The organism is Providencia alcalifaciens (assembly GCF_915403165.1).
Lineage (GTDB): Bacteria > Pseudomonadota > Gammaproteobacteria > Enterobacterales > Enterobacteriaceae > Providencia > Providencia alcalifaciens_C.
Map to the genome: position 1 here is coordinate 3,687,341 of NZ_OU659204.1, position 115,343 is coordinate 3,802,683.

Below are 115,343 nucleotides of genomic sequence, written 5' to 3' on the forward strand. Positions count from 1 at the left end.
AAGATGTCCAAAATGGGTACGATTGATTTACGCGTTGACTATTTGCGCCCTGGACGTGGAGAGGTTTTTATCGCGAGCGCCAGCTTACTACGCGATGGTAATAAAATCGCCGTTACCCGCAGTGAATTACATAATGAGAAAAATCAGCATATTGCCACAGCCACTGCGACTTATTTGATTGGATAAAAAACTGATTGAATGAAACCATATCAGCGAATGAAACAGACTGGTAAATAATTAATAACCTCATTAACTAATAGCTTGTAAAAAAACCTGAGCAATGTCACATTAATGGCATCACAAATCGAGCCACTTACATTCCTGGTTTCGATCTCTCAGTTTTACTTTATATCAATTTCAGAGCTATTCATGAGCCAACAAAATACTACCAAAGGCGTACTATGTGCCTTAGGCGCTTATTTTATTTGGGGTGTCGCTCCCATTTATTTTAAATCCATTAAAGAAGTGCCAGCCGAAGAAATTTTGACTCACCGTATTATTTGGTCATTCTTCTTTATGCTGTTATTACTGACCATCACACGCCATTGGAAGTATTTCCGCCAAACCTTAAAACAGCCTAAAAAGATCTTAATTTTAGGTGTAACGGCCATAACAATTGCGTCTAACTGGCTGATTTATATCTGGGCGGTGAATAATGGGCATATGCTGCAAGCCAGCTTAGGGTATTTTATCAACCCTCTGGTTAACGTATTGTTTGGCATGATATTTTTACATGAACGCTTCCGTCGAATGCAATGGGTTGCAGTCGGGTTAGCACTCACCGGCGTATTAATTCAACTCTGGCAATTTGGCTCCGTGCCAGTCATTGGATTAAGCCTTGCCGTGACGTTTGCCACCTACGGTTTATTACGTAAAAAATTGGGTGTCGATGCGCAAACAGGTATGACATTTGAAACCTTATGGTTGCTACCTGTCGGCGTTATCTTCCTACTATTCTTTGCAGATAGCCCGACAAGTGACATGACAATGAACAGCTGGAATTTAAACATTCTCCTGATTGCTGCAGGGATTATTACTACAGTGCCGTTGTTACTGTTTACTGAAGCCGCCAACCATTTAAGACTGTCAACATTAGGGTTCTTCCAGTATTTAGGCCCAAGCATTATGTTCTTACTTGCCGTATTTGTGTATGGTGAAGTGATGACTCAAGAATTGTTAATTACATTTGGTTTTATCTGGGTTGCATTAATTTTATTTACTTTAGATGCTTTATATACACAGCAGAAACTCAGAAGAAAATAGAATTTAGTTTTCCATATTATGGGCATTCGTGCCCATAATATCTGACTTAAATTAGTATTAACCCACTTATTATATTATCCATTTAATACATGTTTCATTTAATGGAACTAGAAAGGTTAAATTATTTAATATAACCAGCTTATTTTTATTAAAAATAATTTACCTTTTGGGTATTTTTATTTTGTTTTAGTTGATTTCAAAATTAAACACTTTCTTGTTTTATTTCAATGGATTATAAAAATTTTTATTCCTTGATTTTATCGGAAATTTGATTCATATTTAACTTACGTTAAATTTCATCTTATTAATACACCTTTCAAACATCAACCCATTGAAATAAAACAGTATATTTATTTGTTGAAATAAATGATTGCTTAATAGGAACTTGATAATTATATTGTACGCCGCTTGTATTCACCCCAGCGGATGGTAATGGTCCGATTCATTACTGACGTTTCATTAAAGTGCGCACGATGACAGTGATTTATATTCTGTCCTGGTGCGAGGTTTTCTGAAATTGAATACAAGGCGTCTATCCACATACCTAATTAAATGATTTATGTATGTAAAAAAATAAAACATGTAGTGCTATAGCTCAAGTTATATGGCTGCATTTTAGGTTCACTCGGCCTGTGTATTCAGAAAGAGTTAACGTTGTTAAGGGCTTTTGGGAAGGGCTTCAAAATGCAACAGAATACCGTTCAAATGAAACGTGTACTGACCACCCCTGCGTTAGTATTTTTCGGGCTGGCCTATATGGTGCCACTCGGAATTTTTACCACCTATGGACAAGTGACTGTATTAAGTGAAGGGCATCTGCCTATCGCTTATTTAATTACGCTCGCTGCTGTCTTCTTTACTGCCATGAGCTATTGCCGTATGACCAGTGCACTCCCGCTTTCTGGGTCTGCTTATTCGTATGTGCAAAAAACCTTTGGTGGCACTCTTGGATTTCTTGTTGGTTGGGCACAACTGCTGGATTATCTATTTCTTCCGATTATTAACTACATTGCGATTGGGATCTTTGTCCACGAAGCCTTCCCGAACATCCCAATGCCAGTGATAATCTGCTCAACCATCGCTGTTGTCAGCATCATGAACATTTTGGGTATCAAATTGGTATCTTGGATGAATATGCTGATTATTCTGATGCAATTTGTCTTCATCGCCATCTTCTTGTACATCTGCTTGCAAAACGCGATGGTACTTGATGTTGAAGCACTGATGGCACCACTCACCGTGATGTCATCTCAAGTGTCGGGGCTGTTTGCTGGTGCTGCAGTACTATGCTTAGCATTCTTGGGCTTTGATGCCATTTCAACTATGGCCGAAGAGACAAAAGACGCTCGCCGTGCTTTACCGAAAGCGATTTTATATACCGTATTTATTGCGGGAGCCTTATTTATTGCCATCTCTTACAGCGCACATTTAATGTACCCAGTATGGCAAGATTTTCTCCCTAACACAGATGTCGCAAGTATCGCAGTAATGCAGCAAGTGGGCGATAAAATGAAGTGGATCGGAGCCTCTTTAATGGCATCGAGCTTTATTACCGCTTATGTTATCGGTGTCTTTGCCTCTGCAATGACCTCGCAAGCCAGTATCGTGCGTATTTTCTATGCAATGGGTCGTGAAGGTGTGTTACCTCGCTCTATCTTCGCGTATTTGCACCCGCGCCTGAATACACCGGTATATTCCATTATCTTTGTGGCAATAGCTTCATTGATGTCGCTGGTGTTATCACTCAGCATGGTTGCGTCGATGATTAGCTTTGGTGCACTGATAGCCTTTACCTTTGTGAACTTATCAGTCATCAAACATTTCTATATTGACCGTAAAGCCTCTTTGGATACGACCAAATTGCTGACTTGCCTGATCATGCCATCGATTGGGGTTGTTTTAACCTTATGGTTATGGACAAGCTTAGATGCAGAAGCTTTCACAGTCGGTTTATGCTGGCTAGCGGCAGGGGCAGGCTACCTCACGCTTCTGACTCATGGTTTTACTCGTCGTCCACCTGCTATCTCTGATGCCGAGACTGAGATGATTATCAATTAATCCTCCGGTACCTTTCGTTGATTATGGGGAAGCTTATCTTCCCCATTGTTTTTTGGTTTTGGCTCCGTAGGAGCCCCTGATACAGACGGTTTACGATGAATAATAAAATTGCTGATGTTATTTATTTCAACGGTTATATCTATACCGCAGACAGTCAAAATAGTGTTGTCGACGCTATTGCCTTGAAAGAAGGTTATATTCTTGCAACAGGGACTTCAGATGAATTACATCAATATGTTGGCCCAGAAACCGAGAGCATCGACCTTGAAGGCAGAATGATGATGCCAGGGATCATCGATGGACATATGCACCCGTTTTGGGGCGGCATTCAGCTGTTTGGCTGCCATCTTAATTACGAATCCCTCACTATCGACCAAATTTTACAGCGCGTGCAAGATCACCTCGATAAAGATCCTCGCACGGGCGAAAACGATTGGCTAAAAGTCACTGCCTGGTTACGCCAAGGCATGTTGCCAGCCGGTATTGACATGTACCGTGAAGATATGGACAAGCTCAATACTAAGCGCCCAGTCGTCCTGTTTTCTAATGACTGCCATACCTTATTAGCCAATAGCCGCGCCCTCGAATTATTCAGGATCACCAAAGAAACCCCTGAGCCATCCGATGGCAAAATTGGTAAATATAAAAATGGCGAACTCAACGGAATTTTAGAGGATGCGCCTGCCATGCGTGCCGCAGATAGCATTCCGTCTATCCGTGATGAGCAAGCAGTTGAAGTGGCTGAGTTAGTGCAAAAAGTGCTGAATCAGCAAGGCGTCACGATGGTGATGGATGCCCGCGTTTCTGAACAGCAATTAGAGGCGTTCCACCAACTTCAACAACGTGGCGAACTCACTTTACGCTTCCAAGCTGCACGAGAAATCACACCGGATAACACGCCAAATGTTGCCGCGGTCGCCGCTGCCGTCGATAACGCCGTAGCATTTGCTAAAAAATGGCATCAAGCTGATTGGACTCCAACACCGGGTATCGGTCTGCGTAATATCAAAATGTTCGTGGATGGCGTGTTGCAATATCCAACTATGACCGCCTCATTATTACAGCCATATCGTGTGAATAAAGGTACTGATTCAGCGCCAAATTGGGTCGAAACCAATAACTACGGCGACCTCTATTTCACGGCTGAAATTCTGGATGAGCTGCTCGAAAAAATCGCAGCAGCCGGTTACGATCCTCACTTGCATACCGTCGGTGAAGGTGCCGTCTCTATCGTGCTGGATGCCATTGAGAAAATGCGTGCGGCTCACCCAGAGAAAGATATCCGCCCAGGCCTTGCCCATAATGAACTGGTTGATGCCAAAGATTATGCCCGCTTTGCGCGCCTGAAAACCATTGCATGCTTATCATTCCAGTGGGCAGCACCAACGCCTGAACTGGCTGCTTTCGAGAAAAATATGCTGGGTGAAACCCGTTTCCAACAGCTCGAACCTATCGCTAAGTTTATTGATGCGGGTGCAGTCGTTGCCTTTGGTAGCGACTGGCCAATCGATGATTTTGACGAATGGTATGATTTGAAAGTCGCCGCAACTCGCCGTGGTCGTGATATTGATGGCCAGCCAGCCCCAAGACTGGATAACGACCGTGATATGACCGTGATCGAGGTTTTACGTTCAGCAACTATTGATTCTGCTTATGCTCAGCATCGTGAAGACGTTTTAGGATCGCTTGAGGCGGGTAAATTCGCAGATATGATCGTACTGGACCGCAATGTATTTACCATCCCTGCGGATGATATTGAAAATGTGAAAGTGCTGCGCACCATTGTGGGCGGAAAAACAGTTCATATCGCTTCGTAGTTTTTTTAATGCGTTAAAATAGTAAAAAGAGCCCCAATTATATTGGGGCTCTTTAGTTTGGGTGCTTAATATCCCAACCGGTAATAAGAAAGAAGAAAGAGTGGGGAATTAATTGTTATTAAACTGAATTAATTCAAATTAACTTCCCCACTCGATGATTAATTGATTTCGTAATCCAATTTCACCTGAACGACTGTATTATCATTATCAATATTCAAATAGCTTAATCTATCCTTTATTAAAAATGAGCAACCCAGTATTGTTACGCAAATAGAAACTACAGCTATCATTGCGTACTTTGTCATTTCTCCTTGACCTCTCTTTTATTAAGAGGCACACTCCCGATTGTGTGGTTGGGAGTGTAGCCTCGTTGGTGAATATCACTAACGGGGCTTTTTCTTTCCCAGACCAAAAATAAATGCTTGAACTGAGTAAGATCAAGCACCCAGCAAGAGAGTAGCAAAGTTAAAATAGCGAAAATATACCTGTTTACGCTTATCTTAATGAAATATTTTTATAATATTCAAATCTAGAATTAAATATAAATTTGAGTTTTTCATTATTATTTATCATGAAAACTATTAGTTTATAAAATAATTAATTACTCATTTATTAATCACTTTAGGATAAAGATTAATTTTACACTTTTTTTCTTTTCTCTCTTGCAAATGAAAAAAGTTCCCGTTAATATCCGCCGCGTTTTCATTCATTCAATTCACTGCGAGGAGGTTCATCATGACAACAATTAATCAAACTCTTTGCGGGCAGCCTCAGAAATAGTCTTAGACGTTATAAATCGTTTTAAACGTTAGTTCAGCTATCTTCTCAAAACTTGCCTGCTAATCACCTTATTTTTCACATTAAAAATGAGTTAATAGCTTATGGGCAATACCCTTCATTCTGTCGGTGAACACGTTAGTTATATCGCGACAGAATCTACATGGATTGAAAGTAAAGCAATCCAACAATTACAAACAACCGCTAATTTACCCAACATGGTTTCTGTGGTCGGCATGCCTGACTTACACCCAGGACGTGGCTATCCAATTGGCGCAGCATTTTTCTCGGTTAAACGCTTCTATCCGGCGTTAGTCGGTAATGATATTGGCTGTGGCATGAGCCTGTTCCAAACCGATATCAAGCGTGCCAAAGTTAACTTGGATAAGCTGGAAAAACAGCTATCTGAAATGACGGATCATGCGCCATTAGAGTGGTTAGATGAGCACGTTCCTGAATCCATGAAATCCCATGATTTTATGGCATCACTCAGCTCCATCGGTGGTGGTAACCATTTCGCGGAGTTTCAATCCGTCGATAAAATCATAAACCAAGAACTGTTTGAGCAAAGCGGCCTTGATAAACAAAAATTACTGTTGCTCGTGCACAGTGGCTCGCGTGGTTTGGGGCAATCTATTCTACGCCAGCATATTGAGCAACATAGCCATAATGGGCTGGATGAACAATCTGAAGAGGCGGAAACTTACCTCAACGCACACCAAGACGCCCTACAGTTCGCACAAATCAACCGCCAATTGATTGGGCTGCGCATGATGCAGCAAGTTAAAGCCTCTGGAGAGCAACGTTTCAGCCTCAACCATAATCTTGTTGAGCCATGCCGTATCAGCGGCATTGACGGCTGGTTACACCGTAAAGGAGCCACCCCCTCTGATAGAGGTTTTGTGGTTATCCCCGGCTCTCGCGGCGATTACAGCTATTTAGTCGCGCCGACTGCCAATGATTTGAGCTTAAATTCCCTTGCCCATGGCGCAGGGCGAAAATGGATGCGAACGGAATGCAAAGGTCGTTTATCACATAAATATACGCCATTGCAGCTATCCCGAACCACTTTAGGCAGCCGCGTTATTTGTGCAAACAAACAATTGATTTATGAAGAAGCGCCGCAATCCTATAAATCCATTGAGACCGTTATCGAAAGCATGGTAAACGTCGGCATCATTCAGGTTATTGCCCGTTTAGCGCCGGTGATCACTTATAAAACGAGCGGAGATTGTTAATGACATTATTACAATTTTCTTCAGCTCAAGGCCCTGATGAGTGCTGTATCGCCGTGGAAAAAGCGTTTTCCTGCTTTTTAAAAGAGGCGACTTTGTTAGATGTTCAGGTTGATGTGTTGGAATCTTTTCCCTCAAAACAGGGGCTAAAGTCAGTGCTAGTCTCCTTAGAGGGGAAACAGAGCGACCAATTGGTCAACGCATGGAGTGGAACCGTTCAATGGCAATGTCAAAGCCCACTGAGACCACGTCATAAACGTAAAAATTGGTTTATTAGCGTGATAGCATTTTCGCCTATCCACCCCTTAGAAGAGAGTGAAATCGAATATGAATTTACAAAATCTCAAGGGGCTGGTGGTCAGCATGTGAATAAAACCTGTTCCGCAGTACGTGCTAAACATATTGCAACGGGGATTAGTGTGAAAGTCCAATCAGAACGTAGCCAGCATGCGAATAAGAAGCTGGCAAAAGAGCTAATTCATTGGAAACTCAGTGAATTTCAATCTCAGCAACTGAGCACTCTAGATAAGCAGCGCCACCTTTCTCATTACCAAATTGAGCGAGGAAATGCCGCATTAGTTTTTGCTGGAAAAGAGTTTAAGCGGGTTAACTAAGTTATGGGAAGCCACAGTAAATCTGTGGCTTCCCAATTTACGCCCTAGTAGCAATACTGAGTACCAAGATAAATTTCACAATAAGTAGCATTCGTTTCAAATGCCTTTAGCATTTGGTTATCCATCGAGCTACTCTCTACCGACTCAAGTTGTGCCATTTGTTCAATCATCATCGATGCATTTTCATAGCCATTAAAACAGTCCGAAATTCGCGGCCCATTCATTTTCATTAATGTATCATTTGCAACCTCACTGAATTGAAGATATTGACCATTTAAATCATAAAACTTCTCATCCATTTCCAATTTATTATTATAAAGTGACCATACTGCTTGCTGAATTAACGGCGTTGACGATAGATTTTTTTTAGGGAAAATAGCCGATTTTTGAGGTAGTGAATCTATAATGGATTGTAATTCATTAATAAAATCCACTGCATTTTCTAAATTATCGCTATATTCTAAATCATTCATGTAGTTATCAATTTTTGTTATTGCAGCTTCATAGCTGGAATATCTTTTTTGGTTAATTCTAATATCTCTTTCCGCTTGTGAAATATATCTGTCTGTAGGCTTTTTATCTTTCGTTAAAATTGAACCATCTCTACCAGTGAGCTCTTTTAAATCACTCAAATATTTTTTATGGTTCCCTTCATGTTTTTTAAAAGATTCTTTGTACTCTTCAAAGTTTGATTTAAATTGGTTAAATGCATTTTTTAAATTAATCATATAATTCATCCTTTATTTATATTTAAATTAATAAAAATTCATTATCTTTATGCCAACCAAGATAATAGATTTAAAATAAAGGCAGGTAGTTTAAAAAACAAAATTATTATTTATATATAAGTTGTAGTTTTATTACTATGGTAATTAGTTTACAGCCCACCCCTTTGCAGAGGCGGCATAGACGAGAAAGGGCTACAGTATTTTTTCAGTCAGGAACCAACCGGCAATACTTTCACGCTTTTTTTGGGTAGGTAAAACTTCATGGGGAAAATCTTCAGACATAAAAAATACCATGCGCCCTGCTAGCGGATCTAAGGTGAATAGCTCACTATCCTGCAAGTCATACATCACAATTTCGCCACCATCCCCCTGTTTCCATGATTCATTCATATATAGCACTGTGGTGATTTTACGGCGTCCTTGTCCACGGAAATTATCGACATGCTTTTTGTAGAATCCACCATTAGGATAACGGCAAAAATGGGTTTCAAAATCCCGTAATCCAAGAAATAACTGGCCGTTAAGCGCCTGACGTAAGTTCTCCATTTTATCTAAGTAATGTACGACTGGCTCTCCCATTTCAGGTTCAAGCCACACCGTTTGGTCACCGCGGATAGTTTTATTGCCTTGCAACGTGTCTTGATGACCAATACGTGCATCTTGCAGCGTATCGGGGATACAACGTTTAATAGCCTGAATATCTGACAGGTTCAGAAAATCGTCCCACACATACCAACCCTGAGTGGAAAGTGAATCAATAAGTTTATTGATAGACATGATGAATCTATAGATGGTGATTAGGTAAGATTTTATACTTGATTAGCGGAAAAAATTAAAATAAAAAACGTAAATCTTAATGATTCAATTGGCAAATCAAAGGTAAATATCTCCCTATCAAAGAATCGTCATTCTCGATTGAAAATGGCGCTTAAAAATATTTAAGCGCCAAACAAGACTAAAATTAAGGTGTTATACTTAACTTAGACACGTATATGCATCAGGACAAACACTTAATGTTGGTGCAAGCATACCAAGTGAGCCGCCATTCATGTCTCTCGTAATCGCACTCTCTTTATTCACTGGCATGAAACTCGCTAATTGCTCGCTAATTATATTAACCCCAGATGATTCATTGTACTGATGAACACTCTTCGCATAATCTTGTTGTATGTATTGCTCATCTCTCTGTAGCACTAAAATTTCTCTTTGTGCATCAATCGATGTTCTATCAATATCTTGCATAACGGTTAAGAATGCTGAATTTTCTTGATTAAAATCGCTGACAGATTTTGCAATTATATCTTTCACTTCAGGACTTAATGAATTAATTATTTTATAACTGACATTTTTTTCAGAATATGTTTCAAAATCAAAGAACGCTAAATTTTCTATTTCTTGATAAATACTTTTTATTTCAGAATCTATTGCAGACAAATTCAGCTCATCCGTCACGCGATATTGGTTATCATTAATTTCATTAAATGCTTGATTTATTTTTAATAGACCATTATTGGATGATTCGATAGCTAACTTTTGTTTTGCTATTTTATTATCCATTGATAATTCAATCTTATTTAAAACACCTTTAACATATTTTTTTAATCTATCAGGAACATTATTCATAATTTCCTGATACTTCCCTCTGAATGTATCACGGGCTTTCTCACTACGTATTAGAATATCATTACTTTGCTTTATATTTTCATTCAAGCTATCAATATTAATAAAAGCCTTACTTAATAAATTTAATTCCATATCACTATCCATATCTTAATCCTTTAATTTTCATCAAAACGAAAAATGAATAAAAATATTAAATTAGGTGAAAATAAAAAACAAATATTTAAATTATATATTTATTATATAAAGATAAAGGATAATTATTTTATATAATATAATATTTTTTGGATTTATTTTGGGTTAGCACCGCGATTCTTTGCGGTGCTATATTTAAATTAGGTCTATAGCATTTCTAACCGAGCATAAGACGCCACCAGCCACTTAATCCCTTGCCCTTGGAACGCAATTTGTAGTCGGCAATGCTCACCGCTACCTTCAAGATTAATAATGGTACCTTCACCAAATTTAGGGTGCATCACTCGCTGCCCTAATGCGTAGCCAGAATCATTTTGGCTAATCGGTGTGCCAAGACGCTGATGGCTGACAGGGCGTGAAACAGTGGCTCTTAATCGAACTTCCTCCACACACTCCGTCGGTAGCTCGCCAATAAAGCGTGAAGGACGATGGTAAACTTCCTTACCATATAAGCGACGGCTTTCTGCATAAGTGATTGTCAATTTCACCATCGCGCGGGTAATACCCACATAGGCAAGGCGGCGCTCTTCTTCTAAGCGCCCACTTTCATCCATCGACATTTGGCTTGGGAACATACCTTCTTCCACGCCCACCATAAATACGACAGGGAATTCCAGTCCTTTTGCTGAGTGCAGCGTCATCAATTGCACTGCATCTTGGCTGGCATCCGCTTGGCTTTCACCCGACTCCAACGCCGCATGCGATAAAAATGCCTGCAACGGCATTAAATCTTGGTCTTCATCTTGATAGCTAAAATCGCGGGTTGCGTTGACTAACTCTTCCAAGTTTTCAATTCGCGCTTGAGCTTTTTCGCCTTTTTCCTGCTCATACATCGCTCGCAAACCGGAGTCCTTGATCACCCGATCAGCCTGTACATGCAGTGGCATCTCTTGAGTCTCTTTCGCTAATGCTTCGATTAACTCTAGGAAACGCTCGATAGAGCTTGCCGCCCGACCGCCCAAGACTTGTTCGCGAAGTAAGTACTCACAACTTTCCCATAATGTCAGTTGCTGATCTCGAGCGGTTTGGCGAACGGTATCCAGCGTACGCTCACCAATGCCGCGTGTTGGTGTGTTTACCACACGCTCAAAAGAAGCGTCGTCGTTACGGTTAGCAATTAATCGGAGGTAGGATAATGCATCTTTGATCTCTTGGCGTTCAAAGAAGCGCTGACCACCATAAATACGGTATGCCATCGCGCCTTGAATTAACGCTTCTTCCATCACACGAGATTGAGCGTTACTGCGGTAAAGGATGGCGCAATCTTGCAGCGCACCGCCATTTTCATGCCACTGTTTAATTCGTCCAACCACATAGCGAGCTTCATCAAGCTCATTGAAGGCGCAGTAAAGGGAAATAGGCTCACCATCACCGCCTTCTGTCCATAAATTCTTACCGAGACGGTCGCTGTTATTGGCGATCAGGGTATTTGCTGCTTTCAAAATATTATTGGTAGAGCGGTAGTTTTGCTCAAGACGGATAGTTTCTGCGCCAGGAAAGTCATTCAAGAAACGCTGAATATTTTCAACTTGAGCGCCACGCCAACCATAGATTGACTGGTCATCATCACCCACGATCATCACTTTGCCAGTGTCACCCGCTAACACGCGGATCCACGCATATTGAATGCTGTTGGTATCTTGGAACTCATCCACCAAAATATTGGTAAAACGCTCGCGATAATGTTGAAGAACATGAGGCTTATTCAGCCATAATTCATGAGCGCGTAGCAGTAATTCGGCAAAATCCACCAGCCCTGCACGATCACAGGCTTCTTGATAGGCTTGATACACCTTCAGCCATGTCGCTTCGACTGGATTACCATAACTTTCAACATGCTGGGGACGTAGCCCTTCATCTTTTTTGCCGTTGATGTACCACATTCCCTGACGAGGCGGCCACTGCTTCTCATCAAGATTCATGGCTTTAAGCAGACGACGAATCAAACGGTATTGATCATCACTGTCTAGAATTTGGAAATCTTGCGGCAGATTCGCATCCAAGTAATGCTGGCGAAGTAAACGGTGCGCGAGACCGTGGAAAGTACCGATCCACATACCGCCTTCGCTAGTACCCACCAGCTGATTGATACGATGACGCATTTCTGCGGCAGCTTTGTTGGTAAACGTCACGGCCATAATCGAAAATGGGGAGGCATTCTCCACCGACATAAGCCACGCAATGCGATGAACCAACACGCGTGTTTTACCGCTACCCGCCCCTGCGAGCACCAGTAAATTAGTACGCGGGGCGGCAACCGCTTCGCGCTGTTTGTCATTAAGACCTTCGAGCAGATATGAGACGTCCATAGTTACCATCAAAGCAAGACAGTGGCTATCACCACTGTGAGGTTACTGACAAAGAGGGAGAAAAGCGTGGTTTTTCCCTCTTTGTATTATCAGACGAAAATCAATAACTTGATTTTCCTCGTTTATTTTCATAAACCCAAACAACCATTTCAAACCTGATTGGTTTCGAAATGGTTTAACAGTGGCTATCACCACTGTGTTTTTATACAGAGAAAGGATTATACCAATGACAAGAGAGAATCCAACCGACAAATTTCCACATGAGGCAATATACGCCCCTCTTTCTCATCCATTAACGTCATATGATCTACGTTGAACCAGCAGGCTTGCATACCGCTATTAATCGCCCCTTCGACGTCTGTCAGCAGATTATCCCCAACATGTAAAATAGCGCCCGGCTCGATATTCAAACGCGTAGAGGCAAGGTGATACATATCACAGCATGGTTTAGAACGCCCATCCGGCCCAGCTTTTAATACGAATTGAAAATATTGCCCCAGCCCACATGCTTGCGGTTCTGCGTTACCATTCGTAATCGCCACCAGCGGTAATTTTTCGGCTAACTTTGCTAGCGTTTCATGCGTAGATTGCGGAATGTGAATTTGATTACGCCAGTAGGTAAAGTGCGCCATAATATCGTCCGCACCTTTGAGAGCATCCTCTTTACTGTAACCATAGTGGCACAGCATCATTTTCGACGATAACCAGCGCCAGCGGGTAATATCATGGCGAATATTCGGTTCTTGTTCTTCCACAAGATAGCGAAACGCATAAATGTCATCATTCGTAAAATGATGAAAACGCGGGTCATATTCACGAATAAATCGTAAAACTTCTTCTTCCGTTTTATCAATCACGGGATGGTTGTCGTACAACGTATCATCCAAATCAAACGTCATCGCTTTAATGGGTGATAACGGACGGTAAAAGTGCATTAAGATTTCTCCCTCTTCGCTCGCGGATGTGCCACATCATAAACATTAGCGAGATGTTGGAAATCAAGATGGGTATAGATTTGGGTGGTAGAGAGATTAGCATGACCTAATAACTCTTGTACCCCACGTAAATTACCACTTGATTCGAGAATATGAGTTGCAAAAGAGTGACGTAATTTATGGGGATTGATATGGCTATTCACCGATTGTTTGATACCCCACTGCTCAAACCGCTTTTGCACGTTGCGATTCGAAATACGCTTACCACTTTTTGTGGAAATAAATACCGCGCCATCGACAGGCTCGTACAATTCGCGCATTTCAAGCCAGCGTTTTAGCCAGCTCACGGCCGTTTTTCCTAGGGGGATTTTGCGTTCTTTGCTGCCCTTCCCCATCACCCAAACCTCCCCTAAATTGAGGTCAAGGTGCTTCACATCCAAACCGACCAGTTCAGAGAGACGTAATCCCGCGCCATACATCACTTCCAGCATGGTTCTGTCTCGCACCACGAGCGGGTCGCCACTGTCCATATTCAACAGTTGGGAAACTTCGTCCACATCCATATTTTTAGGCAGGCGTTTTTTGGCTTTAGGGGCATGAATGGTTTTAACTGGGTTTGCTGGTAGTTCACCTTGCTGCACCATCCAATCACAGAAACTACGCAGCGCGGAAAGCCTTAATGCCATGCTCGCTGCTTGCAAGCCTGTTCGGCGGCTCTTCGCAGCAATGTTGCGCCCCACCGTCATATCCAATTGCTGCCATTGGCTCACTTTCAGTTCACCTAAAATTTGGCAAATAGCACCTAATTGGCGGCGATAATTCGTTATCGTGACTGGACTTAACCGGCGTTCAACACGGAGGTAACGCAAGAAGGCTTCCACTTGAATCATCAGCCCTTCTGGCTGAATGTCTACAGGCGTTCTATCCATTGACATAATAACCTCGGTAGAATTTGAGCCACTTTTTCCAGCATCACCGTGCCCATACCCTGTTGATAATGTTCACGATCACGGCTGGTAAATATCACCATGCCAGATTCCCCATGATGCCCAAACAGCGAAATCGCTACTGAGCCCACATTTTGGGCATCAGGAAGTAAAAGCTGGAGCTCTGGCCCATTTAACCGCCCAAGATAATTGAGGTTATCCCCAAAACGCTGAATACGTACTGGGTCAAAAACGCGGCGTGGGAGCACCAATTCGTAGGCATCCAATGGCGCAGATAATCGCCAGCTGTCACTAAACAGGCGTACAGAAGCCCCCGATAGCCCGAGCTTTTTAGCCCAGCGATTCAACACAAACAGCATCTCCCGCAAACTATTTGCGGAAGACATTTCAATGACGAGATAAAGAAGCTCATCGAACAGCTGCCCATTTTCGTGAGCTTGTTCCACCATAAAGCGGATGTCCTGTTCGAGATTTTTGATTTTTTGGCGTTGACGGCTCATTACCAATTCAGGAAGCGAGATAGCCTCCTGAACGGCATGAGGAACCTTGATATGTTCAGCAAGAGACACATTGCGAATAAAGAAATAAGGGTTCTGTTTTAAATATTGCACCACATCTTGCTCATCAATTAACTGAGCAATCTCTGGCACTTGTTCACGCTTATCCATTATTCCCCTCTTTCCACTCAATCAAGATTAAATTTGGATCACTCCATCATAAACATGGGTCGCAGGACCTGTCATATACAGCGGTGATCCTGGGCCTTCCCAACTAATATCGAGGGAACCGCCCGGTAAATCAACACGAACACGGCTAGCTAATAAGCCCTGACCTACGCCCACGGCAACTGCGGCGCATGCACCACTTCCGCACGCTTGGGTTTCCCCCGCACCACGTTCATAAACACGTAAGCGAATATAGTCTGCGCTGACAATTTCCATAAAACCGATGTTGGCACGTTCAGGGAAGCGTTCGTGGCTTTCTAATGCAGGGCCCAACACTTCTACCTCTGCGGTTTGGACACTGTCCACTTGTACCACACAGTGCGGGTTACCCATGGAGACAACCCCCGCAAACACTGTACGTTCTTGAGCCCGAATAATATAGGTCTTTTCCGCTTTGACGGCACGAAACGGGACGTTTTGCGGTTCAAAATCAGGCTCGCCCATATTCACACAAACATCATCATTTTCATTAATTGTGAGAGTCATACGCCCAGACTGGGTGCTCACTTTAATTTTTTGTTTGTTTGTCAGACCTTTTAAACGGACAAAACGTGCAAAACAGCGCGCTCCGTTGCCACATTGTGCAACTTCACTGCCATCTGCGTTAAAAATACGGTAATGGAAATCGAGATCAGGATCATAAGGGGCTTCAACCAGTAAAAGTTGGTCAAAACCGACGCCAGTATGCCTATCCGCTAGGCGACAAATCAGTTCAGGTGAAAAATAAACGTTCTGAGTGACGCCATCCACCACCATAAAATCATTGCCTAAACCATGCATTTTTGAGAACTGCAATTCACGTTCCATAACAGAGGCTTACTGTTTGGTCGCAGCAGGCTCTTGGTTCGAGCTGCTTGGAGCTTTAGATTGCACGTCAGATTTAGCAGGCACCGCTGCATTGTCTTCAGGCGGAAAATACAACGGCCCTTTTAAGCCACAGCCAGAAAGGGTGAATAAAACGAGAAGTGCGCTAAGTCCAAATAAACTTTTTTTCATTATGATGTTTCGCCTGTAAGACTAAATTTTGCAATCTGATATTTCACACAGTAACAGGAGTCGCTTTTCAAATCACGCCTGTTTATCAAACATATTAATATTATATACGTTAAATAATTCAAATGGCATCTCACAAGTAAGATGTACGCCGTTTGACCCCTGAACACATTCAACCCTATAATTTCGCCTAAATAAAAGTATAAACAGGAAATACATCATGAACGATAGCGAATTTCATCAGTTAGCTGAGCAATTGCTCAGCTCGATTGAAGAGCATTTAGATAATTACGATGGCGATGCGGATATTGATAGTGAAATTAATGGCGGCGTCATGACCTTAAGCTTTGAAGATGGCAGCAAAATCATCATCAACAAGCAAGAAGCCTTCCACCAGATCTGGTTAGCAACCAAACAAGGTGGCTATCATTATGATTATAAAGATGGAAAATGGATTTGCGACCGCTCAGGTCAAGAGTTTTTGTCCATGCTGGGCAATGCGATTACCTTCCAAAGCCACTTCCCATTCTCGTTCTAAACACGCACATCAAAAATCACAGGCAGAGTCTATAACTTACTCTGTCTGTTTTTTATCATAATAAAATCAACATAATAAAATTAATAATATTGAGCGTGCTGTTTGGAGTGGTCTAGTTGTTCAGACTGGTTTAATTGTGGTGACGAGGGATATTCATCGTCCTCTTCATCTTCAGTAAATGACCAAGAAGCGTCAGAGAAGACAATAACTTGCTTTTTGCCTTCTTCTTCCACAATTTGATAAAACTGCGGCAAATTGAAATTGATAAAGTTAGCACCGTAGGTAAAACGGTCATGGGAGGAAGAGTAGAATTTGCTGACATCGCGCACTAGCTCTTCTTTGGAACCTTCACAATGAGAGTAAATTTCTACGCGATTAGCTTCATCCAATACGTAAATATTAAACCCTGTATTATCGGGTGTATTTTCAAAGAAAAACTGCACAATCCCTTCGCTGGCATAGCCATCCACAACCGCAGGAAGATGATTATCCCCTTTCGCTTGTAATTTTACCGGCCAACCATGCAATTTGTTATGGGAGATTGCACCGTAGAACTCAACGGCATTTTCGAGTTTTTGTACAGAGACGTTTAAACGCTCGAAGAACAAGCCCCATGTTTGCCCTGCAATGCGTAATGCCTTAAAGCGACCAGGTTCATGGCGATTGCTGGATAAGCGCAATTCAATGCATTCGGACACTAACTGCTGCACGCGAGTACGAATAAGCCCACGTAGATGTTCACTATAACAGAAGACTTCAACCGCTTCAGGCGGTGCAGCATCTTGGTGCATTTTACCAAGGATGGTTTTCAGCGCTTCTAACATGCATTGCTCACCGCTGAAATGTAGGGTCCGAACTTCATTCCATGAATTGCGATACAGAAGATCGATGCTGCTTATCAAACACTGCTGAGATTCACCAAAACTGAAAATATCCAGTTTTCTGAAATCCACATGCACCACCTGCTCAGAATAAACCTGAGTTGGGTCTTTTTCTAAGTTAACGATGATCGCTAAGTGGCGAATTTCACACGGGCTATACAGTGCTTTAGGGGTTGGGGCAGACAATCTTATTGGGAAATGGCTCGATACATCATGCATTAATTCCAATAACTTACGTTCATCACATTGGGATTTACCATGATGCATATGGACTTGCGTATTTTCAGTCAGTAACCCATTAAAATAGGCCCACGCCACCAGCTTATTCAGATAGCGGTTATATTCTAACGGTTGATGACCGATAATCGTGTCGATTTGCGGCGCTTGGTTATACAGATACCAGCCGCTACGATTGGCACGCCCTTCCGGCACATAAATAAATGTCAGGTGCTCTTCGCTAAGATCCGGTGAGATTTGTGGATTTACTAATGTCACTTTACCGGGTAGCGCTTCAAACGCGGCATATAACTTACGGGTTAATACCCCAATATCTTGTGGGCTAGCACTAACACTTAAATTATTACGACGGGCAAATCGAATTAAGTTACGGTAACTTTGCATCATCGTATCGAGCAGCTCATTATGCGCTTCACGCACACGCTCAATTTTCCACTGGCTACGCGTATCTAACAATGCTAGACGCTCGGCGCTCCATCCCCACGACTCCACTAACTGGGACAGTACATCACGTCGCCAACCGGAACATTGGTCACCTTCATCTTCAGAAAGCTTTTCACAGACTTTTAAATAGAAGCAGCGACGAATTAAATCCAAACGCGTGGAATCATTAATTTCGGTCAGATAACGGGTTACGCGCTCCAACATCAAACAGTATGAATCCAATCCATAACAGACGATTTCACCGGCATGTAAATGGCGTTTAAACTCCAACGCTAACAACTTACCGTGCGGATAATCCCAAGAGTAGGACTCCAGTAAAATACTTTTCAGCACCGCTTTATACGGGGAATCAACACTTTTATATAGCTGCCACAAGCTGGCACCAAAGTATTCCGCAGCTGACAATTCACCGAGGCCGCCTAAATCCAGCCATTCGTTCGGTGTCAGTACCCCTTGAGCGTACAATCCCATGACATATTCGTCATAGTGTTGCTCTTCTTCAACAGGTACCATTGTCCATAGCAGACGTTTCCCAGCCATACGCACCGCGGTACGATAAAATTCATCCAACAATAAAATATGTTGTGTGGAACCACAATCTTCACCACCAAGATGCCCGCTCGCATTATGGCGAAAACGGTTTTCATCGATTAAAAATACGGTGACATCAATGCCCAGCGAGGCTGCCCACTGTTCAATTAGCGTACACTTTTTCTGTAAAGATCGTTTTTCTTCGTTATCTAACCAAGAAGGATGACAAACCCACACATCAATATCAGAGCAGTGGCTTTGCCCCACAGAGGAGGTACTACCCATTGAGTAAATGCCTGTAATTGGCAATTCACCATTAGCTTGGTTGTTAATGGATAAGAAGCGTTCGAAAGGTTGTAACCATTTGAGTTGTTCTGTATCTGGCGAGAAAAAACAGACGCCATGAGGGACGTTGCCTTCAATATAACCCGGCATCATTGGATGATGATAATGAAACAAGACCGGCAGCAAGCTGTAAACCTTCGAAAAGGTTTCACTCATAGAAGCCGTCGCGCGTTCCAACCGTAATTGGTTTATCGCATCAAGTCTTTGCTTTAAAGTTTCAATATAGAGGTACAAAGGTTACGCCTGACTGAAAGAATGTAATGACAAACCTGGGGGAATTTTCCCAGCACCCAACAGATAGAGAAAAACTTAAATTACTTTTCAAAGGGATTGTCGGAAACGTGATCAATTTAACACCTTGGAGCAAAAGGGTAAAGTAGATCACATAATTTTTCCCGTCTATTTTTAGTACAGATTGTTTTTCAACATATTGTATAAAAAGACTTTTTATTTTTGTATCGCGGAAATATCCCTTGTTTTTCAATGGAATAATATCACCATCACGAATTGTATAACAAAAAAGCAGCCTTAATCTAAATTCAGCCCAGTGCTGGCAGGGTCTACGCTTACACGCTTCAACAAAATTGCTGCAAAATAATCCCCACTGCAATTCTAAAAAAGCACGAATAGCTAAAGAAATTTGTTATGTAGATCCTTTTTTAAGTCATATTTTTCTAAGAGGCTCACAAAAAAGATGTAAAAAAGCGAACTTCTCTTGATACATCTCATCCGTTCTTTCTTCTTATATCGCTCATTCTGCGACCAACTGGAAAAATTACCGCTAACATGTTAAAACTAACGCCAATTGTATGGTTAATCTGCGGCGATATTCGCCTGAGAAAACAGTGAAATGACATCAACAAATATCGTGCGTATCGCAACGCGTAAAAGCCCTCTCGCCTTATGGCAAGCTTATTTCGTAAAAACAGAATTAGAGCAACGCCATCCCGGCTTACAGGTAGAGTTAGTCCCTATGGTCACCAAAGGGGACATTATTTTAGATACCCCATTAGCGAAAGTCGGTGGAAAAGGTTTATTCGTCAAAGAATTAGAGCTAGCTTTACTTGAAGGTCGCGCGGATATTGCCGTTCACTCAATGAAAGACGTGCCTGTAGAGTTCCCTGAAGGGTTAGGCTTAGTCACCATTTGTGAGCGCGAGGACCCACGAGATGCGTTCGTTTCTAACCATTATGCCAATATTGATGCACTCCCTGCGGGCAGCATCGTCGGTACATCCAGCTTACGCCGTCAGTGCCAGTTAAGAGAATTACGTCCAGATTTAGTTATCCGTGACCTACGCGGCAACGTCGGCACCCGCCTGTCTAAACTCGACAATGGCGAATACGATGCCATTATCCTTGCTGTGGCAGGCCTAAAACGCTTAGAACTCGATGAGCGCATCAAAACCGCACTGGAGCCAGAGCAATCTTTACCTGCCGTTGGACAAGGCGCTGTAGGTATCGAGTGCCGCTTAGATGATCAACGCACCCGTGATTTACTGGCAGCATTGAATCACGATGAAACTTCCGTGTGTGTCCTTGCTGAGCGCGCCATGAACATGCGCCTTGAAGGCGGTTGCCAAGTCCCTATTGGGAGCTATGCTATTTGGCAAGGGGATAAAATCTGGTTACGCGCGCTCGTCGGTGCCCCAGATGGTAGCCAAGTCATTCGTGGAGAACGCTTAATCGCGCCTGCCGACGCAATCCAAGCCGGTATTTCTCTCGCGGAAGAGTTGCTTGATAATGGTGCCCGTGAAATTCTTGCGGAAGTCTATAAAGGCAATGCACCCGCATGAGGGTCCTTGTTACTCGCCCAGAGCCATCTGGCTCCGCGTTGATAACAGCCATTAATGCTACTGGGGGGCAGGCTTATCCGGCTCCCTTAATTACGATTGGAGCAGGTGCACAACTCAATACTTTGTGCTCTCGCTTAGATGGATTATCGGAAAACGACCTTGTCTTTCTTTTATCCAAAAATGCCGTCTGGTATGCAAATTTAGCATTGGAACAAGCAGGACGAGACTGGTCAGATAAGTTATTCTACTATGGTATAGGACAATCTACAGGTCACTATTTTCAGCAACTAACTGGGCAAACTATCCGTTGGGCTGAAGCAGGAGAAACCAGCGAGGTGTTACTCACCCACCCTGACCTGCAAAATTTAGAGGGAAAACGCGCCTTACTCCTGCGAGGTAATGGTGGACGTGAACTCCTTGCCTCAACATTACGCGCCCGAGGTGCAGATGTTGATTACTGCGAATGCTACGCAAGGCGACCTGTACACTATGATAAGCCTAAGTTTAACCAAACTTGGCTTAACACGGATATCACCGACATTGTGGTGACAAGCGGTGAAATGTTGACCCTACTTAACGATTTGATTGCTGAAGATATGCAACAATGGTGGTATTCCCGCCGGCTACTGGTTGTCAGCGAACGAATTGCAGAAAAAGCCCGCCAAAGTGGGTGGCGTCGAGTCTGCGTGGCAACTAGCGCAGATAATCACGCTTTACTTGAAGCATTAATTTCAACCGATATGGGATGCTAATTTATGACGGAACAAGACAAAATTACCGACACTGTTAATGATGAAGCTGTGACAGAGAAAAAAGAAACTCGTCAGCTGACGCCTTCATCCAAACAGAAACGCCCTGGTCTTGCAGTCAGTGCGATCGCTATCGCCATTATCGTCGTCATGGGCGGCGGGATGTACTACTTTACTCAGCAAAGCAATGCGCAATTGGTTCATGATAATAACCAACTGAAACAGCAAGTTAGTGAATTAGTTGAACAACAAAATGCCGATAGGCAACGTGTGGATGCGCTCATCGCGACCAACACGGAGCTGAAAAACCATTCGCGTGATTATGAAGATCAACTCAACCGTCGCATGCAAGAATTACAAGCTCACGTCACTGCACTTTCCAGCTCTGACGTAAAAAACTGGCTGATTGCCCAAGCCGACTTTATGGTGAAAATGGCGGGCCGCAAATTATGGAATGACCATGATCCTGTCACCGCTGCCGTACTATTAAAAAGCGCAGACACCAGTTTAGCGGAAATGAATGATCCAAGTTTGCTGGATATTCGTAAAGCTATCGCCAATGATATGAACCGCTTAGCTGCCATCAACCAAATTGACTATGACGGCATTATTTTACGTTTGAATCAGCTCAGTAACGATGTCGATAACTTACGCCTCGCCGATTTAAATAATGGTGATGCACCGGAAGAGACTGGCACCGATGTCAGTGGCGACATTGCAGACTGGCAAGATAACCTCGCACGCAGCTGGAAAAGTTTCACAAGCGATTTCATCACCGTGCGCGCCCGTGATGGTTCTGAAGCCCCATTGCTAGCCCCAAACCAAGATATTTACCTGCGTGAGAATATTCGTTCCCAATTGCTCATTGCAGCCCAAGCGGTACCGCGTTATCAAGAAGAAACGTATAAACAATCTCTTGAACAAGCGTCTACGTGGGTGCGTGCTTACTTTGATGTAGAAGCGCCAGCCACTAAAGCATTTTTAACGGAACTCGATGATTTAATTAATCAACCGATTGATGCCGATATGCCTGAAACTTTAGAAAGCCAAGCGAAGCTGGAAAAAGTGATGCAAACGCGAGTACGTAATTTGCTATCTCAAAATCCAGAACCGACTGGCGTTGCCGTTGATGCCGCGCTTGAGGCGGTAAAAGAAGCCGCTAAAGCTGCCGAAGAGGCAACAATCCCCGCAGATACGCAAACCAACAAACCGGACGTTGCCGCCGAAGCTCCTGTAACGGATGCGGCAAACGCCCCTGAGCATAAGGGGTGATCATGATTAAAGTCTTTGTTCTCTTTATCGTCCTGATTGCTGGCATTATCTTGGGCCCTCTATTAGCAGGGCACCAAGGCTATGTATTTATTCGTACCGATAGCCACGATATTACAACCAGCGTCACCAGCCTTGTGCTGTGCTTTATTCTGCTGCAATTTGTTCTGTTATTCCTTGGATGGTGCTACCGCCGCTTTATGAGCACTACCTCACGAACAAAAGGCTGGCTCAGCGGCCACAAATACCATAAAGCGCATACTCAAACTCAAAAAGCCTTACTCAAATTAGCCGAAGGGGATTTGGAGCAAGTTGAGAAATTAATGAGTAAGCACGCTGATTACTCTCAGCAACCAGTCATTAACTACTTGATGGCAGCAGAAGCCGCCCAGCAACGTGGGGATAGTTATCGTACCCATCAATATTTAGATAGAGCTGCTGAAGCCGCAGGTAAAGATCAACTTCCCGTGGATATTAGCCGTGTTCGCATCCAATTGGCGGAAGGCGAAATTCATGCTGCCCGTAATGGTATCGACAAGCTACTCGACCAAGCGCCACGTCACCCAGAAATTTTACGCTTAGCTGAACAAGCTTACTTAGGTAGCGGAGCATACCAGGCACTCATTGAGCTGCTGCCAATTATGGCAAAAGTCCAATTACACAATGAAGATGAGCTTGAAGCATTAAAACTCAAAGCGTACAAAGGACTAATGAACCAATGTATGGCTGAAGGTGGTAGCGATGGCTTGAAAAATTGGTGGAAAGCTCAACCGCGTAAAGTTCGCCATGAAGTCCCTTTACAAGCCTTCTTAGCTGAACATTTAATTGAATGTGGTGATACGCGCAGTGCAGAAAAAATGATCATTGAGGGATTAAAACAGCAATATGACGAACGTTTACTGCTGCTGATCCCGAAATTACAAAGCGAACAACCTGAAGCGATTGAAAAAACACTGTTAAGCCTCGTCAAACAGTCTGGTGCAACACCATTACTCAATAGCACATTAGGGATCCTTGCACTTCAACATGCCCAATGGGAAAAAGCAGAAAGCTACTTTAAAGCTGCATTGGCACAGCGTTTTGATGCTTATGATGCTGCTTGGTTAGCCGATGCTTATGACAAACTACACAAACCGAATGAAGCAGCGAAAATTCGCCAAGAGGCGCTCACTCACTCCCTCAAGCAAGAGCGAGTAAAGGCATAAATTTTTAACTCATTCGTTGAGCTTTGACCTAAAACGCCTCCTAGTCCGAGGCGTTTTTTATGTCTACGGTTTGGATCTTTACTATTTATCTCAAAAAGATAGTCTCTGTGAGCGTCACTTTTAGCGAATCGAGGCAAACCGCATATTGCTATGTTATAAAAGGGTCACATAGTGTATAAATAATCGTATACATTTTCGTTTTGAATGAATTCAGGATAAAGATATGAATGTAGTGAAAACTCTCTGGCGTTGGATTGTAGCGAGCCAAAATCGTTTACAGATCTTTTTTGACCTGCTACTTCTGATTTTATCCCCGTTTATTTTTATTTCGATCATTGGCTTCAATACCGCCGATCTGAATAAAGATATCTTTATTATTACCTTTATTATTATTGCCTATACCTATGTGACTCGCTGGATCAGTAAGTGGTTAAGCAAAGAGAAAAAAGCGTAAGCGAGTAGATAATGTTTCTTTCCTAATGCTCATCAGGTTAGGAAAGGAAATGACAACCCAAGATTGATACAAAAAAAAACACCTGCCGAAGCAGGTGTAAATAACAATCAGGTCTACAGACGGATGGTGCCTCACTCAACGTTTCGCCCGTTCGCTGATGGTAAGAGGATTAGCTCTTGATCATCTAAATTGGACAATAGGCACCGATAATCGGCTTTGCGTCATCCCTGGGTTTATGAAGCTAGGCTGTCATAATAAGTGGGATGAGCATCTACATAATAGATAATGCAGAATGCGTGCCAACTTTTATATCTTCCCACGTTTTTCTTTTCTCACCCTGTAACTCCCCTGCTTTTAAACGATATTTTTATTTCTTACTTATTGTGATTTTTTAACACTGCATTCTTACTAAATCTCATTCTGTTCGATTCAGCTACTTTGTCTCAATTTAGAGACAGCTTAGAATACCTATTAATTTTTCTATATAAATCAATCAGTAAAATGTCTCTTTTTGACGACAAGAAAATGGGGGTTTGTATCGGATCTGCGACAAATATTTTTATTCATTAAAAACATAATGTTACAAGACCATTCAGATAAGAACTATTCTTATTTTATTAAGAGCAATACCGAAGGTCTCGAGAATAAAGATAATAAAAAACAGATTCAAGGATAAAGATAAGAATACGGAAGGGAAAAGAATCAGGTTAGAAATAGTTAAGGCTTCAAAATGCAAAAACCCCGCTCGATTGAGCGGGGTTCTTTAAATTGGTCGGCGAGAGAGGATTCGAACCTCCGACCCACTGGTCCCAAACCAGTTGCGCTACCAAGCTGCGCTACTCGCCGAAATTTAACTGCTTAAGGCAGTAACTCGACATCATTTTTTTCGTGGTGCGAAAGGGGGGACTTGAACCCCCACGTCCATAGGACACTAACACCTGAAGCTAGCGCGTCTACCAATTCCGCCACCCTCGCAATATCACAAAAAAAATGGGGTGGCTAATGGGACTCGAACCCACGACAACTGGAATCACAATCCAGGGCTCTACCAACTGAGCTATAGCCACCATAACTTCACTTATTTCAAAGTGTTGTCATACTACTCCATACAACTTTGTTTTGCCACCGTAGCTTGTCACCTTTTGATGGTGCGCCCGACAGGATTCGAACCTGAGACCTCTGCCTCCGGAGGGCAGCGCTCTATCCAGCTGAGCTACGGGCGCTTAACGCCGTTGCGGGAGAGGATAGTACGGATTTATCCCCCTGCTGTCTAGTCCTTTTTTCAATAAAATTATCGATTGCTTGCCTTTTATCCATTTCGTCGAGAAAGAGAGCATTTTTTCCCTCTTTCTCGTCTATTAGATGAAATTTTACTCACAAAATATTTTTACGATGGACTTTTTTCCTTACGGCTCAGACTGCGGATCACAAAATAAAGCCCTGAAACCGTCAATAAAAAGATAGCCCCGACAATCAGTGACAAACGCGTTTCTGGGTTAATCGCCATCCCCACCAACACACAGGCTAAAAACAGCAGTGTGGCGTAGTTCACCCATGGAAACAGAATTGATTTAAACGTATGCCCTGCCATCTGCTGCTGGTTCTGCTTGCGAAAACGTAGTTGGCTGGTCAAGATCACGAGCCACGGCACCATTCCCGGCAAGACGCTCGCACTATACACATACACAAACACCTGCTCTGGATTTGGAATGATGTAATTCAAACTCGACCCAGCGACTAAACATAAGATAGTAAAACCGACACAACGCGCTGGAACGCCATTTTTCGTTAGTTTTAATAATCCACTCGGTAACTGCTTATTTTGCGCCAGCGCATATAACATACGCCCGCCGCTGTACATGCCGCTATTGCAGCCAGACAATGCTGCGGTGAGCACCACAAAGTTAATGACAGCGGCTGCCGAGACAATTCCCACTTTAGCGAACGTCATCACAAACGGGCTGCCTTGTTGCCCGACTTCCGTCCACGGGAACAGCGTCACCACAATAAAAATAGCGCCGACATAGAAAATAAGAATACGCCACAGAATATTATTGATAGCTTTTTTCAGTGTCACTTGTGGGTTTTTGGCTTCTCCTGCGGTGATCCCGACGAGCTCAACGCCTTGATACGACGCCACCACAATACACAACGCAAATAAGAAACCTTTCCAGCCACCAGCAAAGAAGCCACCGTGTTCTGTCAGATTACCCAAGCCAATTGGCTCAAAGTTATTACCCAAACCAAAGAAAATCAGCCCCAGTCCAATCAAAATCATCACCACAATCGTAGTGACTTTTATCATCGCAAACCAGAATTCCAGCTCGCCATATAGCCTCACTGCGGCGAGGTTTGCCAGTGCCACCAATGCAACAGCAACCATCGCAAATATCCACTGGGGCACATCAGGGAACCAATACTTTGCATATTCCCCTATTGCGGTTATCTCTGAAATCCCAACTGCGACCCACATAAACCAATAACCCCACGCGGTTAAACATCCCCAAAAAGGGCTTAGATATTTATAACCGAATGAAGCAAATGAACCCGTGACTGGCTCTAGAAAGAGCATTTCACCCATTGAACGCATGATGAAGAAGACAAACAGCCCTGCGATAATATACGCCAGTAATACGGATGGCCCCGCCCACTTCAACGTACTCGCTGAACCCATAAATAGCCCAACTCCAATTGTTCCGCCCAAAGCAATCAGCTCAATATGACGGGCTTCTAGCCCTCGCTGAAGACCTTGCTGTGGCTTATCCATAATTTCCCCTGTCGATAATAACCATTCGATATCCGCAGCTCTAATAGCCATAACTTTTTAGTCATCGCGGCTGGTTGTCGAAAATAAGATAAAAAACACAATCCCCCAAGATACCGTGAGATCCCTTAGGTTGCATCTATTTTTGAACAATTGCAGGTATTTTTGAAGCGAGAATGAGTACGCCAGAAATAAATAAACCCGCATTATGCGGGTCTATTCAGTCAGAAAGGGACTTAAAGCTTACCACCGTAGTAGTAGCCTAAAAACTTCAGCAATTTAAACTGTCGTTTAATTCGCGTAGGTTGGGAAAGTAAGCGATACAGCCATTCTAACCCTAAGTTTTGCCAAACTTTAGGTGCACGCTTAACGTGCCCAGTGAATACGTCATAAGTTCCACCGATGCCCATATACAGCGCATCAGGATGCACGACACGGCAATCACGCATAAAGATTTCTTGCTTAGGAGAGCCCATTGCCACTGTCACAATCTTGGCACCGCTTGCATGAATTCGCTCAAACAGCGCACTGCGGTCTTCTGCCGTAAAGTAGCCATCTTGGGAATCCACAATGTTCACATTCCATTGTGCGCGAAGCTTCGCTTTCGTTTGCTCAAGAATTTCTGGCTTGCCACCCACTAAAAATACTGGGGTGCCTTCTTTTCCTGCGCGTTCCATTAAGCCTTCCCATAAATCGGCACCTGCCACACGAGAAACCTCCGCTTTCGGGTATTTACGGCGAATCGCACGCACAATGCTGATCCCATCGGCATAAAGGTATTCTGCCTGCCCTAATAAGGTATTCAGTGCGGTATCTTGCTCCGCAATCATCACTTTTTCTGCGTTGATAGCCACAAGTGTGCCTGTTTTGGTCTCACCGTCAGCAAACAAATAGTCTAAAAAGTGGGCCATGTTTTTAAAGCCCCAAATATTATGACCTCTGATGCTATATTGAGGAATTGACGACTGTTCCATGATGCTCCTTTTAACGGCTTTCCCGTTGACCACTTTTTAAATATAAAGCGGCTTTGGTACGAATAAGACCGGCACTTTCAAATAACCAGTACAGTAATTTAGCTAACACTAAACATAGTCCGAAGACTAAACAGAAAAAGACCACGCGCGAAACGAAGGAATCGACGCCTTCACGGGCTAATACAATCATGTTGAAGATGGCACCGAAACAAAATGCCTGCATAATCGCAGCCTTGTAGCGATTGGATTCTTTTAGGCTTAAACCATAAATCCAGTCAAACCATTTAATGATCATACCCACCACGATGGCACCCAGCGGGATAAACAGTACTCCCCCCATGACCACCAGCGAACCAATTAACGTAGGCGAAATCGCTAACCCAGAATGGTTATTAAGCACTTCCCACGTAAAATAGTTAGCCGAATTTAATACTGTATCAGGGCGCTCCGGCCATACCCATGCAGGAATGAACACATAGAAATCACGGATAATCGGCGCTAAACCTTGGAATTCCATTTGGTCATAATAGCTGAGCAATAACCCTAAGTTTTCCCATGGCGAGAACGTATCACGGGTTAGATACAAGAAGGTGTAAAATGCTTCGGCACCGCTCACATCAAGACCATAACGTTTGAGTGCTAACCAGAACATCCCGACAATGCTTGCCACACCCGCCGCAGCCAGCATCCAAAGTGTGATCCAGCCTCTAACAATCCCAATAAACAGGAACAGAGCAAATGCCAAGATAATGTTGGCACGGGTTCCGCCCACAATCACATAAGTTAAGAAACCGAATGAGACCGTGCTGATCAGGAAGAAAATCCAGCGTTTTTGCGTGGGTTTCAAGAAATAGACAATCAGCATGGCAGGAATAAAGAAGTAGAAAAAGCGCTTCAAGGCCACGCCCGACACCTGACTGGAGAATATCTGGCTATAGGATTTCAACTTAAATAGCAAAAAGCCGTTATCCATGAAGAAAATACCTACAGTAACCACAGCGACAGAGATCAACAGTAGACAGGTCAGATTGGTTTCCACTTTATTCATGCTAAATACGGCGCGACGCTGGGTATCCACGCGCTTAGTTAAACGCGTTTTGTACGTCACATAGTAAATGGCGTAGAAGCTGGTTGACGCCAGCATGGCATACATCAAGTAATCTGCGGGGACGATTGCCACATCAAACTGGAAAACCAATGCACAAGTCAGCGGAAACCCGAAGTAAAACGTCAATAAATACAATAAAGTAAAGAAAATATTAAAATTAAAGCGCACACGTAAAAACTCTTTATACATCAGCGTGCCGATAAAGATAATAGAGATTAGGTAGATAAGCGCTAAGCCACCCAATTCAAGCAATGTCATGCTTTCGCCTCCGCAATGCTGAGGATCTGTTTCCAGCCATCAGTAAAGTTAGGCGCAAAGAATTCAATATGCTGTTTATTAAGCGAATTCATTTGACGTTGTGCTTCATCCACTAATGGCAGAGTCAGCTCATCACCATAGAAAAAGACCGGGACATTCTGCGCCGTTAAATCTTGCCAGAAGGTATTTTGGCGGCTAATGACAAAAGGAATAGAGAACTGAATAAGCAAGCAAACCGTTCCAACCCCTTGTTGGCGATTAAAAATAAAGTAGCCAAGGTCGCAGGTTTTCAGCAAATTTAGATAGTCATCGAATGCCATACGTTCTTTGAGAATATCCACTTGCCCATCAGGGAATTCGCTTTGTGCTGCTTGCTCAACTTCTGCAATATAGTTTTGGTTATTCGCTGGGTAGCCCATCGGGACTATCACCTTCACCTTGTCACCAAATTGCTGTTTAATCGCGCTCAGCGCTTCCACATGACGATTAGATCGGTCACCTGAGTTACCGAGCAGGATAGTTAATTGCTCGCCCTCACGAGGCTGACGTTCGTTTAGCGTCAATGCCGGATCCATACGAGTCGGGAAATAGAGAACCGACGATGGCACATTAGGATTCGACTGCTGAAAATGGCACAAATCTCCCCGCGTTGCACAAACGTGCCCCACTTTCTTTTGAGCCAGACGACGTAGAATATAAAACAGCTTAAATTTCAGCGAGCTAGATTCTTCATAGAGATCAGCCCCCCAAATATGCCACCAGAATTGATGGGATTTTATCTTGCCAAAAAGCAGTGCTAACCAAATTGGCGCATTAAATTGCCCATGGAAGAAAAAGCGTGTACGACGCTCCGCTTTCGCGCGACGAATAACGCTGTCTGCAATAGATTGTTTGCTGTCAAAAACTTCAATTTCAAGCATCGGATAGGCAGCAGCAAGCTGCGCATCCTGGCTCACCACCATAAAATGCGGCTTTTGTGACGGTGCCATCTCTTGGCAAATAACGTTATTAAAAAACGTTAAAACCGTCTGATTATGATGCGGGAGATCAGATCCCAGTACATGTATTAAGGTTGTCATGCTCGCCTACGGTAGATCAAAAATACGCAACAACAGAGAGTAAAATATACGATATAGGTCGCCATATAGGCTTGTGTCGCCCCCACAGCGCCATGCTCAGGAATAAACCAATGAGCAAAGCCCGTTAACAAGACAAATTGGCTAACTTCTGTAAGAACATAAAAACGCAATGCTGCTTTCGCGATGACGAGATAACCAAAGACGTAAGCACCCACTTTCAATACATCGCCGACCAACTGCCAAGCAAACAGGTCTCTCATCCCTGTAAACTCTTTGGAGAACAGCAGCCAAATCGCAAAATCACGCAGCAGCCAAACCGTAAAGCTGACGGCGGCAACAGCAGGTAATACAAACTTCAATGCCTTAACAATTTCGGCAGAAATTTCATTTTTATGCTGTAAACGAGACAGCGTGGGCAGCAAATAGACCGAAAATGTTGCCGTGATGAATTGTAAATAGGCATCCGAAATCGTGGTGACACCCGTCCATAACCCTACTTCATCCCAGCTATAGGTCTGTGCCAGTAAATTTCGCATCATGATATAGGCAACAGGCAGTGTGATTGCCGTTAGCATTGCCATGATGGTGAACTTACCTAAATTGGTAGCAATGGCTTTATCCCATGCAGGTTTGAGTGATGACAACGCAAATTGTTTACGTCGAATAACCATCCCTGCCGCAGGCAGTACTACCAACGCGGGCACCAATGCTAACCCTGCAAGTGCGCCATCATATCCCCCCATCAGATAGCATAAATAATAGGCGACCACGCCGATTATGCTACCAAAAATGATGGCCGTCGCATTCCCAGCAGCATCCCGGTAACCTTTCAAAATCGCCAAGAAATAGTTCGCATACCCGATGCCCATTTGAATCAAGGCAACCATGCGGATCACGCCACTGTATTGCTCAGTATCAAATAGTGCGGCACTGATCGGGGCACTGCATAGCAAGAAAATAATCGCCAGTAGCGTTGAGAATCCGAGGATTATCGTTGACGACGTTCCCAGAACAGCCCGTAATTTCTGCGGGTCTTGATGGTGTTCTGCCACATATTTTGTGACACCATTGAAGATCCCTGCGCCAGACAATACGCCTAGCACTGTAATTAATTGGCGGAAGTTCCCCGCCAGACCCACACCGCTAGGGCCAAATGAGACTGCAAATAATTTCACGATCAATAGGCCCACCCCGATTTTAATCAGGGTAGACCCAGCAGTCCAAACCGATGCTTTAGCGAGTGACATTAGGCAAAGAACGCTTTGATTCGCTCAATAACCACTTGTTGCTCGTCGTCTGTCATGTTGTAGAACATTGGCAGACGCACTAAACGGTCACTTTCAACCGAAGTGTACTTATCTTCACCGTGGAAATAACCGAATTCCATTCCAGCAGGGCTGGTGTGTAGAGGTACATAGTGGAAAACAGTCAAAATCCCATGAGATTTCATATAGTCATTAAACTCTGTGCGCTCTTCCACATCTTTGAGTTTGATATAGAACATATGGGCATTATGTTTCAAATCTTCCGGTACAGTTGCTAACACTAAACGACCCGCAGCCACCAGCGGTTGTAACGCTTGATAATAGCGATCCCACAACAGTAAGCGGCGTTCGTTGATTTTGTCTGCTTCTTCTAACTGCGCCCACAAATAGGCTGCTTGTAAGTCAGATAACAGGTAGCTTGAACCGATGTCGCGCCAGGTGTATTTGTCCACTTGACCACGGAAGAATTGGCTGCGGTTTGTACCTTTTTCGCGGATCACTTCTGCACGGTTAATCAACGCTTTATCATTGATTAAGGTCGCACCACCTTCACCACCTGAAGAGTAGTTTTTAGTTTCATGGAAGCTATAGCAACCAATATGACCGATGGTACCTAGTGCTTTACCTTTGTAAGTAGACATCACGCCTTGCGCAGCGTCTTCAATCACAAATAAATTGTGTTTCTTCGCAATCGCCATGATGGTGTCCATTTCGCAAGCCACGCCTGCGTAGTGAACAGGAACAATTGCACGAGTACGATCAGTGATTGCCGCTTCAATTTTGGTTTCATCGATATTCATCGTATCTGGGCGAATATCCACGAACACAATTTTGGCACCACGTAACACGAATGCGTTAGAGGTCGATACGAAGGTAAAGCTTGGCATGATGACTTCATCACCCGGCTTAATATCAATCAGGATCGCTGCCATTTCTAATGAAGCGGTGCAAGACGGCGTTAACTGGACTTTCGGGCAGTTAAAGCGTTTCTCCATCCACTCTTCACAAAGCTTAGTGAAACCACCATCCCCGCACAGTTTGCCACTTGCCATGGCCTGCTTCATATACTCAACTTCAGTACCTACAACGGGTGGTTTATTAAATGGAATCATGTTGTCCCCTGTATAACCAATATGCTGTGCTGGCGATAGCCGCACCGCTACGTGAATAAAGATTTAACGCCGCAACATTGCTCATTTGCGTGGCAACATTTAACTGTCTTTTTTGGTGTTGCACACACCACTGATACGCTGCTGACATTAATTTCCGACCGATACCGCGCCCTGTTGCACTTGGCGTTGCCGCTAACAGCCCAATTCGCGCTGTATCTGCATCAAGGTTGCGTAGGCTAACGAAACCTAAAATATCACCTGCATTATCTCTAAGGAGTAAACAGGTATGGTCAAAGGTGCCGAGAACGGCTTTTTCTATCCATAATGCATAAAACCGGCCGCTGTCCCCTTCATGGTACCAAGGGGTTCTAAAGCGACTGCGACTAAACACAGAGGCAGCAGTGTCGCGCAGAGAAACAATATCCCCTGTTTGTGCAACAACCACATTATCCGTCTCTGATAACGCTGTGTTTAGATAAGCATTTTCTGTGCCAATAGTTAACGAAAAATCAATTTCGCCTTCAACAAAACTGAATCCCATACTGGCAAGTTCATCGATTTTAGCTGTCTCGGATGCCGCAACTTTCGCTTGCACAATATCAAACTTATCCAATTGATAAGAAAGAATAATCTGCGCATCAGTCGCGGCGAAATCCAGTTTCGCCGTTGAACGTTTGAAAAAATCAGATTCCCAATCTAGGGGATCAATATTGGCGCGGACGGACACGAAGTAAGTCCTCTAAATATTTGCCATAGCCTGTTTTATTCAAGCGAGCTGCGGCTTCTTTAACTTGGTCGTCAGACAACCAGCCATTACGCCATGCAATCTCTTCTAAACAAGCCACTTTAAAGCCTTGGCGTTTCTCAACGGTCTGAACGAAAGTTCCGGCTTCAATTAAGCTGTCATGGGTTCCCGTATCTAACCAAGCAAATCCACGACCGAGCAGCTCAACGCTAAGCTCGCCGCGCTCTAAATACATTTGGTTGATGGAGGTAATTTCTAATTCACCACGTTCGGAAGGTTTTACTTGCTTAGCAAAATCAACCACTTGGTTATCATAGAAATATAACCCCGTCACTGCCCAGTTTGATTTCGGCTGTTTTGGTTTTTCTTCGATAGACAACGCTTTGAAATTGTCATCAAATTCCACCACACCAAAACGCTCAGGATCCATGACTTGGTAGCCGAATACCGTCGCGCCCTTTTGACGTGCCGCAACTGACATTAATTTAGGGCTGAATGAGTGGCCGAAGAAAATATTGTCTCCGAGCACTAAGCAGCAAGAGTCCCCATTAATGAACTCTTCACCAATAATAAATGCTTGAGCCAGTCCATCTGGAGAAGGCTGTTCCGCGTAGCTCAATTCGATTCCAAATTCATGACCATCGCCCAGTAAACGCTGGAACATTGGCAAATCATCCGGTGTCGAAATCACCAGAATTTCGCGGATCCCAGCCAGCATTAACACTGACAAAGGATAGTAGATCATTGGCTTGTCATAGATAGGCAGCAACTGTTTTGAGATGCCGCGAGTGATCGGGTGCAAACGCGTTCCCGAGCCACCAGCCAGAATAATACCTTTCATATTGCCTCCTAGCTGCCTAAGCCCAGACGTTCGCCGGCATAGGAGCCATCTTGCACACGACGCCACCAGGTTTCATTGTTTAAATACCACAGCACCGTTTTACGGATCCCGGATTCAAACGTCTCTTCAGGTGTCCAGCCTAATTCACGCTCAATTTTATCGGCGTCAATGGCATAGCGCATATCATGACCCGGACGGTCTTTCACATACGTGATTAAGTCGCGGTAATGGGTAACCCCTTGAGGTTTCTGCGGGTGCAGCTCTTCAAGTAATTCACAAATTGTTTCAACCACTTGAATATTACGACGCTCGTTATGACCACCAATATTGTAGGTTGAACCCGGCTGCGCTTGAGTCGCCACTAAATGCAGCGCACGCGCATGGTCTTCCACAAACAGCCAGTCGCGAATTTGTTCGCCTTTGCCATACACTGGCAGTGGCTTACCGGAAATCGCATTCAAAATAATCAATGGGATCAGCTTCTCAGGGAAGTGATATGGACCATAGTTATTTGAGCAGTTAGTGATCATGGTCGGTAAACCATAAGTTCTCTGCCACGCACGCACTAAATGGTCACTAGACGCTTTTGAGGCTGAATATGGGCTGCTTGGTGCGTATGGAGTGGTTTCCGTAAAGAAACCATCAGGACCTTCCAAGTCACCATACACTTCATCGGTTGAAATGTGATGGAAGCGGAAAGCCGATTTTTTACTATCTTCAAGCGCAGACCAGTAATGACGCGCTGCTTCTAACAGGGTGTAAGTACCCACTATGTTAGTTTCGATAAATGCAGCTGGGCCATCAATCGAACGGTCAACGTGGCTTTCTGCCGCTAAATGCATCACGACATCAGGTTTGTGTTCAGCAAACACTTTATCCAATGCAGCGCGGTCACAAATGTTCACTTGTTCAAAAGCATAACGCTCGCTATTGGCGACTTCTGCTAATGATTCCAAGTTACCTGCATAGGTTAAACAGTCGACCACAATCGCGTGGTCTTTAGTGTTTTCAATCACATGGCGAACAACAGCAGAGCCGATAAAACCGGCTCCACCTGTAATTAAAATACGTTTCAACGCCATACTCCTTTTGTATCCACAACCCATTTTTGTGGGATAGCAGAGCCTTGGATACCTTTAAACAGGTTATGGTCGACTAACATCAGCACAACATCGGCTTCGCTAACGGCTTGTTCAATCGAAACCAGCTCAGCAATACCTTTTAGTGCAGTTGGTAATTCGTGAATATGTGGTTCAACCGCAAATGTTTTACCTGGGTTCCAGTTCGCAACCATCTTGGTGATGTGCATTGCTGGGCTTTCGCGCAGGTCATCGATATTTGGTTTAAATGATAAACCAAAGCATGCGATTTTGATTTCATTCGCTTTCTTGCCAGTTTCCACTAAGCAGTCAGCTACTGCTGCTTTTACTTGATCAACAACCCAGATTGGCTTGCCATCATTCACTAAACGCGCAGTGTGGATCAAACGAGATTGTTTTGGACTTTGTGCCACGATAAACCATGGGTCAACTGCGATACAGTGACCACCAACGCCTGGGCCCGGTTGCAGAATGTTCACGCGTGGGTGACGGTTTGCAAGGCTAATCAGTTCCCAAACATTGATATCTTGGTCTGCACAAATCAGTGATAACTCGTTGGCAAATGCGATGTTAACGTCACGGAAGCTGTTTTCCGTTAACTTACACATTTCAGCCGTTCTTGAGTTAGTGATTACACACTCACCTTCTAAGAAGATGTTGTACAGTTCGCTAGCACGCAGTGAAGATTTAGGCGTCATCCCGCCAACAACACGGTCGTTTTTGATCAGTTCAACCATCACTTGGCCCGGCAGTACACGCTCAGGGCAGTATGCTACGTCGATATCCGCTTCTTCACCAGCTTGGTGAGGGAAGGTCAAATCAGGGCGAGCTGCTGCTAACCACTGTGCCATTTGCTCAGTCGTGCCCACTGGAGACGTGGACTCAAGGATCACTAAATCGCCTTTCTTCAGGACCGGTGCGATAGACTCAGCTGCTGCTTTCACGTACACCAAATCAGGCTCGTGTTCACCTTTGAATGGTGTAGGAACAGCAATCAGGAATGCGTCTGCGGGTTGTGGCTTGGTAAAGGCTTTTAAGTGGCCTTCTTCAACCGCTTTTTTCACCACAACGTCCAGCTCAGGTTCCACAATATGGATTTTACCTTGATTGATAGTGTCAACAGCATGCTGGTTGACATCTACGCCGACAACTTGCTTCTTACGAGATGCGAAGGCTGCCGCTGTTGGTAAACCGATATAACCGAGGCCGATAACAGAAATAGTTTCAAAACTCATAATTTCACCTGATTGCTTTTTAATGCTGCAAGAATACGCTGACAAGCATGACCATCACCATACGGGTTATGTGCGCGGCTCATTTCGTGATATTCCGCTTCATCTGTCAGTAACCGATTAACTTCATTTACAATGGTTTGTGTATCTGTTCCCACTAAACGAACTGTCCCTGCATCAACAGCTTCAGGGCGTTCGGTGGTATCTCTCATAACTAAAACAGGTTTGCCTAAAGATGGTGCTTCTTCTTGAATACCGCCTGAATCCGTTAAAATCAGATACGCGTGGTTCATCAAATAGACGAACGGCAGGTATTCTTGAGGGCTAATTAAGATAATATTATCAATACCATGCAGAATACGTTTTACAGGCTCGCTCACATTCGGGTTTAAGTGAACAGGGTAAACCACTTGAACATCAGGGTGAGTTTGAGCGATATCCGCTAATGCATGACAAATGCGCTCGAAACCACCCCCAAAACTTTCACGGCGGTGACCAGTCACAAGCAACATTTTTTTGTTTGGATCGATAAATGGGTAATTTCCGGCTAATTCAGCCATCATATTTTGGTTACCCATTACCTTCTCTTTGACCCACAACAGCGCATCAATGACGGTGTTGCCAGTCACTGAAATATGGCTATCAGGAATGGATTCGTTGAGTAAATTTTGGCGCGAGTTTTCTGTCGGCGCGAAGTGATATTGCGCAAGGTGCCCCGCAATTTTACGGTTACCTTCTTCTGGCCATGGTGAGTAGAGATTTCCTGTGCGCAGTCCAGCTTCAACATGTCCAACAGGAATGCGATGATAGAATGCCGCAAGACTGGTTGCCATTGTTGTGGCAGTATCGCCATGCACAAGGACAACATCCGGTTGGAAATCCGCAAATACTGCCTTTAATCCTTCCAGAATACGGCAAGTAATATCGGTTAAATCCTGACCTGGTTTCATAATGTTGAGATCATAATCGGGCGTGATCTCAAATAAGTTCAGTACTTGATCTAGCATTTCACGGTGCTGAGCGGTGACACACACTTTCGCTTCAAAGTCTGCATCATCAGCAAGAGCATGAACCAATGGAGCCATTTTAATGGCTTCAGGCCGTGTGCCGAATACAGTCAATACTTTCACAGTGACTCTCTTATATTTTCTTCGCAGTTTACTGCTTTCTTTAGTTTTAATGATGCTATTTCGCCACCGGCCTTGCCGCCAGTGGCGAATATGACATTACGATGGGCGACGGCGAGACAGTACCACTCCGGCACCTACTAACATACCAATTGCCCCCCACAGAACGGCAATAAATGCTCTGCGAGGACTATCGCGTTTGATTGGATCTTCAGGCGTTCGCAGATAACGATACGCATGGAAATTATCTTGAAGAGCAGGCTCAACATTCAGCGTCGATAACATCGCCACATTTTGATCATAATCTGCATCAAAATCTGGACCTGTTGCTTTTAACGTCTCAATTTGAGCTTGCAGTAATGGAACGCCTAACATGAACATTTTTGAGTCAGGAATTTCATTCACTGGCGCAGTAATTTGATTACGCGAAATACCTTGTTTTTCTGCCACCTTAAGGGATTGTTCAAGGCTATTTAGTCGACGATCATACGCTGCTGTTGCTACCATCGCTTCACGTTTAACTAACGCTTTCATTGATTGGGTTTTGGTTGCCCACGTCCCTTTCAATTCATCATTCAAATTTGTGGTTGCACGCTGATTAGCAAACTCAATATATTCACGTAAGAGTTGATTGCTGTCTGTTGCTGTTTCAGCCACTAACTTCACGCTATCTGTTGGGTTTTTGAGTGCATCGGCTGGCGTATACTCGATATTGTTGATCAGCTCATCCAACAATGCCGCATCTGCTTTCGGGTCATTTTCCAAACGTTGCTTATAATACTCAGTACCTAACCAAAATTGGCGGCGAGTATCATAAGAACCTAATTGTTTGGTAAATTCCTCATAAGCTTCTTTAGCAATCGTTGGGAGTTGGCCTTCTTGCCCCACTACATTAATTCGAGAATCAAGGTTGCGCAGAAACTGTTGCTGAGAATAATAACTTCCCAGATTGTTTACAGTCGGTAAATCCGTGATAGCCGTAGTACTCCACTTCGGCTGCATAAAATAGGACGCTCCCAGTGCAATCGCAGCAAAAATCACTGCACATGCGACGATCCAAATTTTACCCTGCCATAGTGAACGGCATAAATCACGAATATCTAACTCCGCTTCAAGCGGGGTTTGATGTTGATTAGGTTGCGTTTCTGAGTTATTCACTGCACAGAACCTCTATAGTTCGTTTGTCGTTACCGGACCGCACTCTTACGCGCACGACGTCTAATTCGTTTGATAAAACGGGCGACTTTCCATGCTCGTTTGATGCAGTAACCATACATCATAAATACAAGCAAAAATAATGCCAACATTACCCATTCAGGAACGAATGACAGGCGTTCGCCAATAATACCAATACACGCAAGAATTGCCGCAGCCAATGTGATGATTACAAATGCCCCTTTCGGGGTAAAACCTGAGCGCATAATCAAGTGATGAATATGCTGACGATCCGGTGAAAATGGACTCATACCTTTACGAATACGGCGGTACATAATTGCCACCATATCCATAAGAGGAATAGCAATAATCCATAATGCAGTCACAGGGTTTATTGGATGGACATCTTCTTGTGTTGAAGCAACAAGGATCCAAATAATGGTAAAGCCAATCAACGTACTTCCTGCATCACCCATGAACACTTTAAAGCGACGTCCTAAAATGCCCATATTCATGAGGATATAAGGAAGAATAGCTGCTATAAACGCAAAACACCAAAACGCTAACGCATAGTTACCATTTTGATACAGTAAGAAACCAAGGGCTCCAAAGGAAACCGAGGACAAACCGCCTAACAGGCCATCAATACCATCGACCATATTAAAAGCATTGATTGCAGCCCAAACAGCAAATAGTGTCACGATGTAACCAAATGGTCCAAGTACCAGCTCCCAAGGACCAAATGCATGGCCTAGAGACTCTAATGACAGACCACCCGCTGTCATCATGACAACAGCGACAATAGCTTGGACCCCAGCGCGTAACTTCACACTGATATCAAACCTATCATCCAGAGCACCAACGAACACTAAGAGCCCCGCACAAGCAATATATAGCCACTTATGGGGAATATATTCTTCCGTGATCATAAACGCGAAGCAAACGCCAAAGAAAACAGAGATCCCTCCAACGAGAGGAACCAATCCTACGTGTTTCTTCCTGAAATTCGGTTTATCAACCAAGCCAATTTTTTTAGCCACGATACGCGCGACAAAAATAAAGGCTAAGGTAAACAAAAAAACATAGAAGAGATTACTTACAAAGTGTGTGCTATCCACTGTTCTACTCTCTTATATTTCTATCCAACTTTTAAAAACTAAAACTTTTGGTTGCTGTGATAAATTACTGCCACCACATAGTATTCGAACAAAACATAGTATTCTAAAACGGATTTCTCTCGTTTTGATATGCACAAAACATGCCGAAAATACCAATACGACATATATAGTTTTGCGTTACAAACTCACCTTAACGATTTTATCCCTTAACCCTGCAAGATGCATGCCATAAAAACAATCTCCAACATATTAACCGACCATTACCATCGCTTTTCATATAAATAAGTAAATATCAGTCATTGGATAAATCTAAGTATAAAAATTAATGTAGAAAATACCATCTTATAAGGAATAAGCTAGCATCCGTTGATTATTTCATTTTACTCATCAAGAAAGTAATTCATGCTCATGTTCATAAATAATAAAGACTATTATTTGGTGAATACTCACAGTTCATTGATAAAAAAATAGGCGCTCTAATTAGAGCGCCTATTTCTATACTCATAATCCTAACGAGACTATGCTCTTTTCATAAAATCAAAGAACTCTTCGTTAGTCTTAGTCATTGCTAATTTGCTGATGAGGAATTCCATTGCATCGATTTCGCCCATTGGGTGAATAATCTTACGCAGGATCCACATTTTTTGCAGTTCATCTTGAGAGGTGAGCAGCTCTTCTTTACGTGTACCAGAGCGGTTGTAATCAATCGCAGGGAAAACACGTTTTTCAGCAATTTTACGGGACAGGTGTAATTCCATGTTACCTGTTCCTTTAAATTCTTCGTAAATCACTTCATCCATTTTCGAACCGGTATCAACCAACGCGGTCGCGATGATAGTCAAACTACCACCTTCTTCGACGTTACGAGCAGCACCGAAGAAACGTTTTGGACGATGTAATGCGTTTGCGTCCACACCACCAGTCAATACTTTGCCTGAAGAAGGCACGACGGTGTTGTATGCACGAGCAAGACGAGTAATAGAATCCAGTAAAATGATAACGTCTTTTTTATGCTCAACTAGACGTTTCGCTTTCTCGATAACCATTTCAGCAACTTGAACGTGACGCGCAGCTGGCTCATCAAACGTTGAAGCGATAACTTCACCTTTCACTAAGCGTTGCATCTCAGTAACTTCTTCTGGACGCTCATCGATCAGTAGAACCATCAATACACAGTCAGGGTAGTTATGGGCAATGTTAGCTGCAATATTTTGCAGTAACATGGTTTTACCCGCTTTCGGTGGTGCAACAATCAGACCACGTTGTCCACGACCAATAGGTGCGGCCAAATCCAATACACGCGCAGTTAAATCTTCAGTAGAACCGTTACCACGTTCCATGCGCAGACGATTATTGGCATGTAATGGGGTTAAGTTTTCAAAAAGGATTTTGCTGCGGGCGTTTTCAGGTTTGTCAAAGTTAACTTCGTTAACTTTCAATAGTGCAAAATAACGTTCACCTTCTTTCGGTGGACGAATTTTCCCTGAAATGGTGTCGCCGGTGCGTAGGTTAAAGCGGCGAATTTGGCTAGGTGAAACATAGATATCATCAGGGCCTGCGAGGTAAGAACTGTCTCCTGAACGGAGGAAACCAAATCCATCCTGCAATATTTCCAGTACGCCATCGCCGAAAATATCTTCTCCACTTTTAGCATGCTGCTTCAAAATTGAGAAAATAATATCCTGCTTTCTCATACGGGCTAAGTTCTCTAGCCCCATGTTTTCGCCTAACGTAATCAGTTCTGATACTGGCGTATTTTTTAATTCGGTAAGATTCATAATGGTGGGTTCTTTAACTCGGGGTATTTCTCGAACTATGAACGTAAATTGGAGGCAACTTTTATAGTGAACCTATTTAGTATAGTGAACCTATGAAGCGCCAGTTTAACTTTATAGTGCCCTGTTGACAGATATGGACTCATAACCAACAACAATGCATTAAAATTTGTGCTAGCTACAACTAATATTGCTGTGAAGGTGTTGTGACTAACGAAAGCGTTGTAATCATCAAGATGACATACCGCATATTATTAGAAACGTAATCAATATTAGCAATAGTTTTTTATACATTTTAAGACAACATCTTATCCCTAATACAGCCCATTTATTTTACTCAAGACTTAAGCCACAGTGATACAACCATGAATTATCAACTTTAGATTATATAGTCAGTAACTAAAATTGGCATTGAACAGAACTGCAAGCTAGACGTTTCAGAAAAGAGCAAAGGAAAACAAGGTAATTCTTATGGGTACTCTATGAGGAATGCGGATAACTTATCATGCTTAAATGGGGACGTCTAGCGACTCTCTATATAAAATAAATGTGCCGCTAAACGTTTTGGCTTATATAAAGCTATAACTTACAGATTTTCGTCTAAAAATTCTTTCAGTTGAGTTTTAGATAAAGCACCAACTTTAGTTGCAGCTACGCTGCCATTTTTGAATAATAACAATGTAGGGATACCGCGAATACCAAATTTTGGGGCAGTCGCTGGATTATCATCAATATTCAGTTTTGCGATAGTCACTTTGCCTGTATATTCTTCAGCAACTTCATCAAGAATTGGCGCGATCATTTTACAAGGTCCACACCATGCAGCCCAGAAGTCGACTAAAACAGGTGAACTTGCATTTAGAACGTCTGACTCAAAACTTGCATCAGTAATATGTTTAATTTTGTCGCTCATGTTGTACTCCAAAGGATCATTTTTACAGACATAGTGTAACATTAATTGGCAGCAGTATGCTTTATTTCAAAAGATACGCTTTCGTAAACCAACCGATAACTGATATTCTAACATACTATGAGTAAAGCACACTTGACAGAAAAGAAGTTTTCCGACTTCGCATTGCACCCAAAAGTCATTGAAGCGCTGAATAAAAAAGGCTTCAACTTTTGCACGCCTATTCAGGCGTCTACCCTGCCTTATACTGTCGAAGGCAAAGATGTTGCGGGGCAAGCACAAACAGGTACAGGTAAAACGTTAGCATTCCTAACGTCTACATTTCATTTTCTCTTAACTCACCCGGCAATTGAGGGGAAAAAAACCAATCAGCCACGCGCGCTGATCATGGCACCTACTCGCGAATTAGCCGTACAGATATATTCCGATGCTAAAGAGCTGGCTGAGTACACTGGTTTGAAAATGGGTCTAGCCTATGGCGGTGATGGCTATGACGAGCAATTACGTGTATTACAAGACGGCGTTGATATCCTTATTGGAACAACTGGTCGCCTTATTGATTATGCAAAACAAGGTCACGTTGATTTAGCGGCTATCCAAGTTATTGTTTTGGATGAAGCTGACCGTATGTATGACCTCGGTTTTATTAAAGATATTCGTTGGCTATTCCGCCGTATGCCTGGCGCAGCAGACAGACTCAACTTGCTGTTCTCCGCGACGCTCTCTTACCGCGTTCGAGAATTAGCATTCGAACAAATGAACAGCCCGGAATATGTGGAAGTTGAACCACTACAAAAAACCGGTCATCGTATTAAAGAAGAGTTATTTTATCCATCCAACGAAGAAAAAATGCGCCTGCTCCAAACGCTACTCGAAGAAGAATGGCCTGAGCGCTGCATTATTTTCGCCAATACGAAACATCGTTGTGATGATATATGGGCTCACCTTGCTGCCGATGGTCACCGTGTCGGGTTATTGACTGGCGATGTTGCACAGAAAAAACGTCTGCGCATTTTAGAACAGTTCACTCAAGGCCAAATTGATATCTTAGTGGCGACTGACGTTGCCGCTCGCGGATTACATATTCCATCTGTAACTCATGTATTTAACTATGATTTACCTGACGATTGCGAAGACTATGTACACCGTATTGGACGTACAGGCCGTGCGGGTGAAAGCGGAAATTCTATCAGCTTAGCGTGTGAAGAATACGCATTAAACTTACCTGCAATCGAAGAGTATATTCAGCACTCCATCCCTGTCAGTAAATATAACAGTGATGCACTGCTGAGCGACCTGCCGGCACCAAAACGCCGTCATCGTCCGCGTCCAAGTGGTCCACGCCGCAATTCGAATGCGCCGCGTCGCCATAATGGCCCACGTAATAACCATAAACGTGCAGGCTGAGTAATTACCCTATGCTGAAATCTTCTTCTCTGTATGCCGCTATTGACTTGGGTTCCAACAGCTTTCATATGCTGGTTGTTCGCGAAACAGCAGGTAGCATTCAGATTATTTCTCGGGTTAAACGAAAAGTTCGTCTGGCTGCAGGTTTAGATAAAGATAATATTTTATCTGAGCAAGCCATGGAGCGAGGCTGGCAATGCCTGCGTCTTTTCTCAGAACATCTGCAAGATATTCCTAACTCGCAAATTCGAGTTGTGGCAACCGCGACATTGCGCCTTGCCAAAAATGCCGATGTTTTTATTGAGAAAGCCAGCCTAATCCTTGGAAACCCCGTGAAAGTGATCCAAGGAGAAGAAGAAGCTCGCTTGATTTATCAAGGAGTCGCCCATACAACAGGCGGTCCAGAGCAACGCTTAGTCGTCGATATCGGGGGCGGTAGCACCGAACTTGTCACCGGTACAGGCGCTAAAGCTCAGCTACTTTATAGCCTCGAAATGGGCTGTGTGACTTGGCTTGAACGCTACTTTAGCGACAGAACGCTAACAGAAGAAAACTTTGCTCAAGCCGAAGCGGCAGCTCAACACGTCATTGCGCCTATCGCAGACGCCCTTAAAAATCACGGGTGGAAAATTTGTGTTGGCGCATCAGGCACTGTACAGGCAATTCAGGAAATCATGATTGCTCAAGGGATGGACGAACTCATCACCCTGAGTAAATTACAGCAACTGAAACACAAAGCTATCCAGTGTCATAAATTAGAAGAGCTTGAGATTGAGGGCCTCACATTTGAACGTGCCCTCGTTTTTCCGAGTGGCTTATCGATTCTGATCGCGATTTTCAAAGCACTGAATATCGAGAATATGACATTAGCCGGCGGTGCTCTTCGTGAAGGCTTAGTATATGGCATGCTTGAACTTCCCATTGAGCAAGATATTCGTGCACGTACCCTACGCAATATTCAGCGTCGCTTCCTTGTAGATATTGAACAGGCTAGCCGCGTGCGTCAGCTTGCTGAACATTTCTACCTGCAAGTTGCCAAGGAGTGGGAATTAGATAGCCGTTGCCGTGATTTATTGTCCAGCGCTTGTGCATTACATGAAATGGGGCTGAGTGTTGATTTTCGCAAAGGCCCAGAGCACGCAAGTTATTTAATCACTCACCTTGATTTACCGGGCTTCACGCCAGCGCAAAAACGCTTTCTCGCAGTTCTTCTCAAGAACCAGCAAGGTCAAATCGACCTCGCTTCGCTGAGCCAACAAAATGCATTACCCGTTCAGCAAACTTACGCATTATGCCGTTTATTGCGCCTAGCCATTATTTTTGCCAGCCGTAGACGTGACGATACATTGCCAGCATTACGCCTCAATGCAGATGGACAAAATTTAATCATTGCACTGCCATACCGCTGGCTTGAGGAACATCCTTTACGAGCTGAAAATTTACAGCAAGAAGTTCAGTGGCAAGGGTATGTGAATTGGCAATTGGCCTTAGAAGAGCGTAATAGCTCCAATTGATATTGTTCTAAATTGGTCATAATAGGTTCCCACCTCATAGTGGGAACTCTCTCTTAAACTCTTTCGCTACTGATCGTTTTTTTTATTTAACCCTAAACGCGCCTTGATATCTGCTAAAGCGGACTGCCCTTTTTGCATTCGCTCTTCGGCGGTAACCACTTTTCGTTGCTGCTCCCACACCAAATCATCTTGCGGTAATTCCATCAAAAATCGGCTCAGTTCAGGGCGGATCAGTTCACCGTATTGACGACGCTCGCGGCTATGAGTAAAGAATAACTCTCGCTGCGCTCGCGTAATACCCACGTAAGCCAGCCGTCGCTCTTCATCAATATTATTTTCATCGATACTACTTTGATGAGGCAATAATCCCTCTTCCATTCCCACCAAGAAAACATAAGGGAATTCAAGACCTTTAGACGCGTGCAATGTCATTAACTGAACCTGATCTGAATCTTCATCATCTTCCCCACGCTCCATCATATCGCGCAACGTAAAGCGAGTGACAATCTGATTGAGCGTCATTGGATCATTCAACTCATCCCCTTCAATCATTTCACTCATCCATGTAAACAATTGATTGACGTTTTTCATTCGCATTTCGGCAGCTTTGGTACTGGCAGAGGTTTCGTACAACCAGCTTTCGTAATCCATCTCCCGTAAAAGATCCCGTACCGCTATCAACGGTTCACGCTCCGAAATCCGAACTATCCCTTCCATCCAATGAGTGAAACGCTGCAACGCTTCCAAACCTTTCCCTGTTAAAGTCTGTTCCAGACCTAAATCAAAGCTAGCTTGATATAAGCTTTTACCTCGTTGATTCGCCCATTCTCCCAATTTTTGGATAGTTTTAGGACCAATTTCTCGGCGTGGCGTATTTACAATGCGTAAAAAAGCGCTGTCATCTTCAGGGTTAGTCAGCACCCTCAAATAAGCTAAAAGATCTTTAATTTCAGGACGTGAAAAAAACGATGTCCCCCCCGAAATTCGGTAAGGAATGCGGTTTTGCATCAGCATTTTTTCAAAAATACGCGACTGATGATTGCCCCGATACAAAATCGCATAGTCTTTATATTGAGTTTTATTAATAAAGTGGTGGGCAATTAATTCACCAATCACGCGTTCCGCTTCATGGTCTTCATTATTGGCTGTCAGCACCTTTAATGGCGCTCCATAACCCAATTCAGAAAATAATTTTTTCTCGAAGACATGAGGGTTATTGGCGATCAAAATGTTGGCCGCTTTCAAAATACGGCCTGATGAGCGGTAATTTTGCTCCAGTTTAATCACATTCAGTTTTGGAAAATCTTGGCTAAGTAACACTAAGTTTTGCGGTCTTGCGCCACGCCAAGAGTAAATAGACTGGTCATCATCACCAACGACGGTAAAGCGGGTGCGGCTACCCACGAGTAATTTCACTAACTGATACTGGCTGGTGTTGGTATCTTGGTATTCATCCACCAGCAAATAACGAATTTTTTGCTGCCAACGCTCACGGACTTCTTCATTATGATAAAGCAGCAATGTTGGTTTACTGATTAAGTCATCAAAATCCAAGACATTACAGCTTTTTAAATGCAACTCATAGCGACGATAGCACTCAGCAAAATGGTGCTCTTTTTCAGTTCTCGCCTGCCCAACTACTTGCTGTGGAGAAATAAGATCGTTTTTCCAATTTGAGATCGCAGAGATCAGCTGTTGAAGAAGATCTTTATCTTCCTCAAGCAGATCAAACGTGAGTTCTTTGAGTAATGCCATTTGGTCTTGGTCATCAAACAAAGAAAAATTGGCTTTGATCCCTAACGCTTTATATTCACGTTTGATAATTTCCAATCCCAAGGTATGGAATGTGGAAATAATTAATCCTCGTGCCTCTTTTTTACCTAATGTCTGCCCCACACGCTCTTTCATCTCACGCGCGGCTTTATTGGTAAACGTCACCGCCGCAATCTGCCGAGGCTGATAACCACAATGGCGGATCAGATGTGCAATTTTATTGGTAATAACCCGTGTTTTACCCGAGCCTGCCCCTGCCAAAACAAGGCACGGACCATCTACATATTCAACTGCCTGTTGCTGGCTAGGATTTAATCGCATGGTTTCTCTGTATCACTTAGTTATTCAAAAAGGAATTCGCTACAGATTGTAGCAGAAACCCAACCAACTCTTGAGCAACGATCCTGCCTATTTATAAAAAACAAAAAACCACATCATTCATCAGAGCGATGTGGTTTTGTTTGCTTTCTATTTTCTATTTTCTATTTTCTGTGACAGCCATACATTTTTCTAAACTATTCGCGTTAGAGGAAGGCGGCAAACAAAACTATCCCTAGGAGCATACAAAAGTATGTGACTAGGGTAGCTTTGTGAAGCCAACGCGCCTATCACGCAAAGAGTGACAAAAAATTATTGTGCGCTAGAAATCTTCTTCATATCCGTCATATAACCCCGTAACGTCTTACCGATCTTCTCGATAGGATGATTACGAATAGCTTCGTTGATATCACGTAATTGCGCGTTATCTGTCCCATTGTCTGCAACTGGTTTTGCTAAATCACCCGCTTGTAACTTCGTCATAAACTCTTTCAGCATTGGAACTGCTGCGAATGAGAACAGATAGTTACCATATTCCGCAGTATCAGAGATAACAACGTTCATTTCATATAAACGCTTACGTGCAATTGTGTTAGCAATCAGTGGCAGCTCATGCAGCGATTCATAGTATGCTGACTCTTCTAAGATACCAGCTTCTAACATTGTATCGAACGCTAACTCAACACCCGCTTTAACCATCGCAACTAACAGAACGCCGTGGTCGAAATACTCTTGTTCTGCGATTTTACCCGCAAATTCAGGGTAGTTTTCAAAAGACGATTTACCAGTCTCTTCACGCCATGTCAGCAGGTTTTTATCATTGTTCGCCCAGTCAGCCATCATTGTTGATGAAAACTCACCAGAAATAATGTCATCCATATGTTTTTGGAACAGTGGCGCTAAAATAGTTTTCAGTTGTTCTGATAATGCATAAGCACGGATTTTCGCTGGGTTAGACAAGCGGTCCATCATCAACGTGATCCCGCCCTGCTTCAATGCTTCAGTGATTGTTTCCCAACCAAACTGAATTAATTTCCCTGCATAGCCCGGCTCTACGCCATCAGCAACCATTTTGTCATAGCTCAGTAACGCACCCGCCTGCAACATACCGCACAGAATAGTTTGTTCGCCCATTAAGTCAGACTTAACTTCAGCAACGAAAGAAGACTCCAGAACACCGGCACGATGGCCGCCGGTGGCTGCTGCCCATGCTTTTGCAATTGCCATACCCTCACCTTTCGGATCATTTTCAGGGTGAACAGCAATCAGTGTCGGAACGCCGAAACCACGCTTATATTCTTCACGAACTTCGGTACCTGGGCATTTTGGTGCAACCATTACAACAGTGATGTCTTTACGAATTTCTTCGCCGACTTCAACGATGTTAAAACCGTGGGAATAACCCAAGGCAGCACCTTGCTTCATCATTGGCTGAACCGCACGAACAACGGTAGAGTGTTGTTTGTCTGGCGTTAAGTTAACAACTAAATCTGCTTCAGGGATCAGTTCTTCATAAGTCCCAACTTTGAAACCGTTTTCTGTCGCTTTACGCCAGGATGCACGTTTCTCGTTGATTGCTTCTGGACGCAGCGCATAAGCGATATCTAAGCCAGAATCGCGCATGTTCAAACCTTGGTTTAGACCTTGAGCACCACAACCGACGATGACGATTTTTTTACCTTTTAGATAGCTAGCTTCATCCGCAAATTCTTCGCGTCTCATGAAACGACACTTGCCTAATTGCGCTAACTGCTCACGTAAATTCAATGTATTAAAATAATTCGTCATGGTCTTACTCCATTATTCGGTCAGTGTTCTGTTGTGTTCGTATTATCAGGCAACCTCGTTACCTGTTGCTCATTATTGAGCAGTTATGGATTTACTATATGCGATGATGAGCATTGCTTAAATTGATATATTAACAATATAATGTTGCAATATTTGCAACGATAATCAAGGCATCATCAGAGGGCAAAATGGATATTCGTGATCTACAACTGTTTTTACACTTAGCAGAAAGCTGCCACTTTGGTCGCACGTCAAAAGCCATGCATGTCAGCCCGTCCACACTATCCAGACAAATTCAGCGTTTAGAAGACCAATTAGGTCATCCTCTATTCATCCGTGATAACCGCTCAGTGAAACTAACCCAAGCGGGTGAGCATCTCAAACAATTTGCCCAGCAAACGCTGCTGCAATATCAGCAACTAAAACATGCCCTCAACCAGCAAAGTCCATCATTAAGCGGTGAATTACGCCTATTTTGCTCAGTCACCGCCGCTTATAGTCATTTACCTCAAGTACTTGATAAATTTCGTGCTTTGCACCCGCTCGTTGAAATAAAGCTCACCACGGGCGATGCCGCAGACGCCGTTGAAAAAGTCGAAACCAAAGAGGCAGATTTAGGCATCGCAGGTAAACCTGAAAAATTGCCAGATAATGTGCGATTCGCCAAAATTGGGGAAATTCCCCTTGTACTTATTGCCCCATCGCTGCCTTGTGCAGTACGGAGTATGGTGACTGAAGAGGAGCCTGACTGGTCTACTGTGCCTTTCATCCTTCCTGAGCATGGGCCTTCTCGTAAACGTATTGAATTATGGTTTAAGCGTCATCGAATCCATAACCCAGTAATTTATGCGACTGTTTCGGGTCATGAAGCGATTGTATCAATGGTGGCATTGGGTTGCGGTATCGCATTGATACCGAGTGTCGTCGTCGATAATAGTCCCGAGCCTGTTCGTAGCCGTGTATCTCAACTCGATAATATTTCGATGGTTGAACCGTTTGAACTTGGCGTTTGCCTTCTCAGCAAACGCCTGAGTGAACCATTAATTAAAGCATTCTGGGAATTGCTCCCAGAACACTCAATCTAATGTTTTTCTGCTATCTTGAGGCGCTAAAAAGAAACGGAAGGATGGATTCCCTGTCTCATCATGATATTCATACCCTAGCGCATCAAGGTGGCGATCAAAGCGTACTTCTGGACCAGAAAGCTCAAAGGCCGCCAGCACTCGCCCATAGTCTGTTCCGTGACTACGATAATGAAATAGCGTAATATTCCAGTGAGTTCCTAGTGTTTCTAGGAACTTCAATAGCGCCCCCGGAGATTCAGGAAATTCAAAGCTATACAGTTTTTCATCCAATGGCTTCGATGGTCGCCCACCAATCATATAGCGCACATGCAGCTTCGCCATTTCATCATCCGATAAATCAGCCACTTCATAGCCATTATTCTGCAGCCCTTGAATGATGTCATGACGCTCTTGCTCACCACCATTTAACCGAACCCCCACAAAGATGCAGGCACGCTCTGGGTCAGCATCTGTATAACGATAGTTAAACTCAGTGATTGAGCGGTTACCAAGCAATTGGCAGAATCGCAAAAAACTACCTTTCTGTTCAGGAATAGTCACCGCAAGCAGCGCTTCTCGTTGTTCACCTAATTCGCAACGCTCGGATACATAACGTAAACCATGGAAGTTCATGTTTGCGCCTGACAGAATATGCGCCAGCCTTTCACCTTTAATGTTATGTTGCTGAGCATATTTTTTCAGTCCTGCCAGCGCTAATGCCCCCGACGGCTCTGCAATCGCTCTCACATCTTCAAAAATGTCCTTCAGGGCCGCACAAATTGCATCACTATCAACAGTGATCACATCATCGACATACTGCTGACATAGTCGAAAGGTTTCGTCGCCAATGCGTTTCACGGCAACGCCTTCCGCAAATAAACCAACACGAGGGAGATCAACCGGATGACCAGCTTCTAATGCGGCTTTTAGGCAAGCTGCATCTTCAGCTTCTACACCGATAATCTTAATTTCAGGCATCAACTGCTTGATTAATACAGCGACACCAGCAATCAATCCACCGCCCCCAACAGGCACAAAAATACGGTCGAGGTGTGCATCCTGTTGAAGAAGTTCTAGTGCAATAGTCGCTTGACCAGCTATCACAGACGGATGATCAAACGGCGGCACAAAGGTATATCCTTCACGTTTTGCCATCTCAATTGCGTGCGCTTTGGCTTCATCAAAATTTGCGCCGTATAAAATGGCCTCTCCACCAAAACTACGAACAGCATCTACTTTGATATCTGCAGTTGCCACTGGCATAACAATTTTGGCTTTAATACCGACGCGATTAGCCGATAACGCTACGCCCTGCGCATGATTCCCGGCAGATGCAGTGACAACACCTTTGGCTTTTTGCTCTTCGGTCAAGCCCGCAATCATGGCGTAAGCGCCACGTAATTTAAAACTATGAACTGGCTGCCTATCTTCACGTTTGACTAAAATCGTATTACCCAGACGAGAAGAGAGCTTGCTCATTTCTTGAAGCGGCGTCACTTGTGCCGCTTCATAAACTGGCGCACTAAGTGCTGCCTTGAGATAGTCGGCACCTGTCGGTGCCTCAGGTAATGGTTTTGCGGCTGCCACAATTAGCCTCCTAATTTAGACTTATCGCGTACAGCGCCTTTATCCGCACTCGTCGCCAAAGAAGCATAAGCACGTAAAGCGAAAGAAACCTCACGCTGACGATTACGCGGAGTATAAGCTTTCTCTCCACGCGCTAACTCCGCTTCACGACGTTTTGCCAACTCACTGCCATCAACATCTAGGGACATAGTACGTTTTGGAATATTGATATCGATAATATCCCCGTCTTGTACCAGCGCCAGTAATCCACCACTTGCCGCTTCAGGGGAGATATGCCCGATTGATAAACCTGAACTTCCTCCAGAGAAACGTCCATCAGTGATCAGTGCACAATCCTTGCCTAATCCCATCGATTTCAGATAGGAAGTTGGGTACAACATTTCCTGCATACCTGGCCCACCTTTAGGGCCCTCATAACGGATGACAACAACATCACCAGCGACAACTTTTCCACCTAAGATAGCCTCTACCGCATCATCTTGGCTTTCAAACACTTTCGCAGGCCCTCGGAAAGTTAAGCTACCTTCATCAACCCCTGCCGTTTTCACGATGCAACCATCTTCGGCGATATTTCCAGCAAGTACCGCCAAACCACCATCTAGGCTATAAGCATGCTCAAGGTTACGAATACAGCCATTTTCACGGTCAGTATCTAACGATGGCCAACGGCAATTCTGAGAAAATGCTTGAGTGGTACGAATGCCAGCCGGGCCTGCTGAGAACATAGATTTAACGGCTTCATCTTTTGTTAACATCACATCATACTGAGCCAATGTTTCTTGGAACGTCAGCCCTAAAATATTCTTCACATCTTCCTTCAACAAACCTGCACGGCTCAACTCCCCAAGAATACCAATCACACCACCAGCACGGTGTACATCTTCCATATGATATTTTTGGGTACTTGGCGCAACTTTACATAAGTGAGGGACTTGGCGAGATAAGCGGTCGATATCATCCATGGTGAAATCCACTTCCGCTTCTTGTGCTGCTGCCAGTAAATGCAGAACGGTATTTGTGGAGCCACCCATCGCGATATCTAATATCATCGCATTTTCAAATGCAGCTTTCGTCGCGATATTACGTGGTAATGCGCTTTCATCATTTTGTTCATAATAACGTTTAGTCAGCTCAACAATTCGCTTACCTGCATTGATAAATAACGTTTTACGGTCAGCGTGAGTCGCAAGTAATGAACCATTTCCTGGCTGAGAAAGACCTAATGCCTCGGTTAAACAGTTCATTGAATTCGCAGTGAACATCCCTGAGCATGACCCACATGTTGGACATGCTGAACGTTCAATTTTTTCACTATCTTCATCACTGACATTTGGATTTGCACCTTGGATCATCGCATCCACAAGGTCAAGCTTGATGATTTGATCTGAAAGCTTGGTTTTTCCTGCTTCCATTGGCCCACCGGAAACAAAGATCACGGGAATGTTCAGGCGCAAGGACGCCATTAACATACCTGGGGTAATCTTGTCACAGTTGGAGATACAGACCATGGCATCTGCACAGTGCGCATTCACCATATATTCCACAGAATCAGCAATTAGCTCTCGGGAAGGTAAGGAATACAGCATACCGCCATGCCCCATCGCAATCCCATCATCCACAGCAATAGTGTTAAACTCTTTCGCTACGCCGCCTGCTAGTTCAATTTGTTCTGCGACGAGTTTACCTAAATCACGTAAATGCACATGACCCGGAACAAACTGAGTAAATGAGTTTACAACGGCAATAATTGGCTTACCAAAATCATCATCGGTCATACCTGTCGCGCGCCATAATGCTCGCGCACCAGCCATATTACGGCCATGAGTGGTTGTTGCTGAACGGTACTTAGGCATATCTTAACTCCCGAGTTTTAAAACAGGCGGGGAACGACCGCCTGTAAATTATAATATTTAGTTACTGAGGGTTTACTGGATCTAACCAGCCCCATTTGTCTTCTGTTGTACCGTTAAATAAACCAAAGAATGCTTGCTGAATTTTCTTCGTCACAGGACCACAACGACCGATACCAACTTGGATACCATCAACACTACGAACTGGGGTGATTTCAGCCGCTGTTCCAGTCATAAAGACTTCATCGGCTAAGTACAGAGATTCACGAGATAGCGTTTGTTCACGTACTTCGATCCCCATATCTTTCGCCAATGTCAAAATAGCATCGCGGGTGATCCCCGGTAAGGCAGATGAAGTAAACGGCGGGGTATACAAAATGCCATCTTTCACTTCAAAGATATTCTCGCCAGCCCCTTCAGAAAGATAACCATGAACATCCAGAGCGATACCTTCTTGGTAGCCATGACGACGCGCTTCGCTACCAACCAGTAATGAAGACAGGTAGTTACCACCGGCTTTAGCACCAGTAGGAATAGTATTTGGTGCAACACGATTCCATGAAGAAACCATTGCATCAATTCCTTGGTCTAATGCTTCTTCACCTAAATATGCTCCCCATGGGAATGCGGCTAAAATGACATCAGTACTGTAACCATCCGGTGGGTTCACGCCCATGCCCACATCACCAATGAAAACTAATGGGCGAATATAGGCGCTGACTAAGTTATTTTTACGTAAAGTTGCACGACAAGCTTCCATTAACTCATCGACGCTGTAGCTGACTGGCATACGGTAAATTTTCGCAGAATCATGTAAACGCTGCATATGTTCACGATGGCGGAAAACAACAGGTCCCTTGTGTGAATCATAGCAACGGACACCTTCAAATACGGAAGTACCGTAATGCAGGGCATGAGACATCACATGAACTTTAGCATCTGCCCATGGCGTCATTTCACCGTTAAACCAAATAAAGTCAGCTTTCTTAGTCATTTTATCTATTCCTTACATTGCACTTTGTGTGCGTAATAGTCGCGATTCTTGTTGTTTTATTTCAACTTCAGTGATGTCAGCCAACTTCGTTAATTGTGCACATAACTGTGCCAACGGTCTCTGGCTGCTGACAGTCAGTTCGATACTTACATTATCACTATCTGATAATTGATCCACATTCATAGAACTAATCCGAAATCCACGATGGCGAGTCACTCGCAAAATACGCTCTAAAACCTCGGGGCGGAAACGGGCTAATATCGAGAGTTGATGCTGCATCATAACGGTTTCTCCATCATTTTTTCGTTACTAGCCCCTGGTGGAACCAATGGCCAGACATTTTCTAATTCATTAATTGATACCTGTAATAAAAACGCGCCCTCACTTGTCAGTAACTCATCGAGTGCTGCGTTCACTTCTGATTTACATGTAATACGGCGACCTTTAATGCCAAAAGCGTTCGCTAATGCAACAAAGTCTGGGTTGTCAGTCAAAATGGTTTCACTGTAGCGTTGCTCAAAAAACAGCTCTTGCCATTGACGAACCATCCCTAATCGTTGGTTATCTAACAATAAAATCTTAACGGGTAACTGTTTGCGTTTAATCGTTCCCAGCTCTTGCACGTTCATCATGAAAGAGCCATCGCCAGATACACAAACAACAGTATCTTCGGGGCGAGCGACTTGAGCCCCCACCGCTGCGGGGATCCCAAAACCCATCGTTCCTAACCCGCTTGACGTTAAAAAATTCTCTGGTCCATCAACAACAATATGTTGGGCAGACCACATTTGGTGTTGACCAACGTCTGTTGTGACAACGGTATTGGGTTTCATTTTGTCTGACAGTTGTTTCAGCAATAATGGGGCGTAGATTGGTTCACCAGGGTGGTCATAACGCCAACCAAACTCCTGCTTGAGCTGTTGAATTTCTTTCTGCCAACTCGTGATATTTTTTGTCACCATCAATTGAGGTAATAACGCTTTCGCATCACCCAATAGAGCGACATGGGTTTGACGTAATTTATCCAATTCAACGTGGTCGATATCGATATGTATAACTTTCGCATTCGGAGCAAAAGTGTTTAATTTACCGGTGACTCTATCGTCAAAGCGAGCACCAACTGCGATGAGTAAATCACAGCGTTGCACTGAAATATTGGCCGCTTTTGTACCGTGCATCCCCAACATCCCTAGATAGTTTTTATCTGCTGGATGTACTGCGCCTAAACCTTTCAAGGTGACAACTGACGGGATCTTTGTCTGTTCTATAAAGGCTCTTAATTCAGTTACAGCCCCTGACATTCCGACTCCGCCACCAATGTATAACATCGGTTTTTCTGACTGCTCCAACAGCGTTCTTGCTTGTTGGATTGCATCCTCAGAAGTCGAGTCTTGTTGCTTTACAGGCATTAAATAGGGGGATAAATCTGCATGTTGCAGCTGAATATCTTTCGGAATATCAATCAGTACTGGTCCGGGACGTCCACTATTTGCGATTGCGAAAGCTTCAGCAAGAATACGAGGTAAATCCTCTATGGATTCCACCAAAAAACTATGTTTCGTACAGGCCAAAGATAACCCTAAAACATCAATTTCCTGAAAGGCATCTGTACCAATAAACTCTGATGCTACCTGCCCTGTGATAGCAACAACAGGGACAGAGTCGAGCAATGCGTCAGCCAGCCCTGTAATCACGTTTGTTGCTCCAGGACCAGAAGTCGCAATGCAAACACCTGTTTTTCCTGTTGAACGAGCATAGCCGATGGCGGCGATAACTGCGCCTTGCTCATGGCGACAGAGCAAGTGTTCCACTCCACCATCGTATAAAGCGTCATAAACAGGCATGATAGCGCCACCTGGATATCCAAAAACAGTATCAACGCCTTGTGTCCTTAATGCTTGAACTAACCACTGTGCTCCGTTCATGTTTATCACCTATCTGCCTTTGTTTATTTGCTTGTATTTATTGTGTTTTTATTGTTTTTGTTGGTTTGTATAAATTTTGTGTCAAAAAAAACCCCGCGCCTTTCGGTGCGGGGTTCTCGTAAGATTTAGCTATTATTTCAGCCTTCGTCGTCCAAGTGCAGCCCCGCACGGTGGGATAATAATCACCACCACGCTAATAATTAGGCTAATCACTTGGATGAATTTGTTCATGTGTTTAATCTTTTCAACTTTAATCGTTATCTTTATTAAAGAACTATCATTTTAAAATTACTTTGACAACTCTTATTTATTTTTTAAATGATCAGGTTTTTTATTTCATTTAAATTCAATGAATTACAATAAAATCAGACTAAACAACTATTAATAAAGCAAAAACCTAGCGATTAGCAATAACATTTACCCATGATTTAGCTCAATTCTCTATCTCTGATTTAGCGAAATGTACGCCATCAAGCCTATCCAAAAAATTAACCTCACTTAACAAATTTGCTGTTGAAACTATTGTTATTCAAAAAACAAAATGAATGTAACTAGCTAAATTAAAGGCTTCAAAGTGCATCGAGAAAAAATGAAACACCCATGCAATTAAACAATTTAATTATCGAGTTGCTTCGCAAATATCAAAATAACAATAGAGAAATACGCCTGATTCACAACAGAATATTATGCTAGTCAATCAAAGAGGTGATTTATGACATTAGCGATTGTTTACACTCGAGCATCTATTGGATTAGACGCTCCACTTGTGACTGTTGAAGCCCATATTAGTAATGGACTACCAGGATTAACTCTAGTTGGATTACCAGAAACTGCAGTTAAAGAAGCGCGAGATAGGGTGCGGAGTGCTATGGTTAATAGCGGTTTTGAATATCCCGTAAAAAAGATGACGGTAAATTTAGCGCCAGCAGATTTACCTAAGGAAAGTGGTCGTTATGATTTAGCTATTGCGATTGCAATACTTGCGGCATCTGGACAAATTCCTGATCAATTGTTGGAACGCCATGAGTTTCTTGGTGAATTAGCGCTCTCTGGAGATATACGCTATGTCAACGGTGGGATCCCTGCCGCTCAAGCAGCAATAAACCAAAACAGGCAATTAATTCTATCGAAAGATAATCAATATCAACTCAGTTTATTAGCTGATAGCAGCGTCAGTTTTGCCACATCCTTACTGGAACTTTGTCATTACTTGCATCAAAAAAGTACACTATCGAGTAATCAACAAGTTATTCAACATGCTTATCTCTCTGATCATGAAAACGATATTCGCGATATCATAGGTCAAGAGCAAGGAAAGCGAGCATTAGAAATCAGCGCTGCAGGTGGGCACAATTTATTACTGCTAGGTCCTCCCGGTACAGGTAAAACTATGTTGGCCCACCGATTGATAACTTTACTGCCGTCCTTAACGCCTCAAGAAGCACTGGAAGTCACAGCATTACATAGCCTTAGCCAAACCATGGAAACCATAGATAAGTGGCCTACACGACCATTTAGGTGCCCTCACCACAATACATCAATGACCGCTTTGATTGGCGGTGGTTCATTACCTAAGCCAGGAGAGATATCCCTCGCCCATCACGGTATATTGTTTCTAGATGAATTGCCTGAATTCACACGCTCTATATTAGACTCTTTACGAGAACCGTTAGAATCTCATCAAATTGTCATTTCAAGAGCAAAAGCTAAAATCTGTTTCCCTGCTAACTTCCAATTAATCGCAGCCCTTAACCCCAGTCCCACAGGGCATTATCAAGGAGAAATGAGTCGTACCTCTCCAGCGAAAGTACTACGATACTTATCACGCGTTTCAGGGCCATTCTTAGACAGGTTTGATCTCTCTATTGAGATCCCATTACTCCCTCTAGGTACTTTAAGCCAACAAACGCACCAAGGCGAAACTAGCAAGCAAATTCGCTTACGAGTTATTGAAGCAAGAAACCAACAAATCAATCGAGCTGGTAAAATTAATAGTCAGCTAACAGCAAGTGAAACAACAAAAACCTGTCTACTGACTGCCGAAGATGCACTATTTTTAGAAAATGCACTTATTAAACTAGGGCTATCTATCCGCGCTTGGCACAGGATTCTTAGAGTTTCGCGAACAATTGCAGATCTTAGTTATTCACCGAATATACAACGGGAGCATTTACTAGAGGCACTAGGGTATCGGGCAATGGATAAGTTATTGCTTCATTTGCAAAAACAAGTAAGCTGAAGGAATTAAGGCAAAAGTTAATGATTAGACATAAACAACAAAAGGGACCTAAGTCCCTATTTGTTTTAATGCTTATACTGTTTTAATACTAATGAAATTAATCATCCGTATCGGTATAGTCTTCTGATGGATCTATCTGTGGCTTACCACCTGATAGTGTGTGGAAGCGCTTCGGACGATTAATTCTGCTAGAATATTTCACCCATACCTTTTCTTCAAGGGTTGTAGGCTCGCGCTCTCCACGGCAAACAGCGACGAATAATTTTTCTTCTTCTGTTTGCGCTGCGCGTTTTCCTGTATCAAGCTCATTGAAAGCTTGACCATGACGTTCTAGCAACTGAGCTTCTTTGATGGTGAAATCACCATGACGAGAAAAGCCACGTGGGTAATGTTTATTATCAAAAAAACGATTAGTCGTGATGAAGCTATCTGCCATCTGACACACTCCTAACTGATTACGGTCAACTCTATATGGCGCGGAGTATTAGACAGCATTGACAATCTGTAAAACAAAACATTTGAATCATCACGACAAAAATTATTGGAGATACGTGTGGACAGCGAGTTATTAAGAACTTTTTTAGAAGTCAGTAGAACCAGACACTTCGGCAGAGCCGCAGAATCTCTCTACTTAACCCAGTCTGCCGTTAGCTTTCGTATCAGACAGTTAGAAACACAATTAGGCACAAGCCTATTCACACGACACCGTAATAATATTCGTTTAACTGCTGCTGGAGAACGTTTAGTTCCCTATGCTGAATCTCTAATGAATACATGGCTTCAAGCCAAAAAAGAGATAACACACGCATCCCAACATACAGAACTGTCCATTGGAGCTACTTCATCATTATGGGAAAGTTATCTCACTGGCTGGTTGGAGGTTCTATATAGCCAGCATGATGAACTACGATTAGAAGCCCGCGTATCCACACGTCAATCACTCGTAAAACAACTACATTCTAGAGAGCTAGACTTACTGATAGCGATCGAACCACCAAAAATGGATGAATTTGAAAGTACCATCATTGGTTCTATTCAACTTCAATTAATGGCCTCCCAAAAGAACATAGCCCTTACCCAATATAATTTTATCAAGTTAGAATGGGGAGCTGATTTTCATCCCAAGAATGAACCAACGCTACTTCAAGATGATTCCCCTGTAATGATTACGACGTCCGCAGAAATTACGCGTCAATTATTGCCTGTATCGCTTTCAGCGGCATTTTTACCAACACATTGGCTCCAACATTATCCAACGTTAAAAACACTCTCAAATAACGTTATTACTAAGCCTTTATATGCAATTTGGCTGAAAAAAAATGATCAGCAAGTTCTAATTAATCAACTTATTAAAACTCCAATACCAAACACCCAATAGACATTAGAGAATTCAAAAACAGGGCGAACTATCGCCCTTTTTTATTATAAAAAGTTATCGCTTAGATGGGATATTTAAAGATAGGTAGATAGGTAGATAGGTAGATAGGTAGATAGGTAGATAGGTAGATAGGTAGATAGGTAGATAGGTAGATAGGATAAATGCTAAGAAATCTTACAGTTAGGAAAAAATTTAAGGGCTGGAAAAAGAAAAACCCGATTAATATAATCGGGTTATCAATAGATACTTCTTTTATTATTACTTAATTGGTAACTGGCAGGGGCGGAGAGACTCGAACTCCCAACACCCGGTTTTGGAGACCGGTGCTCTACCAATTGAACTACGCCCCTAAATTAAGTGGCGGAACGGACGGGACTCGAACCCGCGACCCCCTGCGTGACAGGCAGGTATTCTAACCAACTGAACTACCGCTCCACTTATTCTTTTGCCTTTCGGCAACTTATCGCTTCGCAATAAGCTTTAAATTAATGTCTGGCAGTTCCCTACTCTCACATGGGGAGACCCCACACTACCATCGGCGCTACGGCGTTTCACTACTGAGTTCGGCATGGGGTCAGGTGGGACCACCGCGCTATTGCCGCCAGACAAATTCTGTTTATTCCCGTTTAAGTTTTTTCTTAAACCAGAATATCAATCCTGAACAAGCTGCTGTGTCCTTCACCTTTCGGCTTCTCACTCGCTATTGAATCAACTTAATCTCTCAATCTCTAAAACACCTTCGGTGTTGTCAGGTTAAGCCTCACGGTTCATTAGTATTGGTTAGCTCAACGTATCGCTACGCTTACACACCCAACCTATCAACGTCTTAGTCTTAAACGTTCCTTTAGGACCCTTAAAGAGTCAGGGAAGACTCATCTCAAGGCAAGTTTCCCGCTTAGATGCTTTCAGCGGTTATCTCTTCCGCACTTAGCTACCGGGCAATGCCATTGGCATGACAACCCGAACACCAGTGGTGCGTCCACTCCGGTCCTCTCGTACTAGGAGCAGCCCCTTTCAATCTTCCAACGCCCACGGCAGATAGGGACCGAACTGTCTCACGACGTTCTAAACCCAGCTCGCGTACCACTTTAAACGGCGAACAGCCGTACCCTTGGGACCTACTTCAGCCCCAGGATGTGATGAGCCGACATCGAGGTGCCAAACACCGCCGTCGATATGAACTCTTGGGCGGTATCAGCCTGTTATCCCCGGAGTACCTTTTATCCGTTGAGCGATGGCCCTTCCATTCAGAACCACCGGATCACTAAGACCTACTTTCGTACCTGCTCGAGCTGTCACTCTCGCAGTCAAGCTGGCTTATGCCTTTGCACTAACCGCATGATGTCCGACCATGCTTAGCCAACCTTCGTGCTCCTCCGTTACTCTTTGGGAGGAGACCGCCCCAGTCAAACTACCCACCAGACACTGTCCGCACCCCGGATAACGGGGCGACGTTAGAACATCAAACATTAAAGGGTGGTATTTCAAGGTTGGCTCCACGCAGACTGGCGTCCACGCTTCAAAGCCTCCCACCTATCCTACACATCAAGGCTCAATGTTCAGTGTCAAGCTATAGTAAAGGTTCACGGGGTCTTTCCGTCTTGCCGCGGGTACACTGCATCTTCACAGCGAGTTCAATTTCACTGAGTCTCGGGTGGAGACAGCCTGGCCATCATTACGCCATTCGTGCAGGTCGGAACTTACCCGACAAGGAATTTCGCTACCTTAGGACCGTTATAGTTACGGCCGCCGTTTACTGGGGCTTCGATCAAGAGCTTCTCCTTACGGATAACCCCATCAATTAACCTTCCAGCACCGGGCAGGCGTCACACCGTATACGTCCACTTTCGTGTTTGCACAGTGCTGTGTTTTTAATAAACAGTTGCAGCCAGCTGGTATCTGCGACTGGCTTCAGCTCCATGGGTAAACCATTTCACCTAATGCCAGCGTGCCTTCTCCCGAAGTTACGGCACCATTTTGCCTAGTTCCTTCACCCGAGTTCTCTCAAGCGCCTGAGTATTCTCTACCTGACCACCTGTGTCGGTTTGGGGTACGATTAATGATAATCTAGAGCTTAGAGGCTTTTCCTGGAAGCGGGGTATAAGCTACTTCGCCACCGTAGTGACTCGTCATCAGACCTCAGCATATAGTGAACCGGATTTGCCTAATTCACCTGCCTACATCCTTAAACCGGGACAACCGTCGCCCGGCCAGCCTAACCTTCTCCGTCCCCCCATCGCAATTATCACCAGTACGGGAATATTAACCCGTTGCCCATCGACTACGCATTTCTGCCTCGCCTTAGGGGTCGACTCACCCTGCCCCGATTAACGTTGGACAGGAACCCTTGGTCTTCCGGCGTGCGGGTTTTTCACCCGCATTATCGTTACTTATGTCAGCATTCGCACTTCTGATACCTCCAGCATGCCTCACAGCACACCTTCACAGGCTTACAGAACGCTCCCCTACCCAACAATATTTACATATCGCTGCCGCAGCTTCGGTGCATAGTTTAGCCCCGTTACATCTTCCGCGCAGGCCGACTCGACCAGTGAGCTATTACGCTTTCTTTAAATGATGGCTGCTTCTAAGCCAACATCCTGGCTGTCTGAGCCTTCCCACTTCGTTTCCCACTTAACTATGACTTTGGGACCTTAGCTGGCGGTCTGGGTTGTTTCCCTCTTCACGACGAACGTTAGCACCCGCCGTGTGTCTCCCGTGATAACATTCTTCGGTATTCGTAGTTTGCATCGAGTTGGTAAGTCGGGATGACCCCCTAGTCGAAACAGTGCTCTACCCCCGAAGATGAGTTCACGAGGCGCTACCTAAATAGCTTTCGGGGAGAACCAGCTATCTCCCGGTTTGATTGGCCTTTCACCCCCAGCCACAAGTCATCCGCTAATTTTTCAACATTAGTCGGTTCGGTCCTCCAGTTAGTGTTACCCAACCTTCAACCTGCCCATGGCTAGATCACCGGGTTTCGGGTCTATACCCTGCAACTTATTCGCCCAGTTAAGACTCGGTTTCCCTACGGCTCCCCTATACGGTTAACCTTGCTACAGAATATAAGTCGCTGACCCATTATACAAAAGGTACGCAGTCACCCTGATAAATCAAGGCTCCCACTGCTTGTACGTACACGGTTTCAGGTTCTATTTCACTCCCCTCGCCGGGGTTCTTTTCGCCTTTCCCTCACGGTACTGGTTCACTATCGGTCAATCAGGAGTATTTAGCCTTGGAGGATGGTCCCCCCATATTCAGACAGGATAACACGTGTCCCGCCCTACTCGTCGAGTTCACAACACTAACATCTTCAGATACGGGGCTATCACCCTTTACTGCCGGCCTTTCCAGACCGTTCTCCTGATGCTAATGCTGATTAAGACTCTGGGCTGCTCCCCGTTCGCTCGCCGCTACTAGGGGAATCTCGGTTGATTTCTTTTCCTCGAGGTACTGAGATGTTTCAGTTCCCTCGGTTCGCCTCGTTTGACTATGTATTCATCAAACGATAGTGCAACGAATTGCACTGGGTTTCCCCATTCGGATATCGTCGGTTATAACGGTTCATATCACCTTACCGACGCTTTTCGCAGATTAGCACGTCCTTCATCGCCTCTGATTGCCTAGGCATCCACCGTGTACGCTTAGTCGCTTAACCTCACAACCCGAAGATGTTTCGTATCAGACGAGCTTCGGCGTCATGGCTGCGCAGACATCAATTCTGTGTTGGGCAGTGCTCGCTATGCTCACGTACTTATGTACGTTGCGCTAGCTGTGCGCTGTCCGCCTTGAATTGCTGATTGCTCGCTCATGCCACTTGCGGTTCGTTTTGATGAAACCTTCAAGTTGAGATTTTTGAGAGACTCTCACATTGTTTAAGCGATAAACAATGTGCGTTGTTTTCAATTTTCAGCTTGTTCCAGATTGTTAAAGAGCATAATTGTTAAACCAACTACAAGGTAATTGGCTTAATCATTATTGGGGACATCGTCTTTCACTCGATATCGGCGCAATTGGCGTCCCCTAGGGGATTCGAACCCCTGTTACCGCCGTGAAAGGGCGGTGTCCTAGGCCTCTAGACGAAGGGGACACGAAATACTGCACAAATTACTTTGTTGCATATCTCGTGTAAGACCCATTCTTTCGAATAGCTCTCCCACGTATAGCCTATTGCTCTACTTTCTATCAGACAATCTGTGTGAGCACTTCACAAAAACACTTCAATGGTAAGGAGGTGATCCAACCGCAGGTTCCCCTACGGTTACCTTGTTACGACTTCACCCCAGTCATGAATCACAAAGTGGTAAGCGCCCTCCCGAAGGTTAAGCTACCTACTTCTTTTGCAACCCACTCCCATGGTGTGACGGGCGGTGTGTACAAGGCCCGGGAACGTATTCACCGTAGCATTCTGATCTACGATTACTAGCGATTCCGACTTCATGGAGTCGAGTTGCAGACTCCAATCCGGACTACGACGTACTTTATGAGTTCCGCTTGCTCTCGCGAGGTCGCTTCTCTTTGTATACGCCATTGTAGCACGTGTGTAGCCCTACTCGTAAGGGCCATGATGACTTGACGTCATCCCCACCTTCCTCCGGTTTATCACCGGCAGTCTCCTTTGAGTTCCCACCATTACGTGCTGGCAACAAAGGATAAGGGTTGCGCTCGTTGCGGGACTTAACCCAACATTTCACAACACGAGCTGACGACAGCCATGCAGCACCTGTCTCAGAGTTCCCGAAGGCACTAAAGCATCTCTGCTAAATTCTCTGGATGTCAAGAGTAGGTAAGGTTCTTCGCGTTGCATCGAATTAAACCACATGCTCCACCGCTTGTGCGGGCCCCCGTCAATTCATTTGAGTTTTAACCTTGCGGCCGTACTCCCCAGGCGGTCGATTTAACGCGTTAGCTCCGGAAGCCACTCCTCAAGGGAACAACCTCCAAATCGACATCGTTTACAGCGTGGACTACCAGGGTATCTAATCCTGTTTGCTCCCCACGCTTTCGCACCTGAGCGTCAGTCTTTGTCCAGGGGGCCGCCTTCGCCACCGGTATTCCTCCACATCTCTACGCATTTCACCGCTACACATGGAATTCTACCCCCCTCTACAAGACTCTAGCTGACCAGTTTTAGATGCCATTCCCAGGTTAAGCCCGGGGATTTCACATCTAACTTAATCAACCGCCTGCGTGCGCTTTACGCCCAGTAATTCCGATTAACGCTTGCACCCTCCGTATTACCGCGGCTGCTGGCACGGAGTTAGCCGGTGCTTCTTCTGTTGGTAACGTCAATCGTTGATGATATTAGCATCAACGCCTTCCTCCCAACTGAAAGTACTTTACAACCCTAAGGCCTTCTTCATACACGCGGCATGGCTGCATCAGGCTTGCGCCCATTGTGCAATATTCCCCACTGCTGCCTCCCGTAGGAGTCTGGGCCGTGTCTCAGTCCCAGTGTGGCTGATCATCCTCTCAGACCAGCTAGGGATCGTCGCCTTGGTGAGCCATTACCTCACCAACTAGCTAATCCCATATGGGTTCATCCGATAGCGCAAGGACCGAAGTTCCCCTGCTTTGCTCCTGAGAGATTATGCGGTATTAGCTACCGTTTCCAGTAGTTATCCCCCTCTATCGGGCAGATCCCCATACATTACTCACCCGTCCGCCGCTCGTCAGCGAGAAGCAAGCTTCCCCTGTTACCGCTCGACTTGCATGTGTTAGGCCTGCCGCCAGCGTTCAATCTGAGCCATGATCAAACTCTTCAATTAAAAAGCTTGATGCTCAAAGAATGTTACTGTCGTTTGATTTCCGAAGAAACCAAATTACCTATTAGTTCATATATATGAATTAACGTGTTAGTCACTCTTCAAGACTTAAAATCAAATATTTTTTTGATAGTGTCCTGTGAGTGCCCACACAGATTGTCTGATAAATTGTTAAAGAGCGGTGCGACTTAATCTTTCGATTTTCGACTTTAGGTCGTTGTCGCGAGGTGTCGTATACTACGTTTTTTATTTAGAAAGTCAAGCGATTATTTTCAACTATTTTCTTTCTTCACCTCTGTTATCACGGGGCTTCGAGGTTTTCTTCGAACCGGTTTGTCGTGACAACGGATGCGCATTATAGGGAGCTCGAAAAATTACACAACCTTTTTTTTTAAAAAAAATATCGTTTGCAGATAATTTCATCATTATGCTTTTTTTACTATCACTATGGTTATAAAAACAGCTGTTTTGTCGTATAATTCTATTCTTACTGCCCCCTCTTAATTATTTGATTCTTAATTAAGAGCTTCCTTATAGCTACCTTTATATCCATCTACGTTTTATGGCTACGAATATGAATACATTTTTAAGACCTTATTTAGAAACCTTCCCTTCTGTTGCTGCAAATGTTTTTATTGATCCATCTTCTGTAGTCATTGGAGATGTTCGCTTGGCCGAAGATGTCAGCATCTGGCCACTATCAGTCCTACGTGGTGATGTGAATTATATCTCTATAGGTGCACGAACAAATATTCAGGATGGCTCCGTGCTACATGTCACCCATAAGTCCACCAGCAATCCTGATGGAAATCCATTAATCATTGGGGAAGATGTCACTGTTGGACATAAAGTCATGCTGCACGGATGCACGATAGGTAATCGGGTTCTCGTCGGTATGGGAGCTATCGTGATAGATGGGGCTATTATTGAAGATGATGTCGTGATCGGTGCTAACAGCCTCGTCACTCAGGGAAAAAGGCTAGAGTCCGGTTACTTATATATGGGAAGTCCAGCCAAAGCGATTCGAAAACTCACCGAAGCTGAACTTAGTCATTTACGTTATTCAGCTAATAATTATGTTGAGTGGAAAAATAATTATTTATCGTCCAGCAATTCATAGAAGCCATTTTCATTATCGAGTCCTTGTTCAATCAAGGCCTCGAGCTCTTCTTCTATATCCCAACGATAATGTTGAAAAAGCGCCAGTGGCGTTTCATTCTGGCCATATCGTTTGATTAGTAGGGATTGTGAAACAACGCACTCTGAAAGTAGTCCATTGACTAAAACAGGGAAACGTACCTTATTAATAGCCAAGTCCCACTCTTCCCTATCTGGAAATTGAATCGCCTGATTCATTATTCAAGTTCCTTTTTTAACTCTTTTAATACTGGTTCAATCTCAGGTATCACCCCATGCCAAAGTTTAAAGGCAAATGCAGCTTGCCCAACCAGCATACCTAAGCCATCAGCTAGCTTATTCACTTGATACTGCTTAGCAAATGACAAAAAAGGTGTTAAACCTCGTTGATAAAACATGTCATAGCATGCGGTCTGTTGAGAAAATAGTTCAGGGCTGATTTTAGGAATCTCACCAGTCACTCCTGAAGAAGTACCATTAATGATCAGATCAAATTCTACTGAAGTAAGCTGATCCATTGGTCTACTCTGTATTTTTCCAATAACCGAAAATTGGTGGGCTAAAGATTCTGCTTTTATAAAGGTTCGGTTAGTCAACGTAATATCACAGCCGTATTCAAGTAAAGGCAATAGAGCGCCACGAGTTGCGCCACCAGCTCCAATAACCAATATTTTGCTTGACGGCGAGATAAACCCAAGGCGCTGTAAATCAAGCAACAACCCCACACCATCAGTATTGTCACCCAATAAGCGGTGATTATCGAGCTTTCTAATCGTGTTTACAGCACCACAGGTCTGAGCTCTCTCAGTCAACTCTGAGACAAATTGAAAAGCCCTTTCTTTAAACGGCAATGTAATGTTTGCACCCTGCCCGCCTTTTTCGAAGAAATCTGATAAATAGGCTTCGAAATCTTCAACAGGTGAAAGTATTTTCTGGTATTCAAGATCAATGCCTGTCTGTTTGGCAAACATTTGATGTATTGAAGGTGATTTACTGTGCTGAATCGGGTTACCAAAAACTGCAAACATTCCCATTAATCATTATCCTTTACGATATAATTGCCCAGTCATGACATCCCGAATTTCTGATGGATTTAATCTTCCACCAACAACCCCATCAAGAACAGGGATCATTTCTTTAAACTGCTCAATCACTTCTTCTGTAGTTCGACACGGCTCTAATCCACTCAAGTTTGCACTCGTTGACACGATTGGTTTGCCATATTCGCTGCAAAGGGCTTTCACTAATTCATGATTTGTGACACGAACAGCTAAAGTATCAAACTGACCAGTTAGCCATTTTGGGGTCGTTTTCTTAGCAGGGATCACCCAAGTCACAGGCCCTGGCCATGTTGAAAACATCGCTTGGCGCTGTTGTTCATTAAGTTTACTGTCATCGACATAACTTTTGAGCTGTTCATAATTATCAGCAATCAAAATTAACCCTTTTTCCCAAGGGCGCTGCTTCAATTCAAGTAATTTATTTACTGCAGCTTCACTATCAGGATCACAGCCTAAGCCAAAAACGGCCTCTGTTGGATATGCGATAACTTGTTGTTGTTTCAGTGCTTCAATGATATTTTTAATTGCAGGTGTAGATTGATTTTGCATAGTTTTAACTCATAATTATTCTTGTAACTTACCGCAGCGTTTGCTCGCACAGAACAATCTTACTCCCTGTCCAACCTTTTTTTCCATAAGTAATGGGTATTCACAAGACTGACATTTTCCCACTACAGGCTTATTATTCAGGATAAACTGACAGTTAGGATAGTTATCGCAAGCATAAAAAGTTTTACCGAAACGGGATTTTCTTTGTAGCAAATTGCCTGTTTGGCATTGAGGACAAGGAACCTTAGTTTCATCCGGTTTATCGATGAGTTCTGTATGTTCACATTCAGGATAGTGGCTACAGCCAATAAACATCCCAAAACGCCCTTGTTTTAATACCAAATCATACCCGCATTTAGGACAGCTTTGACCTTCCAATACTTTGACAATGTGAGTCTCAGCAACTGCTCTTAATGGCTTAATATAATGACATTGAGGGTAACCAGAGCATGCTAAAAAAGGCCCATGAGCTCCGTTACGAATAACCAGCAAAGAGTTACATTCAGGACAGTATTCATTTTTATCTGTATCAAAAGGCAATTGCTTCGACATATTTCTGTTTAATCCACTCTGATCTTCAACGACTAGTTTACTCTGATATACCCACCAGCCACTGATATAATCACGCCATTGATCTCTAATTCAGTTAAGACTGAGATCACTTGAGTTATAGGTAACTGTAATTCAGCAGCGATGATATCTATAGGGGTCGATTGGTATCCTACCATACTTAAAATCCGACTTTCTGTCAGATTTAACTCTGGCTTCACAGAGGTTTCAATCTGTAATTCCGATTGTATCCAATTTGGTGAACATTCCAGATGTAGTAATATGTCCTCCGGCTCGACCAGCAGGTATGCCCCTTGCTGTATCAACCAATGATTACCGCTAAATGCTGAGTTACCTAATGGCGCTGGTAGTGTAAATAGCTCCCGATTTTGTTCAATTGCATATCGGGCTGTAATCAACGACCCACTTTTCATACCAGCTTCAATAACCAATATCGCTTTGCTTAGCCCACTAATGATACGGTTTCTTCGAGGAAACTGTTTTGCTAATGGAGGAGCATCAGGCAAATACTCTGAAACTAATACCCCTTCAGACCTAATTCGTTCAGCTAAATCAAAGTGTTGTTTCGGGTAGATATGGGAAAGCCCACTTCCTAATACTGCGACTGTTTTCCCTTGGTTTTCTATCGCGGTTCTATGACTGATACCATCAATACCTAATGCTAAGCCGCTAGTGATCACCAAATTATAATCGATAAATTTTCTAACAAATGCTTCTGTCCATTTTTTACCATATTCAGTGACTTGCCGACTTCCTATGATGGCAATTTGTTTTTCAGATAATAATTCACTTCGTCCCGACACAAAAAGCAATAAAGGTGGGTTATATATCTGCTTTAATAAAAAAGGATATTGCACATCTAAAAATGTAATTAATTGGTTTTCTTTGACTTCTAACCATTTTAGAGTTGACTCAATTCGCTTTAGAGAGACATTTAGGAATTGCAATCGCTGCATTTCATTCAACCCACAGGCTTTTAAGACTGTATGATTTATTTTATCCACTTGTTTTAATAGAGATACTATCTTTGGCGCTGTTTTTATCCCAACTCGGCTAACTTGCGAAAGTCTTAGCCATATTTCCTGTTCATTCATTTTGTCTTCCTGACAGATAAGTTAGCACATTTGGAAACGAACAAATCATAACCAATACTGTCAATATGACTGATAAATGTCTAGAATAGACGGTAATTACCTTTCAAATTTTGGAAACTACTCGAAAAATTTATGTCAGTCTTAAACGTGTTACATTATCCAGACGAGCGCCTTCGCACCGTTGCAAAACCAGTTGAAAAAGTTGATGCATCTATCCAGCGTATTATTGATGATATGTTCGATACGATGTATGACGAAGAAGGTATTGGGCTCGCAGCAACGCAAGTGGATATCCACCAGCGTATCATCGTTATTGACGTTTCTGAATCACGTAACGAGCGCCTTGTACTTATCAATCCTGAACTTCTTAATAAAGAAGGCGAAACAGGTATAGAAGAAGGCTGCCTATCAGTCCCTGAACAGCTAGGATTTGTACCAAGAGCGGAGAAAGTGAAAGTTCGTGCTCTTGATTATAATGGTGCATCATTTGAACTTGAAGCTGATGGTCTACTGGCTATCTGTATTCAACATGAAATGGACCATTTAGTTGGAAAACTGTTCGTTGATTACTTATCACCGTTGAAGCGTCAGCGTATCCGCCAGAAAGTAGAAAAACTTGATAGACTAAGAGCTAAAGAAGCTAAAGAAGCTAAAAATCGTTGATTTAATAAGAAGCTATTCTTTATTACTATAAATGGGAAAGGATCGTGTCAGAACCATTAAGAATTATTTTTGCAGGTACGCCTGATTTCGCAGCTAAACATTTGGCCGCATTGTTAGAAACCAATCATAATGTTGTTGGTGTATTAACTCGTCATGATAAACCTGCAGGTAGAGGCAAAAAACTAACACCTAGCCCAGTAAAGATCCTTGCGGAAGAGCATGGAATACCGGTTTTCCAGCCTGTTACTTTACGTGATTCAGACAATCAACAGTGGATCAAAGATCAAAATGCTGATCTGATGATTGTCGTTGCTTATGGTTTGATCCTGCCACAAGCAGTTTTGGATATTCCCCGTTTAGGCTGTTTGAATGTCCATGGTTCATTGTTACCACGCTGGAGAGGTGCCGCCCCAATTCAACGATCTATTTGGGCAGGCGACCATGAAACTGGTGTTACTATCATGCAGATGGATGCCGGTCTTGATACCGGAGATATGTTATATAAAGCCACTTGCCCGATTACTGCTGAGGATACGAGTGCAACTTTATATGAAAAGCTGGCGATTACAGGGCCTAAAGCACTTATTCATACAGTTGATTTACTCTCTTCAGGGCATTGTTCCCCAGAAAAACAAGACGATTCACTCGCTAATTACGCTGAAAAATTATCTAAAGATGAAGCGCGAATTGATTGGCAACTACCCGCTGAACACATTGAACGCTGTATTCGTGCCTTTAATCCTTGGCCAATGAGCTATTTCATGGTTCAAGAGCAATTAATCAAAGTATGGCAAGCAGAAGTCATCGCTCAAGCACATAATCAGCCCCCAGGCACTATCATCAGTGCTGATAAAAAAGGCATCAATGTGGCAACTGGCAATGGGATATTAAATATTACTCAGCTACAGCCACCAGGTAAAAAAGCAATGAGTGCGCAAGATATCCTTAACTCCCGCCGCGAATGGTTCATACCTGAACAATTGCTAGACTAATATATTAGTAGCATTACCTGAAAATACAGAATCCAGTAATGCTACTTAAATAACTAATAGACTCTCTTTCAATTATGAAAAACAAATATAATTTGCGTAGTATCGCTGCGACCGCCATTAGTCAGGTTTTAGATAACGGACAATCATTAAGTACCGTTTTACCTGATCTGCAACGTAATATTAATGATAAAGATAAAGCACTACTGCAAGAGATTTGCTTCGGTGTTTTACGCTATCTACCAAAGCTAGAATGGTTTATTAGCCAGCTTATGGAGAAACCACTAACAGGCAAGCAAAGAACTTTGCATTACCTCATCATGGTTGGGATCTATCAATTACTCTATACACGTATCCCTGCACATGCAGCTTTAGCAGAAACCGTGGATGGTGCAGTTGCATTAAAGCGCCCGCAGTTGAAAGGCCTAATAAATGGAGTACTACGATCTTTTCAGCGTCAGCAAGTTCAGTTAGAAGAACGCAATAAAAATAACAATAGCCAATATTTACATCCTAGTTGGTTATTAAAACGCATTCAAACTGCCTACCCTGATAGCTGGGAAAATATCGTTGATGCTAATAATCAACGTCCACCCATGTGGTTGAGAGTTAATTCTCAACATCATACAGCTACACAATATTTAGAGTTACTCGAACAAGCGGAAATTACAGCACACTTTCACCCATCACATCCAAATGCAATTCGCTTAGAAGAAGCAGCCCCCGTGACTTGTTTACCCGGTTTTGAAGATGGCTGGTCAACAGTGCAAGACGTTTCTGCACAAGGCTGTGCTGAATTACTATCTCCCGTTAATGGCGAAAATATTCTCGATTTATGTGCAGCGCCGGGCGGAAAAACAACACATATTTTAGAGCTTGCTCCTAAAGCCCATGTTCTCGCCGTAGATATTGATGAGTCACGACTCAAACGAGTGAAAGAAAATCTGCAAAGATTAAAGCAACAAGCTATTGTTATTCAAGGGGATGGTACGAAACCTGAAGAGTGGACGAAAGGTCAACAATTTGATCGTATTTTGCTTGATGCTCCGTGTTCTGCAACAGGAGTTATTAGACGCCACCCTGATATTAAATGGCTAAGACGCGATTCAGATATTCAAGAGCTATCTCAGTTACAGGCTCAAATCTTAGAGGCTGTATGGCCATACTTAAAATCTGGCGGCACATTAGTGTATGCCACATGCTCCATTATGCCTGAAGAAAATAGCCTGCAGATTAAGAATTTCCTTTCTAAACATACTGATGCAAGTATTAATGATGGTACAGAATTAGGCTTACAAATATTGCCAAGCGCAACTGGGGGCGATGGCTTCTTTTACGCCCGCTTATTCAAGCACGTACAGTAATATTTAACCAAAGACTCTGAGATAGGAAGATGCTATGAAGATCATTATTCTAGGTGCAGGGCAAGTCGGTGGGACACTCGCTGAAAACTTAGTGGATGAAAATAACGATATTACCGTTGTTGATACCAACGCCGATCGCTTGCGTCAGCTACAGGATCAGTTTGATCTGCGCGTAGTTAATGGGCATGGATCCCATCCCCGAGTTCTTAGAGATGCTGGAGCTGAAGATGCGGATATGTTAGTTGCAGTGACTAACTCGGATGAAACCAACATGGTTGCTTGCCAAATCGCTTATAGCCTATTTAATACGCCAAATAAAATCGCGCGTATTCGTGCAACCGAATATATCCGTGAAGCTGACAAACTGTTTTTGGCAGAGCAAATCCCTATTGATTATCTGATATCACCAGAACAGCTGGTTATCGAGTATATCTATAAACTTATCCAATATCCGGGAGCTCTACAGGTCGTTAATTTTGCCGAAGGTAAAGTGAGCATAGTGGCTGTAAAAGCCTACTATGGGGGTTCTCTAGTAGGCAATGCATTATCTAGCTTACGTGAGCACATGCCACACATTGATACTCGCGTTGTCGCAATATTCCGCCAAGATAGACCGATTCGCCCTCAGGGTTCCACTATTATTGAAGCGGGTGATGAAGTTTTCTTTGTTGCCTCTACTCAACATATTAGAGCAGTAATGAGTGAGCTCCAACGATTAGAAAAGCCATACAAGCGTTTAATGATTGTTGGGGGTGGTAACGTAGGTGCCGGCTTAGCGAAGCGATTGGAAAAAGACTATAGTGTTAAACTGATTGAGCGTAATCAGGAAAGAGCAACTGAATTAGCGGAGTTGCTCCATGACACGATTGTTTTTTATGGTGATGCCTCAGATCAGGAATTGCTCACTGAAGAACATATTGAACAAATGGATGTATTTATTGCACTTACCAATGATGATGAAGCAAATATCATGTCTGCTATGCTTGCGAAAAAAATGGGAGCCAAAAAAGCCATGGTATTAATTCAACGGTCTGCCTATGTTGAATTAGTTCAAGGCGGTGTCATTGATATTGCAGTATCACCACAGCAAGCTACTATTTCAGCTTTACTTGGTCACGTCCGAAAAGCGGATATTGTCAGTGTTTCATCGTTACGCCGAGGAGTTGCAGAGGCTATTGAGGCGATCGCCCACGGTGATGAGAACACATCAAAAGTGGTAGGTAAAAAAATATCAGAAATTAAACTTCCTCCAGGCACAATTATTGGTGCCATCGTAAGGGAGGAAGAAGTCATCATTGCTAGCGATTACCATATTATCGAGCAAGGTGACCATGTCATTATGTTTATTACCGATAAAAAATATGTGCCGGATGTGGAAAAGTTGTTCCAGCCAAGTCCGTTCTTTTTATAATTATCTAAAATAAATAGTAAAAATTTGCAGCTTAATAATTCTAGATACTATAATTTTGATACGTGGTTCCACGCATTTAATCATTTAGTTAATAAAGGGAAGAGGTCGTAATGAGTTTTTTAAAAGAGTTCCGCGAGTTTGCCATGAAAGGCAACGTTATGGACATGGCAATCGGTATTATTATTGGTGCTGCATTTGGTAAAATCGTTTCTTCATTAGTCGCCGATGTGATCATGCCCCCACTAGGATTAATCATTGGTGGCGTAGATTTTAAACAATTCAGCCTTGTACTTCGAGAGGCGGAAGGGAGTGTCCCTGCCGTAGTGATGAATTATGGGATGTTTATCCAAACTGTTTTTGATTTTGTGATTGTCGCATTTGCTATTTTTATGGCAATCAAGGTAATGAATAAAGTACGTCGTGAAAAAGAAGATGCTGCACCAGCAGAGCCTGCTGCGCCAACTACAGAAGAAGTTTTATTGTCCGAAATTCGTGATTTGCTAAAAGAACAAAATAAAAAATAACTAAAAGGCCAGTGGTAATAAGTTTATTAACCGATTACCACTGGCCTCCCAGTTACCTACCTTATTCGCTTTTCCTTTTCTTGTATAGCTTCCTTTTCCTTTCTTATTCTTCTCAATCCTCTGGCGAAATAGAGGGTCATGTAACAGAGCCTCAATAGCATTATCTTTAATCTCACCACGTTTATGCTGATACTTATTCATAATCTACCTTCGTAATCAGTTTTAAATTAATAAATTTTTGATGCGCCTTTTTCTAAAATCTCCATGATAGAACAGTATGTCGATGCATGCTCATCACCACAACATGCTGAACTCAAGGTTTTCAATGAGTCTCTCATAATGATCAGTTCTTGGATCTTCTTTTCTACTTCAATCAGTCTGATATCAACAATATTTTTTGATTCCTGACAAGTGTGGTGTTCGGGATCAACACGGATCGATAATAACTCAGTAATCGCTTCAAGTGTAAACCCTAACTGCTTAGCATAACGGATAAAACGTAAGCGCTGTAAATCTTGCTCCGTAAACAACCGGTAGCCACCTTCCGTTCTCGTTTTGTGCCCCATCAAACCCTGTTTTTCATAAAAACGGATTGTATCTGGTGTTACATCTGCCAACTTAGCTATTTGACCTATCTTATACATGCTCATTTGCTTATGCCTATAAGTATGGATAGAAAATAAAATTTCAAGGATGGAAAAGAATTAATTTGGAGGGTTAGAATAGCAGGTACAAAAAAACCGGGCAATACACCCGGTTTTCTTGAAAGCAATTACAGATTACTCTGCAGCTGCTTCTTGAGACTCAACAGCACGGTCAACAAGCTCGATGTAAGCCATCGGAGCATTGTCGCCTGTACGGAAGCCACACTTAAGAATACGAGTGTAACCACCTGCACGAGCTGCGAAACGCGGTCCCAGTTCATTAAATAATTTTGCAACGATCTCGTTATCACGAGTACGTGCGAATGCCAGACGACGATTAGCTACGCTGTCGGTCTTGGCAAGAGTAATCAGCGGCTCAACGACGCGACGCAGTTCTTTCGCTTTAGGCAGAGTCGTCTTGATAATTTCATGACGAACTAAAGAACCTGCCATGTTACGGAACATAGCTTGGCGGTGGCTGCTGTTGCGGTTCAATTGACGACCACTCTTACGATGGCGCATGACCTTATCCTTCTCAGTAAAACCTTAACCTGTGATCCTAATCATCAGCAATACTAGCTGGTGGCCAATTTTCTAAGCGCATGCCCAGAGAAAGACCACGAGATGCCAAGACGTCCTTAATTTCAGTAAGAGATTTCTTACCAAGGTTCGGAGTTTTAAGCAACTCAACTTCTGTACGCTGTACCAGATCACCGATGTAGTGGATAGCTTCTGCTTTGAGGCAGTTAGCAGAGCGGACAGTCAATTCCAGATCGTCAACTGGGCGCAGTAAGATAGGATCGAATTCTGGTTTCTCTTCTTTAACTTCTGGCTGACGTACATCACGTAGGTCAACAAAAGCTTCAAGTTGTTCAGCCAGAATGGTAGCTGCACGGCGAATCGCCTCTTCAGGATCGATTGTACCATTAGTTTCCATTTCGATTACTAACTTATCCAAGTCAGTACGCTGCTCAACACGAGCTGCTTCAACATTGTAGGCAATACGCTCTACAGGGCTATAGCAAGCATCGACTAACAGACGACCAATTGGGCGCTCATCTTCTTCCGAATGAACTCGGGCAGAAGCCGGCACATAACCACGACCACGCTGAACTTTAATACGCATATTTACAGATGCGCTTTCGTCAGTGAGGTGGCAGATCACATGCTGTGGCTTGACGATTTCGACATCACCATCATGGATAATGTCGGCTGCAGTCACAGGGCCAATGCCAGATTTATTCAAGGTTAAAATAACTTCATCTTTCCCCTGAACTTTTACCGCCAGCCCTTTCAGGTTGAGGAGAATCTCCAGGATATCTTCCTGTACACCTTCTTTGGTGCTGTACTCATGCAGTACACCATCAATCTCAACCTCTGTCACCGCACAACCCGGCATAGACGAAAGCAGAATACGGCGCAGTGCGTTACCTAGAGTGTGGCCAAAGCCGCGCTCTAAAGGCTCAAGGGTCACCTTAGCGTGCGTCGAACTCACTTGCTCGATATCTACCAGGCGCGGTTTTAGAAACTCTGTCACAGAACCCTGCATTGTGTCCTCTCTTTGGTGCTAAGCTTTACTTGGAGTAAAGCTCGACGATCAGGTGTTCGTTAATGTCCGCAGACAAGTCAGTACGTTCAGGAATACGTTTGAACACACCTTCCATTTTAGCAGCATCAACTTCCAGCCAAGTTGGCTTCTCACGCTGTTCAGCCAGCTCTAAAGCAGCCTTGATACGAGACTGTTTTTTAGCTTTCTCACGAACGCTGATAACGTCATTCGGGGAAACCTGATAAGAAGCGATATTAACTACACCACCATTTACCATGATAGCTTTGTGGCTAACCATTTGACGTGCTTCTGCGCGAGTTGCGCCAAAGCCCATACGGTAAACGACGTTATCTAAACGACCTTCCAGCAGGGTCAGCAGGTTTTCACCTGTGTTGCCTTTCAGGCGAGTTGCTTCTTTATAATAGTTACGGAATTGACGTTCCAGAACACCGTAAATACGACGAACTTTTTGTTTTTCACGTAACTGAACACCATAGTCAGACAGACGCGGTTTACGCGCACCGTGCTGGCCAGGTGCCTGTTCTAATTTACACTTGGTGTCAATCGCGCGAACACCAGACTTCAGGAAGAGGTCTGTTCCTTCGCGACGGCTCAGCTTGAGCTTAGGACCCAAATATCTAGCCATTTTCTTTCTCCAACAGTCCTAAAAAAAACGAAACGTATTAAACGCGACGTTTTTTCGGTGGGCGACAACCGTTATGAGGGATAGGAGTCACATCAGTAATATTAGTGATGCGAAAACCAGCGGCGTTCAGAGCACGAATTGTTGATTCGCGACCCGGACCCGGTCCCTTAACCATAACTTCCAGGTTTTTGATTCCGTATTCTTTCACAGATTCTGCGCAACGCTCTGCCGCAACTTGTGCTGCGAACGGAGTGGATTTGCGAGAACCACGGAAACCGGAACCACCGGCAGTTGCCCAACCTAATGCGTTACCCTGACGGTCAGTAATGGTAACGATTGTGTTGTTGAAAGAAGCATGGATATGAGCCACACCGTCTGAGACTTGTTTTCTTACACGCTTACGTGCACGAACTGGTGCCTTTGCCATTATTCAATACCCCGACTTATTTCTTGATCGGCTTACGCGGACCCTTGCGGGTACGAGCGTTAGTCTTAGTACGCTGTCCGCGCACAGGAAGACCACGACGATGACGTAAACCACGGTAACATCCAAGGTCCATTAGACGCTTGATGCTCAGGGTAATTTCACGGCGTAAGTCACCTTCTACAACGTATTTAGCAACTTCGTCACGCAGCTTGTCGATTTGTTCTTCAGACAGCTCACTGATCTTAACATTTTCAGCAATACCAGTTGCTTCACAGATAGCCTGTGAACGAGTTTTGCCGATGCCGAAAATCGATGTTAAAGCGATTACGGTATGTTTATGATCAGGAATGTTAATGCCTGCTATACGGGCCACTATGCACTCCTAAGTTAAAATATACATTACTGTGCTGAAAAGCCCGTTTTCAGGATACTCAAACAATAATGTATCTTAGATAAAAAAGATTGGCTGGCTAATTTAGCCAGCTCAACCCAACTTTGCAAGAAAAAAATGCTTTTTCTTAGCCTTGACGTTGTTTATGTCTTGGCTCAACACTGCAAATCACACGAACGCTACCATTGCGACGGATAATTTTGCAGTTACGGCATAATTTCTTGACGGAAGCACGAACTTTCATTTTTACTCTCCGTAACTTCTAAGCAAACCATAATCACTCGCGTGATTATTTACCTTTTAGATTTGCTTTCTTCAATGCAGACTCATACTGACTTGACATCATTAGAGTTTGCACTTGAGCCATAAAGTCCATGATAACGACAACCACGATTAAGAGGGAAGTACCACCAAAGTAAAAAGGTACTTTCATTGCGTCACGCATGAACTCCGGGATTAGGCAGATAAAGGTAATATAAAGAGCACCGACTAATGTTAATCGTGTCATTACCTTATCGATGTACTTGGCCGTTTGCTCTCCCGGACGAATTCCTGGTACAAATGCACCGGACTTCTTCAGGTTATCTGCTGTTTCTCTTGGGTTGAAAACCAACGCAGTATAGAAGAAACAGAAGAAGATGATCGCAGAGGCATAAAGCAACACATATAACGGTTGTCCCGGCTGTAAGTACATAGATACTGTAGTCAGCCAGTCCCAGCCAGTTCCATCACCAAACCAAGACGCTATTGTACCCGGGAATAGTATGATACTGGAAGCAAAAATTGCAGGAATTACACCCGCCATATTCACTTTTAACGGTAAATGTGTACTTTGTGCAGCGTAGACACGGCGTCCTTGTTGGCGTTTAGCGTAGTTTACGACGATACGACGTTGACCACGTTCCATAAACACTACAAAGAAAGTTACCGCGAATACTAATACCGCAACCAACAGCAACAGGAGGAAGTGCAGATCGCCTTGCCGAGCTTGCTCGATGGTATGGCCAATAGCCGGCGGGAGACCCGCAACAATACCAGCGAAGATAATAATTGAAATACCGTTACCGATACCTCTTTCAGTTATCTGCTCACCTAACCACATAAGGAACATAGTTCCTGTGACTAAGCTAACAACTGCCGTGAAGTAGAATGGGAGACCTGGATCAAGAACTAATCCCTGCATCCCTGGCATATTCGGTAGACCCATTGCAATACCAATAGATTGGAATATTGCTAATACCAGAGTACCCCAGCGAGTATATTGGCTTATCTTCCGACGACCTGCTTCTCCTTCCTTCTTGATCTCTGCTAATCGTGGATTAACCACAGATAATAACTGGACAATGATCGATGCCGAAATATACGGCATGATACCCAGAGCAAAGATAGAAGCACGGCTAAGAGCACCACCAGAGAACATGTTAAACATTTCAATGATGGTGCCTTGTTGCTGTTCGAGCAATTTGGCAAGCACAGTGGCATCAATACCAGGGATTGGAATAAAAGAACCAATTCGGAAAACAATTAGCGCGCCAATAACAAACAAAAGTCTGCGTTTTAGTTCGCCAGCTCCACCTTTGGCACTTTGGAAATCTAATCCTGGTTGTTTAGCCATCTGTCACTTATTCCTCAATTTTACCGCCGGCAGCTTCGATTGCAGCGCGAGCACCTTTAGTAACACGAAGGCCACGTACAGTAACTGCACGATTCACTTCGCCAGACAGAATAACTTTTGCGTATTCAATCTGGATGTCAATAACGTTCGCGGCTTTCAGTGCGTTCAGATCAATAACATCGCCTTCAACAGAAGCGAAATCAGACAGACGGATTTCCGCTGTGATCATTGCTTTACGTGAAGTAAAACCGAATTTCGGTAAACGACGGTATAAAGGCATCTGGCCACCTTCGAAACCACGACGTACGCCACCGCCAGAACGAGACTTCTGACCTTTGTGACCACGGCCGCCGGTTTTACCGAGACCAGAACCGATACCACGACCTACGCGTTTAGGCGCGTGCTTGGCACCTTCAGCCGGAGACAGAGTATTTAAACGCATCTCTTACTCCTCAACTTTAACCATGTAGGAAACCAAGTTGATCATACCACGAACAGCGGGAGTATCCTCGCGCTCTACTGTATGACCAATGCGACGCAGACCTAAACCGACCAGTGTTGCCTTGTGTTTCGGCAGACGACCGATTGAACTGCGAACTTGTGTAATTTTAATAGTCTTAGCCATGGCTGATTACCCCAGAATTTCTTCGACGGATTTTCCACGCTTAGCTGCGACCATTTCTGGAGACTTCATGCTGTCTAAAGCATCCAGTGTTGCACGAACCACGTTGATTGGGTTAGTGGAACCATAGGTTTTAGCCAGTACGTTGCGAACTCCAGCTACCTCTAAAACAGCACGCATTGCACCACCGGCAATAATACCGGTACCTTCGTGAGCAGGTTGCATAAACACGCGAGAACCGGTGTGCGTACCTTTCACTGGGTGGAATAATGTGCCGTTGTTTAGAGCAACGGTTTTCATACTGCGACGGGCTTTTTCCATCGCTTTCTGGATTGCTGCCGGAACTTCGCGCGCTTTGCCGTAACCAAAACCAACGCGACCGTTACCATCACCAACTACAGTCAGTGCGGTAAAGCTGAAAATACGGCCACCTTTAACGGTTTTAGCTACGCGGTTTACCGCGATCAGCTTTTCCTGCAGTTCGCCAGCTTGTTTTTCGATGTGAGACATCTTACACCTCTACCTTAGAACTGAAGGCCAGCTTCACGGGCAGCATCTGCCAGTGCCTGGACTCTACCATGATATTGGAAACCAGAGCGGTCAAAAGCAACAACAGTGATGCCTTTTTCCAGTGCGCGTTCAGCAACTAACTTACCAACAATTGCTGCTGCGTCTTTGTTTCCAGTAAACTTAACTTGTTCATTGATAGCTTTTTCTGTAGTAGAAGCGGCAACCAATGTTTCAGAACCGTTTGGTGCGATAACCTGCGCATAAATATGGCGTGGGGTACGGTGTACCACCAGTCGAGTCGCACCCAACTCTTGAATCTTACGGCGTGCGCGGGTCGCACGACGGATACGAGCTGCTTTCTTATCCATAGTGTTACCTTACTTCTTCTTAGCCTCTTTGGTACGCACGATTTCATCGGCGTAACGAACACCTTTACCTTTATAAGGTTCAGGACGACGGTAAGCACGCAATTCTGCCGCTACCTGACCAATCACTTGCTTATCCGCACCTTTCAGTACGATTTCAGTTTGTGTTGGACATTCAGCAGTAATGCCTGCTGGCAGTGCGTGTTCAACCGGATGCGAGAAACCTAAAGACAAGCTTACAGCATTGCCTTTGATTGCTGCACGGTAACCAACACCGACCAGTTGAAGCTTTTTAGTGAAGCCATCGGTAACACCGACAACCATTGCATTGCACAGTGAACGAGTAGTACCCGCTTGTGCCCATGCATCAGCAAAACCTTCACGCGGACCGAAGGTTAAGTGGTCATCTTCATGTTTAACTTCAACTGCATTATGGATAGTACGAGTAAGCTCGCCGTTTTTACCCTTGATCGAAATAACCTGACCGTTGAGTTTTACCTCTACGCCGGCAGGAATGACGACGGGTGCTTTTGCCACACGAGACATTCTTTCCTCCCGAATTAAGCTACGTAGCAGAGAATCTCGCCACCAAGACCAGCTTGGCGAGCTGCACGATCAGTCATGACACCTTTAGAGGTAGAAATAACAGCGATACCTAAACCAGCCATAACTTGTGGCAGCTCATCTTTTTTCTTATAGATGCGCAGACTTGGGCGGCTTACACGCTGAATGCTTTCTACGACTGCCTTGCCTTGGAAATAACGTAAAGTCAGTTCCAATTCTGGCTTGATGTCGCCTTCAATTTTAAAATCTTCAATATAACCTTCTTCCTTCAGCACTTTGGCAATCGCCACTTTCAGCTTGGAGGAAGGCATGGTGACCGCAACTTTATTCGCGGCCTGACCGTTACGGATACGGGTCAGCATATCCGCGATGGGATCTTGCATGCTCATCTGTCTTTACTCCCGTGATTCAATATGGTGACAATTACCAACTAGCCTTTTTAAGGCCCGGGATCTCACCGCGCATAGCGGCTTCACGGACTTTAATACGGCTCAGACCAAATTTCCGCAGGAAACCATGCGGACGCCCAGTTTGACGGCAGCGGTTACGCTGACGAGAAGGACTTGAATCACGTGGCAGTGTTTGCAGCTTGAGAACAGCGTCCCAGCGATCTTCATCCGATGCTTTAACATCAGAGATGATAGCTTTCAGTTCTACGCGTTTTGCGAAGAATTTCTCAGCTAATTTAGCACGCTTAACATCACGCGCTTTCATAGATTTCTTAGCCATGAGTAACCTGCCTTACTTGCGGAACGGGAAGTTGAACGCTGCTAACAGTGCGCGACCTTCATCATCAGATTTCGCAGTAGTGGTGATAGTAATATCTAAACCACGTACACGATCCACTTTATCGTAATCGATTTCAGGGAAGATGATTTGTTCACGTACACCCATGCTGTAGTTACCACGACCATCGAAAGACTTAGCGGACAAGCCACGGAAGTCACGAATACGTGGTACAGCAATAGAAATCAGACGCTCAAGGAACTCCCACATGCGTTCGCCACGCAGAGTTACTTTACAGCCGATTGGATAGCCCTGACGGATTTTGAAGCCTGCAACAGATTTGCGTGCTTTGGTGATCAATGGTTTTTGACCAGAGATTGCTGTTAAGTCAGCTGCTGCGTTATCCAGCAGTTTTTTATCAGCGATCGCTTCACCAACACCCATATTCAGGGTGATCTTCTCGACCCGAGGGACTTGCATGACAGAAGTGTAGTTAAACTCAGTCATGAGTTTATTAACTACTTCGTCTTTATAGTAATCATGCAGTTTCGCCATCGTATACTCCAAAAATTACTTGATAGTTTCACTGTTAGATTTGAAGAAACGGACTTTTTTGCCGTCTTCGAATCTAAAGCCTACACGGTCAGCCTTACCAGTTGCCGCGTTAAAGATTGCAACGTTAGAAACTTGAATAGCCGCTTCTTTTTCAACGATGCCACCTGGTTGGTTCAGAGCCGGAACTGGCTTCTGATGTTTTTTAACCAGATTGATACCTTCAACGATAACTTTACTAGAAGAAATAACCTGCTTTACTTTACCGCGCTTACCTTTGTCTTTCCCAGTTAGCACGATAACTTCGTCATCACGACGGATTTTCGCTGCCATAGTTCGCTCCTTAGAGTACTTCAGGTGCCAGAGAGATAATTTTCATAAACTTCTCATTACGAAGTTCACGAGTTACCGGCCCAAAAATACGCGTACCGATTACTTGCTCACTGTTATTGTTTAATAACACACAAGCATTACCATCGAAGCGAATGACAGAACCGTCAGGGCGACGTACACCCTTCTTGGTGCGCACCACTACCGCTTTCAGGACATCACCCTTTTTAACTTTACCGCGAGGAATTGCTTCCTTAACAGTAATTTTAATGATGTCGCCTACATGTGCATAGCGACGGTGCGAGCCACCTAGAACCTTGATACACATTACGCGACGTGCACCGGAGTTGTCGGCCACGTTCAGCATAGTCTGTTCTTGGATCATTTTAGTGCTCCGCTAAATGTCAACTACTACTGAGCCACCTCATTATGAAGAGGCCGTTCAAATATACCCATACTACGAGGGCGCGGCATTATAACACCACATCTTCGTGTTGGACAGGAAAAAATAAACGGCTCAATCAAAAAGAGCCGTTTATTCATCACGAAAAATCTATTCTATTACAGAACAGCTTTTTCTACAACGCGAACTAAGGCCCAAGACTTAGTCTTAGACAGTGGACGAGTTTCGCGGATTTCTACCACGTCACCAATTCCACACTCATTGTTCTCGTCATGTACGTGCAATTTAGTCGTACGACGGATGAATTTACCATACAGAGGGTGTTTCACCATACGCTCGATAGCAACAACAATAGATTTCTCCATTTTGTCACTAACTACACGACCTTGCAGAGTACGGATTTTATCGTTCATTACGCACCTGCCTTCTCAGTCAGTAAAGTCTTCACGCGTGCGATATCACGACGCACTTGTTTCATTAGATGAGACTGTTGCAGCTGACCACTCGCAGCCTGCATACGTAAGTTAAATTGCTCACGTAACAGGTTTAAAAGTTCAGCGTTCAGCTCTTCTACGCTTTTTTCGCGCAGCTCTTGTGCTTTCATTACATCACCGTCTTAGTTACAAAGGTGGTTTTGATAGGCAGTTTCGCTGCTGCCAGAGAGAATGCTTCACGAGCCAGCTCTTCAGGCACACCGTCCATTTCATACAGGACTTTACCAGGCTGAATTAAGGCAACCCAATATTCTACGTTACCTTTACCTTTACCCATACGAACTTCGAGTGGCTTTTCAGTGATTGGCTTGTCTGGGAATACACGAATCCAGATTTTACCTTGACGCTTAACAGCACGGGTCATAGCACGACGTGCCGCTTCGATCTGACGTGCAGTCAGACGACCACGGCCAACAGCTTTAAGACCGAAAGTGCCGAAGCTAACATCCGTACCTTGCGCCAGACCACGGTTGCGGCCCTTGTGCACCTTACGGAATTTTGTACGCTTTGGTTGTAACATAGCGACGCTCCTTACTTGCGGCCTTTACGCTGCTGCTTTTTAGGTTGAGCAGCTGGTTTCTCAGCTTGTTCAACTGCAGCCATACCACCCAGAATCTCACCTTTGAAGATCCATACCTTAACGCCTAGAACACCATAAGTGGTGTGCGCTTCTGAAGTGTTGTAATCGATATCAGCACGTAATGTGTGCAGTGGCACACGGCCTTCACGATACCACTCGGTACGAGCGATTTCAGCACCACCTAAGCGGCCACTGACTTCAACTTTGATACCTTTAGCGCCCAGACGCATTGCGTTCTGTACTGCACGCTTCATAGCACGACGGAACATAACACGACGTTCCAGCTGTGAAGAGATGCTGTCAGCAACTAATTTAGCGTCCAGTTCTGGTTTACGAACTTCGGCGATATTGATTTGCGCAGGAACACCAGCGATATCCGCTACTGTTTTACGCAGTTTTTCAACGTCTTCACCTTTCTTACCGATAACGATACCTGGGCGAGCAGTGTGAATAGTCACACGGATGCTTTTAGCAGGACGTTCGATAACGATGCGTGAAATTGACGCTTTTGCCAGTTCTTTATTCAAGTACTGGCGTACTTTAAAGTCGCTGTCTAGGTTGTCAGCGAATTCATTAGTATTCGCATACCAAGTAGAGTTCCAAGGTTTGACAATACCCAGGCGAATACCATTAGGATGTACTTTCTGACCCATTGCTAGTCTCCAGAGTCTCAGCGATCGGACACAACCACAGTAATGTGGCTGGTGCGCTTAAGAATACGATCTGCACGGCCTTTCGCACGCGGCATGATGCGTTTCATAGTTGGACCTTCATCTACGAAAATTTTCGCAACTTTCAGATCATCAATGTCAGCGCCATCGTTTTGCTCTGCGTTAGCAATTGCAGACTCCAGTACTTTCTTCACTAAACCAGCAGCTTTCTTGTTGGTGTAGGTCAGAATTTCCAGAGCTTGCGACACTTTCTTACCGCGAATCAGGTCGGCCACTAAGCGAACCTTCTGGGCAGAAGAACGAGCGTGGCGATGCATAGCTAAAGTTTCCATCTCTTCCTCCTATCCTTAACGTTTCTTAGCTTTCTTATCTGCCGCGTGGCCGCGATAAGTGCGAGTCGGTGCGAATTCACCCAGTTTGTGACCAACCATTTCGTCGGTTACGAATACTGGAACATGCTGACGACCATTATGGACAGCGATGGTCAATCCGATCATATTAGGAAAGATCGTTGAACGACGGGACCAAGTCTTGAGAGGCTTCTTGTCTCCGCTTTCCACCGCTTTCTCTACCTTCTTCAGCAAGTGCAGGTCAATAAAAGGACCTTTCTTGAGAGAACGTGGCATGGCTTATCCTCTAATTATTTTTTAGAACGATGACGTACGATGAATTGATCAGTACGCTTGTTACTACGAGTTTTCTTACCTTTGGTCTGAACGCCCCATGGTGTTACTGGGTGTTTACCAAAGTTACGGCCTTCACCACCACCATGTGGATGGTCAACTGGGTTCATCGCAGTACCGCGAACGGTAGGACGAATACCACGCCAGCGGCTAGCACCAGCTTTACCGAGAACACGTAACATATGCTCAGCGTTACCAACTTCACCTAAGGTTGCACGGCAATCAGCTAAAACTTTACGCATTTCACCAGAACGCAGACGCAGGGTGACATAAGCACCATCACGAGCAACGATTTGAGCGTAAGTACCTGCTGAACGCGCTAACTGACCACCTTTACCTGGTTTCAGTTCGATGTTATGAACTGTAGAACCAACAGGGATGTTGCGCATTGGCAGTGCGTTACCAGCTTTGATAGCTGAATCAACGCCAGATTGAATCTGGTCACCAGCTTTCAAGCCTTTTGGTGCAAGAATATAACGACGTTCACCGTCTTTATATAAAACCAGTGCGATGTTCGCAGAACGGTTTGGATCATATTCCAAGCGCTCAACAACTGCAGGGATACCGTCTTTGTTGCGCTTAAAGTCAACTAAACGATAATGCTGCTTATGGCCACCACCGATATGACGGGTAGTAATACGACCATTGTTGTTACGACCACCAGACTTGCTCATTTTTTCTAACAGTGGTGCATAAGGTTTTCCCTTATGCAGCTCTGGGTTAACCACTTTAACAACGTGGCGGCGGCCCGGAGACGTAGGTTTACATTTAACAACTGCCATTGTTCTTTACTCCTCCGACTTACTCTGCGCCGCTAACGAAGTCCAGATTCTGGCCTTCTTTCAGCGTAACGTAAGCTTTTTTCCAGTCACTACGACGACCAGAACGCTGACCGTGGCGTTTAGTTTTGCCTTTAACCAGCAAAGTGTTAACACCTTCAACTTCAACTTCAAACAGTTTCTGTACAGCAGCTTTGATTTCTGCTTTAGTTGCGTCTTTTGCAACTTTGAGAACGATGGTGTTGCTTTTTTCCATCGCTGTAGAAGCTTTTTCAGATACGTGCGGCGCGCGCAGTACTTGTAGCAGACGTTCTTCACGGATCATGCCAGCATCTCCTCAACTTGCTTCACAGCATCAGCAGTCATAACCACTTTGTCGAAAGCAATCAGGCTAACTGGGTCGATACCTGCTGCATCACGAACGTCAACCTTGTACAGGTTACGCGCTGCTAAGAACAGATTTTCATCTAATTCAGCAGTGATGATCAGAACATCTTGCAGAGCCATATCTTTCAGTTTCTGTGCCAGCAGCTTAGTTTTAGGCGCTTCTACAGAGAACTGCTCGACAACGATCAGACGATCTTGACGTACCAATTCAGACAGGATGCTTTTCAGAGCACCACGGTACATCTTCTTATTAACTTTTTGACTGTGGTCCTGTGGTTTAGCTGCGAAGCTAACACCACCAGAGCGCCAGATTGGGCTCTTGATTGAACCAGCACGAGCACGACCAGTACCCTTTTGACGCCATGGTTTTTTACCTGAACCAGAAACTTCAGCACGAGTTTTCTGAGCACGAGTACCTTGACGAGCACCAGCTGCATATGCAACCACTACTTGGTGAACAAGCGCTTCATTGAAATCACGCCCGAAGGTAGTTTCGGAAACAGTCAGCGCGCTTTGCGCGTCTTTCATTACCAATTCCATTCCTATCTCCTCGACGTTAAGCCTTGACAGCCGGTTTTACGATCAGGTTGCTACCAGTTGCTCCTGGAACAGCACCTTTGACCAGCAGCAGGTTGCGCTCAGCGTCAACACGTACTACATCTAAGCTTTGAACTGTTACACGCTCATTACCTAGTTGGCCTGCCATTTTCTTGCCTTTGAACACTTTGCCCGGAGTCTGGTTCTGACCGATAGAACCCGGAACACGGTGAGACAAGGAGTTACCGTGAGTAGCATCTTGAGTACGGAAATTCCAGCGCTTAACTGTGCCGGCAAAACCTTTACCTTTAGATGTACCAGTAACGTCGACTTTTTTAACGTCAGCGAAAATTTCAACGCTAATGCTTTCACCTGCTTTAAACTCAGTACCTTCTTCAGTACGGAATTCACGCAGAATGCGGCCAGCTTCAACGCCAGCTTTAGCGAAATGACCTGCTTCAGGTTTAGTTACACGGTTAGCTTTTTTGCTACCGGTAGTAACCTGAATTGCATTATAACCGTCAGTTTCTGCAGTTTTGACCTGAGTAACGCGGTTATTTTCAATTTCGATAACAGTTACGGGAATAGAAACGCCATCTTCAGTGAAGATACGAGTCATACCTACTTTCTTACCGACTAAACCAATCATTGTTTCAACCTCTCAATCGTTCGACGACCTGATTAACCCAGGCTGATCTGCACGTCAACACCGGCAGCCAGATCCAGACGCATCAGAGCATCAACGGTCTTTTCGGTTGGCTCAACGATGTCAACCAGACGCTTGTGAGTGCGAATTTCGTACTGATCACGCGCGTCTTTGTTAACGTGCGGAGAGATCAGAACGGTAAAACGCTCTTTACGTGTCGGCAGCGGGATAGGACCACGTACTTGCGCACCAGTGCGCTTAGCAGTCTCTACGATTTCCGCAGTTGATTGATCGATTAAACGATGATCAAAAGCTTTCAGGCGGATACGGATTCTTTGGTTCTGCATGAGACCAGAGCTCCAACTATTTTATAAACGTAAATGATTACTCCTCGCACCCATTTCGATTGATAGGGGAGTGTAATCGTTCTTGATGTAACCCCCATATCGGGAGTATTGTCTAAATGAGCAACAAATCGTTGACTCAATACTGAGATTTCAGTCCTAAAATTTAGGGCTTACTCATCAGTAAGCCCGCGCATTATACGTAATTTATCGTGAAACGCAAGCAATCGGGGAAAATATGTGCGAATTTTCTGATAAGCTAATTCAGCAGATATAAAAAAGGCCCATCACTGGGCCTAATTACGTTTTCATCAATAATAATAAACTATTCTTCCATAACCTGTGCTTGAAGATAGTTTTGAATACCTAAACGCTTGATCAACTCCAGCTGGGTTTCAATCCAGTCTATGTGATTTTCTTCATCAGCAAGAATCTCTATCATTAAGTCTCGACTAACATAGTCATGGATTGAATCTGCATAACTAATGGCTTCTTTTAAATTTTTGGCTCCATCAAGTTCTAATTTCAGATCTGAAACCAGCATTTCTTCAACATCTTCACCAATATTCAACTTACCTAGATCTTGTAGATTCGGAATACCTTCGAGAAATAAAATACGCTCAATGTACTTATCCGCGTGTTTCATTTCATCAATCGATTCGTGATACTCCATCTCATTGAGTTTAGTCAGCCCCCAATTTTTAAACATCCGGGCATGTAGAAAATATTGATTAATTGCAACAAGCTCATTGCCCAACAATTTATTTAAGTGGGCTATCATTTTTTTATCGCCTTTCATTTTTACCCTCCATCGCTTCCAGTCCTATAAGTGTAGTACTGAAATTGATGATATGAATAATATTTACACAGTTATCTGCGTGGCGAATTTTAACTAAACAATAAAGGAGTATGTGAAAGGGTTATGCGACGTGTTCAATACACTGTTCTTCAAGATGCTGAAGTTCTTCCTGCAAAATCTCGCGCGTTTGTCGGATACATTTACCGCACTCACGCCCTACTGGCAAAATGTGACGTAGCCCTTTCAACGAGGTGACGTGATATTTACGCACCACATTCCTGATCTGTTTATCAGTGATTGCTTCACAAAGGCATACATACATGATCATTTACCTGCATAAATTACATACAGTAAGTTTAAATGAAAATGATTGGCATTTCAATTATCATTAATGGCAATATTTAAAAGGAGAATAAATTAATAAGTTATATAAAAACAAAAAGGACGCCTTAAGACGTCCCTTTTTCTGTGCTTCTTTCTTATTCAGAAAGAGCGGTATTATGCAATGATTCTTGCAACAACACCCGCACCTACAGTACGACCACCTTCACGGATTGCGAAACGTAAACCATCATCCATCGCGATTGGGTGAATCAGTGTCACGATCATGTTGATGTTATCGCCTGGCATTACCATCTCTACGCCTTCTGGCAGTTCGATAGTACCGGTTACGTCAGTTGTACGGAAGTAGAACTGTGGACGGTAGCCTTTGAAGAATGGAGTATGACGACCACCTTCATCTTTGCTCAGAATATAAACTTCTGATTCGAATTGGGTGTGTGGCTTGATTGAACCTGGTTTAGCCAGTACTTGACCACGTTGAATTTCTTCACGCTTAGTACCACGCAGCAGAACACCAACGTTCTCACCCGCACGACCTTCGTCCAGCAGTTTACGGAACATTTCAACGCCAGTACAAGTTGTTTTAGCCGTTGCTTGGATACCAACGATTTCAACTTCTTCACCAACTTTAACGATACCACGCTCAACACGGCCTGTTACTACTGTACCACGACCAGAGATTGAGAATACGTCTTCGATTGGCAGCAGGAATGGCTTGTCAATTGCACGCTCTGGTTCTGGGATGTAAGAATCCAAGTAGCCTGCTAATTCAACAATTTTCGCTTCCCACTCTGGGTTGCCTTCCAGCGCTTTCAGTGCTGAACCACGAACAACTGGAGTGTCGTCGCCTGGGAAATCGTACTGAGACAGAAGTTCACGAACTTCCATTTCAACTAATTCTAACAGTTCTTCGTCGTCTACCATGTCACATTTGTTCAGGAAAACGATGATGTAAGGAACACCTACTTGGCGACCTAACAGGATGTGCTCACGAGTTTGTGGCATTGGGCCATCAGTCGCAGCAACAACCAGGATTGCACCATCCATCTGAGCAGCACCAGTGATCATGTTTTTAACATAATCGGCGTGTCCTGGGCAGTCTACGTGTGCGTAGTGGCGAGTTGGAGTATCGTATTCTACGTGAGAAGTAGAAATGGTGATACCACGCGCTTTTTCTTCTGGTGCGTTATCGATTTGGTCGAATGCACGAGCGTTACCGCCGTAAGTTTTAGCCAGAACAGTAGTGATTGCTGCTGTCAGGGTAGTTTTACCATGGTCAACGTGGCCGATTGTACCAACGTTAACGTGCGGTTTTGAACGTTCAAATTTTTCTTTAGACATTAGATTGTCCCTCTAAGACACGGAATCGGTGGTTAAACCACATCAACCAAGCAAGGATTAAATTCGCTTGTATTCTTTCTTTACAGGAGACAAAACAGGAGATAATTGAGAACATCGGGGAAGTGGTGCTGATAGGCAGATTCGAACTGCCGACCTCACCCTTACCAAGGGTGTGCTCTACCAACTGAGCTATATCAGCACATCTTGGAGCGGGCAGCGGGAATCGAACCCGCATCATCAGCTTGGAAGGCTGAGGTAATAGCCATTATACGATGCCCGCAATGAACTCGGCTACCTGAGTTATCAGCTGTTAAACTGTTTTCCGCAAAGCTTATAGAAGCTTATTGGAGATGGTGGTGGGAGAAGGATTCGAACCTTCGAAGTCTGTGACGGCAGATTTACAGTCTGCTCCCTTTGGCCGCTTGGGTATCCCACCTATCCAAATTTTTAATGGTGCCGGCACCAAGAGTCGAACTCGGGACCTACTGATTACAAGTCAGTTGCTCTACCAACTGAGCTATGCCGGCATCAAGTGCTGCGCATTCTAGGAAGACTGAGCGCAGGTTGCAACAAAAAAATTTAATTTTTTGTTCATTCGCTCATATTTTATTCACTTTTTGCGATTTTGTTGATTTTTTATCTATTTTAAGATTAAAACATCAACAGCAGCGATTAACTATAATCGATTATAATCTGAGGAGTAAAGCATCGTTATCGAGTTTAGTTTCGTAAAGTAAAATTTTTTATTCACTATCACAGTTTTTTTCCAGTTTTAATCGTTTAGTTTTTCAGCAAAAAACCTGTTTTTTTTTGCATACGTCAAAAAAAATTCACATAAAACACAAAAAAACCTACGCCTACTTCTCTTCACTCGCTATGATGCTACCAAATTTTATGGATACAGATGCTTTTGCAACCTGTCCAACCTGCACACAATAGGCAGATGTTGGTTTATGAAACAAAAAGAAAATTTTATGACGACACCATATTTAGAGTTCGATAGAGAGCATTGGGCCACTTTGCGTGATTCTGTTCCTCTAACATTATCATCAAGTGAGCTTCTTGAACTTAAAGGTATTAATGAAGAGCTCTCCATGGATGATGTCATCGAAATTTATCTTCCTCTATCTCGTCTACTGAACTTCTATATAAGTTCCAATTTGCGCCGTCAGGCGGTGTTAGAGCAATTTTTAGGGACGAATGGTGCTAAAGTGCCATACATCATTGGTATCGCTGGTAGCGTTGCTGTTGGAAAAAGTACTACGGCTCGTTTGCTACAAGCTCTACTGACTCGTTGGCCAGAACATCGAAAAGTTGACTTGATTACTACTGATGGCTTCTTATATCCAAACCAAGTCTTGCGCGACAAAGATATAATGAAGAAAAAAGGCTTTCCTCAGTCTTATGATATGCGAAAGTTGGTTAACTTTGTTTCTCAAATTAAGTCAGGTGTGCGCAATGTTGCAGCCCCTGTTTACTCGCATTTAACCTATGATATTGTTCCTGATCAGACACAAGTCATCGATCAACCTGATATTCTAATATTAGAAGGGTTAAACGTTCTTCAAAGTGATATGGACTACCCTCAAGATCCTCACCATGTCTTTGTTTCTGATTTTGTTGATTTTTCCATTTATGTTGATGCAGACCCTCAATTGCTGAAACAATGGTATATCGGACGCTTTTTGAAATTTAGACAAGGCGCGTTTTCTGATCCCGATTCATATTTCCATAATTATTCTAAGCTCAGTGAAGAAGAAGCTATCAATGTGGCGAGCTCTATTTGGGATGAGATTAATGGTTTAAATCTTGAAGAGAATATTTTGCCAACTAAAGAACGGGCAAGTTTAATTATGACCAAGGGCGAAAATCATTCTATTCGAAATGTACGCTTAAGAAAATAATTGATAAGGCCGGTATTATCCGGCCAATTTAATTAATTCTCATTCGATCTTAATGATATTTCACCGCCAATATAAGGGATAATTTCTCCATTTTCTTTTTGTAATAACAGAGCACCCTGCTCATTTACCCCCCTTTCAATGCCAACCACAATATCATTTCCAATCAATAACTTAACATTACGTCCTAAAAAATTATCTAATTCAAACCACCTAGACAAAAATGGTTTCAATCCTTGTTTCTCAAATATATGTAATGATTCTTTTAATGAGTTAATAATAGTACCAGCTAATTCATTTCTCTCAATATTTTCAATTTCATCAATTAATGCAGACCAAGCTTGGTTAATTGTTTCCTCTTTCTTAATGATATTTTTACTCATACCAATATTGATACCAACACCAATAATAATATGCGCTGCGTCACCAGTTTTACCGGTTAGTTCAACCAGAATTCCAGCAAGCTTCTTATCATTCATGTAAAGGTCATTAGGCCATTTAACTTTGACTTTATTTCCACATAATTTATTTAAAGTTTCAGCAATCACAATACCAACAACTAAACTCAAACCAATCGCAGCTGCAGGACCTTGTTCTAACTTCCAATATGTTGAAAGGTAAAGGTTACATCCGAATGGTGAAATCCATTGACGCCCACGACGGCCTCTTCCCGCACTTTGGTATTCAGCTAAGCAAGTATCCCCAGATTGTAGATGCGGAATTCGATCCAACATATATTGATTAGTTGAATCGATAACCGGTTCAACTATGACATTAGAACCAGTAACATATTGCTCAATGCGTTCTTTACTCAACAGGTTAATTTGCGAAGGAAGCTGATAACCTTTGCTAGTAACCGTTTGAATATCAAGACCCCATGAGCGCAATGTTTTAATATGTTTGTTAATTGCAGCTCTCGTCATTCCTAAGCGCTCACCCAGTTGCTCCCCTGAATGAATCTGTCCATCCGACAAAATGTCGATAACCTTTAATGGAATGCTCATCTCTTTCATTGTATACAGTCCACCGCATTAACCTCACCATTTCGTCCTATAAAACGAACTTCAGGCTCCAAAAATATTTCGAAATGCTGTGCAACTGTGTGGCTGACATACTTAGCTAGCTCCACAATATCTTTTCCTGTCGCATTTTCTTTATTGATCAATACCAAAGCTTGCTGTGTATGAACTGCAGCACCACCTAGTTCGTAGCCTTTTAAGCCACATTGGTCAATCAACCAACCTGCAGCTAATTTCACATTTCCATCCGCCTGAGCATATTGGGGGCAATTAGGATAGCTAGCTTTGATTGTTTCCGCGAGTTCAGCGGAAACGACTGGATTTTTAAAGAAACTACCTGCATTACCTGTTACAGCGGGATCAGGTAATTTACTTCTGCGAGTCGCACATACTGTCTCAAACACATCTGAAGGCGTTACAGTATTAGGGTCGAGCTTAGCTAAATCACCATATGCTAGCTTTGGCGACCATTCCTTAGCAAAAACCAATCCAACACTGATAATCGCATGTGAATTCTGATATTCATGTTTAAAGATGCTATCTCGATATCCAAAACCGCATTCTTCAGCAGGGATTCGAGTGATTCTGCCCGTATCTAAGCAGAGAATATCCACATACTCACAAACATCTTTTAGCTCTAACCCATAAGCTCCAATATTTTGGATTGGAGCGGAACCTACGCATCCAGGGATCAGTGCTAGATTCTCTGCACCATATATTTCTTTATGAAGCAATGTTTCAAGTAGTTGATGCCAGTTTTCCCCCGCAGATGCGTATACATGCCAAGCATCTGCAGATTCAGTAATTTCGATACCTTTAATTCTGTTTACAATGACCACACCTTCAAAGTCTTCAATAAATAACACATTGCTTCCCCCACCTAATAGCAGCGCTGGAAGATTGTCATTTTTTGCTGTTATCCACTGTTGGTACAGCGCATCAGCGCTTTGTACAATATTCACCTTAATAGCTTTGGCATCAATACCGAAGCTATTGAGTGATTTGAGTTCGGCGGTCAGGTTCATTGCTACCTTCATTTTCAAATAAGATCTAAGATTTTGTAAGTCTATCAGCCAGACCTAGCAGTGAATAGCATGTAGGTGGAAATAATATGTAAGTAAGAAATTGAGAGGAGCTTTGAAAAATACAAATCATTAGATAGCAAAAAGCCACCCATTGGGTGGCTTCTTATATTTAAAACCTAGCAGTTCCCTACTCTCACATGGGGAGACCCCACACTACCATCGGCGCTACGGCGTTTCACTACTGAGTTCGGCATGGGGTCAGGTGGGACCACCGCGCTATTGCCGCTAGGTAAATTCTTTTAAATTATTTTAGCATTCATGGTGCTGATACCCAGATTCGAACTGGGGACCTCACCCTTACCAAGGGTGTGCTCTACCAACTGAGCCATATCAGCAATATGGTACTGTCAGTCAGCACTGACACAACCTTAAAATTTAATGTCTGGCAGTTCCCTACTCTCACATGGGGAGACCCCACACTACCATCGGCGCTACGGCGTTTCACTACTGAGTTCGGCATGGGGTCAGGTGGGACCACCGCGCTATTGCCGCCAGACAAATTCTGTTTATTCCCGTTTAAGTTTTTTCTTAAACCAGAATATCAATCCTGAACAAGCTGCTGTGTCCTTCACCTTTCGGCTTCTCACTCGCTATTGAATCAACTTAATCTCTCAATCTCTAAAACACCTTCGGTGTTGTCAGGTTAAGCCTCACGGTTCATTAGTATTGGTTAGCTCAACGTATCGCTACGCTTACACACCCAACCTATCAACGTCTTAGTCTTAAACGTTCCTTTAGGACCCTTAAAGAGTCAGGGAAGACTCATCTCAAGGCAAGTTTCCCGCTTAGATGCTTTCAGCGGTTATCTCTTCCGCACTTAGCTACCGGGCAATGCCATTGGCATGACAACCCGAACACCAGTGGTGCGTCCACTCCGGTCCTCTCGTACTAGGAGCAGCCCCTTTCAATCTTCCAACGCCCACGGCAGATAGGGACCGAACTGTCTCACGACGTTCTAAACCCAGCTCGCGTACCACTTTAAACGGCGAACAGCCGTACCCTTGGGACCTACTTCAGCCCCAGGATGTGATGAGCCGACATCGAGGTGCCAAACACCGCCGTCGATATGAACTCTTGGGCGGTATCAGCCTGTTATCCCCGGAGTACCTTTTATCCGTTGAGCGATGGCCCTTCCATTCAGAACCACCGGATCACTAAGACCTACTTTCGTACCTGCTCGAGCTGTCACTCTCGCAGTCAAGCTGGCTTATGCCTTTGCACTAACCGCATGATGTCCGACCATGCTTAGCCAACCTTCGTGCTCCTCCGTTACTCTTTGGGAGGAGACCGCCCCAGTCAAACTACCCACCAGACACTGTCCGCACCCCGGATAACGGGGCGACGTTAGAACATCAAACATTAAAGGGTGGTATTTCAAGGTTGGCTCCACGCAGACTGGCGTCCACGCTTCAAAGCCTCCCACCTATCCTACACATCAAGGCTCAATGTTCAGTGTCAAGCTATAGTAAAGGTTCACGGGGTCTTTCCGTCTTGCCGCGGGTACACTGCATCTTCACAGCGAGTTCAATTTCACTGAGTCTCGGGTGGAGACAGCCTGGCCATCATTACGCCATTCGTGCAGGTCGGAACTTACCCGACAAGGAATTTCGCTACCTTAGGACCGTTATAGTTACGGCCGCCGTTTACTGGGGCTTCGATCAAGAGCTTCTCCTTACGGATAACCCCATCAATTAACCTTCCAGCACCGGGCAGGCGTCACACCGTATACGTCCACTTTCGTGTTTGCACAGTGCTGTGTTTTTAATAAACAGTTGCAGCCAGCTGGTATCTGCGACTGGCTTCAGCTCCATGGGTAAACCATTTCACCTAATGCCAGCGTGCCTTCTCCCGAAGTTACGGCACCATTTTGCCTAGTTCCTTCACCCGAGTTCTCTCAAGCGCCTGAGTATTCTCTACCTGACCACCTGTGTCGGTTTGGGGTACGATTAATGATAATCTAGAGCTTAGAGGCTTTTCCTGGAAGCGGGGTATAAGCTACTTCGCCACCGTAGTGACTCGTCATCAGACCTCAGCATATAGTGAACCGGATTTGCCTAATTCACCTGCCTACATCCTTAAACCGGGACAACCGTCGCCCGGCCAGCCTAACCTTCTCCGTCCCCCCATCGCAATTATCACCAGTACGGGAATATTAACCCGTTGCCCATCGACTACGCATTTCTGCCTCGCCTTAGGGGTCGACTCACCCTGCCCCGATTAACGTTGGACAGGAACCCTTGGTCTTCCGGCGTGCGGGTTTTTCACCCGCATTATCGTTACTTATGTCAGCATTCGCACTTCTGATACCTCCAGCATGCCTCACAGCACACCTTCACAGGCTTACAGAACGCTCCCCTACCCAACAATATTTACATATCGCTGCCGCAGCTTCGGTGCATAGTTTAGCCCCGTTACATCTTCCGCGCAGGCCGACTCGACCAGTGAGCTATTACGCTTTCTTTAAATGATGGCTGCTTCTAAGCCAACATCCTGGCTGTCTGAGCCTTCCCACTTCGTTTCCCACTTAACTATGACTTTGGGACCTTAGCTGGCGGTCTGGGTTGTTTCCCTCTTCACGACGAACGTTAGCACCCGCCGTGTGTCTCCCGTGATAACATTCTTCGGTATTCGTAGTTTGCATCGAGTTGGTAAGTCGGGATGACCCCCTAGTCGAAACAGTGCTCTACCCCCGAAGATGAGTTCACGAGGCGCTACCTAAATAGCTTTCGGGGAGAACCAGCTATCTCCCGGTTTGATTGGCCTTTCACCCCCAGCCACAAGTCATCCGCTAATTTTTCAACATTAGTCGGTTCGGTCCTCCAGTTAGTGTTACCCAACCTTCAACCTGCCCATGGCTAGATCACCGGGTTTCGGGTCTATACCCTGCAACTTATTCGCCCAGTTAAGACTCGGTTTCCCTACGGCTCCCCTATACGGTTAACCTTGCTACAGAATATAAGTCGCTGACCCATTATACAAAAGGTACGCAGTCACCCTGATAAATCAAGGCTCCCACTGCTTGTACGTACACGGTTTCAGGTTCTATTTCACTCCCCTCGCCGGGGTTCTTTTCGCCTTTCCCTCACGGTACTGGTTCACTATCGGTCAATCAGGAGTATTTAGCCTTGGAGGATGGTCCCCCCATATTCAGACAGGATAACACGTGTCCCGCCCTACTCGTCGAGTTCACAACACTAACATCTTCAGATACGGGGCTATCACCCTTTACTGCCGGCCTTTCCAGACCGTTCTCCTGATGCTAATGCTGATTAAGACTCTGGGCTGCTCCCCGTTCGCTCGCCGCTACTAGGGGAATCTCGGTTGATTTCTTTTCCTCGAGGTACTGAGATGTTTCAGTTCCCTCGGTTCGCCTCGTTTGACTATGTATTCATCAAACGATAGTGCAACGAATTGCACTGGGTTTCCCCATTCGGATATCGTCGGTTATAACGGTTCATATCACCTTACCGACGCTTTTCGCAGATTAGCACGTCCTTCATCGCCTCTGATTGCCTAGGCATCCACCGTGTACGCTTAGTCGCTTAACCTCACAACCCGAAGATGTTTCGTATCAGACGAGCTTCGGCGTCATGGCTGCGCAGACATCAATTCTGTGTTGGGCAGTGCTCGCTATGCTCACGTACTTATGTACGTTGCGCTAGCTGTGCGCTGTCCGCCTTGAATTGCTGATTGCTCGCTCATGCCACTTGCGGTTCGTTTTGATGAAACCTTCAAGTTGAGATTTTTGAGAGACTCTCACATTGTTTAAGCGATAAACAATGTGCGTTGTTTTCAATTTTCAGCTTGTTCCAGATTGTTAAAGAGCATAATTGTTAAACCAACTACAAGGTAATTGGCTTAATCATTATTGGGGACATCGTCTTTCACTCGATATCGGCGCAATTGGCGTCCCCTAGGGGATTCGAACCCCTGTTACCGCCGTGAAAGGGCGGTGTCCTAGGCCTCTAGACGAAGGGGACACGAAATACTGCACAAATTACTTTGTTGCATATCTCGTGTAAGACCCATTCTTTCGAATAGCTCTCCCACGTATAGCCTATTGCTCTACTTTCTATCAGACAATCTGTGTGAGCACTTCACAAAAACACTTCAATGGTAAGGAGGTGATCCAACCGCAGGTTCCCCTACGGTTACCTTGTTACGACTTCACCCCAGTCATGAATCACAAAGTGGTAAGCGCCCTCCCGAAGGTTAAGCTACCTACTTCTTTTGCAACCCACTCCCATGGTGTGACGGGCGGTGTGTACAAGGCCCGGGAACGTATTCACCGTAGCATTCTGATCTACGATTACTAGCGATTCCGACTTCATGGAGTCGAGTTGCAGACTCCAATCCGGACTACGACGTACTTTATGAGTTCCGCTTGCTCTCGCGAGGTCGCTTCTCTTTGTATACGCCATTGTAGCACGTGTGTAGCCCTACTCGTAAGGGCCATGATGACTTGACGTCATCCCCACCTTCCTCCGGTTTATCACCGGCAGTCTCCTTTGAGTTCCCACCATTACGTGCTGGCAACAAAGGATAAGGGTTGCGCTCGTTGCGGGACTTAACCCAACATTTCACAACACGAGCTGACGACAGCCATGCAGCACCTGTCTCAGAGTTCCCGAAGGCACTAAAGCATCTCTGCTAAATTCTCTGGATGTCAAGAGTAGGTAAGGTTCTTCGCGTTGCATCGAATTAAACCACATGCTCCACCGCTTGTGCGGGCCCCCGTCAATTCATTTGAGTTTTAACCTTGCGGCCGTACTCCCCAGGCGGTCGATTTAACGCGTTAGCTCCGGAAGCCACTCCTCAAGGGAACAACCTCCAAATCGACATCGTTTACAGCGTGGACTACCAGGGTATCTAATCCTGTTTGCTCCCCACGCTTTCGCACCTGAGCGTCAGTCTTTGTCCAGGGGGCCGCCTTCGCCACCGGTATTCCTCCACATCTCTACGCATTTCACCGCTACACATGGAATTCTACCCCCCTCTACAAGACTCTAGCTGACCAGTTTTAGATGCCATTCCCAGGTTAAGCCCGGGGATTTCACATCTAACTTAATCAACCGCCTGCGTGCGCTTTACGCCCAGTAATTCCGATTAACGCTTGCACCCTCCGTATTACCGCGGCTGCTGGCACGGAGTTAGCCGGTGCTTCTTCTGTTGGTAACGTCAATCGTTGATGATATTAGCATCAACGCCTTCCTCCCAACTGAAAGTACTTTACAACCCTAAGGCCTTCTTCATACACGCGGCATGGCTGCATCAGGCTTGCGCCCATTGTGCAATATTCCCCACTGCTGCCTCCCGTAGGAGTCTGGGCCGTGTCTCAGTCCCAGTGTGGCTGATCATCCTCTCAGACCAGCTAGGGATCGTCGCCTTGGTGAGCCATTACCTCACCAACTAGCTAATCCCATATGGGTTCATCCGATAGCGCAAGGACCGAAGTTCCCCTGCTTTGCTCCTGAGAGATTATGCGGTATTAGCTACCGTTTCCAGTAGTTATCCCCCTCTATCGGGCAGATCCCCATACATTACTCACCCGTCCGCCGCTCGTCAGCGAGAAGCAAGCTTCCCCTGTTACCGCTCGACTTGCATGTGTTAGGCCTGCCGCCAGCGTTCAATCTGAGCCATGATCAAACTCTTCAATTAAAAAGCTTGATGCTCAAAGAATGTTACTGTCGTTTGATTTCCGAAGAAACCAAATTACCTATTAGTTCATATATATGAATTAACGTGTTAGTCACTCTTCAAGACTTAAAATCAAATATTTTTTTGATAGTGTCCTGTGAGTGCCCACACAGATTGTCTGATAAATTGTTAAAGAGCGGTGCGACATTTCTTTAGAAATTCGACTCAGTTTTTATCAACTTAGGTCGTTGTCGCGAGGTGGCGTATATTACGCTTTCCTCAGTGAGAGTCAAGTATTTTTTTACTTAATCTTTTCAGAATCTCTCGCTGCCGATTCAGTGTCCATCGCGCTTTGCGTTGGCTTGTTCCCGGTCAGTGGATGCGCATTATAGGGAGTCAGAAAAATCTGGCAACCCTTTTTTTGATGTTTTTTTTCGTTCGCTCAGCTTTTCAGCTAATTTGGCTTAAATGGCTAGTTTTTTCAGCGATTTGAAGCCTTCAGCCTCAAGAACAGGGCGTAATTCTTGTAAACTCTCATTCATTAATAAGCAATACGCGAAGTTTTCTTCCTCTGAATGAATGATTTCTGCTTGATTGTTGATAAGCCAAACAGTTCTTCTGGCAATCGCGGCACCTGAATCAATAAATCGCGTTCCGTTTGGTAGTACTTTTTCTAACTCTTCTACTATAAGAGGGAAATGGGTGCAGCCAAGAATCACTGTATCTGGAGCTTCTTTCATTTTGATCCACGGCTTTACCGCTTGAGCCACCTCATCCAGCGGCAGTATTTCACCATGTAACTTTCTTTCTGCCAGTTGAACGAGCTCCGCTGAGCCTAAAGAGATTACTTTGCAATCTGTCGCAAAGCGCTCAATCAACTCTTTTGTGTATTCACGATTTACCGTACCCCGAGTTGCCAACAAACCAACAATACCATTACGCGTCAGCTTGGTTGCAGGCTTAATCGCTGGAACGACTCCGACAATTGGGAAAGTAAAGTTCGTTCTTAAATTAGGTAGGCTCACCGTACTTGCTGTATTACACGCAATGACGGCAATGGTGAGTGGGTGTTTTTTCGCGATGGCATTAACGATTTGATAAACCCTATCAATAATGAACTCTTCGCTTTTTTCCCCATAAGGGAAGGCTTCATTATCGAATGCATATATATAGTGTGCATTCGGGATCAGTTTTTTGACTTCACGATAGACAGATAACCCGCCCACTCCAGAGTCAAATACCAGAATGGTCGGGCGAACAGATAGGTTGTTATCAGAAGTTGTAGCTTCCTGTGAGGAAATATTCTCTTCCAGCGGTGCGATAACCATACGCGGTCTCATAGTCTTTATCGAACATATTAGCTATTTTACCACGAATTGTGAGATGTGAAGTGATTGGATATGCAGCCGTGATATCCCAAAGGCTAACGCCGCCAACTTTTGTGCGTTGATAACTTTCATTGATATCGTAACGCTGCCCTATATATTGATAAGTTAGCCCCATATCTACAGTAGCCATATTCCAATCTAACTGATACTTAACTTGCTGTTTGGCACGGCGATTCAGGATCTGATTGGTCTCTTTATTCCTAGGGTCAATATATTGTAAGGTAAGCTGATGATGGAAAATCCATGTATCCATGTCCCCCACCCACTCAACACCTTTGATTCTTGCTTTCTTTATATTGCTATATTGCCCTTTAGGACTAAAATCGATCATATTATCTATATCATTCCTATAGGCAGTCAAACTCCAATCGAGAGGTCCACTAAGACCTTCAATCCCACCCTCCCACTGTGAACTTTCTTCTGGGTTTAAATTTTCATTTGGCCCCCAACGACCGTACAGTTGATCTAATGTTGGTGCTTTATATGCAGTTGCGTATGAACCAATCAGTCTATAACCTTCAATGAACTCCCATCCTGCACCTGTTTGCCATGTAGAATGCCAGCCATATTTAGAGTGATAATCACTGCGAACAGCGCCTTCAACAGTGACTTGGTTAAATTGATTTTGTCCTGTTATGTACAACCCAGTATCATCAACACTACGTTTTTTAGCGATAAAATTATGATTCGGTTGAATCGATTGTCGATTCCAATCAATACCCGTACTGATTCCACCGTTATCTAACTTAAAGGTATTTCCCCATTGTAAGTTATATTGTTCTGAGTCCTTTAGTAATGAGGATTTATCATAGCGCCCTTTTCTTGGGTCAAAATCATAATCTTTTAAATGGCTATAACTGGAAATTAGTTGGGAAGAATAAATACCTTTCGTAAATTTAACGCCTACATCATAATTTCTACTTGATAATTCGCGTGTATCTGCGATTACACCAGCATAATCCCAACTTGGTTCTGCATCATATTTTGTTCTGTTATCATAGCCATAAGCTCTGGCAAACCCACTGAACTCATCGCTAAATTGATGTTCAAGCCCCAACCATAATGTTTTATTCATAAACCCATCACGATCTGGTTGAGGTGTACCGCCAGTGTTCCCACGAGCCTCAACATCGAATCCCCATGTGTAGTTATATGAAGCTGATGCGGTTACTTTTGTTTTTTCCCCAATCTGCTGTTGAGTGGAGCCTGTATAGTTTTGATATCCATAGCTACCAAGGGTTGCATCTAATGTCGTTCCGGGCTTAGATCTACCCGTGATAATATTGATGACGCCACCAATAGCATCAGAGCCATAAACCGCTGAACGTGCACCTCGAATGTACTCAATACGTTGAACCATAGATAATGGAATTTGGCTCATATCGGATGAACCACTTACCCCCGCCTGATTCAATCTAATTCCATCAACAAGTACAAGAACATGTCCTGAGTTTGTACCTCTGACAAAAAGCGTACTTAATTGGCCTCTCCCACCACTCTGTGAAATATCCACACCCGGCAAACGCCTCAATACATCAATCACGGTATTTGACTGCCAGTGATCAATATCTTCACGGGTCACCACAGTCACTGGCGCTAATATAGAAGAGATAGGTTGTTCGAAACGGTTAGCAGACACCACCATTTCATCTGACGAATTAGAGCTTGCACTTGCCAAAGAGGAAATACCACACAACACTGTCAGAGCTGCCACCGAAAGCGGTAGCGACTTGTTATTATTCATTATGTTTACACTCGGAAAATCAATTAAATTAACATTCCGCGACGCCGAAAATCAGATCCGCGCTGAAATTCAACAAAGCGATAAGAGTTGTGGTAGGTATCGGACTTTACCGTTGCGCGTCAGCTTTGGACTCTCACCAAATTCCCTCAACCACAGCACATAATCCTAAATTGAATAACTATCAGTGTCCATGAATCGATAATGAAAACTGGACATCTTCGCTGCTTGCCCTACAATTTCGCCCCTGATGTGAATTTTGACTGTTTTATGGGGCCATATGATGCAAAACACTTTGCACACCGAAGATTACGAACTGCAACTTGCAGAGAAAGTTGACCGTCTGAAGAGTTTGATGGCCCCTTATGCTGCGCCTGAACCTGAAATTTATTCATCTCCAACCTCCCATTATCGGATGCGTGCAGAATTTAGAATTTGGCACGAAGGGGATGACCTATTTCATATTATGTTTGATAAAGAGACCAAAGAACGCATTCGAATTGAGTCATTTCCAGTTGCTAGTCAGCTAATTAACGACATGATGGCTGAACTTCTGCCTTTATTAAAACGCACTGAATTACTGCGCCATAAATTATTCCAGATAGATTACTTATCGACGCTGAGCAATAAACTGATCGTTTCTCTGCTTTATCATAAAAAATTAGGTGATGAATGGACGGAACAAGCAAAACAATTGAAAGCCGATTTAACGGTGAAAGGCTTCGATGTTCAAATTATTGGTCGCGCCTCTAAAACTAAAATTATGCTCGACCACGATTATGTCGATGAAGTTTTACCTGTAAAAGGGAAAAACATGATTTATCGCCAGGTGGAAAATAGCTTCACACAGCCAAACGCACAGGTGAATATTAAAATGTTAGAGTGGGCGATTGATGCGACTCAACATTCAACCGGCGATTTATTAGAGCTGTATTGTGGTAATGGCAACTTTTCACTGGCGCTGGCTCAAAACTTCAATCGTGTTTTAGCGACTGAAATTGCCAAGCCTTCAGTACATGCAGCGCAATACAATATAGAAGCTAACAAAATAGATAATGTGCAGATTATCCGAATGTCTGCGGAAGACTTTACTCATGCCATGAATGGTGTTCGTGAATTTAATCGCTTAGAAGGGATTAATTTAGCGGATTATCAATGCAATACTATTTTTGTCGACCCACCACGCAGCGGCTTAGATGATAAAACTGTTCAGCTGGTACAAGAATATGACCATATTCTGTATATCTCCTGTAACCCTGAAACGCTGTGCGATAATTTAGCGGAACTCACCAAAACCCATAAAGTCGAAAAACTGGCTTTATTTGACCAATTCCCATACACCCATCATATGGAAAGTGGTGTGTTACTCACTCGACGCTAATTATTCTCTATAAATTATCCATAAAAAACGCCGCACTATTATGTTGCGGCGTTTTTATATTCAAAATCGATATTAATGTTCAGTTTCGCTTTCTAGCGCTTGCTCTTGCTGCTCTTTTTTACGCGCTTTCCAACTGGTATACATCCACAATGCAATAATGACAATCACCGTGGCTGGGATAAAGTTAGAACCGACATCAGGATGTTGGACGCGTAAAATCGCTGCGTAGCCAAACATACCTAAGAAAAAGCTGCCGGCGACAAATTTTGGTAATCCCATTGGCATGGCTTGATTTAAATAACGCTGGTGTAAACAGTAAACTGCCAAAATTAATGTGACGATTGGGAAGATAGAAAATTCCACAAGGGAATTAAACAGGGTAGAGAACGATCCATGAGTTGATAAGCCAATTACTAAAGACAGCAGTAATGTGCTTCTCTCATAATTCTTGTGTTCCGTCATTGTCTCTCCTTTACTCTTTGGTTAAGTCAGGGGCTGTATCATTTTGTTTTTCTTGCTCGCGGCGGTACCAATAATAAGCACCTTTGGCTATCATACGTAGCTGCAACACTAGCCGCTCTTCGAGGCGTCGACGTTTTTCTTCATCAATATCAAGCGCTTCTGCACCCGCACTAAATACGATAGTGACCATGGCTTCAGCTTGCATTTCAGTGAAATAACGCGGCATACGATTTTCTAATTCAAGATAATCCGCTAATTCTGCAATAAAATGTTGGATTTCTCGTGCTACCGCAGCACGAAACTCAGCAGAAGTTCCTGAGCGCTCACGCAATAATAACCTAAACGCGTTAGGGTTATTACCAATAAACTCCATAAAAGTGGAGACTGACGTGCGGATCACACTCCCGCCTTTTGCGATACGCTGACGCGCTTGTCTCATCAGTTGGCGTAGCATCAGACCGCTTTCATCAACCATGGTTAACCCAAGCTCATCAACATCTTTGAAGTGACGATAAAACGAAGTTGGTGCGATACCTGCTTCACGAGCGACTTCCCGTAAGCTGAGGCTAGTAAAACTACGTTCTGCACTTAATTGGCTAAATGCCGCTTCCACGAGCGAACGACGTGTTTTTTCTTTTTGTTTTGCTCTAACGCCAATAGTGTTGCTCACGATTTTCCTAGTTTTCTACAATTAAAATGCCGCGAATAGATCAAAATATCACTTTTGAATACGCCCATCCGTTAAGCATACCTGAAAATTATTAATCTAGTTTAATGAAAAGATGACTCTCCCATCAATTTCACCATTTTCAGAATTTCACCCAACTCCATTTTTTCTAGGCTGTGTCTTTTATCGACTTTTTTTCTATAAACTTTTTATATACTTTGCTCGCCTTGATTTTCATCTGGTTTCTTTACTTATTTGTCTTTAGGATTTCGAATTGAGACAAGATGGCAAACGAATGTTACTATCACAACGTCCCTAGAATTAAAACAGGCTTACCTCATGCAACATACCCATTTTGATGCAATTGTCATTGGTTCCGGTCCTGGTGGTGAAGGTGCCGCTATGGGGCTGGTTAAACAAGGAAAAAACGTTGCTGTTATAGAACGTTATAACAGTGTCGGCGGCGGCTGTACCCACTGGGGTACTATTCCCTCTAAAGCCCTTCGTCATGCTGTTAGTCGAATTATCGAATTTAATCAAAACCCTCTATATAGTGATAATTCCCGTAGTTTACGCTCCTCTTTTTCTGAAATTCTTACTCATGCCGAAACCGTTATAAGTCAGCAAACTCGCATGCGTGAAGGGTTTTATGAACGCAATGGTTGCCAAATGTTTTCTGGTGAAGCAACTTTTGTTGATGATCAGCATGTTAGCGTGCGTTATGCAGATGGAAGTTGTGATGTCCTTAGCGCAGATAAAATTATCATTGCGACTGGCTCACGACCTTATTGCCCGCCTGATGTTGATTTTACCCACTCCCGAATTTATAACAGCGATACCATTCTCAGCCTTTCCCACGAACCTCGCCATGTGATTATTTATGGTGCGGGCGTGATTGGTTGTGAGTACGCATCCATATTTCGTGGATTAGGGGTCAAAGTTGATTTGATCAACACCCGTGATCACTTATTGGCATTCCTTGATCAAGAGATGTCTGATGCGTTGTCTTATCATTTCTGGAATAGTGGCGTGGTTATTCGTCACAACGAAGAGTATGAAAAGATTGAAGGTTTAGATGATGGCGTTATTGTTCATCTTAAATCAGGCAAAAAAGTGAAAGCGGATTGTTTACTGTTCGCGAACGGTCGTACTGGTAATACGGATAATATCGGTCTGGCGAATGTGGGAATCGAAGCGGATGGTCGCGGCTTAGTCAAAGTTGACCATGCTTATCGCACCAGTAATGAGCATATCTATGCTGTTGGTGATGTGATTGGCTATCCAAGCCTAGCTTCTGCTGCTTATGATCAAGGGCGAATTGCGGCTCGCGCAATTACCTCTGGCTTAGGTAATGCCCATTTAGTTGAAGATATCCCAACAGGTATTTATACCATTCCAGAAATTAGTTCTGTGGGTAAAACAGAGCAAGAATTAACGGCAATGAAAGTCCCTTATGAAGTCGGTCGTGCTCAGTTTAAACATTTAGCACGAGCGCAGATTGCGGGCATGAATGTGGGTAGTTTGAAAATTCTCTTCCATAGAGAAACACTTCAAATTTTAGGTATTCACTGTTTCGGTGAGAGAGCGGCTGAAATTATTCATATCGGCCAAGCGATTATGGAACAAAAAGGTGAAGGAAATACCATCGAATACTTCATTAATACCACATTTAACTATCCAACCATGGCAGAAGCGTTCCGCGTTGCGGCATTGAATGGTTTAAATCGACTGTTTTAGCGAATCTCTATGCTTTGCACTGAATGATTGGCTTTAGAATATAAGTGATTGCAGGTTCATTCCCGCAATCACTTTTTTGTTGTTATAGATTATTTTTCTACAGCTTCTTTACTAAGCTTCTTTAAAACAAGTTAGCAGCTAGATTTTTACTGCATTTAATCTGAAAGCTTACTTTTTATTTCTGTAGTACTTATCCATCGAGCTGTAAATTGTCTCAGCGAGCTGCTCGTAGCGTCCACGCAATGGCGAACCCGGACGATACACTAATACAATGCGACGTTTTGGCTCTGGTTCAATACAGTTCAAGTAACAAACGCCATCACGGCAAGCCTCATGAGGTACAGCCAAATCTGGCAGCAATGTAATTCCGCTACCCGCTGCTACCATGTTTCTCAGCGTTTCTAAGCTCGTTGCTCTGAAGTGGGTATCTTCTTTTGCCCCTGCTTGGAAACAGAATCCCATTGCTTGATCACGTAAACAGTGACCATCTTCCAACATCAATAATTTCTCACCCGCTAATTCTCCCATTTCAACCGTATCACGGTCATGCCATGGATGACTTTCATAAATCGCGAGTTTCATTGGCTCTTCAAATAATGGCACCACAATAAATGGTTCGGTTTCTTTGACTTCCGCCAAAATTGCGCAATCCAACTTACCGCTATCTAGCTGAGCCAATAATTGCTGAGTCTGCGCTTCATGTAAGTAAATTTCTAATTTAGGGTGCACACGATGTAATTCAGGGATAATGTGCGGAAGCAAATAAGGTGCAACAGTTGGGATCAGTCCTATATGTAAAGGCCCTGACATGCTTTCACCTTGTAAAGCTGCCATTTCTTGTAGAACTTTTATCTCTCTTAAGATCGTTCTTGCCTGCTCAACGAGCAATAAACCTTGTTGAGTAAAAAGCACTTTTCGGCTGGTTCTTTCTAATAGCATCACGCCGAGCTCTTCTTCAAGCTTACGAATTTGACCGCTCAGCGTAGGCTGACTTACATGGCAAGAATCCGCAGCACGTCTAAAGTGCTTGTGCTCAGCAAGTGCAACTAGGTACTCCAGATCACGAATATTCATCCGCCTTTTTCCTCTCGTTATGCCTAACTATATAGATAATACCAATCATTATAGAGAATACATAACATTTCATCTATTGATAAAAATAAAAAGCAATATTTAAATTTTTTTAAGAAAAATCCCATTTAAATATGAAACAAAGTGTAATAACTGGAAAGCAAATATATCAGTCTTTTTCCGAATGAAAAATGGTTCCATTATGCAATAATCAACCATTTTTACTCGTTAAAGGAGTAATCATTGTATGTTAAAAAATATCCAGACGGATATTACAATAAACGTCTTAATATATCTTTCTTATCACGCATGCACTTGCAAACTAGTTCAATGGTTCACTAACAGCACCTACTAGACCTACCAATCTCGCTATACTTTCTCCTCGGGGAAATAACAGAAGAAAAAATGAATAATTTTATTAAAAAATAATAACATAGAAAATTAATCATTTGTTTTTTTTGACATATTTTTAAATATTTTTAACGTTGATGTTAATCACATTAATACCAATAATATGCCCACTTGAACGTAATGAGCACACTTTAGGAATTACGTTGATAAGAACCATTAATTGGAGCAGAGCTCTCAGTGGCTTCATAAAAATCATTAAAATAAATAATCATTTTATTCAAATTAGTTGAATCCATTTGTCTATGATGACTTTTGGATGACTGAATAATGCTCAATGATAATAATGTTAAATGTTAAATGTTAAATGTTAAATGTTAAATACATATTACCCATTATTGGAGTACTCATATTAATACTCAGCCATCTAGATAATGACGCTTATATCTCCATATAGAATGATTATCAAAAATCTTCTAGGAAAATGATAATAGCTAATGGCTCCCAAACAAACTAATGGGACTTAATACCCGAAAATAAGGTAATAGCAAGAGTAAGGGCGTAACGGTATAAGTATTAGCCCCATAGTAATGAAACATTTTGTTATATTTTCTTTCATATTTAATTAAAGTTTGTAAGTACATATAAAAAAATATATTAAATTAATCAGCATAGATTTTAATATATATTATCGCTCACTCAATGAATGAAAGCGTTCAAAACTCACACCATGAAATTTTTAATCGAAAATATAGCATAGGAAGAGTTTTTATATCACAATTTTAAGCAATTTGGTTCTTAGATAGTTTTTTATTGGTATGCGTTTTTACTTATACTATATTTAACTTATCCCATATTGTTTAGTTTAATTTTAAAATTTCCATACATTTGATTTTCAATATTTACACCTTAAGAGAGTTATTTGGATTATTATATTTTCCATCAAATAACACGAGGTAATTGAAAAAAGAAAAGTAGCCAATATATATCTTACGCAATACCGAATTTATTAAATTAATATACTTAAACAAATTGATTAAACACAAATCAGTTAGGGGATACTATTATGAAAAATTTAACATCAATCGCTAAAAAAACCTTATCTCGCGTAGCCATGGCATTATTACTCGTTCCTGCATTTAGCGCCGTTAATGCCTATGCAGAAAATAGTGAGCATAACGGTACCATCCAATTTACAGGTTCAATTGTCTATGCATCTTGCTTGAATGAAGTAAATAATAATAATGTCACTTTAAATTGTCTAAATGACAATGACGATATGGTTGCCAATAGCATTGACCTGAAAAAGTTAGTGAAGACCCAAGGCTGGAAAGCCCTGAATGGCGGTCGAAGTGTCTATTCTTATGATTGGCTGAATGAAGATAAACAGATGGGTATGTTAACAATTAAATATAGTTAAGATTAAACGTTATGGAAATTGGGGTAGCCATGCTACCCCCCATTTTTTTCTACATTTCCTTTATTTACATCTTCAAGCGAGTTCTCGCGTCTACAATGGCTTTTGCCACCTGCTTTTGAGATACCCCACCTTTTGCTAATCGCTTATCAAGGCAAGACTGTAGAGATAAAATCTCATACACATCCAGTTGGATAGTTGCACTAAATTTTTGCAAATCACTTAATGCCATTTCTTCTAATGCTTTGCCTTGCGCTATCGCAGCCACAACCGCTTCGCCCACAATATGGTGAGCTTCACGGAATGGAACACCTTTCGCGACTAAATAATCCGCCAGCTCGGTCGCATTTGCATAACCTTGTTTTGCAGCATCTTCACAACGAGGACGACGAATTTGGATACCATCCAGAACGAGTACCGCCATATGCATGCAATCTAACCACGTATCGAGGGCATCAAATAACCCTTCTTTGTCTTCTTGCATATCTTTGTTATAGGCCAGCGGCAATCCTTTCAGTGTCATCATCATGCCGGTTAATGCCCCTTGAACACGGCCACATTTACCACGGATCAGCTCCAACGCATCAGGATTTTTCTTTTGCGGCATCAGCGATGAACCCGAAGTGACTTTATCTGAAAGCTCAACAAAACCAGCTTCGCCACTATTGAAGAAAATTAAATCTTCTGCAAAACGCGATAAGTGCACCATACCAATGCTTGCGTCGGATAAAAGCTCTAACACATGGTCTCTATCAGATACCGTATCTAAACTGTTACGGGTGGCGGATGAAAAACCTAACCATGATGCCAATTGCTCGCGGTCAATATCATATGCAGTACCCGCCAATGCCCCACAACCTAATGGGCTGACATCTAAACGTTTTAAAGTATCTTGCAAACGGCTTTCATCGCGAGATAGCATTTCACTATACGCTAAACACCAATGAGCGAATGTCACTGGCTGAGCACGTTGTAAGTGGGTATAGCCCGGCATCACTGCATCTTGGTTATTTTCAGCGGTGATAACCAACGCTTTTTGTAACTCAGTCACGGCATCTAATAACAGTGCTACTTGGTCTTTACACCACAGTTTTAAATCCGTCGCGACTTGGTCATTACGGCTACGGCCTGTATGCAATTTTTTTCCTAAATCACCGACTTTATCAATCAGTTTACCTTCAACCCAGCTATGGATATCTTCGGCGTCACTTTGCAAGATAATTTCAGGATCGGCTTGCACTTCCGCCAATAGCGCATGGAGTGCTTGCTCGAGAGACTTTTGCTCGCTATCAGACAGCACGCCCACCGTGACCAATGCTTTTGACCATGCCACAGAGCCAAGAATATCCTGCTCAGCTAAGCGATAATCAAAACGCAGTGAATCATTGAACTGTTTAAACCGTTGATCTGCCTGCTGACTAAAACGTCCACCCCAAAGTGCCATAACGAGTCCCTACCTGATTGATAAAATAAGTGTCTGCCCGACAGCCCTATCTGGCTGTCGGGATCCTGCCGATAAAACTATTTTGCTTTATTCTGTTCTTTCAGTGCACGAATACGTGAAGAGAGTGAATAGAGGCGAATAAAACCACCAGCATGGCTGTGATCGTAAACATCATCTTCACCAAATGTTGCAAACTCTTCGGAGTACAGGCTCTTATCCGCTTTTTTCTGAATAGCTGTTACTTGCCCTTTATACAGTTTCAGAACCACTTCACCCGTCACATCCTGAGCCAGCGATTCTGCCGCCGCTTGCAGAGAATGACGAAGTGGTGCAAACCAACGGCCGTCATACACCACATAAGACATTTCCAGACCTAACTGCTCACGCCATTTGTAGCTATCGCGGTCTAACACTAATTGCTCAACACCACGTAGCGCTGCCATCATGATGGTGCCCCCTGGAGTTTCATAGCAACCACGGGATTTCATGCCCACCAAACGGTTTTCAACGATATCGATACGACCCACGCCATGTTTTGCACCCAGCGTATTTAATGTTTCTAAACAGCCCAATGGAGACAGCACTTTACCGTTTACAGAGACCACTTCGCCGTGTTTCACGCCAACAGTCACCAGCTCGGCTTCATCCGGTGCGTCTTTCGGGTCAACTGTCCATACCCAGCAATCTTGGTTAGCCGCATTCCATGTGCTTTCCAATACGCCGCCTTCGGTAGAGATATGCCATGCGTTTTCATCACGGCTATAGATTTTCTCTAAGCTAGCAGTCGTTGGAATATTGCGTTCTTTCAGATAATCCAGCAGGGCTTCACGGGAACGCAAATCCCACTCACGCCATGGCGCAACCACTTTCAGTTGTGGTGCTAATGCGGTGTAAGTGCTTTCGAAAC

Annotated in this window: 108 protein-coding genes, 13 tRNA genes, 7 rRNA genes and 1 riboswitch (2 of these 129 running past the window's edge); of the genes, 27 read left to right on the top strand and 101 right to left on the bottom strand. The window is 43.7% G+C overall.

Annotated elements, in window-relative coordinates; all coding sequences use genetic code 11:
- The 6 genes from LDO73_RS16770 to prfH all read left to right on the top strand — a co-directional run.
- On the top strand, positions 1–186 hold the end of the coding sequence (locus LDO73_RS16770) for a thioesterase family protein (protein WP_224059489.1). 285 nt of this gene lie to the left of the window's left edge; the window shows 186 of its 471 coding nt (coding positions 286–471); its start codon lies beyond the left edge, outside the window; it ends in the stop codon at positions 184–186.
- Between the two features lie 183 nt (positions 187–369).
- The gene (gene rarD, locus LDO73_RS16775; protein ID WP_224059490.1) at positions 370–1,263 is read left to right on the top strand and encodes an EamA family transporter RarD; all 894 of its coding nucleotides are present in this window, start codon (positions 370–372) and stop codon (positions 1,261–1,263) included.
- A 684-nt stretch (positions 1,264–1,947) separates the two neighbouring features.
- The gene (locus tag LDO73_RS16780; protein ID WP_224059491.1) at positions 1,948–3,321 is read left to right on the top strand and encodes an APC family permease; all 1,374 of its coding nucleotides are present in this window, start codon (positions 1,948–1,950) and stop codon (positions 3,319–3,321) included.
- A 95-nt stretch (positions 3,322–3,416) separates the two neighbouring features.
- On the top strand, positions 3,417–5,138 hold the full coding sequence (locus LDO73_RS16785) for an amidohydrolase (protein WP_224059492.1): 1,722 nt from the start codon (positions 3,417–3,419) through the stop codon (positions 5,136–5,138).
- 881 nt (positions 5,139–6,019) lie between these two features.
- On the top strand, positions 6,020–7,153 hold the full coding sequence (locus tag LDO73_RS16790; protein ID WP_224059493.1) for an RNA ligase RtcB family protein: 1,134 nt from the start codon (positions 6,020–6,022) through the stop codon (positions 7,151–7,153).
- Complete coding sequence (gene prfH / locus LDO73_RS16795) at positions 7,153–7,764, top strand: peptide chain release factor H (RefSeq protein ID WP_224059494.1); 612 nt, start codon at positions 7,153–7,155, stop codon at positions 7,762–7,764. The genes LDO73_RS16790 and prfH overlap by 1 nt, the downstream gene beginning before the upstream one ends.
- Positions 7,765–7,808: 44 nt before the next feature.
- Here the strand turns inward: prfH and LDO73_RS16800 are convergent, their stop codons facing one another.
- The 9 genes from LDO73_RS16800 to lptM all read right to left on the bottom strand — a co-directional run bounded on the left by LDO73_RS16800 (position 7,809) and on the right by lptM (position 16,219).
- On the bottom strand, positions 7,809–8,492 hold the full coding sequence (locus LDO73_RS16800) for a hypothetical protein (protein ID WP_224059495.1): 684 nt from the start codon (positions 8,490–8,492) through the stop codon (positions 7,809–7,811).
- Positions 8,493–8,684: 192 nt separating this feature from the next.
- Entirely contained in the window at positions 8,685–9,269 is a 585-nt protein-coding gene (locus LDO73_RS16805) for a 2OG-Fe(II) oxygenase (protein ID WP_224059496.1), read from the bottom strand.
- A gap of 198 nt (positions 9,270–9,467) precedes the next feature.
- Positions 9,468–10,259 (bottom strand): hypothetical protein, encoded by a 792-nt coding sequence (locus LDO73_RS16810; protein WP_224059497.1) that lies wholly within the window; start codon positions 10,257–10,259, stop codon positions 9,468–9,470.
- A 194-nt stretch (positions 10,260–10,453) separates the two neighbouring features.
- The gene (gene uvrD, locus LDO73_RS16815) at positions 10,454–12,616 is read right to left on the bottom strand and encodes a DNA helicase II (RefSeq protein WP_224059498.1); all 2,163 of its coding nucleotides are present in this window, start codon (positions 12,614–12,616) and stop codon (positions 10,454–10,456) included.
- A 218-nt stretch (positions 12,617–12,834) separates the two neighbouring features.
- Positions 12,835–13,551 (bottom strand): 5-amino-6-(5-phospho-D-ribitylamino)uracil phosphatase YigB, encoded by a 717-nt coding sequence (gene yigB, locus LDO73_RS16820; protein ID WP_224059499.1) that lies wholly within the window; start codon positions 13,549–13,551, stop codon positions 12,835–12,837.
- Complete coding sequence (xerC, locus tag LDO73_RS16825; RefSeq protein ID WP_224059500.1) at positions 13,551–14,480, bottom strand: tyrosine recombinase XerC; 930 nt, start codon at positions 14,478–14,480, stop codon at positions 13,551–13,553. Before xerC ends, yigB begins: the two co-directional genes overlap by 1 nt.
- Positions 14,462–15,166 carry a DUF484 family protein gene (locus tag LDO73_RS16830; RefSeq protein WP_224059501.1) on the bottom strand — a complete coding sequence of 235 codons (705 nt, stop codon included), beginning with the start codon at positions 15,164–15,166 and terminating at the stop codon, positions 14,462–14,464. The genes xerC and LDO73_RS16830 overlap by 19 nt, the downstream gene beginning before the upstream one ends.
- A 27-nt stretch (positions 15,167–15,193) precedes the next feature.
- Positions 15,194–16,018: a diaminopimelate epimerase gene (dapF, locus tag LDO73_RS16835; RefSeq protein WP_036949260.1), complete on the bottom strand. Its 825-nt coding sequence runs from the start codon at positions 16,016–16,018 to the stop codon at positions 15,194–15,196.
- A gap of 21 nt (positions 16,019–16,039) precedes the next feature.
- Complete coding sequence (lptM, locus tag LDO73_RS16840; protein ID WP_224059502.1) at positions 16,040–16,219, bottom strand: LPS translocon maturation chaperone LptM; 180 nt, start codon at positions 16,217–16,219, stop codon at positions 16,040–16,042.
- A 217-nt stretch (positions 16,220–16,436) separates the two neighbouring features.
- On the opposite strand from lptM, the gene cyaY reads away from it, so the two are divergent.
- Entirely contained in the window at positions 16,437–16,754 is a 318-nt protein-coding gene (gene cyaY / locus LDO73_RS16845) for an iron donor protein CyaY (protein WP_006658190.1), read from the top strand.
- Positions 16,755–16,834: 80 nt separating this feature from the next.
- Here cyaY and LDO73_RS16850 read toward each other — a convergent pair whose 3' ends face one another.
- A complete protein-coding gene (locus tag LDO73_RS16850) occupies positions 16,835–19,426 on the bottom strand; it encodes a class I adenylate cyclase (RefSeq protein ID WP_224059503.1) in 2,592 nt (863 codons plus the stop codon).
- Positions 19,427–20,042: 616 nt separating this feature from the next.
- Here LDO73_RS16850 and hemC point away from each other — a divergent pair.
- The 5 genes from hemC (at position 20,043) to LDO73_RS16875 (ending at position 24,664) form a co-directional block, all read left to right on the top strand.
- Positions 20,043–20,987, top strand: a complete 945-nt coding sequence (gene hemC / locus LDO73_RS16855) for a hydroxymethylbilane synthase (RefSeq protein ID WP_224059504.1) — start codon at positions 20,043–20,045, stop codon at positions 20,985–20,987.
- Entirely contained in the window at positions 20,984–21,739 is a 756-nt protein-coding gene (locus LDO73_RS16860) for a uroporphyrinogen-III synthase (RefSeq protein WP_224059505.1), read from the top strand. Before hemC ends, LDO73_RS16860 begins: the two co-directional genes overlap by 4 nt.
- Positions 21,740–21,742: 3 nt before the next feature.
- Positions 21,743–23,008 (top strand): uroporphyrinogen-III C-methyltransferase, encoded by a 1,266-nt coding sequence (gene hemX, locus LDO73_RS16865; RefSeq protein ID WP_224059506.1) that lies wholly within the window; start codon positions 21,743–21,745, stop codon positions 23,006–23,008.
- A gap of 2 nt (positions 23,009–23,010) precedes the next feature.
- Positions 23,011–24,210 carry a protoheme IX biogenesis protein HemY gene (gene hemY / locus LDO73_RS16870; protein WP_224059507.1) on the top strand — a complete coding sequence of 400 codons (1,200 nt, stop codon included), beginning with the start codon at positions 23,011–23,013 and terminating at the stop codon, positions 24,208–24,210.
- Between the two features lie 223 nt (positions 24,211–24,433).
- Positions 24,434–24,664 carry a DUF4014 domain-containing protein gene (locus tag LDO73_RS16875; protein WP_006658197.1) on the top strand — a complete coding sequence of 77 codons (231 nt, stop codon included), beginning with the start codon at positions 24,434–24,436 and terminating at the stop codon, positions 24,662–24,664.
- Between the two features lie 769 nt (positions 24,665–25,433).
- On the opposite strand, the gene LDO73_RS16880 is transcribed toward LDO73_RS16875, so the two are convergent.
- From LDO73_RS16880 to trxA, 19 genes are all read right to left on the bottom strand, one after another.
- Positions 25,434–25,510 (bottom strand) — tRNA-Pro (locus LDO73_RS16880).
- 43 nt (positions 25,511–25,553) lie between these two features.
- A tRNA-Leu gene (locus LDO73_RS16885) sits at positions 25,554–25,639 on the bottom strand.
- Between the two features lie 16 nt (positions 25,640–25,655).
- A tRNA-His gene (locus LDO73_RS16890) sits at positions 25,656–25,731 on the bottom strand.
- A 79-nt stretch (positions 25,732–25,810) separates the two neighbouring features.
- Positions 25,811–25,887 (bottom strand) — tRNA-Arg (locus tag LDO73_RS16895).
- Between the two features lie 164 nt (positions 25,888–26,051).
- A complete protein-coding gene (gene thrP, locus LDO73_RS16900) occupies positions 26,052–27,431 on the bottom strand; it encodes a bifunctional threonine/serine APC transporter ThrP (RefSeq protein WP_224061214.1) in 1,380 nt (459 codons plus the stop codon).
- 233 nt (positions 27,432–27,664) lie between these two features.
- A complete protein-coding gene (wecG, locus tag LDO73_RS16905; RefSeq protein ID WP_224059508.1) occupies positions 27,665–28,402 on the bottom strand; it encodes a lipopolysaccharide N-acetylmannosaminouronosyltransferase in 738 nt (245 codons plus the stop codon).
- Between the two features lie 10 nt (positions 28,403–28,412).
- Complete coding sequence (wzyE, locus tag LDO73_RS16910) at positions 28,413–29,768, bottom strand: ECA oligosaccharide polymerase (RefSeq protein WP_224059509.1); 1,356 nt, start codon at positions 29,766–29,768, stop codon at positions 28,413–28,415.
- Positions 29,765–30,847 carry a TDP-N-acetylfucosamine:lipid II N-acetylfucosaminyltransferase gene (locus LDO73_RS16915; RefSeq protein ID WP_224059510.1) on the bottom strand — a complete coding sequence of 361 codons (1,083 nt, stop codon included), beginning with the start codon at positions 30,845–30,847 and terminating at the stop codon, positions 29,765–29,767. Before LDO73_RS16915 ends, wzyE begins: the two co-directional genes overlap by 4 nt.
- On the bottom strand, positions 30,844–32,094 hold the full coding sequence (gene wzxE / locus LDO73_RS16920) for a lipid III flippase WzxE (RefSeq protein ID WP_224059511.1): 1,251 nt from the start codon (positions 32,092–32,094) through the stop codon (positions 30,844–30,846). The genes LDO73_RS16915 and wzxE overlap by 4 nt, the downstream gene beginning before the upstream one ends.
- On the bottom strand, positions 32,094–33,224 hold the full coding sequence (rffA, locus tag LDO73_RS16925; protein ID WP_224059512.1) for a dTDP-4-amino-4,6-dideoxygalactose transaminase: 1,131 nt from the start codon (positions 33,222–33,224) through the stop codon (positions 32,094–32,096). Before rffA ends, wzxE begins: the two co-directional genes overlap by 1 nt.
- Positions 33,211–33,951: a dTDP-4-amino-4,6-dideoxy-D-galactose acyltransferase gene (rffC, locus tag LDO73_RS16930; RefSeq protein WP_224059513.1), complete on the bottom strand. Its 741-nt coding sequence runs from the start codon at positions 33,949–33,951 to the stop codon at positions 33,211–33,213. The genes rffA and rffC overlap by 14 nt, the downstream gene beginning before the upstream one ends.
- Positions 33,929–34,810 (bottom strand): glucose-1-phosphate thymidylyltransferase RfbA, encoded by an 882-nt coding sequence (rfbA, locus tag LDO73_RS16935; protein WP_154628878.1) that lies wholly within the window; start codon positions 34,808–34,810, stop codon positions 33,929–33,931. The genes rffC and rfbA overlap by 23 nt, the downstream gene beginning before the upstream one ends.
- Before the next feature lie 8 nt (positions 34,811–34,818).
- Complete coding sequence (gene rffG, locus LDO73_RS16940; RefSeq protein WP_224059514.1) at positions 34,819–35,892, bottom strand: dTDP-glucose 4,6-dehydratase; 1,074 nt, start codon at positions 35,890–35,892, stop codon at positions 34,819–34,821.
- A complete protein-coding gene (gene wecC, locus LDO73_RS16945) occupies positions 35,883–37,145 on the bottom strand; it encodes a UDP-N-acetyl-D-mannosamine dehydrogenase (RefSeq protein WP_224059515.1) in 1,263 nt (420 codons plus the stop codon). The genes rffG and wecC overlap by 10 nt, the downstream gene beginning before the upstream one ends.
- Entirely contained in the window at positions 37,142–38,272 is a 1,131-nt protein-coding gene (gene wecB, locus LDO73_RS16950) for a non-hydrolyzing UDP-N-acetylglucosamine 2-epimerase (RefSeq protein ID WP_224059516.1), read from the bottom strand. The genes wecC and wecB overlap by 4 nt, the downstream gene beginning before the upstream one ends.
- A gap of 96 nt (positions 38,273–38,368) precedes the next feature.
- A complete protein-coding gene (wzzE, locus tag LDO73_RS16955) occupies positions 38,369–39,427 on the bottom strand; it encodes an ECA polysaccharide chain length modulation protein (protein WP_224059517.1) in 1,059 nt (352 codons plus the stop codon).
- A gap of 29 nt (positions 39,428–39,456) precedes the next feature.
- The gene (gene wecA, locus LDO73_RS16960; protein ID WP_224059518.1) at positions 39,457–40,542 is read right to left on the bottom strand and encodes a UDP-N-acetylglucosamine--undecaprenyl-phosphate N-acetylglucosaminephosphotransferase; all 1,086 of its coding nucleotides are present in this window, start codon (positions 40,540–40,542) and stop codon (positions 39,457–39,459) included.
- A 518-nt stretch (positions 40,543–41,060) separates the two neighbouring features.
- The gene (gene rho / locus LDO73_RS16965; protein WP_224059519.1) at positions 41,061–42,320 is read right to left on the bottom strand and encodes a transcription termination factor Rho; all 1,260 of its coding nucleotides are present in this window, start codon (positions 42,318–42,320) and stop codon (positions 41,061–41,063) included.
- Between the two features lie 583 nt (positions 42,321–42,903).
- Positions 42,904–43,230: a thioredoxin TrxA gene (gene trxA / locus LDO73_RS16970; protein WP_036948804.1), complete on the bottom strand. Its 327-nt coding sequence runs from the start codon at positions 43,228–43,230 to the stop codon at positions 42,904–42,906.
- Positions 43,231–43,347: 117 nt separating this feature from the next.
- On the opposite strand from trxA, the gene rhlB reads away from it, so the two are divergent.
- On the top strand, positions 43,348–44,634 hold the full coding sequence (gene rhlB / locus LDO73_RS16975) for an ATP-dependent RNA helicase RhlB (RefSeq protein WP_224059520.1): 1,287 nt from the start codon (positions 43,348–43,350) through the stop codon (positions 44,632–44,634).
- 11 nt (positions 44,635–44,645) lie between these two features.
- Positions 44,646–46,148: a guanosine-5'-triphosphate,3'-diphosphate diphosphatase gene (gppA, locus tag LDO73_RS16980; RefSeq protein ID WP_224059521.1), complete on the top strand. Its 1,503-nt coding sequence runs from the start codon at positions 44,646–44,648 to the stop codon at positions 46,146–46,148.
- A gap of 66 nt (positions 46,149–46,214) precedes the next feature.
- On the opposite strand, the gene rep is transcribed toward gppA, so the two are convergent.
- Positions 46,215–48,242, bottom strand: coding sequence for a DNA helicase Rep (gene rep, locus LDO73_RS16985; RefSeq protein WP_224059522.1), 2,028 nt, complete (start codon positions 48,240–48,242; stop codon positions 46,215–46,217).
- Between the two features lie 309 nt (positions 48,243–48,551).
- Positions 48,552–50,027, bottom strand: coding sequence for a ketol-acid reductoisomerase (gene ilvC / locus LDO73_RS16990; protein WP_224059523.1), 1,476 nt, complete (start codon positions 50,025–50,027; stop codon positions 48,552–48,554).
- Between the two features lie 188 nt (positions 50,028–50,215).
- Between ilvC and ilvY the strand changes: the two genes are divergently transcribed.
- On the top strand, positions 50,216–51,112 hold the full coding sequence (gene ilvY, locus LDO73_RS16995; RefSeq protein ID WP_154603095.1) for an HTH-type transcriptional activator IlvY: 897 nt from the start codon (positions 50,216–50,218) through the stop codon (positions 51,110–51,112).
- Here the strand turns inward: ilvY and ilvA are convergent.
- From ilvA to ilvL, 6 genes are all read right to left on the bottom strand, one after another.
- Entirely contained in the window at positions 51,104–52,678 is a 1,575-nt protein-coding gene (ilvA, locus tag LDO73_RS17000; RefSeq protein ID WP_224059524.1) for a threonine ammonia-lyase, biosynthetic, read from the bottom strand. The genes ilvY and ilvA overlap by 9 nt on opposite strands.
- A gap of 2 nt (positions 52,679–52,680) precedes the next feature.
- Positions 52,681–54,531 (bottom strand): dihydroxy-acid dehydratase, encoded by a 1,851-nt coding sequence (ilvD, locus tag LDO73_RS17005; RefSeq protein ID WP_224059525.1) that lies wholly within the window; start codon positions 54,529–54,531, stop codon positions 52,681–52,683.
- A 61-nt stretch (positions 54,532–54,592) separates the two neighbouring features.
- The gene (locus LDO73_RS17010) at positions 54,593–55,522 is read right to left on the bottom strand and encodes a branched-chain amino acid transaminase (RefSeq protein ID WP_006658220.1); all 930 of its coding nucleotides are present in this window, start codon (positions 55,520–55,522) and stop codon (positions 54,593–54,595) included.
- 12 nt (positions 55,523–55,534) lie between these two features.
- Positions 55,535–55,804, bottom strand: coding sequence for an acetolactate synthase 2 small subunit (ilvM, locus tag LDO73_RS17015; RefSeq protein ID WP_036948778.1), 270 nt, complete (start codon positions 55,802–55,804; stop codon positions 55,535–55,537).
- Positions 55,801–57,447 (bottom strand): acetolactate synthase 2 catalytic subunit, encoded by a 1,647-nt coding sequence (gene ilvG, locus LDO73_RS17020; RefSeq protein WP_224059526.1) that lies wholly within the window; start codon positions 57,445–57,447, stop codon positions 55,801–55,803. Before ilvG ends, ilvM begins: the two co-directional genes overlap by 4 nt.
- 132 nt (positions 57,448–57,579) lie before the next feature.
- Positions 57,580–57,678, bottom strand: coding sequence for an ilv operon leader peptide (gene ilvL / locus LDO73_RS17025; protein ID WP_112837475.1), 99 nt, complete (start codon positions 57,676–57,678; stop codon positions 57,580–57,582).
- 481 nt (positions 57,679–58,159) lie between these two features.
- Here ilvL and LDO73_RS17030 point away from each other — a divergent pair, with 481 nt between their 5' ends.
- Positions 58,160–59,686: a YifB family Mg chelatase-like AAA ATPase gene (locus LDO73_RS17030; protein WP_224059527.1), complete on the top strand. Its 1,527-nt coding sequence runs from the start codon at positions 58,160–58,162 to the stop codon at positions 59,684–59,686.
- 97 nt (positions 59,687–59,783) lie between these two features.
- Here LDO73_RS17030 and LDO73_RS17035 read toward each other — a convergent pair whose 3' ends face one another.
- Positions 59,784–60,122, bottom strand: coding sequence for a DUF413 domain-containing protein (locus tag LDO73_RS17035; RefSeq protein ID WP_036948772.1), 339 nt, complete (start codon positions 60,120–60,122; stop codon positions 59,784–59,786).
- Between the two features lie 111 nt (positions 60,123–60,233).
- Between LDO73_RS17035 and hdfR the strand changes: the two genes are divergently transcribed.
- Positions 60,234–61,064, top strand: coding sequence for an HTH-type transcriptional regulator HdfR (hdfR, locus tag LDO73_RS17040; protein ID WP_224061215.1), 831 nt, complete (start codon positions 60,234–60,236; stop codon positions 61,062–61,064).
- Positions 61,065–61,338: 274 nt separating this feature from the next.
- On the opposite strand, the gene LDO73_RS17045 is transcribed toward hdfR, so the two are convergent.
- The 6 genes from LDO73_RS17045 to LDO73_RS17070 all read right to left on the bottom strand — a co-directional run bounded on the left by LDO73_RS17045 (position 61,339) and on the right by LDO73_RS17070 (position 66,832).
- Positions 61,339–61,414: transfer RNA gene (locus LDO73_RS17045), tRNA-Trp, on the bottom strand.
- Between the two features lie 8 nt (positions 61,415–61,422).
- Positions 61,423–61,499: transfer RNA gene (locus LDO73_RS17050), tRNA-Asp, on the bottom strand.
- Positions 61,500–61,554: 55 nt separating this feature from the next.
- Positions 61,555–61,670, bottom strand: a 5S ribosomal RNA gene (rrf, locus tag LDO73_RS17055).
- A gap of 143 nt (positions 61,671–61,813) precedes the next feature.
- A 23S ribosomal RNA gene (locus LDO73_RS17060) occupies positions 61,814–64,722 on the bottom strand.
- Between the two features lie 356 nt (positions 64,723–65,078).
- Positions 65,079–65,154 (bottom strand) — tRNA-Glu (locus tag LDO73_RS17065).
- A gap of 137 nt (positions 65,155–65,291) precedes the next feature.
- Positions 65,292–66,832, bottom strand: a 16S ribosomal RNA gene (locus LDO73_RS17070).
- Together the 16S, 23S and 5S rRNA genes with 3 tRNA genes alongside form the textbook arrangement of a ribosomal RNA operon.
- 571 nt (positions 66,833–67,403) lie before the next feature.
- Here LDO73_RS17070 and LDO73_RS17075 point away from each other — a divergent pair.
- The gene (locus LDO73_RS17075) at positions 67,404–67,949 is read left to right on the top strand and encodes a gamma carbonic anhydrase family protein (RefSeq protein WP_224059528.1); all 546 of its coding nucleotides are present in this window, start codon (positions 67,404–67,406) and stop codon (positions 67,947–67,949) included.
- Here the strand turns inward: LDO73_RS17075 and LDO73_RS17080 are convergent.
- From LDO73_RS17080 to dprA, 5 genes are read right to left on the bottom strand one after another with little or no spacing between them, the layout of a single operon-like run.
- Entirely contained in the window at positions 67,925–68,185 is a 261-nt protein-coding gene (locus LDO73_RS17080; RefSeq protein WP_224059529.1) for a DUF1488 domain-containing protein, read from the bottom strand. The genes LDO73_RS17075 and LDO73_RS17080 overlap by 25 nt on opposite strands.
- Positions 68,185–69,000, bottom strand: coding sequence for a shikimate dehydrogenase (gene aroE / locus LDO73_RS17085; RefSeq protein ID WP_224059530.1), 816 nt, complete (start codon positions 68,998–69,000; stop codon positions 68,185–68,187). The genes LDO73_RS17080 and aroE overlap by 1 nt, the downstream gene beginning before the upstream one ends.
- Positions 69,001–69,006: 6 nt before the next feature.
- Positions 69,007–69,576, bottom strand: a complete 570-nt coding sequence (tsaC, locus tag LDO73_RS17090; protein ID WP_224059531.1) for an L-threonylcarbamoyladenylate synthase type 1 TsaC — start codon at positions 69,574–69,576, stop codon at positions 69,007–69,009.
- A gap of 15 nt (positions 69,577–69,591) precedes the next feature.
- On the bottom strand, positions 69,592–70,128 hold the full coding sequence (locus tag LDO73_RS17095) for a DNA topoisomerase family protein (protein ID WP_224059532.1): 537 nt from the start codon (positions 70,126–70,128) through the stop codon (positions 69,592–69,594).
- A 32-nt stretch (positions 70,129–70,160) separates the two neighbouring features.
- Positions 70,161–71,240, bottom strand: coding sequence for a DNA-processing protein DprA (dprA, locus tag LDO73_RS17100; protein WP_224059533.1), 1,080 nt, complete (start codon positions 71,238–71,240; stop codon positions 70,161–70,163).
- A 132-nt stretch (positions 71,241–71,372) separates the two neighbouring features.
- On the opposite strand from dprA, the gene def reads away from it, so the two are divergent.
- The 5 genes from def to mscL all read left to right on the top strand — a co-directional run bounded on the left by def (position 71,373) and on the right by mscL (position 76,191).
- Positions 71,373–71,903, top strand: a complete 531-nt coding sequence (gene def / locus LDO73_RS17105) for a peptide deformylase (protein ID WP_224059534.1) — start codon at positions 71,373–71,375, stop codon at positions 71,901–71,903.
- 44 nt (positions 71,904–71,947) lie between these two features.
- Positions 71,948–72,895: a methionyl-tRNA formyltransferase gene (fmt, locus tag LDO73_RS17110; protein WP_224059535.1), complete on the top strand. Its 948-nt coding sequence runs from the start codon at positions 71,948–71,950 to the stop codon at positions 72,893–72,895.
- Positions 72,896–72,969: 74 nt separating this feature from the next.
- Positions 72,970–74,256, top strand: coding sequence for a 16S rRNA (cytosine(967)-C(5))-methyltransferase RsmB (gene rsmB, locus LDO73_RS17115; RefSeq protein ID WP_224059536.1), 1,287 nt, complete (start codon positions 72,970–72,972; stop codon positions 74,254–74,256).
- A gap of 34 nt (positions 74,257–74,290) precedes the next feature.
- Positions 74,291–75,667: a Trk system potassium transporter TrkA gene (trkA, locus tag LDO73_RS17120; RefSeq protein ID WP_036955884.1), complete on the top strand. Its 1,377-nt coding sequence runs from the start codon at positions 74,291–74,293 to the stop codon at positions 75,665–75,667.
- Positions 75,668–75,777: 110 nt separating this feature from the next.
- A complete protein-coding gene (mscL, locus tag LDO73_RS17125) occupies positions 75,778–76,191 on the top strand; it encodes a large-conductance mechanosensitive channel protein MscL (protein WP_224059537.1) in 414 nt (137 codons plus the stop codon).
- Here the strand turns inward: mscL and LDO73_RS17130 are convergent, their stop codons facing one another.
- The 37 genes from LDO73_RS17130 to LDO73_RS17310 form a co-directional block, all read right to left on the bottom strand.
- Positions 76,192–76,392, bottom strand: a complete 201-nt coding sequence (locus LDO73_RS17130) for an alternative ribosome-rescue factor A (RefSeq protein WP_224059538.1) — start codon at positions 76,390–76,392, stop codon at positions 76,192–76,194.
- Positions 76,393–76,418: 26 nt separating this feature from the next.
- Positions 76,419–76,835, bottom strand: a complete 417-nt coding sequence (gene zntR / locus LDO73_RS17135; RefSeq protein WP_036955922.1) for a Zn(2+)-responsive transcriptional regulator — start codon at positions 76,833–76,835, stop codon at positions 76,419–76,421.
- 135 nt (positions 76,836–76,970) lie between these two features.
- Positions 76,971–77,357 (bottom strand): 50S ribosomal protein L17, encoded by a 387-nt coding sequence (gene rplQ / locus LDO73_RS17140; protein WP_014657271.1) that lies wholly within the window; start codon positions 77,355–77,357, stop codon positions 76,971–76,973.
- Positions 77,358–77,394: 37 nt separating this feature from the next.
- Complete coding sequence (locus tag LDO73_RS17145; protein ID WP_036955903.1) at positions 77,395–78,384, bottom strand: DNA-directed RNA polymerase subunit alpha; 990 nt, start codon at positions 78,382–78,384, stop codon at positions 77,395–77,397.
- A 25-nt stretch (positions 78,385–78,409) separates the two neighbouring features.
- On the bottom strand, positions 78,410–79,030 hold the full coding sequence (rpsD, locus tag LDO73_RS17150) for a 30S ribosomal protein S4 (protein WP_224059539.1): 621 nt from the start codon (positions 79,028–79,030) through the stop codon (positions 78,410–78,412).
- A gap of 37 nt (positions 79,031–79,067) precedes the next feature.
- Positions 79,068–79,457 (bottom strand): 30S ribosomal protein S11, encoded by a 390-nt coding sequence (gene rpsK, locus LDO73_RS17155; RefSeq protein ID WP_224059540.1) that lies wholly within the window; start codon positions 79,455–79,457, stop codon positions 79,068–79,070.
- Positions 79,458–79,473: 16 nt separating this feature from the next.
- Positions 79,474–79,830: a 30S ribosomal protein S13 gene (rpsM, locus tag LDO73_RS17160; RefSeq protein WP_004907144.1), complete on the bottom strand. Its 357-nt coding sequence runs from the start codon at positions 79,828–79,830 to the stop codon at positions 79,474–79,476.
- A 145-nt stretch (positions 79,831–79,975) separates the two neighbouring features.
- Positions 79,976–80,092: a 50S ribosomal protein L36 gene (rpmJ, locus tag LDO73_RS17165; protein ID WP_004265484.1), complete on the bottom strand. Its 117-nt coding sequence runs from the start codon at positions 80,090–80,092 to the stop codon at positions 79,976–79,978.
- Positions 80,093–80,137: 45 nt separating this feature from the next.
- Positions 80,138–81,463, bottom strand: coding sequence for a preprotein translocase subunit SecY (gene secY, locus LDO73_RS17170; protein ID WP_006657025.1), 1,326 nt, complete (start codon positions 81,461–81,463; stop codon positions 80,138–80,140).
- A gap of 7 nt (positions 81,464–81,470) precedes the next feature.
- On the bottom strand, positions 81,471–81,905 hold the full coding sequence (rplO, locus tag LDO73_RS17175; RefSeq protein ID WP_006657024.1) for a 50S ribosomal protein L15: 435 nt from the start codon (positions 81,903–81,905) through the stop codon (positions 81,471–81,473).
- Positions 81,906–81,908: 3 nt separating this feature from the next.
- Complete coding sequence (rpmD, locus tag LDO73_RS17180) at positions 81,909–82,088, bottom strand: 50S ribosomal protein L30 (RefSeq protein ID WP_006657023.1); 180 nt, start codon at positions 82,086–82,088, stop codon at positions 81,909–81,911.
- A gap of 6 nt (positions 82,089–82,094) precedes the next feature.
- Positions 82,095–82,595, bottom strand: coding sequence for a 30S ribosomal protein S5 (rpsE, locus tag LDO73_RS17185; RefSeq protein ID WP_006657022.1), 501 nt, complete (start codon positions 82,593–82,595; stop codon positions 82,095–82,097).
- Positions 82,596–82,609: 14 nt separating this feature from the next.
- Entirely contained in the window at positions 82,610–82,963 is a 354-nt protein-coding gene (gene rplR / locus LDO73_RS17190) for a 50S ribosomal protein L18 (RefSeq protein WP_004907138.1), read from the bottom strand.
- A gap of 9 nt (positions 82,964–82,972) precedes the next feature.
- On the bottom strand, positions 82,973–83,506 hold the full coding sequence (gene rplF, locus LDO73_RS17195) for a 50S ribosomal protein L6 (protein WP_224059541.1): 534 nt from the start codon (positions 83,504–83,506) through the stop codon (positions 82,973–82,975).
- Between the two features lie 14 nt (positions 83,507–83,520).
- Positions 83,521–83,913, bottom strand: coding sequence for a 30S ribosomal protein S8 (rpsH, locus tag LDO73_RS17200; RefSeq protein WP_042847562.1), 393 nt, complete (start codon positions 83,911–83,913; stop codon positions 83,521–83,523).
- A gap of 34 nt (positions 83,914–83,947) precedes the next feature.
- Positions 83,948–84,253 (bottom strand): 30S ribosomal protein S14, encoded by a 306-nt coding sequence (gene rpsN / locus LDO73_RS17205; protein WP_004265458.1) that lies wholly within the window; start codon positions 84,251–84,253, stop codon positions 83,948–83,950.
- A gap of 12 nt (positions 84,254–84,265) precedes the next feature.
- Positions 84,266–84,805: a 50S ribosomal protein L5 gene (gene rplE / locus LDO73_RS17210; RefSeq protein ID WP_006657019.1), complete on the bottom strand. Its 540-nt coding sequence runs from the start codon at positions 84,803–84,805 to the stop codon at positions 84,266–84,268.
- A gap of 15 nt (positions 84,806–84,820) precedes the next feature.
- Positions 84,821–85,135: a 50S ribosomal protein L24 gene (gene rplX, locus LDO73_RS17215; protein WP_004265452.1), complete on the bottom strand. Its 315-nt coding sequence runs from the start codon at positions 85,133–85,135 to the stop codon at positions 84,821–84,823.
- Between the two features lie 10 nt (positions 85,136–85,145).
- Complete coding sequence (rplN, locus tag LDO73_RS17220; protein WP_004265449.1) at positions 85,146–85,517, bottom strand: 50S ribosomal protein L14; 372 nt, start codon at positions 85,515–85,517, stop codon at positions 85,146–85,148.
- Positions 85,518–85,693: 176 nt separating this feature from the next.
- Positions 85,694–85,948 (bottom strand): 30S ribosomal protein S17, encoded by a 255-nt coding sequence (rpsQ, locus tag LDO73_RS17225; RefSeq protein WP_006657018.1) that lies wholly within the window; start codon positions 85,946–85,948, stop codon positions 85,694–85,696.
- On the bottom strand, positions 85,948–86,139 hold the full coding sequence (rpmC, locus tag LDO73_RS17230) for a 50S ribosomal protein L29 (RefSeq protein WP_006657017.1): 192 nt from the start codon (positions 86,137–86,139) through the stop codon (positions 85,948–85,950). Before rpmC ends, rpsQ begins: the two co-directional genes overlap by 1 nt.
- Positions 86,139–86,549 carry a 50S ribosomal protein L16 gene (gene rplP, locus LDO73_RS17235; RefSeq protein WP_004926449.1) on the bottom strand — a complete coding sequence of 137 codons (411 nt, stop codon included), beginning with the start codon at positions 86,547–86,549 and terminating at the stop codon, positions 86,139–86,141. Before rplP ends, rpmC begins: the two co-directional genes overlap by 1 nt.
- An 11-nt stretch (positions 86,550–86,560) precedes the next feature.
- Positions 86,561–87,262: a 30S ribosomal protein S3 gene (rpsC, locus tag LDO73_RS17240; RefSeq protein ID WP_004907131.1), complete on the bottom strand. Its 702-nt coding sequence runs from the start codon at positions 87,260–87,262 to the stop codon at positions 86,561–86,563.
- Between the two features lie 17 nt (positions 87,263–87,279).
- Positions 87,280–87,612 (bottom strand): 50S ribosomal protein L22, encoded by a 333-nt coding sequence (rplV, locus tag LDO73_RS17245; protein ID WP_004265430.1) that lies wholly within the window; start codon positions 87,610–87,612, stop codon positions 87,280–87,282.
- Positions 87,613–87,627: 15 nt separating this feature from the next.
- Positions 87,628–87,906 (bottom strand): 30S ribosomal protein S19, encoded by a 279-nt coding sequence (rpsS, locus tag LDO73_RS17250; RefSeq protein WP_004265426.1) that lies wholly within the window; start codon positions 87,904–87,906, stop codon positions 87,628–87,630.
- A 14-nt stretch (positions 87,907–87,920) separates the two neighbouring features.
- The gene (gene rplB, locus LDO73_RS17255; RefSeq protein WP_006816333.1) at positions 87,921–88,745 is read right to left on the bottom strand and encodes a 50S ribosomal protein L2; all 825 of its coding nucleotides are present in this window, start codon (positions 88,743–88,745) and stop codon (positions 87,921–87,923) included.
- A gap of 19 nt (positions 88,746–88,764) precedes the next feature.
- On the bottom strand, positions 88,765–89,067 hold the full coding sequence (gene rplW / locus LDO73_RS17260) for a 50S ribosomal protein L23 (protein ID WP_006657015.1): 303 nt from the start codon (positions 89,065–89,067) through the stop codon (positions 88,765–88,767).
- The gene (gene rplD, locus LDO73_RS17265) at positions 89,064–89,669 is read right to left on the bottom strand and encodes a 50S ribosomal protein L4 (RefSeq protein WP_224059542.1); all 606 of its coding nucleotides are present in this window, start codon (positions 89,667–89,669) and stop codon (positions 89,064–89,066) included. The genes rplW and rplD overlap by 4 nt, the downstream gene beginning before the upstream one ends.
- Positions 89,670–89,685: 16 nt before the next feature.
- The gene (gene rplC / locus LDO73_RS17270; protein WP_006816335.1) at positions 89,686–90,315 is read right to left on the bottom strand and encodes a 50S ribosomal protein L3; all 630 of its coding nucleotides are present in this window, start codon (positions 90,313–90,315) and stop codon (positions 89,686–89,688) included.
- A 32-nt stretch (positions 90,316–90,347) separates the two neighbouring features.
- Positions 90,348–90,659 (bottom strand): 30S ribosomal protein S10, encoded by a 312-nt coding sequence (gene rpsJ / locus LDO73_RS17275; protein WP_001181005.1) that lies wholly within the window; start codon positions 90,657–90,659, stop codon positions 90,348–90,350.
- Positions 90,660–90,981: 322 nt separating this feature from the next.
- Positions 90,982–91,455 (bottom strand): bacterioferritin, encoded by a 474-nt coding sequence (gene bfr / locus LDO73_RS17280; RefSeq protein WP_224059543.1) that lies wholly within the window; start codon positions 91,453–91,455, stop codon positions 90,982–90,984.
- A gap of 121 nt (positions 91,456–91,576) precedes the next feature.
- Positions 91,577–91,777, bottom strand: a complete 201-nt coding sequence (gene bfd / locus LDO73_RS17285; RefSeq protein ID WP_224059544.1) for a bacterioferritin-associated ferredoxin — start codon at positions 91,775–91,777, stop codon at positions 91,577–91,579.
- A gap of 176 nt (positions 91,778–91,953) precedes the next feature.
- A complete protein-coding gene (gene tuf / locus LDO73_RS17290; protein ID WP_224059545.1) occupies positions 91,954–93,138 on the bottom strand; it encodes an elongation factor Tu in 1,185 nt (394 codons plus the stop codon).
- A 123-nt stretch (positions 93,139–93,261) separates the two neighbouring features.
- A tRNA-Thr gene (locus tag LDO73_RS17295) sits at positions 93,262–93,337 on the bottom strand.
- A gap of 6 nt (positions 93,338–93,343) precedes the next feature.
- A tRNA-Gly gene (locus tag LDO73_RS17300) sits at positions 93,344–93,418 on the bottom strand.
- 71 nt (positions 93,419–93,489) lie between these two features.
- Positions 93,490–93,574 (bottom strand) — tRNA-Tyr (locus LDO73_RS17305).
- A gap of 15 nt (positions 93,575–93,589) precedes the next feature.
- Positions 93,590–93,665, bottom strand: a tRNA-Thr gene (locus LDO73_RS17310).
- Positions 93,666–94,091: 426 nt separating this feature from the next.
- Here LDO73_RS17310 and coaA point away from each other — a divergent pair.
- Complete coding sequence (gene coaA / locus LDO73_RS17315; RefSeq protein ID WP_224059546.1) at positions 94,092–95,042, top strand: type I pantothenate kinase; 951 nt, start codon at positions 94,092–94,094, stop codon at positions 95,040–95,042.
- Positions 95,043–95,074: 32 nt separating this feature from the next.
- Here the strand turns inward: coaA and birA are convergent, their stop codons facing one another.
- The 10 genes from birA to btuB form a co-directional block, all read right to left on the bottom strand.
- Positions 95,075–96,052: a bifunctional biotin--[acetyl-CoA-carboxylase] ligase/biotin operon repressor BirA gene (gene birA / locus LDO73_RS17320; RefSeq protein WP_224059547.1), complete on the bottom strand. Its 978-nt coding sequence runs from the start codon at positions 96,050–96,052 to the stop codon at positions 95,075–95,077.
- Entirely contained in the window at positions 96,049–97,083 is a 1,035-nt protein-coding gene (gene murB, locus LDO73_RS17325; protein ID WP_224059548.1) for a UDP-N-acetylmuramate dehydrogenase, read from the bottom strand. Before murB ends, birA begins: the two co-directional genes overlap by 4 nt.
- A 174-nt stretch (positions 97,084–97,257) precedes the next feature.
- Positions 97,258–97,373, bottom strand: a 5S ribosomal RNA gene (gene rrf, locus LDO73_RS17330).
- A gap of 29 nt (positions 97,374–97,402) precedes the next feature.
- Positions 97,403–97,478 (bottom strand) — tRNA-Thr (locus LDO73_RS17335).
- A 45-nt stretch (positions 97,479–97,523) separates the two neighbouring features.
- A 5S ribosomal RNA gene (gene rrf, locus LDO73_RS17340) occupies positions 97,524–97,639 on the bottom strand.
- A gap of 143 nt (positions 97,640–97,782) precedes the next feature.
- Positions 97,783–100,691, bottom strand: a 23S ribosomal RNA gene (locus tag LDO73_RS17345).
- 356 nt (positions 100,692–101,047) lie between these two features.
- A tRNA-Glu gene (locus LDO73_RS17350) sits at positions 101,048–101,123 on the bottom strand.
- A gap of 137 nt (positions 101,124–101,260) precedes the next feature.
- Positions 101,261–102,801: ribosomal RNA gene (locus LDO73_RS17355) — 16S ribosomal RNA — on the bottom strand.
- A gap of 443 nt (positions 102,802–103,244) precedes the next feature.
- Complete coding sequence (gene murI, locus LDO73_RS17360) at positions 103,245–104,108, bottom strand: glutamate racemase (RefSeq protein ID WP_224061216.1); 864 nt, start codon at positions 104,106–104,108, stop codon at positions 103,245–103,247.
- Entirely contained in the window at positions 104,053–105,912 is a 1,860-nt protein-coding gene (gene btuB, locus LDO73_RS17365) for a TonB-dependent vitamin B12 receptor BtuB (protein WP_224059549.1), read from the bottom strand. Before btuB ends, murI begins: the two co-directional genes overlap by 56 nt.
- A gap of 74 nt (positions 105,913–105,986) precedes the next feature.
- A riboswitch (cobalamin riboswitch) is annotated at positions 105,987–106,082 on the bottom strand.
- Positions 106,083–106,192: 110 nt separating this feature from the next.
- Between btuB and trmA the strand changes: the two genes are divergently transcribed.
- A complete protein-coding gene (gene trmA / locus LDO73_RS17370) occupies positions 106,193–107,290 on the top strand; it encodes a tRNA (uridine(54)-C5)-methyltransferase TrmA (RefSeq protein WP_224061217.1) in 1,098 nt (365 codons plus the stop codon).
- Between the two features lie 72 nt (positions 107,291–107,362).
- On the opposite strand, the gene LDO73_RS17375 is transcribed toward trmA, so the two are convergent.
- Both LDO73_RS17375 and fabR read right to left on the bottom strand, forming a co-directional pair.
- Entirely contained in the window at positions 107,363–107,752 is a 390-nt protein-coding gene (locus LDO73_RS17375; protein WP_224059550.1) for a YijD family membrane protein, read from the bottom strand.
- Between the two features lie 10 nt (positions 107,753–107,762).
- A complete protein-coding gene (fabR, locus tag LDO73_RS17380) occupies positions 107,763–108,422 on the bottom strand; it encodes an HTH-type transcriptional repressor FabR (RefSeq protein ID WP_224059551.1) in 660 nt (219 codons plus the stop codon).
- A gap of 336 nt (positions 108,423–108,758) precedes the next feature.
- On the opposite strand from fabR, the gene sthA reads away from it, so the two are divergent.
- Positions 108,759–110,156 (top strand): Si-specific NAD(P)(+) transhydrogenase, encoded by a 1,398-nt coding sequence (sthA, locus tag LDO73_RS17385; protein WP_224059552.1) that lies wholly within the window; start codon positions 108,759–108,761, stop codon positions 110,154–110,156.
- Positions 110,157–110,324: 168 nt separating this feature from the next.
- On the opposite strand, the gene oxyR is transcribed toward sthA, so the two are convergent.
- Entirely contained in the window at positions 110,325–111,230 is a 906-nt protein-coding gene (gene oxyR / locus LDO73_RS17390) for a DNA-binding transcriptional regulator OxyR (protein ID WP_006660491.1), read from the bottom strand.
- Between the two features lie 1,411 nt (positions 111,231–112,641).
- On the opposite strand from oxyR, the gene LDO73_RS17395 reads away from it, so the two are divergent.
- Positions 112,642–112,995 (top strand): hypothetical protein, encoded by a 354-nt coding sequence (locus tag LDO73_RS17395; RefSeq protein ID WP_224059553.1) that lies wholly within the window; start codon positions 112,642–112,644, stop codon positions 112,993–112,995.
- Positions 112,996–113,059: 64 nt separating this feature from the next.
- On the opposite strand, the gene argH is transcribed toward LDO73_RS17395, so the two are convergent.
- Both argH and LDO73_RS17405 read right to left on the bottom strand, forming a co-directional pair.
- The gene (argH, locus tag LDO73_RS17400; RefSeq protein WP_224059554.1) at positions 113,060–114,436 is read right to left on the bottom strand and encodes an argininosuccinate lyase; all 1,377 of its coding nucleotides are present in this window, start codon (positions 114,434–114,436) and stop codon (positions 113,060–113,062) included.
- Between the two features lie 77 nt (positions 114,437–114,513).
- Positions 114,514–115,343: the 3' portion of an argininosuccinate synthase gene (locus tag LDO73_RS17405; RefSeq protein ID WP_224059555.1), read on the bottom strand. It continues 391 nt past the right edge of the window; the window shows 830 of its 1,221 coding nt (coding positions 392–1,221); its start codon lies off the right edge, out of view — the gene reads right to left on this strand; the stop codon is at positions 114,514–114,516.

Bases quoted from the DNA above. Each gene is read 5' to 3' on its own strand.
- thrP (WP_224061214.1), bottom strand. From the start codon at position 27,431: ATGGATAAGCCACAGCAAGGTCTTCAGCGAGGGCTAGAAGCCCGTCAT.
- LDO73_RS16800 (WP_224059495.1), bottom strand. From the start codon at position 8,492: ATGATTAATTTAAAAAATGCATTTAACCAATTTAAATCAAACTTTGAA.
- ilvY (WP_154603095.1), top strand. From the start codon at position 50,216: ATGGATATTCGTGATCTACAACTGTTTTTACACTTAGCAGAAAGCTGC.
- murB (WP_224059548.1), bottom strand. From the start codon at position 97,083: ATGAACCTGACCGCCGAACTCAAATCACTCAATAGCTTCGGTATTGAT.
- LDO73_RS16915 (WP_224059510.1), bottom strand. From the start codon at position 30,847: ATGACAACCTTAATACATGTACTGGGATCTGATCTCCCGCATCATAAT.
- LDO73_RS17080 (WP_224059529.1), bottom strand. From the start codon at position 68,185: ATGAATCAGGCGATTCAATTTCCAGATAGGGAAGAGTGGGACTTGGCT.
- rpsQ (WP_006657018.1), bottom strand. From the start codon at position 85,948: ATGAACGATAAAATCCGTACTCTGCAAGGTCGTGTAGTTAGTGACAAA.
- rplE (WP_006657019.1), bottom strand. From the start codon at position 84,805: ATGGCGAAACTGCATGATTACTATAAAGACGAAGTAGTTAATAAACTC.
- LDO73_RS16785 (WP_224059492.1), top strand. From the start codon at position 3,417: ATGAATAATAAAATTGCTGATGTTATTTATTTCAACGGTTATATCTAT.
- zntR (WP_036955922.1), bottom strand. From the start codon at position 76,835: ATGTATAAGATAGGTCAAATAGCTAAGTTGGCAGATGTAACACCAGAT.
- LDO73_RS17030 (WP_224059527.1), top strand. From the start codon at position 58,160: ATGACATTAGCGATTGTTTACACTCGAGCATCTATTGGATTAGACGCT.
- hemC (WP_224059504.1), top strand. From the start codon at position 20,043: ATGACATCAACAAATATCGTGCGTATCGCAACGCGTAAAAGCCCTCTC.
- rpsJ (WP_001181005.1), bottom strand. From the start codon at position 90,659: ATGCAGAACCAAAGAATCCGTATCCGCCTGAAAGCTTTTGATCATCGT.
- rplN (WP_004265449.1), bottom strand. From the start codon at position 85,517: ATGATCCAAGAACAGACTATGCTGAACGTGGCCGACAACTCCGGTGCA.
- rplC (WP_006816335.1), bottom strand. From the start codon at position 90,315: ATGATTGGTTTAGTCGGTAAGAAAGTAGGTATGACTCGTATCTTCACT.
- rplR (WP_004907138.1), bottom strand. From the start codon at position 82,963: ATGGATAAGAAAGCAGCTCGTATCCGTCGTGCGACCCGCGCACGCCGT.
- rarD (WP_224059490.1), top strand. From the start codon at position 370: ATGAGCCAACAAAATACTACCAAAGGCGTACTATGTGCCTTAGGCGCT.
- rffA (WP_224059512.1), bottom strand. From the start codon at position 33,224: ATGATTCCATTTAATAAACCACCCGTTGTAGGTACTGAAGTTGAGTAT.
- LDO73_RS17095 (WP_224059532.1), bottom strand. From the start codon at position 70,128: ATGTCGAAGCAATTGCCTTTTGATACAGATAAAAATGAATACTGTCCT.
- rfbA (WP_154628878.1), bottom strand. From the start codon at position 34,810: ATGAAAGGTATTATTCTGGCTGGTGGCTCGGGAACGCGTTTGCACCCG.
- rsmB (WP_224059536.1), top strand. From the start codon at position 72,970: ATGAAAAACAAATATAATTTGCGTAGTATCGCTGCGACCGCCATTAGT.
- rpmD (WP_006657023.1), bottom strand. From the start codon at position 82,088: ATGGCTAAGACTATTAAAATTACACAAGTTCGCAGTTCAATCGGTCGT.
- wecC (WP_224059515.1), bottom strand. From the start codon at position 37,145: ATGAGTTTTGAAACTATTTCTGTTATCGGCCTCGGTTATATCGGTTTA.
- argH (WP_224059554.1), bottom strand. From the start codon at position 114,436: ATGGCACTTTGGGGTGGACGTTTTAGTCAGCAGGCAGATCAACGGTTT.
- rplD (WP_224059542.1), bottom strand. From the start codon at position 89,669: ATGGAATTGGTAATGAAAGACGCGCAAAGCGCGCTGACTGTTTCCGAA.
- uvrD (WP_224059498.1), bottom strand. From the start codon at position 12,616: ATGGACGTCTCATATCTGCTCGAAGGTCTTAATGACAAACAGCGCGAA.
- ilvL (WP_112837475.1), bottom strand. From the start codon at position 57,678: ATGAACAAATTCATCCAAGTGATTAGCCTAATTATTAGCGTGGTGGTG.
- rplB (WP_006816333.1), bottom strand. From the start codon at position 88,745: ATGGCAGTTGTTAAATGTAAACCTACGTCTCCGGGCCGCCGCCACGTT.
- rplX (WP_004265452.1), bottom strand. From the start codon at position 85,135: ATGGCAGCGAAAATCCGTCGTGATGACGAAGTTATCGTGCTAACTGGG.
- rep (WP_224059522.1), bottom strand. From the start codon at position 48,242: ATGCGATTAAATCCTAGCCAGCAACAGGCAGTTGAATATGTAGATGGT.
- xerC (WP_224059500.1), bottom strand. From the start codon at position 14,480: ATGGATAGAACGCCTGTAGACATTCAGCCAGAAGGGCTGATGATTCAA.
- rplP (WP_004926449.1), bottom strand. From the start codon at position 86,549: ATGTTACAACCAAAGCGTACAAAATTCCGTAAGGTGCACAAGGGCCGC.
- rplV (WP_004265430.1), bottom strand. From the start codon at position 87,612: ATGGAAACTTTAGCTATGCATCGCCACGCTCGTTCTTCTGCCCAGAAG.
- LDO73_RS16780 (WP_224059491.1), top strand. From the start codon at position 1,948: ATGCAACAGAATACCGTTCAAATGAAACGTGTACTGACCACCCCTGCG.
- secY (WP_006657025.1), bottom strand. From the start codon at position 81,463: ATGGCTAAACAACCAGGATTAGATTTCCAAAGTGCCAAAGGTGGAGCT.
- hemY (WP_224059507.1), top strand. From the start codon at position 23,011: ATGATTAAAGTCTTTGTTCTCTTTATCGTCCTGATTGCTGGCATTATC.
- rplW (WP_006657015.1), bottom strand. From the start codon at position 89,067: ATGATCCGTGAAGAACGTCTGCTACAAGTACTGCGCGCGCCGCACGTA.
- LDO73_RS17035 (WP_036948772.1), bottom strand. From the start codon at position 60,122: ATGGCAGATAGCTTCATCACGACTAATCGTTTTTTTGATAATAAACAT.
- dprA (WP_224059533.1), bottom strand. From the start codon at position 71,240: ATGAATGAACAGGAAATATGGCTAAGACTTTCGCAAGTTAGCCGAGTT.
- btuB (WP_224059549.1), bottom strand. From the start codon at position 105,912: ATGAATAATAACAAGTCGCTACCGCTTTCGGTGGCAGCTCTGACAGTG.
- birA (WP_224059547.1), bottom strand. From the start codon at position 96,052: ATGAAAGAGATGAGCATTCCATTAAAGGTTATCGACATTTTGTCGGAT.
- LDO73_RS16790 (WP_224059493.1), top strand. From the start codon at position 6,020: ATGGGCAATACCCTTCATTCTGTCGGTGAACACGTTAGTTATATCGCG.
- ilvC (WP_224059523.1), bottom strand. From the start codon at position 50,027: ATGACGAATTATTTTAATACATTGAATTTACGTGAGCAGTTAGCGCAA.
- LDO73_RS16830 (WP_224059501.1), bottom strand. From the start codon at position 15,166: ATGGATAAGCGTGAACAAGTGCCAGAGATTGCTCAGTTAATTGATGAG.
- oxyR (WP_006660491.1), bottom strand. From the start codon at position 111,230: ATGAATATTCGTGATCTGGAGTACCTAGTTGCACTTGCTGAGCACAAG.
- def (WP_224059534.1), top strand. From the start codon at position 71,373: ATGTCAGTCTTAAACGTGTTACATTATCCAGACGAGCGCCTTCGCACC.
- cyaY (WP_006658190.1), top strand. From the start codon at position 16,437: ATGAACGATAGCGAATTTCATCAGTTAGCTGAGCAATTGCTCAGCTCG.
- rplQ (WP_014657271.1), bottom strand. From the start codon at position 77,357: ATGCGCCATCGTAAGAGTGGTCGTCAATTGAACCGCAACAGCAGCCAC.
- rpsE (WP_006657022.1), bottom strand. From the start codon at position 82,595: ATGTCTCACATCGAAAAACAAGCTGGCGAACTGCAGGAAAAGCTGATC.
- LDO73_RS16875 (WP_006658197.1), top strand. From the start codon at position 24,434: ATGAATGTAGTGAAAACTCTCTGGCGTTGGATTGTAGCGAGCCAAAAT.
- rpsN (WP_004265458.1), bottom strand. From the start codon at position 84,253: ATGGCTAAGAAATCTATGAAAGCGCGTGATGTTAAGCGTGCTAAATTA.
- wzyE (WP_224059509.1), bottom strand. From the start codon at position 29,768: ATGACATTGCTTGAATTGGGTGGCTTAGCGCTTATCTACCTAATCTCT.
- ilvG (WP_224059526.1), bottom strand. From the start codon at position 57,447: ATGAACGGAGCACAGTGGTTAGTTCAAGCATTAAGGACACAAGGCGTT.
- LDO73_RS17010 (WP_006658220.1), bottom strand. From the start codon at position 55,522: ATGACTAAGAAAGCTGACTTTATTTGGTTTAACGGTGAAATGACGCCA.
- rpmC (WP_006657017.1), bottom strand. From the start codon at position 86,139: ATGAAAGCACAAGAGCTGCGCGAAAAAAGCGTAGAAGAGCTGAACGCT.
- tuf (WP_224059545.1), bottom strand. From the start codon at position 93,138: ATGTCTAAAGAAAAATTTGAACGTTCAAAACCGCACGTTAACGTTGGT.
- LDO73_RS16805 (WP_224059496.1), bottom strand. From the start codon at position 9,269: ATGTCTATCAATAAACTTATTGATTCACTTTCCACTCAGGGTTGGTAT.
- rpsS (WP_004265426.1), bottom strand. From the start codon at position 87,906: ATGCCACGTTCTCTCAAGAAAGGTCCTTTTATTGACCTGCACTTGCTG.
- rho (WP_224059519.1), bottom strand. From the start codon at position 42,320: ATGAATCTTACCGAATTAAAAAATACGCCAGTATCAGAACTGATTACG.
- gppA (WP_224059521.1), top strand. From the start codon at position 44,646: ATGCTGAAATCTTCTTCTCTGTATGCCGCTATTGACTTGGGTTCCAAC.
- rpmJ (WP_004265484.1), bottom strand. From the start codon at position 80,092: ATGAAAGTTCGTGCTTCCGTCAAGAAATTATGCCGTAACTGCAAAATT.
- wzxE (WP_224059511.1), bottom strand. From the start codon at position 32,094: ATGTCACTCGCTAAAGCATCGGTTTGGACTGCTGGGTCTACCCTGATT.
- LDO73_RS16860 (WP_224059505.1), top strand. From the start codon at position 20,984: ATGAGGGTCCTTGTTACTCGCCCAGAGCCATCTGGCTCCGCGTTGATA.
- sthA (WP_224059552.1), top strand. From the start codon at position 108,759: ATGCAACATACCCATTTTGATGCAATTGTCATTGGTTCCGGTCCTGGT.
- trxA (WP_036948804.1), bottom strand. From the start codon at position 43,230: ATGAGCGACAAAATTAAACATATTACTGATGCAAGTTTTGAGTCAGAC.
- LDO73_RS16810 (WP_224059497.1), bottom strand. From the start codon at position 10,259: ATGGATAGTGATATGGAATTAAATTTATTAAGTAAGGCTTTTATTAAT.
- trmA (WP_224061217.1), top strand. From the start codon at position 106,193: ATGCAAAACACTTTGCACACCGAAGATTACGAACTGCAACTTGCAGAG.
- prfH (WP_224059494.1), top strand. From the start codon at position 7,153: ATGACATTATTACAATTTTCTTCAGCTCAAGGCCCTGATGAGTGCTGT.
- bfd (WP_224059544.1), bottom strand. From the start codon at position 91,777: ATGTATGTATGCCTTTGTGAAGCAATCACTGATAAACAGATCAGGAAT.
- ilvD (WP_224059525.1), bottom strand. From the start codon at position 54,531: ATGCCTAAGTACCGTTCAGCAACAACCACTCATGGCCGTAATATGGCT.
- rplF (WP_224059541.1), bottom strand. From the start codon at position 83,506: ATGTCTCGTGTGGCAAAAGCACCCGTCGTCATTCCTGCCGGCGTAGAG.
- rpsK (WP_224059540.1), bottom strand. From the start codon at position 79,457: ATGGCAAAGGCACCAGTTCGTGCACGTAAGCGTGTAAGAAAACAAGTC.
- LDO73_RS17375 (WP_224059550.1), bottom strand. From the start codon at position 107,752: ATGACGGAACACAAGAATTATGAGAGAAGCACATTACTGCTGTCTTTA.
- rplO (WP_006657024.1), bottom strand. From the start codon at position 81,905: ATGCGTTTAAATACTCTGTCTCCGGCTGAAGGTGCCAAGCACGCGCCT.
- hemX (WP_224059506.1), top strand. From the start codon at position 21,743: ATGACGGAACAAGACAAAATTACCGACACTGTTAATGATGAAGCTGTG.
- mscL (WP_224059537.1), top strand. From the start codon at position 75,778: ATGAGTTTTTTAAAAGAGTTCCGCGAGTTTGCCATGAAAGGCAACGTT.
- ilvM (WP_036948778.1), bottom strand. From the start codon at position 55,804: ATGATGCAGCATCAACTCTCGATATTAGCCCGTTTCCGCCCCGAGGTT.
- rpsC (WP_004907131.1), bottom strand. From the start codon at position 87,262: ATGGGTCAGAAAGTACATCCTAATGGTATTCGCCTGGGTATTGTCAAA.
- LDO73_RS17075 (WP_224059528.1), top strand. From the start codon at position 67,404: ATGAATACATTTTTAAGACCTTATTTAGAAACCTTCCCTTCTGTTGCT.
- bfr (WP_224059543.1), bottom strand. From the start codon at position 91,455: ATGAAAGGCGATAAAAAAATGATAGCCCACTTAAATAAATTGTTGGGC.
- coaA (WP_224059546.1), top strand. From the start codon at position 94,092: ATGAAACAAAAAGAAAATTTTATGACGACACCATATTTAGAGTTCGAT.
- LDO73_RS17145 (WP_036955903.1), bottom strand. From the start codon at position 78,384: ATGCAGGGTTCTGTGACAGAGTTTCTAAAACCGCGCCTGGTAGATATC.
- aroE (WP_224059530.1), bottom strand. From the start codon at position 69,000: ATGGGAATGTTTGCAGTTTTTGGTAACCCGATTCAGCACAGTAAATCA.
- yigB (WP_224059499.1), bottom strand. From the start codon at position 13,551: ATGCACTTTTACCGTCCGTTATCACCCATTAAAGCGATGACGTTTGAT.
- lptM (WP_224059502.1), bottom strand. From the start codon at position 16,219: ATGAAAAAAAGTTTATTTGGACTTAGCGCACTTCTCGTTTTATTCACC.
- tsaC (WP_224059531.1), bottom strand. From the start codon at position 69,576: ATGCAAAATCAATCTACACCTGCAATTAAAAATATCATTGAAGCACTG.
- rffG (WP_224059514.1), bottom strand. From the start codon at position 35,892: ATGGCGTTGAAACGTATTTTAATTACAGGTGGAGCCGGTTTTATCGGC.
- trkA (WP_036955884.1), top strand. From the start codon at position 74,291: ATGAAGATCATTATTCTAGGTGCAGGGCAAGTCGGTGGGACACTCGCT.
- LDO73_RS17130 (WP_224059538.1), bottom strand. From the start codon at position 76,392: ATGAATAAGTATCAGCATAAACGTGGTGAGATTAAAGATAATGCTATT.
- rpsH (WP_042847562.1), bottom strand. From the start codon at position 83,913: ATGAGCATGCAAGATCCCATCGCGGATATGCTGACCCGTATCCGTAAC.
- rhlB (WP_224059520.1), top strand. From the start codon at position 43,348: ATGAGTAAAGCACACTTGACAGAAAAGAAGTTTTCCGACTTCGCATTG.
- murI (WP_224061216.1), bottom strand. From the start codon at position 104,108: ATGGTTATCGCACCGCTGGAAGAGAATATTTCCTCACAGGAAGCTACA.
- rpsD (WP_224059539.1), bottom strand. From the start codon at position 79,030: ATGGCTAGATATTTGGGTCCTAAGCTCAAGCTGAGCCGTCGCGAAGGA.
- LDO73_RS17395 (WP_224059553.1), top strand. From the start codon at position 112,642: ATGAAAAATTTAACATCAATCGCTAAAAAAACCTTATCTCGCGTAGCC.
- wecG (WP_224059508.1), bottom strand. From the start codon at position 28,402: ATGGAACAGTCGTCAATTCCTCAATATAGCATCAGAGGTCATAATATT.